Source organism: Constrictibacter sp. MBR-5, from assembly GCF_040549485.1.
GTDB lineage: Bacteria > Pseudomonadota > Alphaproteobacteria > JAJUGE01 > JAJUGE01 > Constrictibacter.
Genome location: NZ_JBEPTK010000012.1, coordinates 1 through 109645, shown reverse-complemented (window position 1 = coordinate 109645; position 109645 = coordinate 1). Strand labels below are relative to the sequence as shown.

108 protein-coding genes and 1 tRNA gene (1 of these 109 cut by a window edge) are annotated in these 109645 nt (G+C 69.9%); 51 read left to right on the top strand and 58 right to left on the bottom strand.

Going from position 1 to position 109645, the window contains the following annotated elements; genetic code table 11:
- Window positions 1–2297, top strand: partial view of a PAS domain S-box protein gene (locus ABIE65_RS21015; RefSeq protein ID WP_354080448.1) — the 3' portion only. Its footprint begins 976 nt before the window's first position; the window shows 2297 of its 3273 coding nt (coding positions 977–3273); its start codon lies off the left edge, out of view; the stop codon is at window positions 2295–2297.
- Between the two features lie 63 nt (window positions 2298–2360).
- On the opposite strand, the gene ABIE65_RS21010 is transcribed toward ABIE65_RS21015, so the two are convergent.
- From ABIE65_RS21010 to ABIE65_RS20995, 4 genes are all read right to left on the bottom strand, one after another.
- A complete protein-coding gene (locus ABIE65_RS21010; protein ID WP_354080446.1) occupies window positions 2361–3737 on the bottom strand; it encodes a sigma-54-dependent transcriptional regulator in 1377 nt (458 codons plus the stop codon).
- A gap of 87 nt (window positions 3738–3824) precedes the next feature.
- Window positions 3825–4358: a sigma-70 family RNA polymerase sigma factor gene (locus tag ABIE65_RS21005; protein WP_354080445.1), complete on the bottom strand. Its 534-nt coding sequence runs from the start codon at window positions 4356–4358 to the stop codon at window positions 3825–3827.
- Window positions 4359–4510: 152 nt separating this feature from the next.
- Window positions 4511–5089 (bottom strand): hypothetical protein, encoded by a 579-nt coding sequence (locus ABIE65_RS21000; RefSeq protein WP_354080444.1) that lies wholly within the window; start codon window positions 5087–5089, stop codon window positions 4511–4513.
- Window positions 5086–5646 (bottom strand): hypothetical protein, encoded by a 561-nt coding sequence (locus ABIE65_RS20995; RefSeq protein ID WP_354080442.1) that lies wholly within the window; start codon window positions 5644–5646, stop codon window positions 5086–5088. The genes ABIE65_RS21000 and ABIE65_RS20995 overlap by 4 nt, the downstream gene beginning before the upstream one ends.
- A gap of 215 nt (window positions 5647–5861) precedes the next feature.
- Between ABIE65_RS20995 and ABIE65_RS20990 the strand changes: the two genes are divergently transcribed.
- Window positions 5862–6251, top strand: a complete 390-nt coding sequence (locus ABIE65_RS20990) for a response regulator (RefSeq protein WP_354080441.1) — start codon at window positions 5862–5864, stop codon at window positions 6249–6251.
- Between the two features lie 44 nt (window positions 6252–6295).
- On the opposite strand, the gene ABIE65_RS20985 is transcribed toward ABIE65_RS20990, so the two are convergent.
- Window positions 6296–6841: a sigma-70 family RNA polymerase sigma factor gene (locus ABIE65_RS20985; RefSeq protein WP_354080440.1), complete on the bottom strand. Its 546-nt coding sequence runs from the start codon at window positions 6839–6841 to the stop codon at window positions 6296–6298.
- A gap of 365 nt (window positions 6842–7206) precedes the next feature.
- Here ABIE65_RS20985 and ABIE65_RS20980 point away from each other — a divergent pair, with 365 nt between their 5' ends.
- Together ABIE65_RS20980 and ABIE65_RS20975 are read left to right on the top strand one after the other, a co-directional pair.
- Complete coding sequence (locus ABIE65_RS20980) at window positions 7207–7764, top strand: GNAT family N-acetyltransferase (protein ID WP_354080439.1); 558 nt, start codon at window positions 7207–7209, stop codon at window positions 7762–7764.
- Between the two features lie 76 nt (window positions 7765–7840).
- Complete coding sequence (locus tag ABIE65_RS20975; RefSeq protein WP_354080437.1) at window positions 7841–9091, top strand: glycosyltransferase family 87 protein; 1251 nt, start codon at window positions 7841–7843, stop codon at window positions 9089–9091.
- On the opposite strand, the gene ABIE65_RS20970 is transcribed toward ABIE65_RS20975, so the two are convergent.
- The 4 genes from ABIE65_RS20970 to ABIE65_RS20955 all read right to left on the bottom strand — a co-directional run bounded on the left by ABIE65_RS20970 (window position 9079) and on the right by ABIE65_RS20955 (window position 12566).
- Window positions 9079–10446, bottom strand: a complete 1368-nt coding sequence (locus ABIE65_RS20970) for a vWA domain-containing protein (RefSeq protein ID WP_354080436.1) — start codon at window positions 10444–10446, stop codon at window positions 9079–9081. The genes ABIE65_RS20975 and ABIE65_RS20970 overlap by 13 nt on opposite strands.
- Window positions 10447–10474: 28 nt before the next feature.
- Complete coding sequence (locus tag ABIE65_RS20965; RefSeq protein WP_354080435.1) at window positions 10475–10930, bottom strand: GFA family protein; 456 nt, start codon at window positions 10928–10930, stop codon at window positions 10475–10477.
- 13 nt (window positions 10931–10943) lie between these two features.
- Window positions 10944–11900 carry an AAA family ATPase gene (locus tag ABIE65_RS20960; RefSeq protein ID WP_354080434.1) on the bottom strand — a complete coding sequence of 319 codons (957 nt, stop codon included), beginning with the start codon at window positions 11898–11900 and terminating at the stop codon, window positions 10944–10946.
- Window positions 11901–11987: 87 nt separating this feature from the next.
- A complete protein-coding gene (locus ABIE65_RS20955) occupies window positions 11988–12566 on the bottom strand; it encodes an LOG family protein (RefSeq protein WP_354080433.1) in 579 nt (192 codons plus the stop codon).
- A 180-nt stretch (window positions 12567–12746) separates the two neighbouring features.
- Here ABIE65_RS20955 and ABIE65_RS20950 point away from each other — a divergent pair, with 180 nt between their 5' ends.
- Window positions 12747–14330 (top strand): Ig-like domain-containing protein, encoded by a 1584-nt coding sequence (locus ABIE65_RS20950; protein WP_354080431.1) that lies wholly within the window; start codon window positions 12747–12749, stop codon window positions 14328–14330.
- Between the two features lie 58 nt (window positions 14331–14388).
- Here ABIE65_RS20950 and ABIE65_RS20945 read toward each other — a convergent pair whose 3' ends face one another.
- On the bottom strand, window positions 14389–14850 hold the full coding sequence (locus ABIE65_RS20945; RefSeq protein WP_354080430.1) for a hypothetical protein: 462 nt from the start codon (window positions 14848–14850) through the stop codon (window positions 14389–14391).
- A gap of 287 nt (window positions 14851–15137) precedes the next feature.
- Here ABIE65_RS20945 and ABIE65_RS20940 point away from each other — a divergent pair, with 287 nt between their 5' ends.
- Entirely contained in the window at window positions 15138–16181 is a 1044-nt protein-coding gene (locus ABIE65_RS20940) for an AI-2E family transporter (protein ID WP_354080429.1), read from the top strand.
- Window positions 16182–16216: 35 nt separating this feature from the next.
- Here ABIE65_RS20940 and ABIE65_RS20935 read toward each other — a convergent pair whose 3' ends face one another.
- Both ABIE65_RS20935 and ABIE65_RS20930 read right to left on the bottom strand, forming a co-directional pair.
- A complete protein-coding gene (locus ABIE65_RS20935; protein ID WP_354080428.1) occupies window positions 16217–16435 on the bottom strand; it encodes a hypothetical protein in 219 nt (72 codons plus the stop codon).
- Window positions 16436–16572: 137 nt separating this feature from the next.
- The gene (locus tag ABIE65_RS20930) at window positions 16573–17025 is read right to left on the bottom strand and encodes an Hsp20 family protein (protein ID WP_354080426.1); all 453 of its coding nucleotides are present in this window, start codon (window positions 17023–17025) and stop codon (window positions 16573–16575) included.
- Window positions 17026–17244: 219 nt separating this feature from the next.
- Here ABIE65_RS20930 and ABIE65_RS20925 point away from each other — a divergent pair, with 219 nt between their 5' ends.
- The 3 genes from ABIE65_RS20925 to ABIE65_RS20915 all read left to right on the top strand — a co-directional run bounded on the left by ABIE65_RS20925 (window position 17245) and on the right by ABIE65_RS20915 (window position 20223).
- Entirely contained in the window at window positions 17245–18387 is a 1143-nt protein-coding gene (locus tag ABIE65_RS20925; RefSeq protein WP_354080425.1) for a M20 family metallopeptidase, read from the top strand.
- A gap of 10 nt (window positions 18388–18397) precedes the next feature.
- A complete protein-coding gene (locus tag ABIE65_RS20920; RefSeq protein WP_354080424.1) occupies window positions 18398–19543 on the top strand; it encodes a M20 family metallopeptidase in 1146 nt (381 codons plus the stop codon).
- 95 nt (window positions 19544–19638) lie between these two features.
- Window positions 19639–20223 carry an EF-hand domain-containing protein gene (locus tag ABIE65_RS20915; protein WP_354080423.1) on the top strand — a complete coding sequence of 195 codons (585 nt, stop codon included), beginning with the start codon at window positions 19639–19641 and terminating at the stop codon, window positions 20221–20223.
- Here ABIE65_RS20915 and ABIE65_RS20910 read toward each other — a convergent pair.
- Window positions 20220–21437: an MFS transporter gene (locus ABIE65_RS20910; RefSeq protein WP_354080422.1), complete on the bottom strand. Its 1218-nt coding sequence runs from the start codon at window positions 21435–21437 to the stop codon at window positions 20220–20222. The two genes, ABIE65_RS20915 and ABIE65_RS20910, sit on opposite strands and share 4 nt — an antisense overlap.
- Before the next feature lie 127 nt (window positions 21438–21564).
- Here ABIE65_RS20910 and ABIE65_RS20905 point away from each other — a divergent pair, with 127 nt between their 5' ends.
- On the top strand, window positions 21565–22458 hold the full coding sequence (locus ABIE65_RS20905; protein WP_354080420.1) for a LysR family transcriptional regulator: 894 nt from the start codon (window positions 21565–21567) through the stop codon (window positions 22456–22458).
- Here the strand turns inward: ABIE65_RS20905 and sugE are convergent.
- The 7 genes from sugE to ABIE65_RS20870 all read right to left on the bottom strand — a co-directional run bounded on the left by sugE (window position 22448) and on the right by ABIE65_RS20870 (window position 29211).
- Window positions 22448–22765, bottom strand: a complete 318-nt coding sequence (gene sugE / locus ABIE65_RS20900; protein ID WP_354080419.1) for a quaternary ammonium compound efflux SMR transporter SugE — start codon at window positions 22763–22765, stop codon at window positions 22448–22450. The genes ABIE65_RS20905 and sugE overlap by 11 nt on opposite strands.
- Window positions 22766–22889: 124 nt before the next feature.
- Complete coding sequence (locus ABIE65_RS20895; RefSeq protein WP_354080417.1) at window positions 22890–23432, bottom strand: GNAT family N-acetyltransferase; 543 nt, start codon at window positions 23430–23432, stop codon at window positions 22890–22892.
- A 98-nt stretch (window positions 23433–23530) separates the two neighbouring features.
- Window positions 23531–24271: a phytanoyl-CoA dioxygenase family protein gene (locus tag ABIE65_RS20890; protein ID WP_354080416.1), complete on the bottom strand. Its 741-nt coding sequence runs from the start codon at window positions 24269–24271 to the stop codon at window positions 23531–23533.
- The gene (locus ABIE65_RS20885) at window positions 24268–26004 is read right to left on the bottom strand and encodes an NADPH-dependent assimilatory sulfite reductase hemoprotein subunit (RefSeq protein ID WP_354080414.1); all 1737 of its coding nucleotides are present in this window, start codon (window positions 26002–26004) and stop codon (window positions 24268–24270) included. Before ABIE65_RS20885 ends, ABIE65_RS20890 begins: the two co-directional genes overlap by 4 nt.
- A gap of 20 nt (window positions 26005–26024) precedes the next feature.
- Complete coding sequence (locus ABIE65_RS20880; protein ID WP_354080413.1) at window positions 26025–27791, bottom strand: diflavin oxidoreductase; 1767 nt, start codon at window positions 27789–27791, stop codon at window positions 26025–26027.
- Window positions 27792–27802: 11 nt separating this feature from the next.
- Window positions 27803–28654 (bottom strand): uroporphyrinogen-III C-methyltransferase, encoded by an 852-nt coding sequence (cobA, locus tag ABIE65_RS20875; RefSeq protein ID WP_354080412.1) that lies wholly within the window; start codon window positions 28652–28654, stop codon window positions 27803–27805.
- On the bottom strand, window positions 28651–29211 hold the full coding sequence (locus ABIE65_RS20870; RefSeq protein ID WP_354080411.1) for a precorrin-2 dehydrogenase/sirohydrochlorin ferrochelatase family protein: 561 nt from the start codon (window positions 29209–29211) through the stop codon (window positions 28651–28653). The genes cobA and ABIE65_RS20870 overlap by 4 nt, the downstream gene beginning before the upstream one ends.
- A 143-nt stretch (window positions 29212–29354) precedes the next feature.
- Here ABIE65_RS20870 and ABIE65_RS20865 point away from each other — a divergent pair, with 143 nt between their 5' ends.
- The 5 genes from ABIE65_RS20865 (at window position 29355) to ABIE65_RS20845 (ending at window position 33898) form a co-directional block, all read left to right on the top strand.
- The gene (locus ABIE65_RS20865; protein ID WP_354080410.1) at window positions 29355–29807 is read left to right on the top strand and encodes an Lrp/AsnC family transcriptional regulator; all 453 of its coding nucleotides are present in this window, start codon (window positions 29355–29357) and stop codon (window positions 29805–29807) included.
- Between the two features lie 187 nt (window positions 29808–29994).
- Window positions 29995–30855 carry an FAD binding domain-containing protein gene (locus tag ABIE65_RS20860; RefSeq protein WP_354080408.1) on the top strand — a complete coding sequence of 287 codons (861 nt, stop codon included), beginning with the start codon at window positions 29995–29997 and terminating at the stop codon, window positions 30853–30855.
- Entirely contained in the window at window positions 30856–31353 is a 498-nt protein-coding gene (locus tag ABIE65_RS20855; RefSeq protein ID WP_354080407.1) for a (2Fe-2S)-binding protein, read from the top strand.
- Window positions 31353–33644, top strand: a complete 2292-nt coding sequence (locus ABIE65_RS20850; RefSeq protein ID WP_354080406.1) for a xanthine dehydrogenase family protein molybdopterin-binding subunit — start codon at window positions 31353–31355, stop codon at window positions 33642–33644. Before ABIE65_RS20855 ends, ABIE65_RS20850 begins: the two co-directional genes overlap by 1 nt.
- Window positions 33645–33649: 5 nt before the next feature.
- On the top strand, window positions 33650–33898 hold the full coding sequence (locus ABIE65_RS20845) for a MoaD/ThiS family protein (protein WP_354080405.1): 249 nt from the start codon (window positions 33650–33652) through the stop codon (window positions 33896–33898).
- A gap of 136 nt (window positions 33899–34034) precedes the next feature.
- Here ABIE65_RS20845 and ABIE65_RS20840 read toward each other — a convergent pair whose 3' ends face one another.
- The gene (locus ABIE65_RS20840; RefSeq protein ID WP_354080404.1) at window positions 34035–35219 is read right to left on the bottom strand and encodes a diaminopropionate ammonia-lyase; all 1185 of its coding nucleotides are present in this window, start codon (window positions 35217–35219) and stop codon (window positions 34035–34037) included.
- Window positions 35220–35400: 181 nt separating this feature from the next.
- Here ABIE65_RS20840 and ABIE65_RS20835 point away from each other — a divergent pair, with 181 nt between their 5' ends.
- Window positions 35401–35880, top strand: coding sequence for a VOC family protein (locus ABIE65_RS20835; RefSeq protein WP_354080402.1), 480 nt, complete (start codon window positions 35401–35403; stop codon window positions 35878–35880).
- A 49-nt stretch (window positions 35881–35929) separates the two neighbouring features.
- On the opposite strand, the gene ABIE65_RS20830 is transcribed toward ABIE65_RS20835, so the two are convergent.
- The gene (locus ABIE65_RS20830) at window positions 35930–36256 is read right to left on the bottom strand and encodes a nuclear transport factor 2 family protein (RefSeq protein WP_354080401.1); all 327 of its coding nucleotides are present in this window, start codon (window positions 36254–36256) and stop codon (window positions 35930–35932) included.
- A 96-nt stretch (window positions 36257–36352) separates the two neighbouring features.
- On the opposite strand from ABIE65_RS20830, the gene ABIE65_RS20825 reads away from it, so the two are divergent.
- The 5 genes from ABIE65_RS20825 to ABIE65_RS20805 all read left to right on the top strand — a co-directional run bounded on the left by ABIE65_RS20825 (window position 36353) and on the right by ABIE65_RS20805 (window position 41723).
- Window positions 36353–36709: a winged helix-turn-helix transcriptional regulator gene (locus ABIE65_RS20825; protein WP_354080400.1), complete on the top strand. Its 357-nt coding sequence runs from the start codon at window positions 36353–36355 to the stop codon at window positions 36707–36709.
- A gap of 131 nt (window positions 36710–36840) precedes the next feature.
- A tRNA-Leu gene (locus ABIE65_RS20820) sits at window positions 36841–36925 on the top strand.
- Between the two features lie 141 nt (window positions 36926–37066).
- Entirely contained in the window at window positions 37067–40456 is a 3390-nt protein-coding gene (locus tag ABIE65_RS20815; RefSeq protein ID WP_354080398.1) for a DEAD/DEAH box helicase, read from the top strand.
- Between the two features lie 67 nt (window positions 40457–40523).
- Window positions 40524–40712 (top strand): hypothetical protein, encoded by a 189-nt coding sequence (locus tag ABIE65_RS20810; RefSeq protein ID WP_354080396.1) that lies wholly within the window; start codon window positions 40524–40526, stop codon window positions 40710–40712.
- A gap of 6 nt (window positions 40713–40718) precedes the next feature.
- Window positions 40719–41723, top strand: a complete 1005-nt coding sequence (locus ABIE65_RS20805) for an ATP-dependent DNA ligase (RefSeq protein WP_354080394.1) — start codon at window positions 40719–40721, stop codon at window positions 41721–41723.
- Between the two features lie 43 nt (window positions 41724–41766).
- On the opposite strand, the gene ABIE65_RS20800 is transcribed toward ABIE65_RS20805, so the two are convergent.
- Window positions 41767–42219 carry a DUF1810 domain-containing protein gene (locus ABIE65_RS20800; protein WP_354080393.1) on the bottom strand — a complete coding sequence of 151 codons (453 nt, stop codon included), beginning with the start codon at window positions 42217–42219 and terminating at the stop codon, window positions 41767–41769.
- Between the two features lie 238 nt (window positions 42220–42457).
- Between ABIE65_RS20800 and ABIE65_RS20795 the strand changes: the two genes are divergently transcribed.
- Entirely contained in the window at window positions 42458–43018 is a 561-nt protein-coding gene (locus ABIE65_RS20795; protein WP_354080392.1) for a cupin, read from the top strand.
- 11 nt (window positions 43019–43029) lie between these two features.
- Here ABIE65_RS20795 and msrB read toward each other — a convergent pair whose 3' ends face one another.
- Together msrB and ABIE65_RS20785 are read right to left on the bottom strand one after the other, a co-directional pair.
- Window positions 43030–43488, bottom strand: coding sequence for a peptide-methionine (R)-S-oxide reductase MsrB (gene msrB, locus ABIE65_RS20790; RefSeq protein ID WP_354080391.1), 459 nt, complete (start codon window positions 43486–43488; stop codon window positions 43030–43032).
- Window positions 43489–43585: 97 nt separating this feature from the next.
- On the bottom strand, window positions 43586–44461 hold the full coding sequence (locus ABIE65_RS20785; RefSeq protein ID WP_354080389.1) for a transglutaminase family protein: 876 nt from the start codon (window positions 44459–44461) through the stop codon (window positions 43586–43588).
- Between the two features lie 364 nt (window positions 44462–44825).
- Here ABIE65_RS20785 and ABIE65_RS20780 point away from each other — a divergent pair, with 364 nt between their 5' ends.
- Window positions 44826–44960, top strand: coding sequence for a hypothetical protein (locus ABIE65_RS20780; RefSeq protein ID WP_354080388.1), 135 nt, complete (start codon window positions 44826–44828; stop codon window positions 44958–44960).
- A 172-nt stretch (window positions 44961–45132) separates the two neighbouring features.
- The gene (locus ABIE65_RS20775; RefSeq protein WP_354080386.1) at window positions 45133–46827 is read left to right on the top strand and encodes an AMP-binding protein; all 1695 of its coding nucleotides are present in this window, start codon (window positions 45133–45135) and stop codon (window positions 46825–46827) included.
- Window positions 46828–46854: 27 nt separating this feature from the next.
- Here the strand turns inward: ABIE65_RS20775 and ABIE65_RS20770 are convergent, their stop codons facing one another.
- Complete coding sequence (locus tag ABIE65_RS20770; RefSeq protein ID WP_354080385.1) at window positions 46855–47616, bottom strand: NRDE family protein; 762 nt, start codon at window positions 47614–47616, stop codon at window positions 46855–46857.
- A gap of 141 nt (window positions 47617–47757) precedes the next feature.
- On the opposite strand from ABIE65_RS20770, the gene ABIE65_RS20765 reads away from it, so the two are divergent.
- Entirely contained in the window at window positions 47758–48078 is a 321-nt protein-coding gene (locus ABIE65_RS20765) for a DUF1476 domain-containing protein (RefSeq protein ID WP_354080383.1), read from the top strand.
- 82 nt (window positions 48079–48160) lie between these two features.
- On the opposite strand, the gene mepK is transcribed toward ABIE65_RS20765, so the two are convergent.
- Complete coding sequence (mepK, locus tag ABIE65_RS20760) at window positions 48161–48739, bottom strand: peptidoglycan L,D-endopeptidase MepK (RefSeq protein ID WP_502918559.1); 579 nt, start codon at window positions 48737–48739, stop codon at window positions 48161–48163.
- Window positions 48740–49055: 316 nt separating this feature from the next.
- Between mepK and ABIE65_RS20755 the strand changes: the two genes are divergently transcribed.
- From ABIE65_RS20755 to ABIE65_RS20735, 5 genes are all read left to right on the top strand, one after another.
- On the top strand, window positions 49056–51149 hold the full coding sequence (locus tag ABIE65_RS20755; RefSeq protein ID WP_354080380.1) for a SpoIIE family protein phosphatase: 2094 nt from the start codon (window positions 49056–49058) through the stop codon (window positions 51147–51149).
- A gap of 26 nt (window positions 51150–51175) precedes the next feature.
- The gene (locus tag ABIE65_RS20750; RefSeq protein WP_354080378.1) at window positions 51176–51724 is read left to right on the top strand and encodes a SiaB family protein kinase; all 549 of its coding nucleotides are present in this window, start codon (window positions 51176–51178) and stop codon (window positions 51722–51724) included.
- A 17-nt stretch (window positions 51725–51741) separates the two neighbouring features.
- Window positions 51742–52128 carry a biofilm regulation phosphoprotein SiaC gene (siaC, locus tag ABIE65_RS20745; RefSeq protein ID WP_354080377.1) on the top strand — a complete coding sequence of 129 codons (387 nt, stop codon included), beginning with the start codon at window positions 51742–51744 and terminating at the stop codon, window positions 52126–52128.
- 6 nt (window positions 52129–52134) lie between these two features.
- Window positions 52135–52836 carry a diguanylate cyclase gene (locus ABIE65_RS20740; RefSeq protein WP_354080376.1) on the top strand — a complete coding sequence of 234 codons (702 nt, stop codon included), beginning with the start codon at window positions 52135–52137 and terminating at the stop codon, window positions 52834–52836.
- A 109-nt stretch (window positions 52837–52945) separates the two neighbouring features.
- Complete coding sequence (locus ABIE65_RS20735) at window positions 52946–54190, top strand: NAD(P)/FAD-dependent oxidoreductase (protein WP_354080375.1); 1245 nt, start codon at window positions 52946–52948, stop codon at window positions 54188–54190.
- A 154-nt stretch (window positions 54191–54344) separates the two neighbouring features.
- Here the strand turns inward: ABIE65_RS20735 and ABIE65_RS20730 are convergent, their stop codons facing one another.
- Window positions 54345–55937, bottom strand: coding sequence for an ABC transporter substrate-binding protein (locus ABIE65_RS20730; protein ID WP_354080374.1), 1593 nt, complete (start codon window positions 55935–55937; stop codon window positions 54345–54347).
- Window positions 55938–56218: 281 nt separating this feature from the next.
- Here ABIE65_RS20730 and ABIE65_RS20725 point away from each other — a divergent pair, with 281 nt between their 5' ends.
- The 5 genes from ABIE65_RS20725 (at window position 56219) to ABIE65_RS20705 (ending at window position 62490) form a co-directional block, all read left to right on the top strand.
- Complete coding sequence (locus ABIE65_RS20725; protein ID WP_354080373.1) at window positions 56219–58330, top strand: 3-hydroxyacyl-CoA dehydrogenase NAD-binding domain-containing protein; 2112 nt, start codon at window positions 56219–56221, stop codon at window positions 58328–58330.
- A 202-nt stretch (window positions 58331–58532) separates the two neighbouring features.
- A complete protein-coding gene (locus tag ABIE65_RS20720) occupies window positions 58533–59381 on the top strand; it encodes a fumarylacetoacetate hydrolase family protein (protein WP_354080371.1) in 849 nt (282 codons plus the stop codon).
- Window positions 59382–59531: 150 nt separating this feature from the next.
- The gene (locus tag ABIE65_RS20715) at window positions 59532–60407 is read left to right on the top strand and encodes a TIGR03620 family F420-dependent LLM class oxidoreductase (RefSeq protein WP_354080370.1); all 876 of its coding nucleotides are present in this window, start codon (window positions 59532–59534) and stop codon (window positions 60405–60407) included.
- A gap of 67 nt (window positions 60408–60474) precedes the next feature.
- Entirely contained in the window at window positions 60475–61233 is a 759-nt protein-coding gene (locus tag ABIE65_RS20710) for an alpha/beta fold hydrolase (protein WP_354080369.1), read from the top strand.
- Window positions 61234–61248: 15 nt separating this feature from the next.
- Window positions 61249–62490, top strand: a complete 1242-nt coding sequence (locus ABIE65_RS20705) for an MFS transporter (protein WP_354080368.1) — start codon at window positions 61249–61251, stop codon at window positions 62488–62490.
- A gap of 18 nt (window positions 62491–62508) precedes the next feature.
- Here ABIE65_RS20705 and ABIE65_RS20700 read toward each other — a convergent pair whose 3' ends face one another.
- Window positions 62509–63312 carry a hypothetical protein gene (locus ABIE65_RS20700; protein WP_354080367.1) on the bottom strand — a complete coding sequence of 268 codons (804 nt, stop codon included), beginning with the start codon at window positions 63310–63312 and terminating at the stop codon, window positions 62509–62511.
- Window positions 63313–63500: 188 nt separating this feature from the next.
- Between ABIE65_RS20700 and ABIE65_RS20695 the strand changes: the two genes are divergently transcribed.
- Window positions 63501–63758 carry a type II toxin-antitoxin system ParD family antitoxin gene (locus tag ABIE65_RS20695; RefSeq protein ID WP_354080365.1) on the top strand — a complete coding sequence of 86 codons (258 nt, stop codon included), beginning with the start codon at window positions 63501–63503 and terminating at the stop codon, window positions 63756–63758.
- Between the two features lie 40 nt (window positions 63759–63798).
- A complete protein-coding gene (locus tag ABIE65_RS20690; RefSeq protein ID WP_354080364.1) occupies window positions 63799–64041 on the top strand; it encodes a type II toxin-antitoxin system RelE/ParE family toxin in 243 nt (80 codons plus the stop codon).
- On the opposite strand, the gene ABIE65_RS20685 is transcribed toward ABIE65_RS20690, so the two are convergent.
- Window positions 64011–64199, bottom strand: coding sequence for a hypothetical protein (locus ABIE65_RS20685; protein WP_354080363.1), 189 nt, complete (start codon window positions 64197–64199; stop codon window positions 64011–64013). The genes ABIE65_RS20690 and ABIE65_RS20685 overlap by 31 nt on opposite strands.
- Window positions 64200–64295: 96 nt before the next feature.
- Entirely contained in the window at window positions 64296–65243 is a 948-nt protein-coding gene (locus tag ABIE65_RS20680; RefSeq protein WP_354080362.1) for a homocysteine S-methyltransferase family protein, read from the bottom strand.
- A 191-nt stretch (window positions 65244–65434) separates the two neighbouring features.
- On the opposite strand from ABIE65_RS20680, the gene ABIE65_RS20675 reads away from it, so the two are divergent.
- The 3 genes from ABIE65_RS20675 to msrP all read left to right on the top strand — a co-directional run bounded on the left by ABIE65_RS20675 (window position 65435) and on the right by msrP (window position 68510).
- On the top strand, window positions 65435–66067 hold the full coding sequence (locus tag ABIE65_RS20675) for a TetR/AcrR family transcriptional regulator (protein ID WP_354080361.1): 633 nt from the start codon (window positions 65435–65437) through the stop codon (window positions 66065–66067).
- 135 nt (window positions 66068–66202) lie between these two features.
- Window positions 66203–67411: an MFS transporter gene (locus ABIE65_RS20670; protein ID WP_354080360.1), complete on the top strand. Its 1209-nt coding sequence runs from the start codon at window positions 66203–66205 to the stop codon at window positions 67409–67411.
- Between the two features lie 124 nt (window positions 67412–67535).
- A complete protein-coding gene (gene msrP, locus ABIE65_RS20665; RefSeq protein ID WP_354080358.1) occupies window positions 67536–68510 on the top strand; it encodes a protein-methionine-sulfoxide reductase catalytic subunit MsrP in 975 nt (324 codons plus the stop codon).
- Window positions 68511–68535: 25 nt separating this feature from the next.
- On the opposite strand, the gene ABIE65_RS20660 is transcribed toward msrP, so the two are convergent.
- Window positions 68536–68817 (bottom strand): hypothetical protein, encoded by a 282-nt coding sequence (locus ABIE65_RS20660; RefSeq protein WP_354080357.1) that lies wholly within the window; start codon window positions 68815–68817, stop codon window positions 68536–68538.
- A 215-nt stretch (window positions 68818–69032) separates the two neighbouring features.
- Here ABIE65_RS20660 and ABIE65_RS20655 point away from each other — a divergent pair, with 215 nt between their 5' ends.
- Window positions 69033–70364 carry a mechanosensitive ion channel family protein gene (locus tag ABIE65_RS20655; protein WP_354080356.1) on the top strand — a complete coding sequence of 444 codons (1332 nt, stop codon included), beginning with the start codon at window positions 69033–69035 and terminating at the stop codon, window positions 70362–70364.
- Window positions 70365–70580: 216 nt separating this feature from the next.
- Complete coding sequence (locus ABIE65_RS20650) at window positions 70581–71063, top strand: PAS domain-containing protein (RefSeq protein WP_354080355.1); 483 nt, start codon at window positions 70581–70583, stop codon at window positions 71061–71063.
- A gap of 36 nt (window positions 71064–71099) precedes the next feature.
- Here ABIE65_RS20650 and ABIE65_RS20645 read toward each other — a convergent pair whose 3' ends face one another.
- Both ABIE65_RS20645 and ABIE65_RS20640 read right to left on the bottom strand, forming a co-directional pair.
- Window positions 71100–71252 carry a DUF3309 family protein gene (locus ABIE65_RS20645; RefSeq protein WP_354080354.1) on the bottom strand — a complete coding sequence of 51 codons (153 nt, stop codon included), beginning with the start codon at window positions 71250–71252 and terminating at the stop codon, window positions 71100–71102.
- A gap of 76 nt (window positions 71253–71328) precedes the next feature.
- Window positions 71329–71748 (bottom strand): DUF805 domain-containing protein, encoded by a 420-nt coding sequence (locus ABIE65_RS20640; RefSeq protein ID WP_354080353.1) that lies wholly within the window; start codon window positions 71746–71748, stop codon window positions 71329–71331.
- Window positions 71749–71946: 198 nt separating this feature from the next.
- On the opposite strand from ABIE65_RS20640, the gene ABIE65_RS20635 reads away from it, so the two are divergent.
- From ABIE65_RS20635 to ABIE65_RS20625, 3 genes are all read left to right on the top strand, one after another.
- Window positions 71947–73689: a glucan ABC transporter ATP-binding protein/ permease gene (locus ABIE65_RS20635; RefSeq protein WP_354080352.1), complete on the top strand. Its 1743-nt coding sequence runs from the start codon at window positions 71947–71949 to the stop codon at window positions 73687–73689.
- Window positions 73690–73732: 43 nt separating this feature from the next.
- The gene (locus tag ABIE65_RS20630) at window positions 73733–75571 is read left to right on the top strand and encodes an ABC transporter ATP-binding protein/permease (RefSeq protein WP_354080351.1); all 1839 of its coding nucleotides are present in this window, start codon (window positions 73733–73735) and stop codon (window positions 75569–75571) included.
- A 73-nt stretch (window positions 75572–75644) separates the two neighbouring features.
- A complete protein-coding gene (locus ABIE65_RS20625) occupies window positions 75645–76655 on the top strand; it encodes an LLM class flavin-dependent oxidoreductase (RefSeq protein ID WP_354080350.1) in 1011 nt (336 codons plus the stop codon).
- On the opposite strand, the gene ABIE65_RS20620 is transcribed toward ABIE65_RS20625, so the two are convergent.
- The 3 genes from ABIE65_RS20620 to ABIE65_RS20610 form a co-directional block, all read right to left on the bottom strand.
- A complete protein-coding gene (locus ABIE65_RS20620; protein ID WP_354080349.1) occupies window positions 76652–76894 on the bottom strand; it encodes a CopG family antitoxin in 243 nt (80 codons plus the stop codon). The two genes, ABIE65_RS20625 and ABIE65_RS20620, sit on opposite strands and share 4 nt — an antisense overlap.
- A gap of 97 nt (window positions 76895–76991) precedes the next feature.
- Window positions 76992–77855 carry a 3-hydroxyacyl-CoA dehydrogenase family protein gene (locus tag ABIE65_RS20615; protein WP_354080348.1) on the bottom strand — a complete coding sequence of 288 codons (864 nt, stop codon included), beginning with the start codon at window positions 77853–77855 and terminating at the stop codon, window positions 76992–76994.
- 53 nt (window positions 77856–77908) lie between these two features.
- Window positions 77909–78568 carry an alpha/beta hydrolase gene (locus ABIE65_RS20610; RefSeq protein ID WP_354080347.1) on the bottom strand — a complete coding sequence of 220 codons (660 nt, stop codon included), beginning with the start codon at window positions 78566–78568 and terminating at the stop codon, window positions 77909–77911.
- Window positions 78569–78621: 53 nt separating this feature from the next.
- Here ABIE65_RS20610 and gluQRS point away from each other — a divergent pair, with 53 nt between their 5' ends.
- The gene (gene gluQRS / locus ABIE65_RS20605; protein ID WP_354080346.1) at window positions 78622–79467 is read left to right on the top strand and encodes a tRNA glutamyl-Q(34) synthetase GluQRS; all 846 of its coding nucleotides are present in this window, start codon (window positions 78622–78624) and stop codon (window positions 79465–79467) included.
- A 317-nt stretch (window positions 79468–79784) separates the two neighbouring features.
- Here gluQRS and ABIE65_RS20600 read toward each other — a convergent pair whose 3' ends face one another.
- From ABIE65_RS20600 to ABIE65_RS20580, 5 genes are all read right to left on the bottom strand, one after another.
- Window positions 79785–80678 carry a sigma-70 family RNA polymerase sigma factor gene (locus tag ABIE65_RS20600; RefSeq protein ID WP_354080345.1) on the bottom strand — a complete coding sequence of 298 codons (894 nt, stop codon included), beginning with the start codon at window positions 80676–80678 and terminating at the stop codon, window positions 79785–79787.
- Window positions 80675–81193 (bottom strand): carboxymuconolactone decarboxylase family protein, encoded by a 519-nt coding sequence (locus tag ABIE65_RS20595; RefSeq protein ID WP_354080344.1) that lies wholly within the window; start codon window positions 81191–81193, stop codon window positions 80675–80677. The genes ABIE65_RS20600 and ABIE65_RS20595 overlap by 4 nt, the downstream gene beginning before the upstream one ends.
- 35 nt (window positions 81194–81228) lie before the next feature.
- Entirely contained in the window at window positions 81229–82713 is a 1485-nt protein-coding gene (locus ABIE65_RS20590; RefSeq protein ID WP_354080343.1) for a M81 family metallopeptidase, read from the bottom strand.
- 69 nt (window positions 82714–82782) lie between these two features.
- A complete protein-coding gene (locus tag ABIE65_RS20585; RefSeq protein ID WP_354080342.1) occupies window positions 82783–83991 on the bottom strand; it encodes a multidrug effflux MFS transporter in 1209 nt (402 codons plus the stop codon).
- Window positions 83992–84105: 114 nt separating this feature from the next.
- Entirely contained in the window at window positions 84106–86241 is a 2136-nt protein-coding gene (locus tag ABIE65_RS20580) for a hypothetical protein (protein ID WP_354080341.1), read from the bottom strand.
- 346 nt (window positions 86242–86587) lie between these two features.
- On the opposite strand from ABIE65_RS20580, the gene ABIE65_RS20575 reads away from it, so the two are divergent.
- Window positions 86588–87838: a threonine synthase gene (locus tag ABIE65_RS20575; protein ID WP_354080339.1), complete on the top strand. Its 1251-nt coding sequence runs from the start codon at window positions 86588–86590 to the stop codon at window positions 87836–87838.
- 106 nt (window positions 87839–87944) lie between these two features.
- Here the strand turns inward: ABIE65_RS20575 and ABIE65_RS20570 are convergent, their stop codons facing one another.
- The 10 genes from ABIE65_RS20570 to ABIE65_RS20525 all read right to left on the bottom strand — a co-directional run bounded on the left by ABIE65_RS20570 (window position 87945) and on the right by ABIE65_RS20525 (window position 101158).
- Window positions 87945–88631 (bottom strand): MBL fold metallo-hydrolase, encoded by a 687-nt coding sequence (locus ABIE65_RS20570; protein ID WP_354080338.1) that lies wholly within the window; start codon window positions 88629–88631, stop codon window positions 87945–87947.
- Window positions 88632–88735: 104 nt separating this feature from the next.
- Window positions 88736–89401 carry a sugar transferase gene (locus ABIE65_RS20565; protein WP_354080337.1) on the bottom strand — a complete coding sequence of 222 codons (666 nt, stop codon included), beginning with the start codon at window positions 89399–89401 and terminating at the stop codon, window positions 88736–88738.
- 231 nt (window positions 89402–89632) lie between these two features.
- The gene (locus tag ABIE65_RS20560; protein ID WP_354080336.1) at window positions 89633–90769 is read right to left on the bottom strand and encodes a nicotinate phosphoribosyltransferase; all 1137 of its coding nucleotides are present in this window, start codon (window positions 90767–90769) and stop codon (window positions 89633–89635) included.
- Between the two features lie 46 nt (window positions 90770–90815).
- Complete coding sequence (locus ABIE65_RS20555; RefSeq protein ID WP_354080334.1) at window positions 90816–92195, bottom strand: class II 3-deoxy-7-phosphoheptulonate synthase; 1380 nt, start codon at window positions 92193–92195, stop codon at window positions 90816–90818.
- Window positions 92196–92500: 305 nt separating this feature from the next.
- Window positions 92501–94192: a methyl-accepting chemotaxis protein gene (locus ABIE65_RS20550; protein ID WP_354080333.1), complete on the bottom strand. Its 1692-nt coding sequence runs from the start codon at window positions 94190–94192 to the stop codon at window positions 92501–92503.
- Between the two features lie 170 nt (window positions 94193–94362).
- Window positions 94363–96051: a methyl-accepting chemotaxis protein gene (locus ABIE65_RS20545; RefSeq protein ID WP_354080332.1), complete on the bottom strand. Its 1689-nt coding sequence runs from the start codon at window positions 96049–96051 to the stop codon at window positions 94363–94365.
- Window positions 96052–96215: 164 nt separating this feature from the next.
- Window positions 96216–97592 (bottom strand): glutathione-disulfide reductase, encoded by a 1377-nt coding sequence (gene gor, locus ABIE65_RS20540; RefSeq protein ID WP_354080331.1) that lies wholly within the window; start codon window positions 97590–97592, stop codon window positions 96216–96218.
- A 13-nt stretch (window positions 97593–97605) separates the two neighbouring features.
- Entirely contained in the window at window positions 97606–98322 is a 717-nt protein-coding gene (gene rpiA / locus ABIE65_RS20535) for a ribose-5-phosphate isomerase RpiA (protein ID WP_354080329.1), read from the bottom strand.
- On the bottom strand, window positions 98322–99788 hold the full coding sequence (gabD, locus tag ABIE65_RS20530) for an NADP-dependent succinate-semialdehyde dehydrogenase (protein WP_354080328.1): 1467 nt from the start codon (window positions 99786–99788) through the stop codon (window positions 98322–98324). Before gabD ends, rpiA begins: the two co-directional genes overlap by 1 nt.
- 68 nt (window positions 99789–99856) lie before the next feature.
- Window positions 99857–101158, bottom strand: coding sequence for an oligosaccharide flippase family protein (locus tag ABIE65_RS20525; RefSeq protein WP_354080326.1), 1302 nt, complete (start codon window positions 101156–101158; stop codon window positions 99857–99859).
- Window positions 101159–101205: 47 nt separating this feature from the next.
- On the opposite strand from ABIE65_RS20525, the gene pseF reads away from it, so the two are divergent.
- Window positions 101206–101937, top strand: coding sequence for a pseudaminic acid cytidylyltransferase (gene pseF, locus ABIE65_RS20520; RefSeq protein ID WP_354080325.1), 732 nt, complete (start codon window positions 101206–101208; stop codon window positions 101935–101937).
- Window positions 101934–102575, top strand: a complete 642-nt coding sequence (locus tag ABIE65_RS20515; protein ID WP_354080323.1) for a pseudaminic acid biosynthesis-associated methylase — start codon at window positions 101934–101936, stop codon at window positions 102573–102575. The genes pseF and ABIE65_RS20515 overlap by 4 nt, the downstream gene beginning before the upstream one ends.
- Before the next feature lie 30 nt (window positions 102576–102605).
- Here the strand turns inward: ABIE65_RS20515 and ABIE65_RS20510 are convergent, their stop codons facing one another.
- From ABIE65_RS20510 to ABIE65_RS20500, 3 genes are all read right to left on the bottom strand, one after another.
- Window positions 102606–102929, bottom strand: coding sequence for a type II toxin-antitoxin system RelE/ParE family toxin (locus ABIE65_RS20510; RefSeq protein ID WP_354080322.1), 324 nt, complete (start codon window positions 102927–102929; stop codon window positions 102606–102608).
- Window positions 102930–102945: 16 nt separating this feature from the next.
- On the bottom strand, window positions 102946–103200 hold the full coding sequence (locus ABIE65_RS20505; RefSeq protein ID WP_354080321.1) for a type II toxin-antitoxin system ParD family antitoxin: 255 nt from the start codon (window positions 103198–103200) through the stop codon (window positions 102946–102948).
- 75 nt (window positions 103201–103275) lie between these two features.
- Window positions 103276–104448 (bottom strand): MFS transporter, encoded by a 1173-nt coding sequence (locus ABIE65_RS20500; RefSeq protein ID WP_354080320.1) that lies wholly within the window; start codon window positions 104446–104448, stop codon window positions 103276–103278.
- A gap of 254 nt (window positions 104449–104702) precedes the next feature.
- Here ABIE65_RS20500 and ABIE65_RS20495 point away from each other — a divergent pair, with 254 nt between their 5' ends.
- Window positions 104703–105251 (top strand): flavin reductase family protein, encoded by a 549-nt coding sequence (locus tag ABIE65_RS20495; RefSeq protein ID WP_354080319.1) that lies wholly within the window; start codon window positions 104703–104705, stop codon window positions 105249–105251.
- Window positions 105252–105411: 160 nt separating this feature from the next.
- Here the strand turns inward: ABIE65_RS20495 and ABIE65_RS20490 are convergent, their stop codons facing one another.
- From ABIE65_RS20490 to ABIE65_RS20480, 3 genes are all read right to left on the bottom strand, one after another.
- Window positions 105412–105675 carry a GIY-YIG nuclease family protein gene (locus ABIE65_RS20490; RefSeq protein WP_354080528.1) on the bottom strand — a complete coding sequence of 88 codons (264 nt, stop codon included), beginning with the start codon at window positions 105673–105675 and terminating at the stop codon, window positions 105412–105414.
- A 167-nt stretch (window positions 105676–105842) separates the two neighbouring features.
- Complete coding sequence (locus ABIE65_RS20485; RefSeq protein ID WP_354080317.1) at window positions 105843–107024, bottom strand: N-acetyl sugar amidotransferase; 1182 nt, start codon at window positions 107022–107024, stop codon at window positions 105843–105845.
- A 192-nt stretch (window positions 107025–107216) separates the two neighbouring features.
- On the bottom strand, window positions 107217–108275 hold the full coding sequence (locus ABIE65_RS20480; protein WP_354080316.1) for a class I SAM-dependent methyltransferase: 1059 nt from the start codon (window positions 108273–108275) through the stop codon (window positions 107217–107219).
- A 124-nt stretch (window positions 108276–108399) separates the two neighbouring features.
- On the opposite strand from ABIE65_RS20480, the gene ABIE65_RS20475 reads away from it, so the two are divergent.
- The gene (locus ABIE65_RS20475) at window positions 108400–109419 is read left to right on the top strand and encodes a GlxA family transcriptional regulator (protein ID WP_354080315.1); all 1020 of its coding nucleotides are present in this window, start codon (window positions 108400–108402) and stop codon (window positions 109417–109419) included.
- The last annotated feature ends 226 nt before the right edge of the window (window positions 109420–109645 follow it).

Sequence of the window (109645 nt, the reverse complement as noted above, 5' to 3'; positions counted from 1 at the left end):
CCGAGAGCGAGAGCCGCTACCGGACCGTCGTGGACGATCTGAAGGAGGTCATCTTCAGGACCGACGCCGCCGGGGTGTGGACCTTCCTGAACCCCGCCTGGACGGAAATCACCGGCTATCCCGTGAAGAGCAGCCTCGGCCGCCGCTTCCTCGACTTCATCCACCCGGACGACCGCGCGCTCAACGCCGAGCGCTTCCAGCCGCTGATCGAGCGGCGGAAGGACTATTGCCGGCACGAGATCCGCTACCTCACCCGTGACGGCGGCTATCGCTGGATGGAGGTATTCGCGCGTCTCACCTTGGACGGCGCCGGCAACGTCCTCGGCACGGCCGGGACGCTCAACGACGTCACCGACCGGCACCTGGTGATCGACGCGCTGAAGACCAGCGAGGCGCGCATGCGCTCGATCATGGACGGCGCGCTGGATGCGATGGTCACGACCGACGACTGCGGGCGGGTCATCGAGTTCAACCCCGCCGCGGAGAGGATCTTCGGCTATCCGCGCGACGCGGCGACGAGCCGCCTCCTGGCCGACCTGATCCTGCCGCCGCACCGCCGCGCGGGCGGTGACAACGCGGTGGCGCTGACGGGGCCGCAGGCGGTCCTGGACCGGCGCATCGAGATGACGCTCGTCCGTGCCGACGGGTCCGAGTTTCCGTGCGAGTTCGCGGTGACGCGCAGCGAGGTCGACGGCGAGGTCCTGTTCACGGCGCATCTGCGCGACATCACGCTGCGCCGCGAGTACGAACGTCGGCTCCGGGAGGCGAAGGAGGAGGCCGAGCGTGCCGGCAGCGTCCGCACGAAATTCCTCGCGACCATGAGCCACGAGATCCGCACGCCGCTGAACGCCGTCATCGGCCTGTCCGGGCTGCTGCTCGACATGGATCTCGACGAGAAGCAGCGGCACCATGTGGGCATCCTGCGCGATTCCGCCGACCACCTGCTCTATCTGATCAACGACATCCTCGATCTGGCAAAGTTGGACGCGGACCGGATCGAGATGGAGCACACGGTCTTCGAGCTCGAGCCGCTGCTGGAGAGCTGCGTCGGCATCCTGCAGCCGCGTGCCGATGCGCGCGGCCTGGGCTTGCGTATGACGATCGGCCCCGACGTGCCGCGGACCCTGATCGGCGACCCGGGCCGGATCCGTCAGATCCTCTTCAACATCGCCGGCAACGGGATCAAGTTCACGAAGGCCGGCGAAGTCTCGATACACGCGGAGTGCGCGGGCGAGCGCGACGGACGCGCGCTCATCCGGCTCGTCGTCCGCGACACCGGGATCGGCATTCCCGCAGAGATCATCCCGCAGCTGTTCCAGGATTTCTCCCAGGCGGAAGCCGGTGGCGAGACCCTCGGCGGCACCGGCCTCGGCCTTTCCATCTCCCGTCGCCTCACGGCGAAGATGGGCGGCACGATCGACGTCGAATCCACGCCCGGCCGGGGAACCGTCTTCACCATCCAGCTTCCGCTGGAGCGCGGGCCCAGCCAGGTCCTGGAACGGGAACGGGCGGAGGTGATCGAGCAGGAGATCGGCCAGCACCTGCGGATCCTCCTGGTCGAGGACAATCCCACGAACCAGCTCGTCGCGACCGCGATGCTGGAAAAATTCGGCTGCCGCGTCGACGTCGCCGGCAATGGCTGGGAAGGCGTCCAGGCGGTGCGCGACCTGTCCTACGACGCCGTCCTGATGGACATGCGGATGCCGGAGATGGACGGGCCGACGGCCGCCCGGGCCATCCGCGCGCTGCCGGGCCCGATGCGCGACGTGCCGATCATCGCGCTGACGGCGAACGCCTTCGCCCACGACCGCGACACCTGTCTGGCGGCGGGCATGAACGACTTCCTGCCGAAGCCCTTCTCGGCGACGGCGCTACGCGCCGCCATTCTGGCGGCGGTCGCCAAGGCGAAGCCGGATCCCGCTGCGTCGCCCGTGCCAGGGCACGCCGAAGGAGAGGATGTCGACCTGATCCAGCTCGGCGACCTGGTCGACGGCTGCTCGGAGGCGGATGCCACCCGCTTCCTCGCGATGTTCCTACAGGAGACGGAAGCGCGCCTGGCGCGGATGCGCGGTGCGGCGGCGGCGGGCGAGCTGCCCGCCCTGGCGGTCGAGGCGCATTCGCTGAAGGGGGCTGCGACGACCTTCAGCTGCCCGCGGCTCGGTGCGGCGGCGGCGGCGCTCGAAGTGGCAGCCGACGCCGGCGTCGGCAACGAGGTACCGGGCCTGCTCGACGAGGTGGCGCAGGCGTTCGAGCGGGCCAGCGGGATCCTGTCGCATCGGCTGCGGTCGGCGGCATAGCCGCGACGCGGCCGGCGGTCGCGCGGCCGGCCGTCCGGCAGCGGACGGTCCGGCAGTGGACGGTCAGGCTGCGGTCGGGCCGCTCCATGCGGCGCGCTTGCGGTAGATCGTCTTCACGCTGATGCCGAGCCGTTGCGCCGCGCGCGTCATGTTGCCGTCGCAGAGGGTGATGGCCCGCTCGATCGCCTCCCGTTCCAGATCGTCGAGGGGGCGGATCTCGTCCTCGCTGTCGTCCATCCTCTCATCGGTCCGGCGGCCCTGGGCGAGGTCGAGCACCGGCCCGAGCATCTCGATGCCGACCCGGTCGCCGTCGTGCAGGACGGTGATGTTCCGCACGACGTTCTGGAGCTGCCGCACGTTTCCGGGCCAGGGGTAGGAGGCTAGCAGGGCTTCCGCCTCTGCCGTGAAGCCCTGGAAGCGCTTGCCTTCCTCGGCGGCGAAGCGGCGCAGCAAATGGCGCCCGATGATGACCGCGTCGTCGCCGCGATGGCGCAGCGGCGGCAGGTGGATCGGCAGGACGTGGAGACGGTAGTAGAGATCCTCGCGGAAGCGGCCGGCGCGGACCTCCTCCATGGGATCCCGGTTGGTCGCGCAGACGAACCGCACGTCCACCTGTTCCGGCCGGTCGCTGCCGACCTTCTGCACGACCCCCGTCTGCAGGAAGCGCAGGAGGCGCGTCTGCAGGGTCAGGTCCATGTCGCAGATTTCGTCCAGGAAGAGGGTCCCACGGTGCGCGCGCGACGCGGCGCCCTCGCGGTTCGCCGTGGCGCCGGTGAACGCGCCCCTGGTATGGCCGAAGATCTCGCTCTCGATCAGGTCGCGGGGAAACGCGCCGCAGTTGATCGCCACGAACGGCCCGGCGGCACGGCCGCTGCGCCGGTGGATCGCCTCGGCGCAGACCTCCTTGCCGGTGCCGCTCTCCCCGGTGATGAACACGGTCGCGGTGCTGGCGGCGGCCTGTTCGACGATGCGGTAGACCGCCTGCATCGACGCGTCCGTGCCGACGAACCCCTCGAACCCCTCGCCGGCGCCGGTGGGCGACAGGATGCGCACCAGACGGGACAGGCGGTGACGCTCGAGGCTGTTGCGCACGGTGGTCAGAAGCCGCTGGGTCGCGAACGGCTTGACCAGGAAATCCTCGGCGCCACCGCGGATCGCGTCCACGGCACCGTTGATCGAGCCGTGCGCGGTAATGACGATGACCGCCGCGTCGGGGTCGGCGTGCTTGATTTCCTTCAGGAGGTCGGCGCCGTCGCCGTCCGGCAGCCTGAGATCGAGCAGGACGACGGCGGGCGGATCGGCGGCGACGACCGCGCGCGCCGCCGACAGCGTCGCGGCCTGCACCACGCGCGCCTGCTCGTCCCTCAGCGTGTAGCTGTAGATCTCGGCGAGCGACTGGGAATCTTCGACGATCAGTACGAGCGGAAGGGAATCGATCATGCATCCTCCGAATCTCGCCGGAGGATCATCCGTTCACCCTAACAAACCGTCAATGCCGCGCTTCGCCCGTCTTTCGTCAGGCCGCGGTCACACCGCCGGTTCCAGTTCAACTTGCTGTTCCTGCGCGGCGAACAGGTGAAGCAGCGCCCGGCGTGCGCGGCTCACGCGCGACCGAATGGTGCCGATCGGCACCACCATCACCTCGGCGGCCTCCTCGTAGGTCATGCCCTCGACGACGACGAGCAACAGCGCCTCCCGCTGCTCGTCCGGGATCTCGAGCATGCAACGTTCCAGCTCCTTGAGCGCCACGACGTCGGCCTGGGCCGAAGGTGACGGCTGCTCGAACGCCGCGGGCCTCTCGTCGATCGAGGTCACGCCGTAGCGCTGGTTGCGGCGGCAGTTGTTCAGGTGGGCGTTGCGCAGGATCGTGAACAGCCACGCGCGCAGATTCGTGCCCGGGCGGAACTGATGCAGGTGATCGATGGCGCGCAGCAGCGCCTCCTGGACGAGGTCGTCCGCCTGGTCGCGATGGCGGCAGAGCACCATCGCGTAGCGGCGAAGATGCGGCAGCTGCTCCGTCAGGGAAGCAACCAGGGAGGCGTGATCCGCGTGTTCGGGCATGCAGTCAACCATGTACGACCCCGATGCTGAGGGAGCCGGAGCCGGCGGCGAAGCGACCGCGGCACGGGGTGCGGGCGAAAGCGTGTTCATGCGTCGTAAACCGTGTCCGCGAGGGTTTGTTCCACCGTCGCGTTCAGGGGTTCCTGTGCGCGTTAGGGGGCACCCGCCGGCTCGGCCGGGCGCGGATAGCGCTGACGGAGCCTCGCCAGGGTTTCGCTGGTCGTGAAGGCGCCGGCGTCGTCGCGGCGGAGTTCGGCGACGAAGGTCACGCCGACGGCGATCTCCGTCGAGCGGTCGGCATAGATCGGCGGGCCGTAGAACGGGTAGGGTCCGTAGTAGCGGTGGTGCCGATAGGGCCAGGGCGCATAGAAGGGGTCGGGCGCGTAGGCGGTCTCGACCGTCGCATCGATGTTGTTCTCCCGCTCGGCGATGTCGAACGACGCCGCCCCGCGCCCTTCGGCGATCTCCGCCGCATGCAGGAGCGCCAGATCGTAGGCTAGGCTCACCAGCCGGTCGCTTTCCCGTTCGCGCGCGGCACGGCTGAGATCGTAGCTGCGGCGGATCGGCGCCCTGTAGCCGATGCGCACCCGGTCGCCACCGAGATCCTCGTCGAAATAGCCGAACGAGCCTGTGGTCTGCAGTGCGGAGTAGAGGGGCGGCTTCGGGCCGGCCGCGCAGCCCGCCGCGGCGAGACAGCCCAGGACAGCCGCCATGCGTGCGAGGTGCATCATGGGGTCTGCTCCGCCGGTATCGGGGCAGGGAAGCGTGCGTAGGTCGTCTCGTCCCCGGGGGACGTCAGCGTCGCCTGGATCTCCCACCCGCCTGCGGTCTGCCGATAGCGCGCCGTGTTCGCCACGGGCAGGATGGCCGTCGTCCGCCGTGCCTCCGGCTCGCGGTCGGCAGTGCCGCCGCCCAGCGGGAAGGACAGGCCGATACCGACGCCGGTGCCGAATCCGCCGTGCGAACTGTAGCCGCCGCCCACGCCGACGCTTGGGCGGATACCGCCGCCTGTCGAGCCGCGCGACAGGTTTTCGCGCGTGATCTCCGCCGCTTCCGTCTGGGTGCCGTCCGGTGCGAACAGCGTGACCCGGCTGACCCTGTAGTGGGCACCGGGGTCCTCGATCGTCACGCGGATGGTTCCGTCGCGGTAGACGGTCGCCCAACTGACCTCCGGGGCGGCAGCCGCCTCGGCCGGCACGGCATCGCTGCCGGCGCCGGTGCCGCAAGCGCTCGCGGCGAGCAGCAGAAGCCCGGCGAGCAACCGGGTCGGGCGAACGGCCGGTCGCATGGGTTTCATCCAGCTCGATCGGTTGATCATATTGCGGATCTAGGGCGCCGCCCGGCCGATTTCACCTCGCCCTGCACCCTCTGCGGAACGGAGGCCGATCACCAACGTTTGCATGGTGCGGTCTCCTGCAGATGGGGGATTTCGCGACGTGCCGCTTCGCAGCATGTTATGGATTGGTGCATTCCGCGGCACCGAATTACGCAAGGGTAAACGTCTTGCCGCAACGCAGGATCCGCATCCTAATCGTCGAGGACGATTTCCTGCTGGCCGAGGAGCTGCGGGCGACGCTTGTCGAATGGGGCCACGAGGTCGTGGGGCTCGCCGGCCGGGGCGAGGCGGCCCTCACGCTCGCCATCGAAACCCGCCCCGACCTGCTGATCTCCGACGTGCGGCTGCGCGACTCCATCAACGGCGTCACCGTGGCCGAGGAGGTCAACCGCCGGATGGGGACCAAGGTCATCTTCCTGACCGCCTATCCCGCCGAGGCGCTGACGAGCGGACGGACCTGGGGCGCACGCTTCCTGGGCAAGCCCTATTCCGAGGACGAACTGCGCGACGTCATCGCCGAAGTGATGAGCGACGACGAAAACGATGCCGGGGCCTAGAGCGCGGGGGGCCTGAAGAGCGAGGGGGCTGAAGAACGCCGGGCCTAGCCGCCGGCCATCCGCACGGCCGGCATCTCGGCATCCGCCCGCGGCGCGATGCGTGGGCGCGACGTTTCCTGCAGGGCGCGGAGACGTTCGCGCGCCCGGAACAGCCGCGACTTCACGGTACCCACGGCGATGCCCAGGACCTCGGCGACTTCCTCGTAGCTGAAGCCCTCGACGCCGATCAGGAAGAGCAGGTGCTGGTCGCGCTTGGTGAGGCGCGCGAACGCCCGCTCGAACTCCCGGATCTCGATGGTCGACGACTGGGTCGCCGGATACTGCGCCCCGGCCTCCCATTCGTTGATCGGCACGTGCGGACCGCGGCGCTGGGTCCGCCGCAGCGCGTCGCAGTGCAGATTGTGCATGATCGTAAACAGCCAGGTGCGCAGGTTCGTGCCCGGCTGAAACTGAAAGAAGCGTGAGACGCTACGCTCGAGACAATCCTGGACAAGATCGTCCGCCTTGTCGGCGTCGCGAACCAGCGCACGGGCGTAACGCCGCAGCGCGGGAATGTGCGATTCGATCGCTTCTGCCTGTTCGCGATCCATCAAACCTCCAGGCGGGCTCGGCGAAGATCCGAACGCCAGCCTCCCTAGTCGGTACCATGTTAGCACCGGCTGCACAAACCGGGATTATTCCCGGACCGGGCACGAAAAATTGGTCAGGCGCCGCCACATCGCAACAACGAAAGCCGTTTGCGGGCCAGATAAAGCTGTTGTGCGGCCTTCGCGCTCGCCTATATTCGCCGCGATGCAACCGAATGCCACATACCGACGACGACGCCGTGCCGCCGGCTTTTCGGCCGCCACGGGCATCTTTCGTCGTCCGGCCCCCGCCGCCTTCGGCTGCAGCGGCTAGCTCCCGGACCGGACGAAGTGTCCGCACTTCGTTCGACGATCATTCGGGACCTGCCATGTTTCACCTCGCGCCTTTCCATGCTCACGACGCCGACGCGGTCGAAGCCCTGCTCGACCGGGCGTTCGGACCGAACCGGCTGACGAAATCGTCATACGCCTTCCGCGGCGGTATCGAACCCGTCGCAGGCCTGCGATTCGTCGCCCACGGCGCGGAGGGCTTGGTCGGCACGATCGCCTGCTGGCCGATCGCCGTCGGTGCGGCCGGAACGTCCGCCCTTCTGCTCGGTCCGGTCGGCGTCGAGCCGGGTCTTCAGGGCAAGGGCATCGGTGCTGCGCTGATCGAGCGGACGCTGACGGACGCAGCAGCGTTCGGGCACCGGCTGGTGCTGCTGGTCGGCGATCCGGTCTATTACGCCCGCTTCGGCTTCCGCTCCGCGGCGCCGCACGGCATCGCCGTGCCGGGCGAGCCGCCGGGGCGGCTGCAATATTTCGAGCTGGTGCCCGACGCGTTGGCGGGCGTCGCCGGCACGGTGATGCGGAGCGATGCCGTGACCGGTACCGCCGTGCCGGGCGCGGGCGGCTGCGGCGCCGAAGCCGTTCTGACCCGGCGGTAACGCCGTAGCCTTTTCAGGCCGCGTTAACCAAATGCCCCTAGCGTCCCCTGCGGCACATGCGGGCATGGACGTGAAGATGGCTTCCCTGGAACTCGACATGCGAGCGGTCGCGCCGTCGCCCTCCGGAGGCGCGGCGCCCGTCCAGACCGTCGCGATCGCGGCGACGCTGGCGGCGCTGGTGTCGATCTACCTCTTCTTTCTCGTCCCCTATCTGCAGGCGGGAAGCGGCATCTTCGACGCGACGGGTCATGCCTTCGGACGCGACTTCGCGAACATCTGGACGGCGGGGCGGCTCGGCGTCGACGGCCAGACGCACCTCATCTACGACCTGCGCCTGTATCATGTGGTGCAGGACACCTATTTCGGCGTCGATTACCCCCTGCACGCCTGGTCCTACCCGCCGGCGTTCCTGCCCTTCGTGCTGCCCTTCGGCACCATGTCCTACCTCACCGCCTTCGCGCTGTGGACGGTGCTGACCGGCGGGCTGCTGCTGCTGGCGGCGCGCGCCTGGGGCGCCGACGGCTGGGGGCTCGCGCTGCTCGCGCTCTCGCCGGCGGTGGTCATCAACGCCTTCGGCGGCCAGAACGGCGCCCTCAGCGCGGCGATCCTGCTGGGCGCCCTCTATCAGCTCGACCGGCGTCCGGTCCTGGCGGGCATCCTGATCGGCTGCATGGTGTACAAGCCGCACCTGGCGCTGCTGATGCCGGTGGCGCTGCTGGCGGCCCAGCGCTGGCGGGTGATCGCCGTCGCGGCGACGACCGTCGCGGCGCTGATCCTCTTCAGCATCAGCATCTACGGCATCGAGCCCTGGATCACATACATCACCGAGACGGCGCCGCTCCACGCCAAGGTCCTGCAGAAGGGCGAGGGCGCCATCCCGCTGATGATGCCGGGCGCCTACATGGCGGCACGCGTCCTCGGACTGCTCGACTACGCCCCGTATATCCAGGCGGCCTTCTCGGCGATCGCCGTGGCGGCGGTCGCCTGGGCGTGGCGGCGGCCGGACGAGCCCATCCTGCGCGCCGCGATCTTCCTGGCGGCCGTGCCGCTGGCGGTGCCCTATGCCTTCAACTACGACCTGACGGTCACCACGGCGGCGGCCATGCTGGCGGTCATCCGTTTCCGCGGCCGGGTCGGCTGGCCGCTGGCGGTCTCGGGCCTGGCGGTCTGCACGCTGCCGGCGCTGGTCCTGATCGTCAACACCCTGGAACTGCCGCTCGGTCCGGTGATCTTTACCGGCTTCCTGGCGGCGCTGCTCGCCGCCCTGAACGCGATCCCGCGCGCCGCCGCGCATCCGCGGCGCGCAGCCGTCCTTCAGACCCCCTGACGGGCGATGTGCAGCAGGTCCTCTATGACCCGCTCCAGATGGTCGAGGGTCGAGCATTCCCGCACGAGGTCGCAATAGGGACGATAGCGGCGCATTTCCGAATCCCCGGTGCCCCAGAGCGGCGGCACCTCGGGGTTCAGCCACAGCACGCGTTTCGCGCGGCCGTGGATCTCCTTCAGGATTTCAGCCTTCGGGTCGGTGTAGTTGGACCGGCCGTCGCCGAGGATCACCACGGTCGTTTTCTTGTCGACGGTGTTGAGCCACCCGTCGCGGAAAATCTGCAGCGATTCGCCGTAGTCGGTCGACATGTAGCCGACCTTGTTCATCACGTCGGCGACCGCTTCCTCGACCGGCTTGCGCTCGAAGATCTGGCTGGTCTCGATCAGGTTGCCCGAGAAGGCGAAGGTCCGCACGTCGTGCAGCAGTTCGTGCAGCGCGTAGATGAACTGCAGCAGGAAGCGCGCGACCGCCGCCACCGAGCCGCTGACGTCGCAGATCGCGATGACGCGCGGGCGATCGAGCTTGCGCTTCTTCCACTCGATCTCGAACAGGACGCCGTCGCTGCCGTAGTTGCGGCGCATGGTGCGGCGAATGTCGAGCTGGCCGCGGTTCTTGATCTTGCGCCGGCGCGAATGGATGGCGATCAGCCGCTTGCAGATGCGCTGCACCAGCTGCTTCATCTGCTCCTGGTCGCGCCGGTCGAGATTGCCGAGGCGCGTGCGGCGCAGCCGGTCCTCGCGCAGTTCGGTGGAGGTGGCGCGGCCGAGCAGCGACAGCTGCTGCTCGACGAAGTTGCGCACCTGCTCGAACAGGCGGGTGCGCTGCTCGCGCAGCTTGCCGGCACCGCCGCCGCCCCCGCCTTCGCCGCCCTCGCGTTCCATCGCGCTGATGGCGCTGTCGACGGCCTCGATGCCCATGGCCTGCAGGATGCGCTGGGTGTAGAGCCCGCGCTGGGTGAAGTATTTGATGTTCTCGACGCCGACCTCGCGCGCCGCCTCCTGCATCGCGACGGCGAGTGCCGCGTCGTCCTGGTCCTTCACCATCTGGACGAGCGGGTGATCCGGGACCTCGGGTGAGGCGCCCTTCTCGGTGTCCCCGTCCTGCTCGCCATTCTCCTCGCGATCCTGGCCGCCGCGGAAGCTGTCGGAGCGGAAGAACTGGTCGAAGCAGTCCTCGAAGGCCTGCTTCTCCTCCTGGGTCTTGGCGAGCGCCATGGACAGGGCGTCCTTGAGCATGGCGCGGTCCTGCCAGCCCACCAGTTCCGCCGTCTCCAGCGCGTCGAGCGTCTCGGCGACGGAGACGCGCACGTCGACGCCGCGCAGTGCCGCCAGGAAGTTGGTGAAGGTCCTGTCCATGGAATTTCCCTGCCGCTCCCGGCCGGCCTCAGCCGTCGTTGCGGTCGTGCTCGTATCGTTTCAGCGCGCCGATGTCGTCGAGCCAGGAGAGGCGACGCACGGCCCAGAGTTCATATGCGGGCGGTGGCAATCGCTGCGGTTCGTCGAACGTGCCGACGGGCACGGCATATTCCTCGCCTTCATCGCCATAAACCGGGGAACCGCAGGCCGGGCAGAAGCGGCGATCGATGGTGGCGGAAGTTCGGAAGCCCTGCGTCTCGCCGGTCACCTGCACCGCGTCGGCACGGAAGACCGCGAAGGAGGGCAGGGGCGAACCGCCTTGCCGCTTGCACGTCGAGCAGTGGCAGAGGCCGACGCGCAATGGCGGACCGGCGGTCCGATAACGGACCGCGCCGCATAGGCATCCGCCCGTCAGGCCGCCGTCCGTATGGCCACTGCCCGTCCGGGCATGCGTCGGTTCGCTTCCGCTGGTCTCTCCCGTCATCCCGGCCTCCACCCTACTCGGCGGCGTGCTGCTCCTTGAGCGCGTGGCGCGTGATCTCGTAGAGCTGCTCGTCGACCGCCTTGATGTCCTCCTCGAACTTGAGGAACACGTTCAGCGTCTCGCGCACCAGGTCGGCGTCGAGCGACGTCGAGTGCAGCAGCAGCAGCACGCGCGCCCAGTCGATCGTCTCGCTGACCGACGGCTGCTTCTTCAGGTCGAGCTGGCGCACCTGCTGGACGAACGAGACGAGTTGGTCGCGGAGGTTCTCCGGGATGTGCGGCACCCGCGCCTGGATGATCTTGCGCTCCAGCTTCGAATCCGGGAACGGCACGAACAGGTGCAGGCAGCGGCGCTTCAGGGCGTCGCTCATCTCGCGCATGTTATTCGACGTCAGGAACACGAACGGCCGCACGCCGGCGACGATGGTGCCGAGTTCCGGGATCGAGATCTGGAACTCCGACAGGATCTCCAGCAGGAACGCCTCGAACTCCTGGTCCGACTTGTCGACCTCGTCGATCAGCAGGACGCAGCCCTTCTCCTCGCGCAGCGCCTTCAGCAGCGGCCGCGGCTCCAGGAACTGCTCGGAGAAGAACACGTCGCTGAACCGGTGCAGCTGGTTCATCGAATCGGCGAGGGTGTTGGCGCCCTCGAGCAGGTCGCCGATCTTGTCCTTCAGGATCTGGGTGTAGAGCAGCTGCTTGCCGTACTTCCACTCGTACAGCGCCTTCGCCTCGTCCAGGCCTTCGTAGCACTGCATGCGGATCAGCGGCAGATCGAGATACTCGGCCGTGGTGTTGGCGAGTTCGGTCTTGCCGACGCCCGCCGGGCCTTCGACCAGGATCGGCTTGCCGAGATGGCAGGCGACGTAGACGGCGGTCGCGATCGACCGCGAGCAGATGTAGCCGTGCTCGGCGAATCCCTTCTGGATCTGCTCGATCGACGCCAGCTTCTCGTTGTGGATGTCCAGCATGCAAATGTCCCTACAATAGCCGCGGCGGATCTTGCCGCCCCGGGCCGCCGCACACAAGGCGCAATCACCGTGCGTCGGCGGCCGGCGTCAGAACAGGCCCGAACCTGAGCCGGGATGGCGCTTCGGCGCGCGTTCCGCGGCATCGAGTGCCGCCTCGGGCGTCTCCGCCACGGTGTAGAGGCCGGAGAGCTCGGCGCCGGCGAAGTCGCTCCGGATGACGTGGTTCAGCAGCACCGTCAGCTTGTGCCAGTAGCCGTTCACGTCGACCAGGACCACCGGCTTGTCGTGATGGCCGAGCTGGCGCCAGGTGAGGATTTCCATCGTCTCGTCCAGCGTGCCGATGCCGCCGGGAAGCACGAGGAAGGCGTCGGCGAGGTCGAACATGCGGCGCTTGCGCGTGTGCATGCTGTCGACGACCTCCAGCTCCACGCCGGTATGCGCGACCTCGCGGCGCTGCAGGAAGTCCGGAATGATGCCGATGGTCCGTCCGCCGGCCGCCAGGACGGCGTCCGCCACCACGCCCATCAGGCCGATGCGGCCGCCGCCGTAGACCAGGGTGATGCCGCGCGCGGCGAGCAGGCCGCCGAGCCGCGCCGCGGCCGCCGCATGCGCCGGATCGATGCCGACGCGCGAGCCACAGAAAACGCACACCGAACGCAGGTTCATCCATCAGCTCCCCGGCAGGGCTCCGCATGCCGCCGCTGCGGAGGCTTACGTTCAAATTTCCGATGGGTGCCGTCACCATTCCGCATTAAAAGGGACAACAGCATCCGTGCGGGAATTTCGCTGCAGTGCAGCATGCGCCTTATAGGCGCCGCGACTGGGGATGTCGAACGGCGAGGCGACGTGAAGCGATTTGTCATTCTTGGCGGCCTCGGCGTGGCGGCGATTCTGCTCGCCGCCGGGCTGGATCTGTTCTTCAACAGGGACGTCCCGGAAAAGGCGGTGGTGACGGGAACGACGCCGGCCCTGCCTGGGGCGGGCGCCGGCGCCCCGCGCGGCCCTGCCGCGCCGGCGACGACGTCCGCCGAGGCGCCGCAGGCGACCAGGGAGCAGCAGCCGGCGGTCAGCGCGCCGGCGGTGGTGCCGCCTCCGGCCGAGGCCGAGAAGCCGGTGCCCACCGCGCCGACGTTCGACATCGTCCGCGTCAACCGCGAGGGTGCCGCCGTGATCGCAGGCCATGCTGCGCCCGACGCGACCGTCACCGTCCGCGACGGCGAGGGCAAGCTCGGCACCGTGCAGGCCGACCGGCGTGGCGACTGGGTGCTGATCCCCGACCGGACGCTCGATCCGGGGACGCGTCAGCTCAGCCTGCAGTCCGAGGACAAGGGCGGGCGCACCGCGGAGTCCGAGCAGGTCGTGGTGATCGCCATACCCGAGCGCGACGCAGCGGCCGGCGGGACACTGGCGGTTGCCGTCCCGCGTGACGAGGTCGGGCCCAGCCGCCTGCTGCAGCGGCCGGCCCCGACCGCCCCCGCGGGCGCGCCGGCCCCGACCTCGGCAATCGCCCAGACGACTGCCGCAGCGACGGGCCAGGCCGAGGTGGCGGCGACAGCGACGGCCGTGACGGATGCGGCCACCCCGTCCGCCACCAATTCGACCACCGGTTCCAGCACCGATCCCGCCACCGATCCGGGCACGGGCATGGGCACGACCGCCACGGTCTCCGCCGACATGATGGCTTCCACCGCCTCCACCACCGCCTCCACCACCGCCTCCACCACCGCCTCCACCACAGCCTCCACCGGCGCGTCCGTCGCCGCGCCGACCGGGACCCCGAACGGCATCCCGGCGGGCACCTCCACGGGCGATCCGGCGGCGGCGACGCCGCCCGCGCTGCCGCCCGCATCGGCCGAGCGCCCCGCATCGGCCGAGCGCGTCGCGACGGCTGCGGCGGAGCCGGCGTCGCGCGATTCCGCCTCGCGCGATCCGGCGCCGGCGACGCCCGCTCCCGACGCCGGCCCGGCTGGCGGCACGCCGCGGGTCGACACGATCGACTATGACGACAAGGGCAGCGTCGCCCTCAGCGGCGCGGCCAAGCCGGGTTCGACGGTCGGCGTCTTCCTGGACGGTGCTTCGATCGGAACGGCAAACGCGGATGCGGCGGGGCGGTGGCAGCTCACGCCGCAGGCCGATGTGGCCGCGGGCCGCTACACGTTGCGCGCCGAGGAGCGCAACGCGGCGGGCACGGTGCAGGGATCGGTGGAGCTGCCGTTCGAGCGGGCCGGCGCCATCGCGGATCTGCAGCCGGGACAGGTGGCCGTCGTGCAGCCGGGCAACAGCCTGTGGCGGATCGCACGGCGCACCTATGGGCAGGGCACGCGCTATACCGTGATCTACGAGGCGAACCGGCAGCAGATCCGCAATCCGGACATGATCTTCCCGGGGCAGATCTTCACGCTGCCCAAGCCGGAGACGGCGTCGAACTGAGGGGCGCGGCCGGATCGCCTGCCGGGCGCGCCGAGCGCCTCGCGCGACGAGGGCCGGCTCAGGCTGCGACGCTGCCGCTGCGGGCGCGGTGGCGGGCGGGAAGCAGCGGCTCCAGTTCCTCGACCTCCGGCTTCACGTCCAGCATGAAGCAGACGAGTTCCGTCATCAGGTTGTCGGGACGCAGCGGTGCCTCGATCCTGCAGCGCGAGTATGCGCAAAGGTTCCGGCCGTCGGTGAGCAGCAGGCCGCGTTGACCGCGGACGCGCGACAGGATGCGCTTGCGCGCGTCCGCCGCCTCGGCCGTGAAGGGCACGGCACCGATCACCGCCGCGAGTTCCAGGTCGACGGTGCCGTCGCCCAGGCGCGCCTCGGCGCGGACGGGCACATCGAAACAGCGGAAGGAGAAGCGGATCGGCTTGCCGCGCTCGCGCCGCCCGATGATTCCGGCGCGTGTCACGCGGATGTCCTCGATGCCCCAGTCGCCGTCCGGCCGGTCGAGGAACTCGAGTACGGCTTCCATTTTCTCCGGTACCTGAACTGGCAAGCTCACATTCGTCTCCCGCGTTCTTTCCCGCACGCCGGGCCCGCAAGCTACGGTTCTACCGTGGAACGCTTTAAGGCGGCGTAAACGGCGGCCGACGGAACCGGCCGCGGGAGGCAACCTTTCTGTCCCTTCCGGAGTTAGTGGCGGGCGACCGCGGCACAGGCATCATGAAAACCGGACGTCCACATACCGAACGCAACGGACACCGTCCGGGAGAGCGTACCGAACACCCGTCACTGCCGATCGGCCGTCGCGCCGTCTCCGTGCGATCGTTCCCGCTGACGGCGATCTTCTGCATCGTCGTGCTGTTCTCGCTCTACGTCGCCCGCGACGTGTTCGTCCCGTTGGTGCTCGCCTGCTTCCTGTACCTTGTGCTGTCGCCGATCCTGCGCGGACTGGAACGCCTGTACGTGCCGACGGCGCTCGGCTCGGGGATGATCGTGCTCGCCCTGGTCGGGCTGCTGGCCTACGGCCTATTCGTGCTGGCGACGCCGGTCGGCGAGTGGGTCACCCGCTTTCCCGACATGATGGCGGAGGCGCGCTACAAGATCGAAGCGCTGAAGCAGCCGATGGAACAGGTGCGCGCCGCATCAGAGCAGGTGGAGCGGATCACCGGCGTCGACGGCGAGCAGGGCGCGCCGCAACGTGTCGTCGTACAGGCGCCGGGGCTGCTCGAGCAGCTGTTCGGCAACATCTCGCTGATCGGGATCCAGCTGCTGCTGATCCTGGTGATCCTCTATTTCCTGCTCGCCACCGGCTCCATCTTCCGCGAGAAGCTGGTCCACGTGATGCCGACCTTCGGCGACAAGCGGCGGGCGATCGCGATAACGGGCGACATCCAGCGCCAGACGTCGCGCTACCTCCTCACCATCACCCTGATCAACGCCGGGCTCGGGGTGGCGCAGGGGATCGCGATGTATTTCGTCGGTCTGCCGAACCCGCTTCTCTGGGGCGTCATGGCGTTCGTCCTGAACTTCATCCCCTATGTCGGCGCGCTGCTCGGGGCGGGGGTGGTCGGGCTGGTGGCCCTGATCAGCTTCGACAGCATGACCCATGCCGCCGTCGCGCCGCTGGTCTATCTGGCGCTCACGGCGGTGGAGGGGCAGGTGGTCACGCCCAGCGTGCTGGGCCGCAGCCTGGTGCTGAACCCGCTGGTGATCTTCGTCGCGGTGATGTTCTGGGGCTGGCTCTGGGGCGTCCCGGGTGCGTTGATGGCGGTGCCGCTGCTCGTCGTGCTGAAGGCCATCTGCGACAATGTCGAGTCGTGGGGCGCGCTCGGCGAGTTCATCGGCGGAAGGCGCGAGTAGCGCCCCCGCCCGATGCCCGGGCGACAGGCTCTGCCTCAGTGGAGGCTAGCATACTCCATGCCTTCGGTGCGGATCGCGGCGATGGCGTGCTCGACCGAGGGAGCGACGCCGATGAGCGTGCCGTCGGCGCCGTGAATGGCGACGCCCTCGACACCTTCGATGACGGTCGGACGCGTATAGGCGATCACGCCGTTGCCGACGTTGCGCAGTTCCGCGGACAGCGTCTCGGTGCTGGTGATGCCCTGGTAGGTCATCGTTCTTCTCCTCCTCGGAGCGAGGAAACCGCAATTCCCCACGGACGAGCATCGCCCGCAAGCATTGAAGTCGAGTTAATACGTCGGTACCGGCCGAACAGATCGGCGGAGACTGTCGAACGCATCCGGCCGGGGTGTCAGGACTGGGACGACCCCTCGATGCGCGTGCGCGTCTTGCGCTGGGGCGCGCGGATCTCGATGGTGCGGCTCATACTCGCCGGCTCGGGCCGTTCCAGGTCGATGTGCAGCAGGCCGTTCTCCAGGGTCGCCCCCAGGACGTCGATGCCCTCTGCGAGGACGAAGCGGCGCTGGAACTGGCGCGCGGCGATCCCGCGATGCAGGAAAACGCGACCGCCATCGTCCACCTGCTTGCCGCGCACGACCAGCTGGTTGCCTTCGATCGCGACCTGCAGGTCTTCGTCGCCGAAACCGGCGACCGCGAGCGATATGCGCAACGCGTTGTCGCTGCGCTGCTCGATATTGTAGGGCGGATAACCGTCCGACGACGTCTTGGCGACGCTGTCGAGCACCCGCTCGATATGGTCGAACCCCAGCAGCAGGGGGCTGTTCAGGATGGACAGTTTCGCCATCGCGCACCTCTGGAAAGCGAGCGCGGATCAGTCGCGGGTCCATGCCGGCACCCGGGTACGGCCCTGCGCCAGGCACCGCACCGCCACATTACTTGGTGCACCGGTGCGCCGGGTCAAGCCGTGCGGGGCGCGAGCGACCCTTCGGTTTGACATGCCGGAGCCGCCATGCAACCGTCCGTCCGCCCTTCCGGGTGCCCCCTTCCTGACAGACGGCCCACCATGAACGAACGCAGTTCCAACCTGCCGCGCATCGACGCGGAGGAGATCCTCGAAGGCATCCGCGAGTGGGTGGCCATCGAAAGCCCGACCAGTTCGGCGGCGGGCGTGAATGCGATGATGGACGCCGCACAGGAGCGGCTGAAGGCCCTGAACCTGGGCGTCGAGCGCATCCCGGGCCGCGACGGCTACGGCGACCTGGTGAAGGCGCGCACGCCCTGGGGCGGCGACGAGCCGGGCATCCTCGTGCTCTGCCACCTGGACACCGTGCACCCGATCGGCACCCTCGGCCGCAACAGCTTCCGGCGCGAGGGCGACATCGTCTACGGGCCCGGCATCTACGACATGAAGGGGGGCGCGTTCATCGCGCTCTACGCGCTGCAGCACCTGATCCGCCAGGGCAAGGAGAGCCGCCTGCCCGTGACCATCCTCTACGTCTCGGAGGAGGAGGTCGGCAGCCCGATCTCCCGCGCCGTCATCGAGGCCGAGGCGAAGAAGGCCAAGTACGTGCTGGTCACCGAGCCGGCGCGCGAGGGCGGCAAGATCGTCACGGCGCGCAAGGGCGTCGCGCGGTTCAAGATGACCGCGACGGGCCGCCCGGCCCATTCCGGCTCGCGCCACCAGGACGGCCGCAGCGCCATCCGCGAGATCGCCCGCCAGATCCTGACGATCGAGGGGATGACCGACTATGAGCGCGGCGTCACCACGAATTGCGGCATGGTCAGCGGCGGCACGGCGGTCAACGTCGTGCCCGCGAGCTGCACCGTCGAGATCGACGCGCGCCTGCCCGACGCCGAGACGGCGAAGGAGGTCGTCGCCGCGATCCTGAACCTCAAGCCGCACGACCCCGACGTCGAACTGGTGGTCGAGGGCGAGCTGAACCGCCCCCCCTTCGAGAAGTCCGAGGGCATCTCCGCCCTGTTCGAGCATGCGCGCCGCTGTGCGGCCGAGGCGGGCATCGACCTGCAGGACCTGAAGACCGGCGGCGGCTCCGACGGCAACTTCACGGCGGCCCTCGGCGTGCCGACGCTGGACGGGCTCGGCGTCGACGGCAAGGGCGGCCACACCGAGTACGAGCAGATCTACTATTCGTCGCTGGAGCCACGCACGAAGATGTGGGTGCGTCTCTACGAGACGCTGGCATAGAGGCGCGACCATGGGCGACACGTCCAACGAGCCGAAGGTCGACGCCGAGGAGATCCTGACCGGCATCGTGCGCTGGGTGGAGATCGAGACGCCGAGCCAGGACGGCGCGGCGGTCAACCGCCTCGCCGACGCGATCGAGCGCGAATTCGTCGAGGTGGGGGCGAAGACCGAGCGCATTCCCGGCCGCGACGGCTTCGGCGACGTGCTGATCGCGCAGGCGCCGTGGAACGGCGAGGCAGACGGGCCGGGCATCATGGTGCTGGGGCACATGGACACTGTCCACCCGCACGGCACGATCCGTCGGCTGACCGTGCGGCGCGAGGGCGACAAGGTGTTCGGCCCCGGCATCTACGACATGAAGGGCGGCGACTATCTGGGCTTCTACGGCCTGCGCCACCTGCTGCGCCAGGGCAAGCGGGCGAAGCTGCCGGTGACCTTCCTGTTCGTGCCCGAGGAGGAGGTCGGCAGCCCGACCTCGCGCGCCATCATCGAGCGCGAGGGGCTGAAGGCGAAATACGTGCTGTGCATGGAGCCGGGCCGCGACGGCGGCAAGGTCGTCACCGGCCGCAAGGGCTGCGCGCGCTTCGTCGTGAAGGTGCACGGCGAACCGGCGCATTCCGGCGCCCGCCACGAGGACGGCCGCAGCGCCATCCGCGAGGCGGCGCGCCAGATCCTCGACATCGAGGCGATGACCGACTATGCGACCGGCGTCACCACCAGCGTCGGCCTGTGGGGCGGCGGCACCGGCGCCAACGTCGTGCCGGAATTCTCGACCTTCGAGGTCGACGTCCGCCTCCCCGACGCGGCCAGCGCCGAGGCGGTCTGCGCCCGCATCGCGAACCTGAAGTCGCACGACCCCGACGTGACGATCGAGGTGACCGGCGGGATGAACCGACCGGCTTACGAGAAGACGCCGGCCATCGCCGCCCTGCACGAGCATGCGCGCAGGCTGGCGGCGGAGATCGGCATCCCGCTCGATGAAACCTTCACGGGCGGCTTCAGCGACGGCAACTTCACCGCGGCCCTGGGCATTCCGACGCTGGACGGGCTCGGCGTTGACGGTGCCGGTGCGCACACCGAGGAGGAGCATCTCTACTACTCCTCGCTGGAGCCGCGCGCGAAGCTGCTGATCCGCCTGCTCGAAACGCTGGAGTAGCGGCGACGGACGCCCGGGTGGCTGGCAGTTCGCCGTCGGGGCGCCATATTCGATCGTCACCGTGACCGTCCGCGTCCTGGAGTGCCGATCCGCGCATGATCCGAACCGCCGCCCTCGCGCTGCTCGCCCTGACCTTCGCCGTCCCCGCATCGGTCGGCTCCGTCCTGGCGGCGCCCCCTGCGCCCCCTGCCACGGCAGAGGCGCCGCCGACCGCGGCCGTCGGCCGGTTCGACCGCTTCATCGTATCCTCGGGGCCGGTCTGCCAGCGTGAAGCCTCGGGGCGCTGCGTCGACCGGGGGCTCGCCTTCGCCGACCGCGACGGCGACGGCCGCCTGTCCGTCGACGAACTCGACGTGGTGCGGCGCGAGCTGAAGGCCTGGCTCGCCTGGAAGGGGCCGAAGCTGACCGCGGCCGAGCGCACCGGTGCCTCCCTCGGCGTCTGGCTGGTCGACACCGCGGGGCTGCCCGCCCTGTTCGACAGTTTCGACGCCGATGCCGACGGGCGCGTCACGCGCGGCGAACTGCTCGCCGACGTGCGGCTCGACCACCGTCCGCTGGGCGACGTGCTGCTCGATCCCCAGGCCGTCGACCGCAGCGCCGTGGCGAGCCGCGTCGGCAAGCTGGCACCCTTCCTCCAGGGCTTCTTCGGCATGGGCGCCAGCGCCGCACCCGCGCGTTAGGACGCGGATGGTTCCCCGCGGCCGAAGCGGGCGTAGAGGACGATGCCCGCCGCCACGATGACCAGGGCGATGCCGAGCGACATGGCGAGCGCCGCCGCGTCGCCGAACCGCTCGATCACCACCGCATAGACGAGGGGGGCGGCGGCCGAGAGGAAGAAGCTGGGCACCAGCAGCCTTCCGACCAGGGCGCCGTAGGTGCGCGGGTCGAACAGGACGAGCGGCAGCGTTCCGCGGGTGATCGTCAGCAGCCCGTTGCCGGCGCCGTAGAGGAAGGCGAAGGCGATCGCCGCCGGCACGAAGCCGCCGAACAGACCGGCGACGAAGCAGACGGGCAATGCCCCGGTCGCGATCAGGTTCAGCGCCGTCGGATGCAGCCGCCCGCCGAACAGCACGTCGCACAGCCGCGCGCTCGACTGGCCGATGCCGCGCAGGGTGGAGATCCAGACCGCGACACCCGCCGCCAGCCCGAGGCCGCCGAGCAGCCCGATCATGTGCGCCGACATGCCCGACGCCAGGAAGTTCACCAGCGTCACGCTGGTGACGTAGAGGAGCCCCGCCAGGAACCGGCCGGGAACGGCCGCGGTCTTGCCGTCGGCGGTCTTCGGCGCAGGCGGATGGGCGAAGCGGTCCGGTTGGATCGCGAGATGCAGCGGGATCGTCATCAGCGCTATGGCGGCATAGCAGAGCAGGGCACCGCGCCAGCCGAACGCCTCGGCGAGGGCATGGCCGATCGGCCAGAAGGCGGTGGAGGCGAGGCCGCCGAGCAGGGTTATCTGCGAGATCGGCCGCTTGGCCGCCGGACCGGCGATGCGCGCCAGCGCCGCGAAGGCCGCCTCGTAGAGGCACATGCGCATGGCGAGGCCGAGCACCAGCCAGCCCGCATAATAGACGACGAGATCGTGGCCGAAGGCGATGACGACGCAGCCGAGCGCCGACAGGCACGATCCCGCCACCATGACCGGCCGACCGCCGCGTTCGTCGATCAGCCGGCCGACCAGCGGCGAGGTGGCGCCCATGACGACGAGGGCGGCCGAGAAGCCGCCGAAGACGATCGACCGGCTCCAGCCCATGTCCGCGGCGATCAACTCGCCGAACAGGGCGATCATGTAGAAGGTGATGCCCCAGCAGACGAGTTGCGACAGGCCGAGGCACCAGACGGTCCGGCACGAGACGGCCCCCGGCAGATCCGGGCGCGCCCCGGCTTCGGTCCCCATCATCCTGCTCCGTCCCTGGGCCGTCCCGGGCCCCTCATCGATCTGTCACAGACGCCGGGAAGATTGCGGCACCCCGGTGCATAAGCCAATGTTTGCTTGGTTATGCAGCGGATAAGCGGAGCCTTGGGTGCGGGATCTCCACCTCGACCATCTGCGGGCCTTCGTCGAAGTGATCGAGCGCGGCAGCTTCTCTGCCGCGGCGACGCGGCTCAACCTGACGCAGCCGGCGATCAGCCAGCAGGTGCGCAGCCTGGAACGGCGGCTCGGCGTGCGGCTGATCGAGCGGCTCGGGCGGCGTGCGACGCCGACCCTCGCCGGCGAGGAACTGCTGGCGCACTGCCGCACCATCGACGCCGCCGTGGGTGCCGCGGTCGCCGCCATGGACCGCCACGCCACGGGCACCGTCGGCCAGGTGCGCCTCGGCACCGGCGCGACCGCCTGCACCTACCTGCTGCCGCCTGTGCTGCGCCGCCTGCGCGCGGCCTTCCCGTCGCTGCAGATCGTCGTGGTCACCGGCAACACGCCGGACCTCGCCCGCGCGGTGGAGGAGAACCGCATCGATGTCGGCCTGCTCACCCTGCCGACGCCGGGGCGGATCTTCGACGTGACGCCGCTGCTCGACGACCCCTTCGTCGCCTTCACCGCCGCCGACGATGCCGCCGACCTGCCCGACACCGTCGACGCCCACTGGCTGGCGCGGCGGCCCGTCGTCCTCTACGAGCCGGGCGCGCACACCCGGCGCCTCGTCGATCTCTGGTCGGCCCAGGCCGGGGTGTCGATCGCGGCGGTGATGGAACTCGGCAACGTCGAGGCGATCAAGCAGCTGGTCGGTGCCGGCCTCGGCTGCGGCGTGCTGCCGGGCATGGCGGTGCCGGCGGGCGAGAGGGGCCTCGCCGTGCGGCCCCTCGACCCGCCGCTCAGCCGCCAGCTTGGCCTCGTGCTGCGCCGGGACAAGGTCCTGCACCGCGGCCTGCGCGAAGTGGTCGAGGCGCTGAAGGCGCTGGCCCCGGCTATGGGGTGAGCAGCTTCAGGCCGGCGATGCCCGCGACGATCAGGGCGATGCAGGCGAGCCGCAGGGCGTCGGCCGGCTCGCCGTAGAGGACGATCCCCAGGATCGCCGTCCCCACCGTGCCGATCCCTGTCCAGACCGCATAGGCGGTGCCGACCGGCAGGCTCTTCAGCGCCAGGCCGAGCAGGCCGATGCTGACGACCATCGCCGTCAGCGTGGCGAGGGTGGGAACGAGGCGGGTAAAGCCATCTGTGCATTTGAGGCCCATCGCCCAGCCGATTTCCAACAGGCCGGCGACGAAGAGGAGAATCCATGCCATTGCGGACCCCGATGTCCGAAGGCAGGGCCGTCCCCGCCGATGCCCCCTTTGACGCGGGTGAGGTCGTCCTCACGGAGGCGGCGATGGCCGGGATATAGGCGGTGGGGGCGGGGTTTGAAGCCGCTCAGCGCGGCGCGGTGTCGCCGGGGCCGAGGGGGCGCTGCATCAGGACCGAGTCGAGCCAGACGCCGTGTTTCCAGCCGACCGAGCGCAGCGTGCCGACCGGCTCGAAGCCCTGGCTGACGTGGAGCGCGATGGAGGCGCGGTTGGCGGAATCGCCGATGACCGCCACCATCTGGCGGAAGCCGCCGGCTTCGGCCTCGGCGATCAGGCGGCGCAGCAGCAGGCGGCCGATGCCGCGGCCGTGGAAGGCGCGGTGCACGTAGATGGAATTCTCGACCGTGCCCGCATAGGCGGGGCGCGGCCGGTAGGCGCCGGCATAGGCGTAGCCGGCGACCACGCCGCCCACGGTAGCGACCAGATAGGGATAGCCCGCCGACACCAGGCGCTCGCGCCGCGCCGCCATCTCCGCTTCGTCGGGCGCGTCCAGTTCGAACGAACTCCGGCCCTCCCGCACCTCGCGGCCGTAGATCGCGGTGATCGCCGCGATGTCCGCTGGCGTGCTCGGGCGGAGCACGATCTCGGCGATGTCGGTAACGGCGTTCATCGAAGAGGCCTCGTCTGTGGTGCGAGGCGGATGATGCGGCGGTCGGCATCAGAACGGAATCTTATGCTCGTTATGCGCGGCATAAGGCGGGCTTTGGGTCAGCCGGCGACGAAATAGGGCGTCGGCCACAGGCAGTCGTCGCTGCGCGGGGCCGCCACGGGCAGTTCGACGACGAAGGGCGCGCGCCGGCGGCCGAGCGGGCGCGGCGGCTCGTCCGGGACGAGCCCGGCAAAGAACAGTGACGGCGCCGGGTGCGCCGCGCCGTCGGCCACCGCATGGAACAGCGTCGGCCGGATCAGCACCACCGACCCGGCCGGCAGCGAGAGGAGCATCGGCGATGCCGGAATGGCCGTCGCCTGTGCCGCCCGGTCGCGCGGCGCCGTGCCCTCGGCCCACACGAACAGCCCGGCACCCGGTCCGGCATCCTCCAGGAACACGACGGCGGTGACGGCCCCCGCCGGGTCCAGCCCGTCGAGGCGCTGCCAGGCCTCGCCGTCGCACCAGACGCCCGCCGGCACGGGGCGGCGGCCGCCCGGCCAGAGGCGCGTCTGGTGCAGCCGGACCGCGGCGCCGAAGCCGGCACGCGCCGTCAGCCGCGGATGCAGCGCCAGGTCGAGGAAGCTGCGCTGGTGGCGGTGCGGGCCGAAGACCGTGCCGCGCGGCGCCTCCGGCGACAGGGTGCCGTCGGCGTGCCGGCCGTGCAGCAGGCCGATCGCCCGCGCCTCGTCGGCGAGCCAGCCGATCTCCTCGCGCGCGAACAGGCGCGGCAGGACGGTGAATCCCGCCCCGGAAAAGGCTTCGCGCTGCGGCACGGCTGCGATGGATGCGAGCGCGGTCATGCGGCGGGCTCCCCCGCGGACATATCGTCGTGGAAGGTCCGGCCGGAGAGCGTCAGCGCGACGTGGCCGGTGCGGATGACGAAGTCGCCGAAGCGCTCGCCGGATAGGCGGTCGGCGGCATAGGCGCGGATCAGCGGCGTCAGGGCCGCCAGGATCCCGTCATGGTCGAGGTCGCGGCGGTAGAGCCGGTTCAGCCGGGACCCGTCGAAGGCGGCGCCGAGATAGAGGTGATAGGTGCCGGGCGCGCGTCCGACGAGCCCGATCTCGGCCAGATAGGGCCGCGAGCAGCCGTTCGGGCAGCCGCTCATGCGGATGACGATCTCGTCCTCGCGCAGGCCCGCCTCCTCGAGCACCGCGTCGAGCGCGTCGATCAGGGACGGCAGGTAGCGCTCGCTCTCCGCCAGGGCGAGGCCGCAGGTCGGCAGCGCCACGCAGGCGACGGCGTTGCGGCGCAGGCCGCTGTGCACGTTGCCGACGCCGTGCGCGCGCAGGGTGGCCTCGACCACGGCCTTGGCCCGGTGCGTCAGGCCGCAGATCATCAGGCTCTGGTTCGGCGTGATGCGGAAGTCGGCGCCGCGCCGGGCCGCGAGCTGCTTCTCGGCGATGATCCGCAGCGCGCTGCGCAGGGCGTAGCCCGGCCGGTCGGCCACCCTGCCGTTCTCGACGAACAGCGTCAGGTTCCAGTCGCCGCCGGCCGTCTTGGCCCAGCCGTAGCGGTCACCCGTCCGGTCGAAGGCGAAGGGCCTTGGCGCCTCCAGCGCGAAGCCGGCGCGGCGCTCGACCTCGGCCCGGAAGGCCTCCAGGCCGTGCCGCTCGATCGTGTATTTCAGCCGCGCCTGCTTGCGGTCGGACCGGTCGCCCCAGTCGCGCTGCACGGTGACGATCGCCTCGGCGAGGGCCGTCGCGCGGTCGGTCGTGCAGAAGCCCAGCAGGTCGGCGGTGCGCGGGAAGGTGCGCGGCTCGCCGTGGGTCATGCCCATCCCGCCGCCGACCGTGACGTTCCAGCCGGCGACCGCGCCATCCTCGACGATGGCGATGAAACCGAGGTCGTGCGCGTAGACGTCGACGTCGTTGTCCGGCGGCACGGCGACCACGGTCTTGAACTTGCGCGGCAGATAAGTGGCGCCGTAGACCGGCTCGACCTCCGGCTCGCCGCCCTCGACCTTCTCGCCGTCCAGCCAGATCTCGCGATAGGCGCCGGTCTGCGGCGTCAGGTGCGTGCTCAGCGCCCGCGCCAGGTCCAGGGCCGCCGCATGGGCGCCGCTGGCGCGCGGGTCGGCGCTGCACATGACGTTGCGGTTGACATCGCCGCAGGCGGCGATGGTGTCGAGCAGGCCGGCGTCGATCGCCCGGATCGCGTCGCGCAGGTTGCTCTTGATGATGCCGTGGAACTGCACCGCCTGGCGGGTCGTCAGGCGGATCGTGCCATTGGCCTGCGCGTCGGCGATCCGGTCGAGGGTCAGCCACTGCGCCGCGTTCAGCACGCCGCCCGGAATGCGCACGCGCGCCATGAAGGAATAGGCGGGTTCCAGCTTTTTCTTCCGCCGCTCAGGCCGCAGGTCGCGGTCGTCCTGCTGGTAGATGCCGTGGAACTTGGTGAGTTGCGTGTCGTCGTCGGCGAGCGCGCCGGTGACGGCGTTCGAGAGGCCGTCGGCGATGGTGCCGCGCAGGTGGCGGCTGGCCCCCTTGATGCGCTCGTTCGGCGACAGGATGGCGGGTGAATGGTCGGGCATGTCGGTGTTCCCGATGGGTTTCAATAGACATCGCGGAGATAGCGGCCGTCGCGGGCGAGGCCGGCGACGAAGTCGGCGGCGGCCTCCTCGCCCAGGCCGCCCCGGTCGGCGGCGATGCGGCGGAGCATGGCGTCGACGTCCTTCGCCATCTGCTTCTCGTCGCCGCAGACGTAGAGGCGTGCGCCGTCCTGGAGCCACGCCCAGAGGTCGGCCCGGCGCTCCCACAGGCGGTGCTGGACATAGAGCTTCGCCGGCTGGTCGCGCGAGAAGGCGACGTCCATGCGGCTCAGCACGCCCTCCTTCAGCCAAGCCTGCCAGTCGAGCTGGTAGAGGAAGTCGTGGGTGAAGTTGCGGTCGCCGAAGAACAGCCAGCTGCGGCCCCGGGCGCCCACGGCCTCGCGCTCCTGCAGGAAGGCGCGGAAGGGTGCCACGCCGGTGCCGGGGCCGATCATGACGATCGGCGTCGCCGAGTCGGTCGGCAAGCGGAAATGCCGGTTCGGCTTCAGGAAGACGCGCGCCACGTCACCCGGCCGCCGGCGGTCGGCGAGGAAGGTCGATGCGACGCCGAGGCGGACACGCTCGCGGCTGCTCCAGCGCACGGGCGCCACCAGCAGGTGTGCCTCGTCCGGCGCCAGTCTCAGGCTCGAGGCGATTGAGTAGGAGCGCGCCGGCAGCGGCCGCAGCAGGCCGCGCAGCTGGTCCGCGGTCAGCCGGTGCGGACGCTCGGCCAGCAGGTCGAGAACCTGCCGGCCTTCGGCATAGGTGCGGAAGCGGGCCCCGTCGGCGAGGCCGGCAATGGTCGCGTCGCCGGTGAGCGCGGCGTAGCCCTCGACCACGGGTCGGGTGAGGGTGGTGACGTCGTGCGCCGCCAGCAGCGTGGCGCGCAGGCCGTCATCGCCGCCCAGGCCGACCGCCTCCATCACCGCCTCGACGGTGGCCGGATCGTTCTCCGGCACGACGGCGAGGGCGTCGCCGGGCTCGTAGCCGATGTCAGAGCCGGCGAGCGACAGCTCCAGATGGATCGTCTGCTTGCTCGAGCCGGAGCCGTTGAGGTTCACCGCCTCGGCGATCTCCGCCTCGAACGGGCGGCTGCGGCTCCAGGACGGCGCCTCGGCGGCCGGCGCATGCGCGAAGTCGACGTGGATGACCGCGGCACCCGCGCCGTCGTCGCGACGCAGCGCCTGGAGTGCCTGCTGCGTCCAGGCTTCGGCGGGCGTCTCGTAGTCGAGGTCGCAGTCGACGCGATCCGCCGCCCGCTCCGCCCCGAGCTCGGCCAGCCGATCGTCGATGCGGCGGCCGACCTCGCAGAACTGCGCATAGGCCCGGTCACCAAGCGCAAGCACCGAGAAGCGCAGCCCGTCGAGCCGCGGTGCATCGTCGGCGAGCAGCCCTTCGTAGAAGGCGGCGGCGCGCTGCGGCGGCTCGCCCTCGCCCCAGGTGCTGGCGACTACCATCAGCGCGCCCGCATCCTTCAGCGACGCGAGGTCAGCGTCCGCCATGTCGATCAGTCGTGCGGCGAAGCCGGCCCGGCCGGCGGCGCGCTTCGCCGCGTCGGCCACCGCTTCCGAGTTACCCGATTCGGTACCGTAGAGGATCGTGAGCGGCTGCCGTGCCGCCGGCGCCGGTGCGTTGGCCGCTGCCGGTCGTCCCGCAGCCTGCAGGCCGGCGAGGAAGCCGCTCAGCCAGCTGCGCTGTTCGGGGTTCGAACGGGCGATAACGCCGTTCAGCGCGTCGATCTCGTCGGCGGCGAAGGGCGCGCTCGCGGGGAGGAGGGGGACGGCGGACATGCGTCTTCCTTCTAGGCGGTGCCCGAGACGGCTGCGACGATGGGCGCGGCGACCGGGGCTGCGACGGGGAGGCGCCCGGCCGGCGGCGTCTGCAGCCAAGGCGCGATGGCGTCGCGCAGCGCCACGACGCGGCCGACGACCACCAGCGTCGCGGCCTCGGGCGGAATGGCCGCGGCAACCGCACCGGCCTCGGCGAGGGTGGTTATCCGCACCCGCTGGCGCGGTGTGGTGGCGTCGCTGACGAAGGCGACCGGCTCGTCCGCCGCCCGGCCGCCGGCCATCAGCCCGGCGGCGATGCCGGCCATCCGGCCGCGCGCCATGTAGAGGACCAGCGTGTCGGCGGCGCGTGCCATCGCCGGCCAGTCGGGATCGCCCTCGGCCGTGGCGTGGCCGGTAGCGAAAGCGATCGAGCGGCCTACACCGCGGTGTGTCGCCGGCAAGGCGATGGAGGCGAGGCCGCCGACACCGGCGCTGATACCGGGCACGATGCGGAAGGCGATGCCGGCTGCGGCGAGCGCCAGCGCCTCCTCGCCGCCGCGGCCGAACAGCATCGGGTCGCCGCCCTTCAGCCGGACGACGCGCAGCCCCTGCCGCGCCAGGACGATCAGCCGCGCGTTGATGCGGAGCTGCGCGGCACTCGGCCGCCCGGCGCGCTTGCCGACCGCCTCCAGCTGCGCGGCCGGCCGCGCCAGCGCCAGGATCTCCGGCGAGACCAGGGCGTCGTGCAGGATGACGTCCGCCGCCTCCAGCGCCCGCAGGGCGTGCAGCGTCAGCAGGCCGGGATCGCCCGGTCCGGCACCGACCAGCCAGACGGTGCCGGGTTCGAAATCGCGACTCTCGATGCCGGAAGCTGGGGTGCTCATGGCAGCCAGCCCTCCTCGGCGACGGCGGCCCGCGTGCGGCGGCCGACCTCGTCCATCGTGCGGCCCTCGGCGCGCCAGTCGGCGCGCCGGCCGCGCAGCCGCTCCAGGCGCTCGGCCCAGTCGGCGGTGTAGGTCCGTTCCAGTTGCTCGCGCACCATCGACGCCAGGCCGGGGCTGGCGCCGTTGGTCGAGGCGGTCAGCAGAAGATTGCCGCGGCGCACCTGGGCGACGTTGTGGAAGTCGCAGTTCGGCCGATCGTCCTCGACGTTGACCAGGACCTTGGCCGCCCGCGCCCGCGCCGCGAGGTCGCGCGCGGCGTCGGGCGGCAGGTCGGCGATCCAGAGCAGGCTGATTGAGGCCAGGTCCGCGTCGGACGGCAGCCGCCGCACCAGCCGGTCACCCGCCGCCTGGACCATCAGCGGGCGCGGCGCGTCCGAATAGATGGTCGTCGCGGTGGCGCCCCCCGCCCGCAGCGAGCCGAAGCGCCGCACGGCGAGGTCGCCGCGCCCGACGAGCGCGATCGAGAGGTGGGCCGGATCGAGGGCAATCGGGATCATCGGGATGCCGTGAGCGGGTTCGAAGGCCAATGATGTAGAAATATTTTGCTCACTTGGGCAATATGGATGGAGAAGAAAGCATAATATTTCCGGATCGGCCGCATCGGACGGCCGGTTTCCGCTACGGGAAGGGGCCCGGAGAGATGGACGACATCGACCGCAAGATCCTGCGCGCCATCCAGGAGGACGCGAGCCTGTCGCTGGCCGAGATCGCCGGGCGCGTCGGCCTGTCGCCGACGCCCTGCTGGAAGCGCATCCAGAAGCTGGAGAAGCAGGGGGTGATCCTGAAGCGCGTGGCGCTGCTCGACCCGGCCAGCGTCGGCAGCGGCGTCACCGTCTTCGTCAGCGTCAGCACGGGCGAGCATTCGGGCGAGTGGCTGGAACGGTTCGCCGAGGCGGTCAGCGCCATGCCCGAGGTGGTGGAGTTCTACCGGATGGCCGGCGACGTCGACTACATGCTGCGCGTCGTCGTGCCGGACATCGCCGCCTACGACCGCTTCTACAAGAAGCTCATCGCAGGGTTGCACCTGACGAACGTCACCTCGCGCTTCGCAATGGAGACGATCAAGTACACGACGGCCGTACCGGTGCGCTGATTTCCGCGGCTCGCTGCCGTGTTCGCGGCCGGGTACGGAAACATTTCGGGACCCGGTAGCGCGCGGGCCGGCGAGCACGTAAGCTTAGACGCGGGGATGGAAGAGCCAACCCAGCAACAGGGGCGCCGACGGGGCCTCGGCCGCGTCCAGTGCCCAGCCAACGAAGCCAGGGATGGATATGGACGGATTGCGATATGTAGCGCCCGCGACGGTTGACGAGGCCGTGGCGGCGTTGGCGGGGGCGACCGGGACGGCGAAGCTGCTGTCCGGCGGGACCGACCTTCTCGTTCAGTTGCGATCGGGCCGCGTGCGTCCCGATCTGATCGTCGACACGAAGCGGATCCCGGGGCTGATCGGGATTAAGGAAGAGAATGGCGGCTTCGTCATCGGCGCCGCGACGTCGGGGGCGATTCTCGACGAGCACGAAGCGCTGAAGCAGGCGTGGCCGGGCGTCGTCGAGGGCATGGAGCTGATCGGCTCGACCCAGGTGCAGGGCCGGGCCAGCCTGGTCGGCAACCTGTGCAACGCCTCGCCGGCGGCGGACAGCGTGCCGGCGCTCATTGCCGCGCGGGCAACCTGCGTCATCGCCGGGTCGAAGGGCCAGCGCGAGGCGCCGGTCGAGACCATCGCCACCGGTCCCGGCAAGACGTCGCTGGCGCGCGACGAGATGATCATCGCCATCAAGCTGCCGAAGCGGCCGGCCCATGCGGCGGACGCTTATCTGCGCTTCATCCCGCGCACCGAGATGGACATCGCCGTCGTCGGCGCCGCCGTCAACGTGACGCTGGACGGCAGCGGCACATGCACCGACGCCATGGTCGTCCTGGGCGCCGTGGCGCCGACGGCGGTCATCGTGCCGGATGCCGCGAAGGCCCTGATCGGCAGCAAGCTCGACGACGCGGCGCTCGAGAAGCTCGACGCGGCGGCACGCGCCGCCTGCAAGCCGATCGACGACAAGCGCGGCACCATCGAATACCGCACAAAGGTCGCCGGCGTCCTCGCACGCCGCGCGGCCGCGATTGCATTCAAGCGCGCAGGGGAGCGCTAAATGGCCAAGACGCACGTCACCACCACCATCAACGGCGAGCCGACCGAGTTCCTGTGCGAGCCGCACCAGACCCTGCTCGACGTCCTGCGTGACGAGCTCGGGCTGACCGGCAGCAAGGAAGGCTGCAGCTCGGGCGACTGCGGCGCCTGCAGCGTGACGGTCGACGACCGGCTCGTCTGCTCGTGCCTGATGCTGGCCGCCGAGGCCGAGGGCCATTCGATCGGCACGATCGAAGGCATGGCCCAGGGTGAGAAGCTGCACCCGCTGCAGCAGCATTTCCTCCAGGAAGGCGCGCTGCAGTGCGGCTTCTGCACGCCGGGGCTGCTCGTCGCGGCGAAGTCGCTGCTCGACAATCATCCGAACCCGACCGAGACCGAGGCGCGCTACTGGCTGGCCGGCAACCTCTGCCGCTGCACCGGCTACGATAAGGTCATCAAGGCGGTGATGGGGGCGGCCGCGGAGCTGCGCGGCGAAACCACGAGCCAAGCGAGGGCATGATGAACCACGTCAGCGATCCCAAGAAGCTCAAGGTCGTAGGTACCCGCCCGATCCGTCCGGACGGTGCGGACAAGGTCACCGGGCGCGCCAGTTTCGGCGCCGACATGAGCCTCCCGGGCATGCTGACTGGCGCCATCAAGCGCAGCCCGCACGCCCATGCGCGCATCCTCTCGATCGACACGTCCAAGGCCGAGGCCCTGCCCGGCGTGAAGGCGGTCGTTTCGGCGAAGGACTTTCCCGAGATCGCCTCGGAGGAAGCCTTCGTCGGCGAGGGGCCGATGAACTTCCGCGACCTGTCGCGGAACTGCATGGCGCGCGACAAGGTGCTCTACGAGGGCCACGCGGTCGCCGCGGTGGCCGCGACCTCGCCGGGCGTCGCCGCCCGGGCGGTCGAGCTGATCGAGGTGCAGTACGAGGTTCTGCCGCACGTCATCGACGTCGAGGAGGCGATGGCGGACGGCGCCCCGCTGCTGCACGACGACGTCTTCACGGCCGGCGTCTCGCCGAAGCCGGAGAAGCCGTCCAACGTGGCCAAGCGGGTGGAATTCATCCTGGGCGACGTCGACGCCGCCATGAAGACGGCAGAAGTGGTCGTCGAGGGCCGCTACACCACCAAGCCGGTGCATCAGGCCTATATCGAGCCGCACGCCTGCGTCGCCTCGGTCAGCGCCGACGGCCAGGCGCAGGTCTGGTGTTCCAGCCAGGGCCAGTTCATGGTTCGCGCCTACTGCGCCAAGCTGCTGGGCATGGAACTGTCGGACATCCGCGTGATGCCGGCAGAGATCGGCGGCGGCTTCGGCGGCAAGACGCTCGTCTATCTCGAGCCGCTGGCCGTGGCGCTGTCGCGCAAGTCCGGCCGGCCGGTCCGCATGGTGATGAGCCGCGAGGACGTGTTCCGCGCCACCGGGCCGACCTCGGGCGGCGTGGTCGAGGTCAAGCTGGGTGCGACGAAGGACGGCCGCATCGTCGCGGCCGAATGCCTGCTGAAGTTCCAGGCGGGCGCCTTCCCGGGTTCTCCGGTACAGCCGGCGGCGATGACCGCCTTCGCCTGCTACGACCTGGAGAACGTCAAGGTCGTCGGCTTCGACGTGGTCAGCAACCGGCCCAAGGTCGCCGCCTATCGGGCGCCCGGCGCGCCGATCTCGGCCTTCGGCGTCGAGAGCGCGGTGGACGATCTGGCGCGCGCACTGAACATGGATCCCATCGCGCTGCGCGAGAAGAACGCGGCGAAGGACGGGACCAAGGCGGCCTACGGACCGACCCTGAAGGACATCGGCTTCATTGAGACGCTGGAAGCGGCGAAGAACCATCCGAACATGCAGGTGAAGCTCGGCCCGAACCAGGGCCGCGGCGTCGCCTGCGGCTTCTGGTTCAACATCGGCGGCGAGTCGAGCGGCGCCGTCCACGTCAACGAGGACGGCACGGTCGTCGTCGTGTCGGGCAACCCCGACATCGGCGGCAGCCGCGCCTCGATGGCGATGATGGCGGCCGAGGTGCTCGGCATACCGGTCGAACGGGTGCGGCCGATCGTCGGCGACACCGCGTCGATCGGCTACTCCTTCCTGACCGGCGGCAGCCGCGTCACCTTCGCCACCGGCATGGCGGTCAGCCAGGCCGCGGAGAAGGTGGTCGAGCAGCTGAAGGCCCGTGCCGCTGCCCTCTGGGACATCAGCGCCGAGGCGGTGGAGTGGCGCGACGGCACGGCCTATCCGGCCGGCCCGAACGCCGGAGAGTTCGAGCCGCTGCCGCTCGCCGAGATCGCGTCCAAGTCCGGGCGTACCGGCGGGCCGATCACGGCCGAGGTCTCGGTCAACGCCCAGGGCGCCGGTCCCGGCTACGCGACGCATGTCTGCGACGTCGAGGTCGACCGCGAGACCGGGCACGTCACCATCCTGCGCTACACGGCGGTGCAGGACGTCGGCCGGGCGATCCACCCGACCTATGTGGAAGGGCAGATCCAGGGCGGCGTCACCCAGGGTGTCGGCTGGGCGCTGAACGAGGAGTACATCTACAACGCCAAGGGCCTGCTGGAGAATCCCGGCTTCCTCGACTATCGCGTGCCGGTCGCGTCCGACCTGCCGATGATCGACGCGGTCATGATCGAGGTGCCGAACCCGCGCCATCCCTTCGGCGCCAAGGGCGTCGGCGAGGTGCCGATCGTGCCGCCCATGGCGGCGGTGGCGAACGCCATCCGCGACGCCATCGGCGTGCGCATGCACGACCTGCCGATGTCGCCGCCGAAGATCCGTGCCGCCCTCGACGCCGGCGAACTGCCGATGGCGGCGGAGTAGGGCCGATGGCCCGTGTCTTCGTCTCGGGCTCGGTCGCCCGCCACCTCACCGGTGGCGAGACCGAATTCGAGGTGAAGGCGGACACGGTCGGCCGCCTCGTCCGCGAACTCGACCGCCGCTTTCCCGGCCTGGGCAACCAGGTCGAGGAAAGCATGGCGGTCGCCATCGACGGCGTGATCTGCCAGGACACGCTGATGGAGCCGATCCCGCCCGACAGCGAGATCCACCTGATCCCGAAGATCGCCGGGGGGTGAGTTCGGCCCTACGGCATCCTTCGAGACGCGTGCTGCGCACGCTCCTCAGGACGAGGTTTTTTTCCGGAAATAGAGGAAACCTCATGCTGAGGAGCCGCCGCAGGCGGCGTCTTGAAGCACGGACCGCCGCGCGACCTCACCCCACCGCGGCCGGATCCATCCCGACCAGCTCGCGGTAGCGCCCGGCGTCCGTTGCACCCTCCGTGTTCACCACCAGTACCCGCGACCTTCCATCCAGCCCGATCGCCGCGCGCGCGGCAGGGTCGCCCGACGCGGCGATCAGCCCTGCCAGTCCCGCTCCGCCGCTCTCGCCGGCGACGATTGCGGGGTCGCCCGCGGCCGGCCGCGCCAGCCGGTTCATCACCGCCACGGCCTCGTCGTCGGTCACCGTCATGAAGGCGTCGGCGACGCGCGACAGCACCCGCCACGCGACCAGCGACGGCTCGTAGCATTCCAGCATCGCCATCACCGTCGGCTCGCCGTGCGCGATCTTGGCCATGCCGCCGTCGCGCGCGCAGGCGAAGATGCAGGCCGCCCGCTCCGGCTCGACGACGGTGAAGACCGGGCGGCGGTCGCCCAGGACGAGCGCCATGTGCGCCGCCGCCGCGGCCGCGATGCCGCCGACGCCGGCCTGCACGAAGACGTGCGTCGGCGGCTCCGGCAGGGCGACCAGTGCCTCGTGCACCAGGACGGTGTAGCCCTGCATCACGAGGCCGGGCACCCGCTCGTAGCCGGGCCACGACGTGTCCGACACCAGCGTCCAGCCCCGCCGCCCGGCGACGCGCGCCGCCTCCTCCACCGAATCGTCGTAGGTGCCGTCGACCCGCACCATCTCCGCGCCGAAGCGGGCGATGGCCGCCACGCGGTCTTCGGTGACGCGCGCGTGTACGAAGATGACCGCATTCGCGCCGACCAGCTGCGCGCCCTGCGCCACCGAGCGCCCGTGATTGCCGTCCGTGGCGCAGCAGAAGGTGAGGCCCGCGGCGACCGCGCGCACGTCCGGCGACTGCAGGTCGGCGGCCTCGACTCTGCGGCCGAGCGCCCGCCCGGCCTCTTCCTGCACGATCCGGATCACCGCATAGGCGCCGCCCAGCGCCTTGAAGCTGCCGAGGCCCAGGCGATGGCCCTCGTCCTTCACATGCACGGCGGCCACGCCCAGTCCGCGCGCCAGACCGGGCAGGGCGTGCAGCGGCGTCGGCCGATACTCCGGCCGCAGCGCCACCACCTCCAGCGCCGCCGCCGCCGCCTCGGCCCCCAGCGTCGCCGCATCGGCGGGGTCGAGCGCGTGGCGATAGGCGGGGTCGGTGTTCAGGATCAGCATGGCGGGACCTCCTCGCCGTAATGCTTACCGCAAATCGGCCGATCTGTGAGCATCCGGATCGTCCGTGCAGGACGATCCGGCCGGCGGACGCCCTTGAGCGCGGCAGGCGGGACGGGCACTCTCCCGCACGGCACCGATGGCGGGGACGGCGCCGACTGCCTGTTCGGACATGAGGAGTCACATGTCGAAGATCAGCACCTGTCTCTGGTTCGCGACGGACGCCGAGGAAGCCGTCCGCCACTACACCTCCCTGATCCCCGGCTCGGGGATCGAGTACGTCCTGCGCTCGCCCGGCCCGTGGCCCGGCGGACAGGCCGGGGAGGTCATCCTGATCACGTTCACTCTGGACGGGCAGCAGTATCAGGCGCTCAACGGCGGCAACGCCGCCGACTACGGCACCGCCGCCTCGATCTCGGTGTCGTGCGCGGATCAGGCGGAGGTCGACCGGCTCTGGGCGGCGCTGACGGCGAACGGTGGCCAGGAAGTCGCCTGCGGCTGGCTGCGCGACCGCTGGGGCGTGCCGTGGCAGATCGTCCCCGAAGCGCTGCCCCGCCTCCTCGCCGACCCGGACCCAGCGGTTTCGGCCCGCGTGTTCCAGGCGATGCAGACCATGGTCAAACTCGACGTCGCCACCCTGGAGCGCGCCGCGGCGGGGGGATGACGGCCGGCTGTCGGACGTTACAATCTGAGGTCGCGTTGCGGGTCGACGCTCATGGCGCGATCTCCAGCCGCGCGATCACGTCGCCGTCGACGGTAAATTTGTAGCGCAGGTCGATCGGGCTGCCGGGGAAGGTGCCGGTGACGCGGCTCGTCACCACGACCAGGGCGTCATCCTGCGCTGTACCGATCGGCTCGCTCACAAAATCGTACTTCGTGGCCGCTTCGAACGCCCATCGCGCTATGGCTTCCCGGCCGACGTGGGTGTTCCTCTCGTCGCTGACGACGGCGTCGGGGGCGAAGCAACGGGCGATCGCTGCACCGTCCTTCGCGTCGGCGGCGAAATAGGCGGCGATGGGGGCAGGCATCGGGATGGTCATTGGGGGTCTCCGGCTCGTCTTGCGTCCCCGCTGAGATCGACCTAACTTGCGTTAATCGCAAGAACCTACCGAAAAGTAAGGTACTCACCGAAAAGTATGGGACGCGAATACACCCGCGAGACCGCTGCCCAGGGTGTGGAGCAGGCCCTCGGCCTGCTCGAAGGTCGGTGGAAGCTGGTGATCCTGTTTCATCTCTTCGGCGGAAACGTCATGCGCTTCTCTGACCTCGAGCGCGCCATACCCGCCGTGTCCCAGAAGATGCTGATCCAGCAACTTCGGCAGATGGAAAAGGACGGCATCGTGCGCCGGATCGTCCATCATCAGGTCCCGCCCAAGGTCGAATACTGCCTGACCGACTGGGGGCAGGCGCTGTGTCCCGCGCTCGATGCCTTGCTGACCTGGGCCGCTCAGCGGGAAGATCCGCCGGTCCCGCGCGCCTCGCCGGAAGACTGACCGAGGTACGGGTCGAGCCGTTACGGTTCGGACGCTGAACACCCGCGCCTCCCGTCTGGCATTTCGGCGGCATGTGCAATATTAGGGATGCAGAGCTACCTCCGGGGCGGAATGCACCGGGTTTGCGCCGTGCGGGCGTGGTGGAATTGGTAGACGCGCCGGACTCAAAATCCGGTTCCGCAAGGAGTGTCGGTTCGAGTCCGACCGCCCGCACCATCATCCTGAACATCGCTTTTCGTCGCCCGGCTTCTCGTCCCCCCGGCTTCTCGTCTCGCGGCCGCATCGACGGTGCCGGGATAGATTCCGCGCCGCCGGCGTTTGTGGCGGCCGGCATCTGCCGCCGGCCAGGACGAGCCGATGCTGGACCACACCGACAACCCGCACGACGCCGCTTCGCGCGCCGACGCGGCAATGGATGAGCGCGGGAACGAGCGCGGGGACGCGCCCCCGGAACAGCCGGTCGGCGCGTGGGCAGCCGCACTCCTGCGGCTGGCGGCGGAACGGCGCGCCGGCCCGATCGTCGCGGTGGCGCGGCACAGCCGGCGGGCGGACGACCTGCGCGCGATCCTGGCGGCGTTCGCCCCCGACCTGAAGGTGGCGCCGCTGCCGGCATGGGATTGCCTGCCGTTCGACGGGACGCCGCCCTCGTCCGGGGTGATGGGCGTGCGCGCCGGCACGCTGCGCTGGCTCGCCGACCGGACCAACCCGCCCGACCTGGTGGTGACGACGCCGGCGGCGGTCCTTCAGCGGGTTCCGCCGCAGGCGGTCTGGCGCTCGGCCCATCTGGAATTCCGGCTGGGCGACGTGTTGGACACGGAGGCCGTCGAGCGGCACCTCGTCCGCCGCGGCTACGTGCATGACGATTGCGTCGACGAGCCCGGCGAGTTCGCCTTCCGCGGCCGCGTGCTCGACCTTTTCCCGGCGGCGGCCCCGCGGCCGTGCCGCGTCGAGTTCGACGAAGACGGCAGGATCGCCGGCATCCGCTCCTACGACCCGGCGACGCAGCGCTCCGTCGCCGAGGCCGAGCTGCTGGAAGTGGATCCCGCGTCGGAGATCGTCGCGACGGATGACGAGATCCCGCAGCGGCGCGACGTGCAGTGGCTGCCCGAATACTACGCGACGCTGCAAACCCTGTTCGACTATGTGCCCGGCGCCCTGCTGGTGGCGGAGCCGGCGGCGCGGGAGAGGGCGGAGACCTTCCTGGAACAGGTCGAGGAGGGCTTCCGCCTGCGCATGGACCTGCGCTCGGAGGCGGCGGACCGGCGGCGGCCGGTCGCGCCGGAGCGGCTGTACCTGACCGCGGCCGAATGGCAGGGCGGTCTTAAGGAACAGGGGTGCGACGCGGCGACACTGCACGCGGACCAGCCGCCGGCGGAACGAGTGCCGCACTTCGCCGCGGCCGGCGCGGGCGAGGAGGGCTTCGGGCCGTTCCTTGATCGGCAGATCGATGAAGGCCGGAAGCCGGTCCTGGCGGCGTCGTCGCCGCGACTCCTGCGCCGGCTGGAGCGGCAGGCGGAAAAAGCCACGAAACGGACGCCGGAACGTGTCGCCGACTGGCGCGCGGTCGCCGGCGCCGCGCCCGGCACGCTGCTGAGCATCGCGGCGCCCGTGCCGGAGGGCTTCGCCGATCCCGAAGCCGATGCCGTGGTGATCACCCCCGTCGAAGTGTTCGGCATCGCGGATGCCGGCGCCGCGGACGACGTGCCGGAGCGCCTCCCGTTCGATGCGGACGGGCTGAGGGTCGGCGATGCGGTGGTTCACCTGGAGCAGGGTGTCGGCCTCCTCGAAGGGCTGGAAACAATCGCCACCCCCGACGGCGCGGGAAGCTGCGAACTGATCCGGCTCCGCTACGCCGATGACGCGATCGTTATGCTGCCCGTCCACGAGGCGGGGGCGCTCTGGCGGCACGGCGCCGACGCGGAAACCGTCAGCCTGGACAAGCCGGAGAGCGAAAGCTGGAAGCGGCGCCGCGCCGCCGTGGAAGCCGATATCGCGGCCACGGCGGAACGGCTGACGGCGCTGGCGAAGGCGCGCAGCGGCAGGCGCGCGCCGGCGCTGGTGCCGCCGCCGCGCGTCTTCGCGCGGTTCGCCGGGCGTTTCCCCCATCCGCTGACGCCGGACCAGACGCGGGCCGCCGATGCGGTCCTCGCCGATCTCGCCGCCGGGCGGCCGATGGACCGGCTCGTCTGCGGCGACGTTGGGTTCGGCAAGACCGAGATCGCCCTGCGCGCCGCCGCCGCTGCGGTGCTCGCCGGGCGGCAGGCCGTGGTCATGGCGCCGACGACGATCCTCGTGCGGCAGCATCTCCAGACCTTCCGGCGCCGGTTCGCGCCGTTCGGCATTGCGGTCGAGGAGCTTTCGCGGATGGTCGCACCGGCGCGGGCGCGGCGGGTGAAGGCGGGACTCGCCGACGGCACGTTGCGTCTGGTGATCGGCACGCAGGCGCTGGCCGCGAAGAGCCTCCGGTTCGACGCGCTCGGGCTGGTGATCGTCGACGAGGAGCACAAATTCGGTGCCGCGCAGAAGGAGAAGATGCGCAGGCTGGCGGCCGGCGCGCACCTGCTCACGCTGACGGCGACGCCGATCCCGCGGACGCTGGAGACCAGCCTCATCGGCCTCCAGGACGTCAGCGTCGTGGCGACGCCGCCGGCGCAGCGTCAGCCGGTGCGGACCGTGGTGACGCCCTTCGACGAGGGCGTGGTGCGCCAGGCGCTGATGCGCGAGCGGGCACGCGGCGGCCAGAGCTTCGTCGTCTGTCCGCGGATCGAGGACATCGAGCCGATGGCCGCACGGCTGCGGGCGGCGGTGCCGGAACTGGACCTGAGCGTCGCGCACGGCAAGCTGCCGGCCGCCGACCTGGACCAGGTGATGATCGGGTTCGCCGACGGCGAGGGCGACGTGCTGCTGGCGACCAACATCGTCGAGAGCGGCCTGGACGTGCCGCGCGCCAACACGATGATCGTCTGGCGGTCCGACCGGTTCGGCCTCGCCCAGTTGCACCAGCTGCGCGGGCGGGTCGGCCGCGGCGCGCTGCGCGGGACGACGTTCCTGACGACCGACCCGTCGCAGAAGGTCGCCGCCGCCACGGCGAAGCGCCTGCACACGCTGGAGGCCGCGGGCGGGCTGGCGGCAGGTTTCGCCATCAGCGAGCGCGACATGGAGATGCGCGGCACCGGCGACCTGTTCGGGCCGGAGCAGGCGGGGCGGATCAAGCTGATCGGCACAGGCCTCTACCGGCGCCTGCTCGCGCGCGCCACGGCCGCCGCGCGCGGCGAAGCGGCCGAGGACTGGACGCCTGAGCTGCACATCGGCACCGGCGGTCATGTCCCGAAGGAGCATGTGCCCGAGGACGAGGTGCGCCTCAACCTCTACGCCCGCATCTATGGAGCGGAGGACGAGCAGGCGCTGGAGGCGCTGGAAGATGAAATGACGGACCGCTTCGGCCCGTCGCCGCCGCCGCTGCAGGACCTGTTCGCCGCCGCGCGGCTGGTCCTGTCGTGTCGCCGCCTGCGCATCGCGCGGCTGGACGCCGGACCCCAGGGTGTCGCCGCGACCTTCCGCGGCAAGCCGCCGTCGTTCCGGGCCGGGTCGCTCGAGAAGGCGGGCATGGTGTGGCGCAACGACCGGCTGGTCCGCACCGGGACGGACGAGGCCCCGCATGCGCCCCTCGCGGCCGCGTCGGACTTTCTGGCACTGGTCGCCTCCCACGCAGGCCGGGAGTCCGCCTGCGATTCGGCGTCGGGATAGACGGATCGAACCCGATGCGGCTGTCGCGGTTTCTTGTTCATTCTCCCGAAGGGCGGTGGAGATCGGCATGAGCGCGCGGAAGAACGACAGCGACAAGGCGTCCGGTGGTCCCCGACGCGACGCGGAGAAGGCGGCCGGCGAGCCGCAGCGCAGCCGCGAAGAGGGGGCGGCCACGACGACGGGGCCTGCGCAGCCGATCGATGTGGACCGTGTCGATCCGGCCCGTGCCGGGTCCGACAGGCCGAAGGGCGCCTGAGGCGCGATGAAGCCCGCCTTCGCACTGCCGCTCGACACGCAGCCGATGGAGGCACGGTCGGCCGACATCGTCCCGGAGGAGGGCGGGCCGTGGCTGTACGAGCCGAAGTGGGACGGCTTCCGATGCCTCGCCTTCAAATCCGGCGAGGCCGTCGACCTGCGTGCCAAGTCCGGCAAGCCGCTGGGGCGCTATTTTCCCGAGATCGTCGCGATGCTGGGCGCGCTGCCGGCCTGCCGCGCCGTGGTCGACGGCGAGATCGTCATTGCCGACGCGGACGGACCGGCCTTCGACGCGCTGCAAATGCGGCTCCATCCGGCCGAAGGCCGGGTCCGCAAGCTCGCCGCAGAGACGCCGGCGCAGCTGATCCTGTTCGACATGCTGGCCGATCCCGACGGCCGGAGCCTGCTCGATGTGCCGCTCAGCCGGAGGCGGCGAGCTCTGGAAGATTTCGTCGCCGCGGCCGATCGCGAGAACCTGACCCTGTCGCGCTGTACGCGCGATGCGGCGGAGGCGAAGGCGTGGCTCGGCGAGTCCGGGCATGGCGCGACGGACGGGGTCGTGGCGAAGCTGCTGGAGGGCGGCTACGAGGCCGGCGCGCGCACGATGGTCAAGGTGAAGCGGCTGCGCACCGCGGACTGCGTCGTGGGCGGCTTCCGCTATCTCGCCGCCCGGCGGCAGGTCGGATCGCTGCTGCTCGGTCTCTACAACGCGGCTGGCGAACTCGACCACGTCGGCTTCACCTCGACCATCGCGAACGAGGCGCGGGCGGAACTCACGGAGCGGCTGGAGGCGCTGCGCGCGCCGCCCGGCTTCGACGGCAAGGCGCCCGGCGGCCAGAGCCGCTGGAGCACCGAGCGCAGTGGCGCCTGGGAGCCGCTGCGGCCGGAGCTGGTCGTGGAGGTCCGCTTCGACCAGGTGACAGGGCGCCGTTTCCGCCACGGCACGAAGCTTTTGCGCTGGCGACCCGACAAGGCGCCCCGGCAGTGCGGCTTCAACCAGCTTTCCGGGTGAAGCCGACGGCGGCAGGCGGGCGGGGCGCCCTACAGGCGGGGGGTCACCTGGCGCCGGTGCCGCGGTCGGCGGCGTCCAGCAGCCTGAGGGTCGCATCGTCGCGGCGCCCGCCGAACCAGCGGTCCAGCGCGTCACCGAACGCCGGCTCGCCGCTCGCCGCCTCGAACAGCGTCAGGGACGAGCGCAGCTTCGTCGCGTCGATGTCGCCGAAGACCCGGACCGGGTCGGGATCCGGCACGTCGGCGAGTGCCGCCACGCAGTCGCGCAGCCGTGCGCCCAGCAGCGGATGGTCGAGATAGGCCTGTGCCTCGGCGCGCGAGCCGATCGCGTAGCGTTGCGCCATCGGGCTGCGGCCCAGGCCGGCGATCTGCGGAAAGACGTACCACATCCAGTGGGTGCGCTTGTCACCGGCCCTGATCTCGGCCAGCGCCGCATCGTAGTTCGCCGCCTGCGCACTCACGAACCGCTCCAGGTCGAACCGGTCGCCTTCGGTCATCCGCCTCTCCGTCTGCCGGGATCACCCCGGCACAATGCGACGGATCCGCTTCCGGTTCAGCACTGCCCGGATCAAGTTGCAGCGGTGACTTCGAACTCCGGTATCCTCGTCCATGTAGCTAGCTCGCCCTTTTCGCTGTACGCGATGGACCGGCTTGGCGCCGGGGAGGCGGGAACCCGGTGGGCCACCGGCGTGTCCCACCAGCGATCTCTTATTTCCGAACCCAAGGAGACGCAGGATGGCCGAAATCCCGGACCAGCGCCCCGACCGGTCGAACGCTTCCGCCGGTGGCGGTGCGACCGTCGAGACACTGCGGCTCGCGAAGAACGGCTGGGTACCGAACAATCCGGACCTGCCGGTCCTGCACTGGCGGGACGCCGTCCACGGTGTGCCCGGCGACGAACTCGCGTCGCGGCTGGAGGAGGCGTTCGCGCGGAACGGGTGGCCGCCGCAGTGGCGCTACGGCGTCTACGACTATCACCACTATCACGATGCGGCGCACGAGGTGCTGGGCTGCGCCGCGGGGACCGCGCAGCTCGTGTTGGGCGGCCCCGGCGGGCCGGAGGTGGCGGTCGGGGCCGGCGACGTGCTGGTGCTGCCGGCGGGGACCGGCCACTGCTGCGTCGCGGCCAGCGCCGAGTTCTTCATGGTCGGCGCCTATCCGCCGGGGCAGCGCGGGGATATCCGCCGGGAGGCGCCGACCGCGGAGATGGCGGAGCGGATCCGCCACGTCCCCTATCCGGCGTCCGATCCGGTTGCCGGCGCCGACGGGCCGCTGCTATCGCACTGGCCGGGCTAGGTAAAGCTTCGTCACCCGGCGGAGCGGATGTCCTCGACCTGCGGCAGGTAGGCGCCGTAGCCCTCGGCCTCCATGTCGTCGCGGTGGACGAATCGCAGGGAGGCGGAATTGATGCAGTAGCGCAGGCCGCCGCGGTCGCGCGGGCCGTCCGGGAAGACGTGGCCGAGATGGCTGTCGCCATGGCTGGAGCGCACCTCGACGCGGATCATGCCGTGCGAGACGTCGCGCAGTTCCGCGATGTTGGCGGGCTCGATCGGCTTGGTGAAGCTCGGCCAGCCGCAGCCGGACTCGTATTTGTCGGCCGAGGCGAACAGCGGCTCGCCCGACACGATGTCGACGTAGATGCCGGGCTCCTTGTTGTGCAGGTAGGCGCCGGTGCCGGGGCGTTCCGTGCCGCTCTCCTGGGTCACCCAGAACTGTTCCGGGGTCAGTTTAGCGATCGCCTCGGGGCTCTTTCGATAGGTCGGCATCTCATCCTCCTCGCCGCTCCGCCGCCACCCGGCGCGGAGGTCATCGATTGCCCAGGAACTGGGCGCTGCCCGCGGGGTCTTCAACGGCGCCGACCCTTCAGGAGGTAACCGCGACCTCCACCGACAGGTCGCGGAACGCGTCCGTCATGCCGACGAAGCTGCCGGAGACCGGCGTCGTCTGGTCGATGTGGCGGGCCACCGCGACCGGAATGAGGTTGAAGCCGCCGACGCTGCGGTTGGTCGGATCGAAGGTGATCCAGCCGGCACCGGGCACATAGACCTCGGCCCAGGCATGGGTCGAGCCGGCACCGTCGGTGCCCGCGAGCGTCCTGTCTGGATTGTGCAGGTAGCCGGACACGATGCGCGCGCCGAAGCCCAGGCTGCGCGCCGCCTCGGCGAACAGCACGGCGAAGTCGCGGCACGAGCCCCAGCCGCGGGCGAGCGTCTCGACCGGCGCCTGGGTGCCCTCGTCGTCGCGGCTCTGATAGTTCACCCACGCCGCGACCCCGTTGCTCAGGTCCTTGAGCAGCGACAGCGTGTCGGTCGGGTCGCTCCGCACGAAGCCGCGCGCCCAGTCGCCGAGCCGGCCGGCCGGGTCCGGATATTGCTGCACCGTCATGGCGCCCAGGTCGGTCCAGTCGTCGTCGGCATAGCGGAACGGATAGGAGATCGCCGACGCCGCGATGGGGAACACCGGCCAAGCCGCCGCGTGCAGTTCCAGCACCGTGAAGCTGTCGATGATCAGCCGGTCCGTCATGACGCCGAAGGTCGCCGTCGCCACGGCGTTGCCGGCGACGTCGTGCGCCCAGGTCACCGCCGCGTCGGGCGTCACCCTGATCTCGCTCGACAGCAGGTGCAGGTCGCGGCTCTCGCGCGGCCGCAGCATTAGGCGGTGCGGGCCGAGGCTGACCGGCACGTGATAGCGATAGGTGGTGCGGTGGCGGATGGTGAGGGTGATCAGCGGAAGCTCCAAGACGGGGCGCCTGGACGGAAACGCGTCTGCGCCGGTTCCGTCGCGCGCCTTCGGGCCGGAACTGTTCCGGCAAGGATACTCTCTCCACCGCGACGATGCCCGTGCCATCGTCGGCCCGAAGATTCCCGCCCGAAGATTCCCGCCCGAAGATTCCGGCCCGAAGATTCCGGGAGGCGAAGCGCGAAAGCGCGCTATGGTGATCGCCTGTCGGAGACGCGCCCGAGACGCCGGGCGGTGCCATCGACGCCAGGTCGGTTGCGGAACGGCCTACGGGTGCGATGCCCGTGGGTCTGCGGACGGGATGCCCCGGCTGCAGGTGTCTTTCTGCCGACCCGATGACGGGCCGGATACGCGGGAGAGCGGGATGGCCAAGGGACAGAAGCGCAGCAATCGCGAGATCAAGAAGCCGAAGGCGACGAAGGCCGTCGCCGCGGCGCCGTCCTCCTCGACGCTGCTGAGCAAGGTGCCTGCCGCACCGGGCGCCAAGAAGAAGGGCTGACGGCAGAATCCCGCCGCGGCGCGTCCCGCCTTTCCGTCCCGCGGCGTCGTTGTTGCGGGCCGCGCGGATCGGTGGCTAAGCTTCCCCGGGGCACGCGCCGCCGCCCGCAGGGCGCGGCCTTCGCCTCGAACCGACGCCCGCGCAGACGGGCGCGCATCCGGGAGGTTAGCCCATGGCTGAAGCCGTGCTCAGCTATGTCAACGGCCTGTGCGACACCCCGCTGCTGGGGGAGACGATCGGCCGGAACTTCGACCGGACCGTCGCCGTCCACGGCGACCGGCCGGGCCTGATCGTCCGCCAGCAGGGCGTGCGCTGGACCTATGCCGAGCTCGGCGCCAGGGTGGACGCCCTCGCCGCCGGCCTGCTGGCATTGGGACTGGAGCCCGGCGACCGCATCGGTATCTGGTCGCCCAACAATTTCGAATGGGTCGTCACCCAGTTCGCCACGGCCAAGGCCGGCCTGGTCCTGGTCAACATCAACCCGGCCTACCGCCTGACCGAGGTCGAGTATGCCCTCAACAAGGTCGGCTGCCGGGCGCTGATCACGGCCACGCGCTTCAAGACGTCGGACTATGTCGGCATGGTCAATGCGCTGGCGCCGGAACTGGCGTCGTGCCAGCCGGGGCAGCTGAAGGCGGCGCGTCTGCCGACGCTGGAGATCGTCGTCGAGATCGCCGATGCGCCGTCGCCCGGCATGATCGGCTTCGGCGACATCTACGGCTTCGGCACGGCCCGGGAGCGCGAGCGGCTCGCCGCGCTGGCCGGGACGCTGCAGTTCGACGACCCGATCAACATCCAGTTCACCTCCGGCACCACCGGCTCGCCGAAGGGTGCGACGCTGACGCACCACAACATCCTCAACAACGGCTATTTCGTCGGCGAGGGCATGCGCCTCGGGCCGGAGGACCGGCTCTGCATCCCGGTGCCGCTCTACCACTGCTTCGGCATGGTGCTGGGGAATCTCGCCTGCACGACGCACGGGTCGGCCATGGTCTATCCGGGGGAGGGGTTCGACCCGCTGGCGACTCTGCAGACGGTCGCCGAGGAGCGCTGCACCGGCCTGCACGGCGTGCCGACGATGTTCATCGCGCAGATGGAACATCCCCAATTCAAGTCCTTCGACCTCTCCTCGCTGCGCACCGGCATCATGGCCGGCGCGCCGTGCCCGATCGAGGTGATGCGCCGTGCCGTCTCCGCCATGCACCTGGAGGAGATCACCATCTGCTACGGCATGACGGAGACCAGCCCGGTCAGCTTCCAGACCGGCATCGAGGATCCGCTGGAGCGGCGCGTCTCCAGCGTCGGGCGCGTCCATCCGCACCTGGAGGTGAAGATCGTCGACGCGGACGGGCGGGTCGTGCCGCGCGGCGTGCCGGGCGAGCTCTGCACTCGCGGCTATGCGGTGATGCTGGGCTACTGGGGCGACGAGGAGCGCACCGCCCAGGCGATCGACGCGGCGCGCTGGATGCACACCGGCGACCTCGCCGTGATCGACGAGGCCGGCTTCTGCAACATCGTCGGCCGCATCAAGGACATGGTCATCCGCGGCGGCGAGAACATCTATCCGCGCGAGGTGGAGGAGTTCCTCTACCGGCACCCGAAGATCGAGGATGTGCAGGTCTTCGGCGTGCCCGACCACCGCTTCGGCGAGGAGCTGTGCGCGTGGATCAAGGTGCGCGCCGGCGAGAGCCTCACCGCCGAGGAGGTCCGCGACTTCTGCCGCGACCAGATCGCCCACTACAAGGTGCCGCGCAACATCCGCTTCGTCGACGAATTCCCGATGACGGTCACCGGCAAGGTGCAGAAGTTCGTGATGCGCGAGGAGACGATCCGCGAGCTCGGGCTGGACGCGAAAGAGAGGGCTTGAGGCGGCGCGTCAGCCGGGCGGCGACTGCTACAGGTCGACCGGTTCGTAGGCGCCGCGCTGCGGGATCGTCGCGGCGAATCGCCAGATCGGCCTGGTGTCGGTGCCGCGGGCGGGAATGCCGATCAGCGAACTCGACACCGTGCCGAAGCCCCAGCCCGTGTCGACATGCATCGCGGCGTTCGGATCGTCCGCACCCGCCGCGCGGTCGCGGCCGTCGAGCAGCGCCGCCCAGGCCTCCCAGTCGTTGGCCGACGGGTCGGGCGGCGGTGCCGCGCGGAAGCGCGGCAGGTAGAGACGGGTGCGGTCGGACGCCTCCGTGTCGTTCAGGTCCCAGGCGGTGACCATCGATACGCCCGGCGGTACCGGCGTCACTCTTACGCCGCCGGCACCGCGGTCGCCGAGATTGCGGATCCAGAAGGCGTCGCGGTCGTCGCCGACGATCATGTTGAACGCCCGATAGGCGCTGCCGTCGAGCATGGCGAGCGCCGCCGCCGCCGCCGCTGCGTCGGCATGGTCGAGCGCGTCCAGGACGAGTTCGCCGCGGCTGCGCTTGTCGGGTGCGGGGCCGAGCGAGTGCCGCCGGTTCAGGATCGCGGCGACGACGCCGTGGTCGTTGAGGCCGAGCCAACTGCCGCCCGCCAGTTCGTCCAGGCCCGCCACGACCTCGGGCCGGTCGGGCCAGTGGCGCGCCGGCGCCCGCCAGGGCCGCTCCAGGAGTTCGTCCCGGTTCGCCGCGACGATCAGCGGCCAGGCCGCATTGGGCCGGCGGAGCAGGACGACGGTACACATGCGGCGAAGCGCTTCCCAAGTTTCGGTACACCTGTCGGACCGGCGCCGTTATAACCTGCGCCCTGGATCCATGCCATGCGGTGCCGGGCGCGACGGCCGGGCCGGGCCGGCGGGGACGACGACGGAAGACCGGAGAATCAGATGTCCACCTTCGACGATCGCGAGCGCCAGTTCGAGGCCAAGTACAGCCACGATCAGGACCTGCAGTTTAAGGTTCAGGTGCGCCGAAACCGGCTCCTCGGCCAGTGGGCCGCCGAGCGGATGCAGCTGACGGGCGACGCCAGCGACGCCTATGCCAAGGAGGTCGTCTCGTCCGACTTCGACAAGCCCGGCGACGAGGACGTGCTGCAGAAGGTCCTGGCCGATCTCAACGCCAAGGGCGTGAACGTCGACGCGCGCGACGTGCGGATCAAGATGAACGAGCTTCTGGCCGTCGCGAAGAAGCAGATCATGGAGGCCTGAGTCGGGAAAGCCTGAGTCAAAGACCCGGGTCGGCCGTCGGTCCGGTGCGCGGGCGACGGCTTGACGCCCGCCCGGGCCGCGCTCACCAGTCGCGAACCGGGCCGACGTCGACGTGGACGAAATCGGAGCTGGGATAGTAACCGACGCCGCCGCTGCGCAGGCTCATCGCCGCCTTGCGGATCTTGGGCAGGTCGCGGCCCGGGACGTTCAGGTCCATCGCCATGGCGCGCATGTGATAGCTGTTGCGCGCGACCCCACTGCTCCGGCGGCGCAAGGCCGCGTTCGTCACCGGCGAACGATAGCCGGAGATGATCTCGAAGGGTTCGCTGGTTTCCAGCCGGCCGTTGAGCCGATGGAGAAGGTCGATCAGATCCTTGTCGATCGGCTTCACCTTGCCGGTGCGGTGGTCGCGCATGATCTTGTCGATCTCGCGCATCGCGTCGCGCACATACTTGCCGTTTTCCCAGTAGACGGCCTTCAGCTTCTCGCCGGTGTGCAGGTTGTAGAGATTGACCGAGCGGGCGCCCTTCACCGGGGTTCCGGGCCGGCCGGACGCCGTTCGGGTCGCCCCCGCCAGGGCGGAGACCGGACTCATCGCCACCGCAGCGGCTGCGCCGACTTGGAGGAGTGATCGGCGGCTCAGGAGTCGGGTCGACGTCATAGTCTCTGCTGCTCCGTATGGCGGACGACGGAATGTCGCGGGGGCGACGCGGGGAACCTTCATGGAAGTTGGTGGTTGTTCCTTTGCGGTAGCATGCGCGCGTCCGGCGCCTCAACCGGGAAATTTACCGTGTTGTGCGCCATATCGCTTGACAACTGCGCGGCCTGCGTTCCCAGGCCCCACCTTCGAGCAGGAGCGTTAACGCCGGGTAATCGCGGCGGCGCGCCTCGGGTAATCGGTCGTTAACCATCTCGCCGCACTCTCCCGGCGTCGGCGCCCGTGCTCACTGCGGGACGGCCCGCTTCGGGACGGAATCATGGTTTCTCTGCAGGTGGAGACGAACGCTCCCGCACGGCAGCCCGGAGTCCGGCCGGTCCGGGGCATGCTCGCGCCACTCGGCATTCGCGCCCGCGCCGCCCTCGTCCTCCTCGCGACGTTTCTCGCCGTGGCCTTGCCGTCGCTCTGGCTGCTGATGGCGGTGATCGACCGCCTGACCGAGCATTACGGCATGCGCTACGCTCGCGACAACGCCGCACTCCAGAAGGAGCGGCTGCTGTCGCCGACCCTGCGCGACCTCGTCCTGGCGCGCAAGCTGGCGGACTCGCCCGTGATCAGGTCGTGGGCGCGCAACGAGTCGGATCCGGCCGTGCACGCGCTCGCGATCGCCGAGCTCGAAAGCTACAAGCGCTTCTTCCAGGACACCGCCTACTTCGTCGCGATCGGGAGCAGCCGGCACTATTATTTCAGCGATGCGCAGAGCGATCCGGCCGCGGTCTCGCAGCCGCGCGAAGCGCTCGACCTGTCGGTGGCGCGCAACGCCTGGTTTCCGACCGCCATGGCGTCGGACGCCCCCTACATGCTCAACGTCGACAATAACGGCCTGCTCGGGGCCACGAAGGTCTGGATCAACGTCCCGATCCGCGACGGCGGCGAGACGCTCGGCATCGCCGGCACGGGAGTCGACCTCGGCGCCTTCGTCACGGCCTTCCTGGCCGACCTCGGCCCCGGCATTTCCGGCATCATCATCGACCGGGGCGGCGCCATCCAGGTTCACGAGAACCGCGACCTGATCGACCTCAACACCCGGTCCAAGGCCGAGGCGGATCGCAGCACCATCTATCGGCGGATGGAGTCGGACGACGACCGCGCCACCCTGCGCGCCGGCCTTGATCGGCTGCAGGCCGGCGCTTCGACGGTGGAGAGCTTCCCGCTGTCCATCGACGGGCGGACGCATCTGGTCGCCGCGACCTTCATGCCGGAACTCGGCTGGTTCAACCTGACGCTGGTGGACCCGTCGGAGGCCTATGGCGCCGGCGAGTTCCTCCCGGTCATTGCCGTGCTGGCGGCGGCCCTGCTGGCGATCGTCGCCATCGTCACGCTCATGCTGAACCGCACCGTGCTGAACCCGCTCCTCGAACTGACGCGTTCGGCGAAGCGCATGGCGGAGGGACGCTACGACGTCTCCGTCGCCAGCGACCGCGGCGACGAGATCGGCGAACTGACACGCGCCTTCCGCCGCATGGCGGCGACCGTGCGCGACCACACGGCCCTGCTCGAGCGTCGCGTGCGCGAGCGCACCGAGGAGCTGACGGTGGCGAACGCCCAGCTGGCCGAATCGAACCTGCAGATCCTCGACAGCATCCGCTGCGCCAAGGTGTTGCAGACCGCGATCCTGCCGCGTCCGGAAATGCTGCGCACCTCCACCGCCGACCACTTCGTCGTCTGGAAGCCGCGCGATCTCGTCGGCGGCGACTTCTATTTCTGCCACGAGGCGCGCGACGGCATCCTGCTGGGCGTGGTGGACTGCACGGGACACGGCGTGCCGGGCGCCTTCATGACGATGCTGGCCCATGCGGTGATCAGCCAAGTCGTGAAGTCCGGCGTCGACGACGACCCGGCGCTGCTGCTGGCGCGCGCCGACGCCACGATCCGCGAAGCCCTCGACCAGCGGGGTGCCGCCGCCGACGCCGGCATGGAGATGGCCGTCTGCCGCATCGTCCCGTCCGAGGGCCGCCTGGTGTTCGCCGGCGCGCGCATCTCGCTCTGGCATGCGGCCGGCGGCGACGTCGCCGAGATCAAGGGCGAGCGCGGCGTCATCGGTTACCGCAGCGCGCGGAATGGCGGCGGCTTCGTCAACCACGCGATCGACTACGGCGCCGACTCCGTCTTCTACCTGACCACCGACGGCGTGCTCGACCAGGCCGGCGGCAACAAGGGCTTTGGCTTCGGGCGCGACCGCTTCGTGGCCATGCTGCGCGAGCACGCCTCGCTGCCCCTCGACCGCCAGGGGGCCGCCTTCGAGGCGCTGATCGCCGATTACCAGCAGGGCCGGCCGCAGCGCGACGACATCACCTTCCTCGGCTTCCGCCCGGCAGGGGCGGGGGGTGAGGCTGTCAGCCTCTCATCGTAACAGTCATGTATTTGGAGCCGTCCGCCATGCAGGCGTCCCACCTGTTCGACATCCGGGAGACGTTCAACCGGCAGCAGATCCTGATCTGCTTCAACGGGCCGTTCAGCCGCAGCATCATCGAGGAACTGGGCAACGCCGTCCGCAGCTACATGGAGAGCCAGAGCATCGCCAAAACGGCGATCCTCGACGTCTTCTCGGTGTTCGTCGAGCAGACCCAGAACGTGCGCAACTATCTGGCGGACAAGGCCGCGTCGGGCACCGGGGCCAGCGACCTCGATTCCGGCACCGTCGTCATCGCGCGCACCGACGACCGCTACGTGGTCACGTGCGGCAACGTTATCGAAGCGGGCGACGCGGCGGGTCTCGTCCACCGCCTCGACGCCCTGGCGGCCCTCGACAAGGCGGGGCTGCGTGCGCTCTACAAGGAACAGATGCGCAAACCGCGGTCCGAGACCGGCGACAGCGCCGGCCTCGGCCTGATCGACATGGCGCGCAAGGCGTCGGCGCCGTTGGAGTACAGCGTTCAGCCGCTCGACGACCGGTTCGCCTTCTTCAGCCTGCGTGTCGCCGTATGAACGTGGAATTGGACCCGATGCAGGACCTGGCCATATCCCCCACGGGCACTACCCCCGCCATCCACTTTTCCGCCCGCACGGGCGTGTTGGAGATCCGGGGCGAATCGTATCCCGAGAACGCCTTTGCCTTCTTCGAGCCGCCCATCACGTGGCTACGCCGCTTCATGAGCGAGACCGACACGGCGATCAGGTTCGACGTCGAGGTGGCCTACATGAACACCAGTTCGATCCGGGCGATGGTCGACATGCTCGACCTGCTGGAGCAGGCGCATCTCTTCGGCCGCGACGTCGCCGTCCGCTGGCTGTACGACGAAGAAAACGAGCGCGCGCTCGACATGGGCGAGGAGTTCAAGGAGGACCTCACCCTGCCGTTCGAGATCGTCACGCTCTCGTCGCAGGAATAGACGCCGATGCGCCGCGAAGAGGACGAGTTCATCGCCCGGCTGCGGTCGATCCTGTCGGATCCGGCCAATGTGGGCGACCCGTTGATGATCCCGCTGACCGAGCTGCTCGACCGCCATCTGCGTCAGCGCCGCCTGCTGGAGCGCATCATGCGCATCAGCGACCGCGCCCAGGCGCAGCTGCGCGACGTCAATCTGACGCTGCAGGCGGCATCGCTCACCGACCCTTTGACCGGCCTGGCGAACCGCCGCCACCTGGTCGAACGGTTCCGGCGGGAAGCGATCCGCGCGCAGCGCACCGGCGGCCCGATGGCGGTGCTGATCGCCGACGTCGACAGGTTCAAGGCGGTCAACGATACCTGGGGCCACGAGACGGGCGATGCCGTGCTGGCGGCGATTGCCGACGTGCTCCAGTCCCGTCTCCGCGACTACGACCTCTGCGGCCGCTGGGGCGGCGAGGAGTTCCTCATCCTGCTGCCGGAAACGACCGTGGAGGGCGGTCTCGTCGTCGCCGAGAAGCTGCGTGCTGCCGTCGCCGACTGCCAACCGGGCGGCCTGATGCGCCCGGAGATCCAGGTCTCCCTCAGCGTCGGCGTCGCCGGCTACGATCCGGCCGAGCCGATCGAGGTCTCGATCAGCCGCGCCGACGGCGCGCTCTACGAGGCGAAGACGGCGGGCCGCAACCGCTGCGTCGCGGCGGTGGCGGCCTGAGGCGCGGAATCGGACCGGTTGACAGGGCGCCCCTGCGCGACCCGTAATTCGGCGCAGTCGCGCCCCCGGCATCGCCGGTCGCCCCGTTTCCGCCGCCGGACAGTGCCGCATGACGCAGCCGCAGGAAGTGATCGTCATCGGCGCCGGGATCGTCGGCGTCTGCTGCGCACTCTACCTCCGCCGCGAAGGCTTCGGCGTCACGCTGATCGACCGCGGCGAGCCCGGTTCGGGCGCGTCGCTGGGCAACGCCGGCAACCTCGGCATCGCCTCCTGCGTGCCGCACGCCCTGCCGGGCGTGCTGGCCAAGGTGCCGAAGATGCTGTTCGACGACGCCTCGCCGCTGCGCGTGCGCTGGAGCCATCTGCCGAAGTCGGTCGGCTGGTTCGCGCGCTTCGTCGCGTCGGCGGCACCGGCGCGGGTCGCGGCGATCGCCGATGCGCGCAACAGCCTGCTGTCGCGGCTCTACGAGGGCTATGCGCCGCTGATCGACATGGCCGGCGCGCACGACATGGTGAAGGCCTCCGGGCTGCTCTTCACCTACGAGAGCGAGGCGGCGTTCGCCGGCGCCACCTACGGCCTCGACCTGCGCCGCGAACGCGGCGTCTCCGTGGAGACGCTGAGCGGCGACGAGGCGCGTGAACTGGAGCCGGCGCTGTCGCCCGCCGTGACGCACGCCGCGCACTTCCCCGGTGTGTCGATGACGGTGAACCCGCAGCGCCTGACCCGGGTGCTGGCCGAGTGCTTCGTACGCAACAACGGCATGCTGCTGCGCGAGACGGTGCAGGGCTTCGACGTCGGCCCCGACGGCGTGCGCGGCGTGCAGACCGACGGCGGTCTACGGACCGCCGACCGCTACGTCATCGCCGCCGGCGTCTGGTCGCGGGCGCTGGCGAAGCAGGTGGGATCCGACCTGCCGCTGGAGGCGGAGCGCGGCTACCATGCGATGATCCCCGCGGCCGCCGACCTGATGCGCATGCCGGCGATCTCCGGCGACCGCTCCATCGCGCTGACGCCGATGGAGCACGGCCTGCGCGTCAGCGGCATGGCCGAGTTCGCCGGCCCCGAGGCGCCCGCCGACTGGCGGCTGATCGACCGGCTGACGAAGCATGCCCGTGCGCTGCTGCCCGGCCTGCAGGGCGAGGTGGGGTCGCGCTGGGTCGGCTCGCGCCCGTCCTTCCCCGATTCCAAGCCGGTGATCGGCCCGAGCCCGCGCCGCCCGGAGGTCTTCTACGCCTTCGGCCACGACCATATCGGCCTGGCGCTGGCCGGGATCACCGGGCGCATCGTCGCCGACCTGATCGCCGGCCGCGACCCCGGCATCGACCTCGCGCCGTTCCGGCCCGACAGGTTCTGAGAAGCGGCACCGACGCCAGCCGCCATCCGCGAGGTGCGCGGGAACCTTCCGGGGGACGCATGCCGGGGAGGCTGGCGACGACGGAATCGGCCGGAGCGGGCCGTCGCGGACGATGAGGGAAGCCGCCTGTGGCGCCTCCCCTTCGCCGGGATCGCTACCGGTCCAGCCAGATGTCCTCGAGCCGCCAGCTGTTGTACATGCCGTTGGCTATGTGCGTGTAGTTCCGTACGTAAGGCTGGTGGCAGGTCGCCGAGATATTGTGGAAGAGTACCGTCCGTGCGCCTTCCGCCGTCAACTGACGGTCGATGTCCCAGACCATCTTCCGGCGCGTCTCGAAATCCGTCTCCATCGACTGGGCGAGAAACTTCTTTTCGAGCTCCGGATTGCAGTAGCCGGTGTAGTTGCGCTCCGAGTTGCAGGAGAAGTTCTCGAACAACACCGCGTCGGGATCGTCGATGACGTTTCCGGTCAGATTGAGGGCGACGGTATAGTCGCGCCGGGCGAGCCGGACATACCAGAGCGCCACCTCGATCGTTTCCAGGTCGGCGTCGATGTAGATCTCCTTCAGATGGTCGATCAGGATGACCGCCGGGTCGCGGAAGCTGGCGACGTTGCGGGCGGCCAGCTTCACCTTCAGGCGGTTCTCGGGCCCGTAGCCGAGTTCCCGCATGATTGCGCGCGCCTTCTCGCGGTTCTGCTCGACGTCGCCGGCCTGCCCCGGGATCTGGTCCAGGACGTCTTCGGGCAGTCCCCACACCCCGGCGGGTACCGCCAGCATCGAGCCGCCTTTGAGGGCCTTGCCTTCGGTCAGAATGTTGACGAACGCCGTCCGATCGAGGGTGAGCATCACCGCCTGCCGCAGCTGGGCGTTGTCGAACGGCGGCCGGGTCCGGTTCAGCATCATGTTCGTGTTCAGGATCGTCGATCCCACGTGGCACTGCACCTGGGGCGCCTGTTCGGCGAGTTGCTTGACCAGCGGAACCGTGATGTCGCCGGGCGAACTCATCTGCAGGTGGTCCGAGACGAGCGACAGGACCCGCGTGGACCGGTCGCGGATGATGTTGAACTCGATCCCGTCCAGATAGGGCAGGCCCTTCTTCCAGTAATCGGGGTTCTTGACCAGCCTGACGACCTCGTTCTGCCGTAGCTCGGCGAACTTGAAGGGGCCGGTCCCGATCGGGTGCAGGCGCATGTCCCGCGCCGACACATGGCAGGGATAGACCGGCGAACCGCCGGAGGCGAGCATGTTCAGGAGCGACGGCTGCAGCCGGCCGACGTGGAAGGTGACCTCATGGTCGCCGTTCGCCGTCACCTCCTTGAGGTTGTCGTACCAGGGCTTGCGCGGATTCTTGCGCATCGGTTCGGCAGACTGGCCGATGATCGTGTCCCAGGTACACTTCACGTCACGCGCGGTGAACGGCTTGCCGTCGTGCCATTTGACGCCCTCGCGCAGCGTGAAGGTGAGCTTCGTCCCGTCCCCGCTCCAGCGCCAGGCCGTCGCCAGCTCGGGAATGATGGATTCGATGGTGTTCCGCTCGACGTGCGGGTCGTAGAGGATCAGGTTGTTGAACACGGGCATGAAGGGAGCGATGGTGTTGATCGTCGCTTCTTCATGGATCGACCCGCTCGGCGGCGTCGAGGCGAGTGCCAGCTTGAACACCCCGCCGGACTTCTGAGCGGCCGCCGGTCCCGCGCAGAGCGTGACGGCAACGGCGCAGACCGCAGCCGGTCTCCAGAAACTGGACATTCCCTTTGCTCCCTTCTTGTTCTTGTCGAAGAAGCTCAGGCGGGATTCCCCAGGTTGGAATCCATCCATGCAGGAAGGATGTTCCGATGGCGCCCGGTTGGCAATCAGCTCCCCCCTGACGGTCGGCAGCAGGCCGCCTCGCACGGGATCTGGCCGTGCCGCCCGCGGGGCTCGGCGTCCAGCCATTCCGCAGTCCGGGCACCCGTGATAAGCCATCCGGCGAGCAGGGCCGTCATCGGCCCGATATCAACGCACGCCGCCCCAACACGCCGGAGGAACGCATGTCCGAGAAGGAGCTGGTCCGCTTCGAGAAGCGCGGAGCCATCGGGATCATCACCGTGGACAACCCGCCGGTGAACGCTCTCAGCCCCGGGGTTCCGGAGGGCATCCTGGCCGCGGTCGAGGCCGGCAACGCCGATCCGGCGATCAAGGCGATGATCCTCACCGGTGCCGGCCGCAGCTTCATCGCCGGCGCCGACATCCGCGAGTTCGGCAAGGGCAAGCCGCGCCCGGCGCGCAAGACCCAGGACGTGCTTGAGGAGAGCGAGAAGCCGATCGTCGCCGCGATCCACGGCTTCGCCCTCGGCGGCGGCCTCGAATATGCGCTCGGCTGCCACTATCGCGTGGCGCTGAAGGGCACGAAGGTCGGACTGCCGGAGATCGCCCTCGGCCTGCTGCCGGGCGGGGGCGGCACCCAGCGCCTGCCGCGCCTGATCGGCCCGAAGAAGGCGCTCGACCTGATCACCTCCGGCCGCCACGTGCCGGCCGAGGAAGCCAAGCAGCTGGGCATCCTCGACGAGGTGTTCGACGCCGATCTCGTCGGCTCGGCTGTCAGGTTCGCCGAGGGCATCGCCGACACGCGCCCCTTCCGCCGCATCTGCGAGCTGTCCGACAAGCTCGAGGCCGACATGAAGGCCGAGCCCGGCATGTTCGACGCCAAGCGCAAGGAGATCGCGCGCCGCGCCCGCAACCAGAAGGCGCCCTACAACAACATCGCCGCCGTCGAGGCCTCGACCACGCTGCCCTTCGCCGAGGGCCTGAAGCGCGAGCGCGAGCTGTTCGAGGAGCTGGAGAAGTCCGAGGAATCGCGCGCCCTGCGCTACGCCTTCTTCGCCGAGCGCGAGGCGATGCGCGTGCCCGACATCGGCAAGGACGTGCCGGTGAAGAAGGTCGAGACCATGGCCGTGGTCGGCGCCGGTACCATGGGCGGCGGCATCGCCATGAGCTGCGCCGACTTCGGCATGCCGGTGCGCCTGCTGGAGGCGAGCCAGGAGGCGCTCGACCGTGGCATGGCCCGCATCCGCAAGAACTACGAGGTGAGCGTCCAGCGCGGCAGCCTCGCCGCCGACGAGATGGAGCGCCGCTTCGCGCGCATCACCCCGGTGATCGACTATGACGACATCGCCGACTGCGACGCGGTCATCGAGGCGGTGTTCGAGCAGATGGACGTGAAGAAGGAGGTGTTCGCCAAGCTCGACGCGACGATGAAGGACGGCGCCCTGCTGCTGACCAACACGTCCGCCCTCGACGTCGACGAGATCGCCAGCGCCACGAAGCGGCCCGAGGCGGTCGCCGGCGCGCACTTCTTCAGCCCGGCCAACGTCATGAAGATGCTGGAGGTCGTGCGCGGCGAGAAGAGCTCCAAGGAGACCGTCGCCTCGACGATGGCCCTGGGCAAGGCGATCGGCAAGGTGCCGGTGGCCTGCGGCAACTGCGACGGCTTCGTCGCCAACCGCAGCCGCGCGCCGTTCAACAGCGAGATGGTCATCCTGCTGGAGGAGGGCTGCCTGCCGGAGCAGGTCGACAAGGTGATGATCGACTTCGGCTACCCGATGGGGCCGTTCGCCGTCGGCGACCTCGCCGGCCTCGACATCGGCTATGCCGGCCGCAAGCGCCGCGCCGACGCCAACCCGAACTACCGCAAGCTGCCGATCGCCGACAAGCTGTACGAGATGGGCCGTTACGGCCAGAAGACGGGTGCGGGCTGGTACCGCTACGAGAAGGGCGACCGCACGCCGCATCCCGACCCCGAGGTGGCGAAGATCATCAAGGAGACGGCGGCGGAGATGGGGGTCGAACAGAAGACCTTCACCGACCAGGAGATCCTGCGCCGGCTGCTGCTGTCGTCGGTGAACGAGGCCTGCCGGATCATCGAGGAGGGCATCGCCTACCGAGCCTCCGACATCGACATCATGTGGCTCTACGGCTTCGGCTTCCCGCGCTATCGCGGCGGCCTGATGTTCTGGGCCGACCAGATCGGCTCGCGCGACGTCTACAACCAGATCGCCGCCTGGCACCAGCAGTATGGCGACCGGTGGAAGCCGTCCGCCCTGCTGCGCCAGCTGGCCGAGAGCGGCACGCCCTTCCGCGAGGCCAAGCCGCCGGCGAAGTGAACAAACGAACGGTTTATAAGTAGCGCCTCGTGCTGAGGAGCGCCCTCGGGCGCGTCTCGAAGCACGGGGCGCGGTCCAAAGCTCTCGGACCGGGGACCCTCGCCCTTCGAGACGCCGCCCGCGGCGGCCCTCAGGGTGAGGATCACCTACTGAGCCGGAATGTGAAGACGTTGGGCGTCATCTGCGCTGGAGGACGAAGAACATGAAGCTGCTGACATTCTCGGTCGACGGGACGGTTTCCTGGGGTGCGGTGAAGGGCGACGGCGTCGTCGACCTGGGCAAGCGCTTCGGCGCGCGTGCGCCGACGCTGCGCGCCGCCTTGGCCGGCAACCATCTGCACGAGGCGGAGGGCATGGTGGAGGCGAACGACGCCGACCACGCCCTCGGCGACATCGTCTATCTGCCGGTCATCCCCGACCCCGACAAGATCCTCTGCGTCGGCCTGAACTACGAGCCGCACCGGCTCGAGGGCGGCCATCCGAAGACCGAGCATCCGACCATCTTCTCCCGCTTCGCCAGTTCGCAGACGGCGCACGAGCAGCCGCTGCTCAGCCCGCGCGAGTCCGACAAGCTCGACTATGAGGGCGAGATCGCCATCGTCATCGGCAAGGGCGGCCGCCGCATTTCGCAGGACAAGGCCCTCGATCACATCGCCGGCTACGCCTGCTACAACGAAGGCAGCGTGCGCGACTGGCAGCGTCACAGCGGCCAGTACATCCCCGGCAAGAATTTCGAGAAGACCGGCTCCTTCGGCCCCTGGATGGTGACGCCGGACGACATTCCGGACGCGAACGACCTGATCCTGGTCACCCGCCTGAACGGCGAGGAGATGCAGCGCGCCAACTCGTCCGAGCTGACCTTCCCGATCCCGGAAATCATCGCCTACTGCTCGACCTTCACCGAGCTGGTCCCCGGCGACGTGATCGTCACCGGCACCCCCGGCGGCGTCGGCTCCCGCCGCGAGCCGCCGGTCTTCATGAAGCCCGGCGACGTAGTCGAGGTGGAGGTCTCCTCCATCGGCGTGCTGCGCAACAAGGTGGAGCGGGACTAGATCAAAGCGCCGTCGGTGCGGTCTCATCACTGTCGTGCCCGGGCTTGACCCGGGCATCCAGAGTCGCAGCCTGATGCGTGCACCCCTGGATTGCCGGGTCGAGCCCGGCAATGACAATGGGATACGTGATATCGCCTAACGGAGCACACCATGAAGCAAGGCAGCCTCGGCGTCTGGTTCTCGACCAACGGGCTGGACCGGCCCGAACTCGTCGAACTGGCGCAGGCGGTGGAGAAGGGCGGCTACGAGACGCTCTGGTACCCGGAGGCGCTCGCCTACGAGGCGATGTCGCTCGGCAGCTTCCTGCTGTCGCAGACGAGCCGCCTGAAGCTCGCCACCGGCATCGCCAACATCTATGCGCGCGACGGTATGGCGGCGGTCGCCGGCCATGACGGCCTGAACAAGATCTACGGTGGCCGTTTCACCCTGGGCCTCGGCGTGTCGCACAAGCCCATGGTCTCCGGCCGGCGCAACCAGAACTATGGCAAGCCGCTGACCGCCATGCGCGAATATCTCGAGGGCATGGAAAAGGCCGGGCTCGACCCGAAGTTCGCGCTTTCCGACCGCAACGTCGTCCTCGCCGCCCTCGGCCCGAAGATGCTCGAACTGGCGCGCGACAGGACGAAGGGGGCGCTGCCCTACAACGTCACGCCTGAGCACACGGCGATGGCGAAGGAGATCCTGGGGCCGGACCGCCTGCTCTGCGTCGAGCAGAAGATCTGCCTCACGACCGACGCGTCGGCGGCCCGCGCCAGCGCCAAGCGCAACATGAAGCGCTACATGCCGCTGCCGAACTACTACAACAACTGGCTGCGCCTGGGCTTCTCGGAGTCCGAACTGGCCGACGGCGGCAACGACCGCTTCCTCGACGCCATGGTCGCCTGGGGCAGCGAGGCGCAGATCCGCGAGCGGGTCGACGCGCACTTCGCCGCCGGCGCCACCCACGTCTGCATCCAGCCGCTGCGCCCCGACGACAGCTGGGCGCCCTGCTACCGCGCGATCGAGGCGTTCGCCCCCGGAAGCTGAGCCCGCAGAAGGTCCGGAAGCCGGACACGAGAGAAGCGGAAAACAAGAAACGACGGAGGATACGCCCATGCCCGCGCTCGACCGCGACGGCGTGAAGATCCACTACGAGGCGCACGGCGCCGGCCCCGCCATCCTGCTGACGCACGGCTACAGCGCCACCTGCCGGATGTGGGACGGCCAGATCGCCGCGTTCAAGGACAAGTGGCGCGTCATCGTCTGGGACATGCGCGGCCACGGCGAGAGCGACTATCCGACGGACCGGGCCGCCTATTCCGAGGAGCTGACCGTCGGCGACATGCGCGCGATCCTCAATGCCTGCGGCGTCGACGAGGCGGTGATCGGCGGCCTGTCGCTGGGCGGCTACATGACGATGGCCTTCCATCTGCGCCATCCGCAGATGTGCCGGGCGCTGATGCTGTTCGACACCGGTCCGGGCTTCAAGAAGGACGAGGCGCGCGAGGCCTGGAACGCCACGGCACGCGCCCGCGGCGACAAGCTCGACGCCGAGGGCCTCGCCGGGCTCGGCACCTCCGACGAGGTGCGGCAGAGCCGGCACCGCTCGGCCGACGGCCTCGCCAACGCGGCGCGCGGCATGCTCACCCAGGCGACCTCGGGCGTGATCGAATCGCTGCCGGGCATCGCCGTTCCGACGCTCGTTCTGGCGGGTGCGAACGACAAGCCGTACCTCGCCGCGACCGACTACATGGCGGCGAAGATCCCCGGCGCGCGCAAGGTCATCGTCCCGGACGCCGGCCACGCCTCGAACCTGCACCAGCCGGAGGCGTTCAACGACGCCGTCGGCGCCTTTCTCGCGACCCTGCCCTAAGGAGGCTGCGCGCCGGTGACGGCGGATACGAACTTACGCCGTACGGCGCGCGTCGCCCTCATCGCCCTCTGCACCTGCGTGCTGCTCAGCGCGCTGTCGCGGGGCGCGTCCGAGAGCTATGCCGTCTTCCTCCTGCCGCTCAGCCGCGATTTCGGCTGGGACCGGGCGCAGGCGTCCAGCGTCTACTCGGTGCTGATGCTCAGCCTCGGCCTGTCCTCGCCGATCGTCGGGCGGATCTTCGACGCCTGGGGGCCGGGCCGCGTCTACACCATCGGCCTCGCCACCATGGCGGCGGGCATGACGCTCGCCGGCTCGCTCGACGCGCTGTGGCAGTTCCAGCTCTGCATCGGCGTGCTCGGCGGCTTCGCCGTCGCCGCGGTCGGCCCGGTGACCCAGGCCGCCCTCATCAGCCGCTGGTATCACGACCGCCTGACCACCGCGCTCGCCGGCGTCTCGGCGGCGGCCGGCACCGGCGTGCTGGTGGTCTCGCCGCTGGTCCAGCTGCTGATCGACACCTACGACTGGCGCGGCGCCTATCGCGTGCTGGGACTGGGCCTGTTCGCGGTCCTCCTGCTGCTGCTCTTCCTGCCCTGGAAGGAGATCGCCCGCGGCAGGGGCATGGCGCCCGCCGCCGCCAAGGGCGAACGGCCGGCCGCCACCCCGGGCAGCATGACCCTGCGCGAGGCGCTGCGGACGCGGCCCTTCTGGTCGCTGTTCTTCATTCACTTTTTCACGGCCGCCGGCATGTTCGCCGTGAACCCGCAGATCGTGGCCTTCCTCGTCGAGACGGGCTTTCCCAGCCTGACCGCCGCCACCGCTTTCGGCTTCGCCGGCGTCGCCGCGACGGCCGGCCTCATCACCTTCGGCTGGATGGCCGACCGGGTGGGACGGCTGACCGCCGTGCTGGTCAGCTACGCGATGACCGTCGGCGGCTTCGGCATTCTCGGCCTGCTCGAACTCTATCCGTCCTACTGGCTGCTGGTCCTGTTCGTCGTGGTCTACGGGCCGAGCTTCGGCTCGCGCGGGCCGATCATCTCCGCCATGACCGCCGTCATCTTCGGCCGCGGGCGAAGCCTCGGCGTCATCCTGGGCGCCGTCAGCATGGGCATGGGCACCGGGGCGGCGGTCGGGGCGACCATGGGCGGCCTGCTGCACGACCTGACCGGCGGCTACGGCGTCGTCGTGCTGTTCGCCGCGTCGACGATGGTGGTGCCGATATCGCTGTTCATCTTCGTGCCGGAACTGCGCAAGCAGTAGCCGCCCGGCCGACGCCTGTCAGCGGGCGCGCGCCCGCTTCAGCGGCCCGAGCCGCGCCAGCAGCACCAGCGACCACAGCACCGAGCAGCCGACCGCCGCGGCCAGGGCGAGCGGCGTGCCGATCGGCTCGGCCAGCAGGTGCAGCGCCAGCAGGAAAGCCAGGAAGCCGAACAGCGGCCGCAGCGTGGCGCCCAGCACGGCGGCGGCCGCCGCACCGCCATAGCGCCGGTGCATGATCCAGCTGATCGTCGTCAGGCTGACCGGAAAGACCAGCGCGACACCGGTCGCCGCCGGGCCGATGGCGTCGCTGACCGTCACCACCACCGCGACCAGCACGCCGGTGATGACGGCGCGGACGATGAGGTCCGCCCGGCCGCGGCGGGCGCGGTTCGAGGGCGGCATCCAGGCCGGACTGCGGATGAACAGGAAGCCGAAGGTGAAGGAGGCCGCCGTCAGTGTGAGCGCGATCGGCAGGCCGATGTCGAACTGCTGCACGAGGACGGCGCAGGGCAGCCAGGCCGCCAGCGCCGCCGCGAGGCTCGCCGCCGCCGACAGGCGCTGCGCCACCGACACGTAGACGAACAGGAAGGCGACGATGGCACCCTGCACCGCGAAGCTGTGCAGCGCCGTGTCCGCGACGAACGCGTCGTCGGCGCGCAGCGCCAGGAAGGCGTAGCCCGGTCCCGCCGAGATCGGCAGCGCCAGGATCAGCGCACCCAGCACCGAGCCTGCGCGCTCCGCGGCGACGGAGGCCGAGACGACGACCAGGGCCGTCGCCAGCATCTTGGCCAGCAGCGGCAGAAGGATGTTCGGGTCGAGCAAGGGGACGATCTCTGCGGCGGGGCGACCCGCACAATGCCCCCTCCGCCCGCCGCCGCCAAGCGGGCGGCCCGCACGAGCGCGCCGGGCGGACCCATTATCGGCGGGGGCGTCGCCTACCGGATGATGGTCCATCGCGCGCGAATTGACAGGCATTGCCAAGGTTTGCCATCTTCGCGTCGGAGGTGATCATGGCGACAATGAACGTATCGCTGCCCGATCCGATGAAGGATTGGGTCGAAGCGCAGGCCGCGACCGGGCGTTACAGCAATGCCAGCGATTATGTCCGCGATCTTATCCGGCGCGATCAGGAGCGGGTGGCCAAGCTCGCCGAGCTTCAACAGCTGATCGCGGAAGGGTTGGAAAGCGGGGTGAGCGACCGTTCGATCACCGAAGTTCTGGAAGCTGCGCGGAGACGGGTCAGAAACGCCCGGGACGATACGCTATAGAACGACGCGAAAAGCCGCGCGGGACATCTTTGATATCTACGTGCGGGGCGCGGCGGAATTTGGGACCATTCAGGCCGAACGCTATCATGAGGATCTGGTCGCCGTATTCGATCTGCTGGCGGACAACCCGCGCATCGCGCGTGAGCGAACGGAACTGGTCCCACCGGTGAGAGTGCATCCCTTTCAGGCGCATGTGATCATCTATGTCGTCGATGACGCCGGCGTTCTGATTGTTCGGGTGCTCCATGGGCGTCAGGAGTGGGAGCGGCTTCTGAACTCTTGACGCATGGCAGTGCCCGGCCCCGCCGAGATCGGCAGCGCCAGGATCAGCGCGCCCAGCACCGAGCCCGCGCGCTCCGCGGCGACGGAGGCCGAGACGACGACCAGGGCCGTCGCCAGCATCTTGGCCAGTAGCGGCAGAAGGATGTTCGGGTCGAGCAAGGGGACGATCTCTGCGGCGGGGCGACCCGCACAATGCCCCCTCCGCCCGCCGCCGCCAAGCCGGCGGCCCGCTCGGCGGCGATCGGCCCGATCGTGCTACCGGCAGACGGCGTCGGCGATCGCCGTCACGTGCCTGTGGTCCGTGCCGCAGCAGCCGCCCAGCACCCGCATGTTCGGCAGCAGGCGCGCCAGGACGGCATAGTCCTGGCCGAGTTCGGCCGCGTTTCCCGCGTCAAGGGTCTCGCTGGCGTCGAGTTCGGCATGGCTCTGGCGCGAGGCGTTGGCGCGCAGGCCACCCACGCGCTTCGTCCACGCCGCCGACCCGTCGATGACCGCGCGGAAATGGTCCGGATGGGCGCAGTTGATCATGAAGTAGGCCGGCGCGGACCTTGTCTCCCGGTCCACCTCCTCGATCGCCTCGCCCAGGGGCTGGCCCGTCGGCAGCCGCCCGTCGGTCTCCACGGTGAACGACATGGCGCAGGGCAGGCCGGCCGACGCGGCGGCGCGCGCGATGCCCGTGGCCTCCGCCACGTAGTTCATGGTCATGACGGTGATCATGTCGACGCCGGCCTCGGCGAACACGCCGACCTGGACCGCATGGTAGGCCTCGGCCTCGTCGGCGGACATCATGAAGGCCGGATTGTAGCCGTCGCCGCGCGGCCCGACGTTGCCGCTCACCACCAGCGGCGTGTCCGGCGTCTCGTGCGCATCGCGCAGTTCGAACATCAATTCCACCGCCTCGCGGTTGATCGTGGCGAGCGCCGTCGGACTGTAGCCCAACTTTTCGCCCCAGTCCCGGCTCGCCCGCCAGGTCGGTGTATCGAGCACGAAGCCGATCTTGCGTGTCAGCGCGATGTCGAGATAGCGCTCGTAATACTGCTTGATGCGGCTCCGCCCTTCGCGCGTCCGCAGAAGGTCGAAGGACGCGAAATAGGGGATGTCCACCCCTTCGTGAAAAATGAGTGTAGTCTCCAGGCCGCCGTCGGTCAGCAACGTGCGGCCGTTGAGCTGTGGCAGAGAGTGCCTGTACTTGGCGCGGATCATCGGTATGGCCTCGTCGGTTGTTCGAGGTCGGGAAAATGCCCCCCGAATCCCGCTGAACATAGTAGGATTGCGGTAAGGTGCCGGGTGTCGCGGATTCGACAGCGGTTTCAACTCCATAGCCGGGAATGGATTCGCGCGGTGCCGGTGGCGCCCGTTGAAACCGTACCTGCGGTACAGTGAGGGGAATCACTATGCGTAAGGGGCAGGTGACGCGCGAGCGGCTGATGGACATCGCCGAGGCGGCGATCCTCTCGAAAGGCTTCGGCGCCACGTCGATCGACGAGATCATCGCCGAGGCCGAGATCACCAAGAGCGGCTTCTTCTATCATTTCAAGGACAAGAACGAACTCGCCCGCGCCCTCCTGAAGCGGCACATCGCCACCGACGAGGCGATCCTTGACGGCCTGTTCGCCCGGGCGCGCGAACTGCACGACGATCCGCTGCACGCCTTCCTGATCGGCCTGAAGCTGTTCTCGGAAATGATGGCCGACCTGCCGGGCGCGCATCCGGGCTGCCTGGTCGCGACCTTCTGCTATGCCGAGCGGACCTACGATGCCGACGTGCGGGCGCTGAACCGTAGGGCCGTCCTGGCATGGCGGGAGCGCTTCGTCGCCGTCCTCGAGGAGATCGCGGCACGCTATCCGATACGCGACGACGTCAGCCTGGAGGCGCTGGCCGACATGCTGTCCGGCATCGTCGAAGGCGGCATCGTCCTCTCCAAGGCCCTGGACGAGCCGAAGCTCCTCGCCGCCCAGGTGATGATGTTCCGGTCCTATGTCCGGCTGCTGTTCCTTCCCGAGGCGGTGAAGCCGGCCGCCGCCTGAGGCGGCGGCGCCCGCATGGCAGGATCTGGCGGTCGGGTGGCGTGATTGGCAGAAATCGGCCGTTTCCGACAGAAACGGCCCACGCTACGCTAGCCGATGTCCCGCCCGAGAGGCGGGCTGTCCCGAGGATCCGCCATGTCCCCCGCTGCCATCGTCGTGCTCGTCTCCGGCTTCCTGGTGCTCGCCGTCAGCATGGGGACGCGCTTCAGCTTCGGCGTCTTCCTCGAGCCGATGAGCCGCGATCTCGGCTGGTCCTTCTCGGTTTTCGCCCTGGCGATGGGCCTCCAGCACTTCCTCTGGGGGCTGCTGCAGCCGCTGGCCGGGATGGTCGCCGACCGCTGGGGCGCCGGCAAGGTGGTGGCCGTCGGCATGCTGCTCTACGCCGCTGGCGTGTTCTGGATGGCCAACGTCTCCAGCCCCTACGACCTCTATTTCGGCTCGGCCGTGCTGATCGCGCTCGGCGGCAGCGGCGCCGGGCTCGGCGTCATCCTCGGGGCGGCGGCGCGCGTCACGCCGGCCCATCGGCGCACCCTGGTCATGGGCATCATGACCGCCGGCGCCTCCTTCGGGCAGCTGATTTTCTCGCCGCTGGCGCAGGGGCTGATCGAGCGGTTCGGCTGGTCGGGCGCGCTGACGATCATGTCGGCGACCGCCGGCGTCTCGGCGCTGCTCGCCGTCAGCCTGGCCCTCGGCGGCAACAGCGCCGCGAAGCAGGAGGATCCGAGCGCCGACCAGACGCTGCGCCAGGCGCTGACCGAGGCGACCGGCCACAGCGGCTTCCTCTATCTGACGGCCGGCTTCTTCGTCTGCGGCTTCCACGTCTCGCTGATCATGACGCACCTGCCGGCCTATGCCGTGATCTGCGGCCTGCCGGCGATGACCGGCGCCACGGCGCTGTCGCTGATCGGCCTCTTCAACCTGGTGGGCACGAACGTCGCCGGCGCGCTCGGCGACCGCTTCCGCAAGAAGTACCTGCTGTCGGGCATCTACGCCGCGCGCTCGGTGGTCATCGCGGTCTATCTGGTCCTGCCGGTGACGGCGATCTCGACCCAGCTCTTCGCCGCGGCGATGGGCCTGCTGTGGCTCAGCACGGTGCCGCTGACCAGCGGCATCGTCGGCCAGATCTTCGGCCTGCGCTATTTCGCGACGCTGTTCGGCTTCGTCTTCTTCGGGCATCAGGTCGGTGCCTTCCTCGGCGCCTGGCTCGGCGGCTACCTCTACGACCTGACGGGCTCCTACAACGGTGTCTGGCTGATCGCCATCGCGCTCGGCCTGTTCGCCGCGATCATCCACTTCCCGATCGCCGACCGGCCGCTGGTCCGGGAGGCGCGCGCCGCCGCCTGACGCAGGGCGCGCGCCTCTTCACGCAAACGTGGCGCCGCCGGACGGCGTTCGGGGCCGGTCGTAACGAACGGCCGGCCTATAACGAACAGCCAAGGTAGTGCACGCAAACGGAGTGAGGATCGGCATGTTGATTCGCCGAAGGCGCGGTTGGGAAATCCCCGAGAGCGCCGCGACACCGGAGAGCCTGTTCTTCTCGCGACGCGCGGTGATCGCCGCCGCCGCCGCCGCGCCGGCGGTGCTGGCCGCCGGCAGCATCGGCGCCGGCATGCGCGCGCGTGCCGCGACCGCCGAAGGTCCCGCGGCCGATCTCTATCCGGCGGCCCGTAACCCGGCCTTCACGCTCGACCGGCCGCTGACCGACGAGGCGGTGGCGACGAGCTACAACAATTTCTACGAGTTCGGGACCAGCAAGGACATCGTGAAGGCCGCCCAGAAGCTGCCGATCCAGCCCTGGCAGGTGAAGATCGACGGCATGGTCGAGAAGGAGATGACCCTCGACTTCGACGAGTTGGTCCGCAAGATGCCGCTCGAGGAGCGCCTCTACCGGCACCGCTGCGTCGAGGCTTGGTCGATGGCGGTGCCGTGGACGGGCTTCCCGCTGGCCAAGCTGGTGGCGATGGCGAAGCCGCTGGGCAGTGCGAAGTTCCTGAAGATGCAGACCTTCCAGAACGCCGCCGTGGCCCCCGGCCAGAAGCAGTTCTGGTATCCCTGGCCCTACACCGAGGGGCTGCGCATGGACGAGGCGAACAACGACCTCGCCTTCCTGGTGACGGGCATCTACGGCAAGCCCGTGCCGAAGCAGAACGGCGCGCCGCTCAGGCTGGCGCTGCCCTGGAAGTACGGCTTCAAGTCGATCAAGTCGATCGTCCGCTTCACCTTCACCGACGAGCAGCCGGTGGGCTACTGGGAGGCGCTGCAGTCGAGCGAGTACGGCTTCTACGCCAACGTGAACCCGGAGGTCTCGCACCCGCGCTGGAGCCAGGCGAAGGAACGGCTCATCGGCACCGACGAGATGGTGCCGACGCAGCTCTACAACGGCTATGCCGAGCAGGTGGCTGGCCTCTACACCGGCATGGACCCGAAGAAGATCTACTACTGAGGCGCCGGCCCGAGGCCGGGGCGTCTCAGCCGCCGGCGTCGCGGTCGCCGCCCTTCGGCGGATCCCATTCGCGCGCGGTGCCGCGCAGCGGCACGACCTGCTGCCGCTCGTCCCCGCTTCCGGCGGCGCCCGTCTCCTGACCGGCGGGCGTCGCCGCGGCCGGTGCGGTCTGCGCGGCGGCTGCCTGGATCGACTGGAGGATGCGATCGAAGGCGGCACGCTCGCCCTGTTCCCGCCCCGCCTTCAGGATCCGGTGGAACAGGTCCTGCCACGCGCGTTCCAGTGCCTCGATCGATTCGTCCGCCATACCTGCGCACCTCGCTCTGCTGCCGCCCTCAAGATGCGCGGCCCGGTGCCGGCTGTCGAGGGTGCGGTGTCATGGATTTGACCCGCCGCCCGGCGACCCTATGACAGAGGAAGGGCCTGCCGCTCGCGCGGGCCGCCGCGATACGGGCCGTCGACGAAGGCCATTCGACAGGGGGCAAGCGGATGAGCAGGACCGGCCGGGCGAGGCGTCGCTAGATGGAAGCGGATCTTGCCGACATCGCCCGCGATCTGGCGGAGACCGCGACGACGCAGGTTCCGCTGCTGCTCGATGCGTGGGTACTGGTCCAACTCGGCGCGATCGTCGTCGCCGGCCTCCTTGCGGTATTGCTGTCCCGCCGCTTTGCGCCCGCCGTCGAGGACAAGGCCCGGTCGATCAAGGGCAATCCGGACCTGCTGCGCCTCGCCATCGCCTTCATGCGGCGGCTGCGCTGGCTGTTCGCGATCGTCATGCTGTGGATCGTGCGGTTCGCGCTGGAACGGCTGGCCTGGCCGGCGGAAGCCCTGCTGCTCGACGCCGCCCTGACCCTCGCCACCGCCTGGTTCGTCATCTCCGTCCTGACGCGCGTCATCCGCAACCGCACCGTGGCGCGCACCGTCGGCATCCTGATCTGGTTCTATGTGGCGCTGGTCGTCATCGGCATTGACGCGGCGGTTCTCGCGGCCCTCGACGGTCCGGCGCTGACGCTGGGCAGGATGCGCGTCTCGCTGCTCCTGGCGCTGAAGGTCGTTGCGGTCACCGTGGCCCTCGTCTGGCTCGCGGTCTTCCTCGGCAACATGTTCGCCCACTGGATCGACCGTTCCGAGGATCTCTCGCCGTCCTTCAAGGTGCTGATCGGCAAGCTCGCCAAGATCGGTCTCATCCTGCTGGCCGGCGCCTTCGCGCTCGCCGCGACCGGCGTCGATCTCACGGCCCTGGCGGTGTTCGGCGGCGCTGTCGGCGTCGGCATCGGCTTCGGCCTGCAGAAGGTCGTCTCCAACTTCATCTCGGGCATCATCATCCTGCTCGACAAGTCGATAAAGCCCGGCGACACGATCAGCCTCGGCGACACCTTCGGCTGGGTCCGCGACCTGCGCGCGCGCTTCGTCTCCGTCCTCACCCGCGACGGCCGCGAATACCTCATCCCGAACGAGGACTTCATCACCCAGCGCGTGGTAAACTGGTCCTTCTCCAGCGAGTATGTGCGGATCGACGTCGATTTCGGCGTTGCCTACGACAGCGATCCGCACGAGGTGTCGCGTCTGGCGATCGAAACCGCCAAGACCATCGAGCGCGTCGCCGCCTATCGCGAGCCCGTCTGCTGGCTCACCGCCTTCGGCGCCTCGTCCCTGGACTTCAAGCTGCGCTTCTGGATTTCGGATCCGCGCAGCGGCCTGACCAACGTGCGCGGTCAGGTGCTGATCGCGCTCTGGGACGCCTTCAAGGCCGCAGGGATATCGATTCCCTTCCCGCATCGCGAGATATTCATGCGTACCCCGGTGGAACTGGTGCGGGGCGGACAGCCTGCGGCCGGCCCGCCGTCGCCCTGACGATGTTGCCACCGCGACGGCGTCGTTCCGGACACGCCGGCGCCGCCCCGACACGGCGATGGACAGGGTCTTCGTCGGCCGGGTAATGCTGGTCCTGCAGGACGAGACGGAGCCGCGGGAGCGGCCGGAGGCCCCCGGGTGGGCCCCGGCCTACGGTTGATAGCGACGCGTACAGCGAATGGCGCGCGGGGGCGGCGTGCCGAGACTGGAGGAAGGTTGGACAGACGAGAGGGGGCCGGGCCCGGCGCCGATTTCCGCGGCGGCATCGGCCATCCGAAGCTGGTGACCCTTTACGATTACTGGCACGGACTTCGCGGCGACCGCGACATGCCGCTCAGGCGGCTTTTCGACCCGCTGCACATCCCGGCGCTGTTGCCCAACATCCTGCTAAACGAGGTGGTCGGGCGGCCGCCGCGCTTCCGGATCCGCGTCGAGGGCTCCGCCGTGTCGGCCGCGCGCGGCTTCGACGCGACGGGGAAGTTCCTGGATGACGAAGGCGTTGCCGTCCTCGACGACGGCATCTTCGCGGCCTATGCGGCGATGGTGTCGGACAGGAAGCCCTGGTACAGCACCGGCGCCTTCACCGCCGACAGCGGCCGCGCAGGCGACCTGTACCGCCTGGCACTGCCGCTGTCGGCGGAAGGCCACCGGGTCGACTTCATCCTGGTGGGTTTTTTCCACGAACTCCGGCGCCTGTGACGTCGCCGTCTCTCATCCAGGCGTCGGCCGGCGCCCTCAGATCCTGCCCATCAGCAGCAGGACGATCACGATGATCAGGACGATGCCCAGCCCGCCGCTCGGGTAATAGCCCCAACCGGCGCTGTGCGGCCAGGAGGGGATCGCGCCGATCAGGAGGATCAGCAGGATGAGGACGATGATCCAACTCATGTCGTGAGCCCCACGGAAAGCGTCCTAAAGCGGACCACCGTAAACAAGTGCCGCGGCGGCCGGTTCCCGGCGCCGGTCAGTCGGGGCGTCGTTCCGCCCCGAACCGGTTCGGTCCCTGCGTGCCGGCGAGAAACCCGGTCTCGACGAACAGCCACAGCGGCCCGATGAAGGGGATCAGCGCGATCAGCATGAACCAGCCCGGCCGGTCGCGGTCGTGCAGGCGCTTGATCGTGACGGCGATGCCCGGCCAGACGGTCAGCGCCGAGAAGATGCCCGACAGGGTCCCGATCTGGCTCTCGGGATTGAAGCCGCCCACGGCGATGTCGATGCTGACCAGCACGAACTGGATGACGAAGACCGGCAGCACCAGGCGGAGCCACAGATCCCTGCGGGGGACACGGCCGTGGATCTTGAACAGGAACCAGATCCAGTCGAATCCCGAGGGACCGAGGAACGGTTTGCGGGGCGTCATCTCGGGCAGGGATCCGCGGGCCATCGTCGCTCCGGTGCTTGAAGGGCGGGTGCTTGAAGGGCGGGCGACACTAGCACCCGCGGCCCGGCTCCTCGACGCCGGCGTGTCGGCCGTCACGGATTCCGCCCGCCGGGGCCGTTGCGGAAGCCGCGGCGCGGCAATAGCGTAGCCGTCTCATCCGGGATGCTGGGGGCGTTCCGGGCCGTCCGGTCGTCCCGCCACATGACGCTCGTCACCACCTATCTGCGTGCGCTTGCACTGCTGAAGGCCGAATGGCGTACCGCCCTCGGCCTGTCGATCGCGAACGTGATCATTGCGGTCGTCCACCTCGCCGAGCCGATCCTGTTCGGCCGGGTCGTCGACGCGCTCGCCAACGGGCGGCAGGCGTTCGAACTGGTGGCGCTGTGGGCCGTGCTCGGCGTCGGCGGCATCGCGGCCGGCGTCGTCGTCGCCCTGTTCGCCGACCGGCTGGCGCATCGGCGCCGGGTGGCGGCGATGAGCGACGCCTTCGAGCGGGCCATCAACCTGCCCTCGACCTACCATGCCCGCGAGGGGTCCGGCCGCGTCGTCCGTGCCATGCTGTCCGGCACCGACGCGCTCTTCGTGGTCTGGCTCGGCTTCTTCCGCGAGCATCAGTCGGCGGTGGTCGGCATCGCGCTGCTGGCGCCCACGGCGATCCTCATGGACGTCCGCCTCGCCGGGCTGCTGGCCGTCCTGGCGGTCGTCTACGTCACGGTGAACATCTTCGTCATTCGCCGCACCGAGGCGGGGCAGGCACGGGTCGAAGGCCGCCATCAGGAGGTGTTCGGGCGGGTCGGCGACGTCATCGGCAACGTCACCGTGGTGCAGAGCTTCGCGCGCCTGCGCGCCGAGGCGGCCGAACTGCAGGCGCTGATGCGCGAACTGCTGGCGGCGCAGTATCCTGTGCTGACCTGGTGGGCCTTCCTCACGGTCCTCACCCACGCGGCGGCGACCATCGTCATGGTCGTCATCTTCGCCGTCGGCGGCTGGCTCGCCGCGGCGGGGGAGGTGACGGTCGGCGAGATCGTCAGCTTCATCGGCTTCGCCAACCTCCTGATCGGCCGCCTCGACTCGCTGGCGAGCTTCGTCGCGCGCTTCTTCGTTCAGGTGCCGACGATCCGCCTGTTCTTCGACCTGCTGAACGCCAAGGGTGAGGTGCAGGAGGCGCCGGACGCGACGCCGCTGCAGGAGGTGCGCGGCCATGTCGTGTTCGAGAACGTCACCTACCGGTTCCCGAATTCCGAGCAGGGCATCTTCGACCTGTCCTTCGAGGCGCTGCCGGGCAAGACCGTGGCCTTGGTCGGGGCCACCGGTTCCGGCAAGACGACGACGGTGACGCTGCTGCAGCGCCTGCGCGACCCGGCGGCGGGCCGCATCCTGATCGACGGCCAGGACATCCGCGGCGCCACGCTGACCTCGCTGCGCCACGCCATCGCGGTGGTCTTCCAGGACGCCGGCCTGTTCAACCGCTCGATTCGCGACAACCTGCGGATCGGCAAGCCCGACGCCACCGACGAGGAGATCGAGGCGGCCGCCCGCGCCGCCGACGCCGACGGCTTCATCGCGCGCAAGCCGGGCGGCTACGACTTCGTCATCGGCGAGCGCGGCCAGGCGCTCTCGGGCGGCGAGCGCCAGCGCCTCGCCGTCGCGCGCGCCCTGCTGAAGAACGCGCCGATCCTCATCCTCGACGAGGCGACCAGCGCCCTCGACACCGAGACGGAGGGCCGGATCAAGCGCGCGCTCGACGCCGCGCGCCAGGGGCGCACGACCTTCGTCATCGCGCACCGCCTGTCGACCGTGGTGGACGCCGACCTGATCCTGGTGCTCGACGCCGGGCGCGTGGTCGAACGCGGCCGTTTCGAGGATCTCGCCCGCGGCACCGGTCCCTTCGCGCGTCTTGTCGCGGAGGGCAGCTTCCTCACCCCGCGCGAGAAGACCGGCTGATCGGCTACTCTGGGCGGCATCGCTGCTGCTGCGGAGACAGGACGTGCCCGACGATCAGCCCGACGCGCCGCGCCGGGACGAGGTGCCGAAGCCGGACGGCGCGCCGCCGCGCGGCCCCGTCCTGTCGCCGACGACGCAGGCCGCGGCACCCGTCTCCGCGACCACCGGCGTGCCGCGCGGCTTCGGCCTGCTGCGCGAGATACGGGCGCTGCTGGCGGCGCCGGGCAGCGGGCCGATGGTGCGGCGGATCGCGCTGCTGACCGCCGGGCTGGTCGCCGTGATCGTCTGCAACATGGTCGGGCAGCTGCGGCTGAACACCTGGAACGGCGATTTCTACGACGCCCTGGAGGACAAGAACCTCGCCGTCTTCGGCCAGCAGCTCCTGGTCTTTCTCGCCATCGTCGGCGGCCTGCTCGTGCTCGTCGTTGCCCAGACCTGGTTTCACGAGATGCTGAAGGTGCGGGTGCGCGAATGGCTCACGCACCGCATCCTCGGCGAGTGGCTGGTGCCGGGACGCGCCTACCGCCTCGGCCTGACGAGCGATCTCGGCGTCAATCCCGACCAGCGAATCCAGGAGGACGCGCGCCAACTCACCGAACTGACGACGCAGCTCGGCACCGGTCTGCTCCAGGCGACGCTCCTGCTGGTCAGCTTCGTCGGCGTGCTCTGGGCGCTCTCCGACCAGGTGGTCTTCTCCTGGAACGGTGAGCCGCTGGTCGTGCCGGGCTACATGGTCTGGTGCGCCCTCGCCTATGCGGGCATCGGCTCGATCCTCACCTGGATCGTCGGTCGGCCGCTCATCCGGCTCAATGCCGAGCGTTTCCAGCGCGAGTCGGAGCTGCGCTTCGCGCTCGTCCGCTTCAGCGAGAACGCCGACACGATCGCCTTGCAGCGCGGCGAGGGCGCCGAGCGGCTGGTGCTCGACCGCAATCTCGGCAACGTGGTCGAGGCGATGCGGCGCGTGGCGCTCGGCCTCGTGCGCCTGACCTGGGTGACGTCCGGCTACGGCTGGATCGCCCTGGTGCTGCCGATCGTCGTCGCGTCGCCCGGCTATTTCGGTGGCGAGCTGTCGCTGGGCGGCCTGATGATGGTCGTCGGCGCCTTCAACCAGGTACAGAGCGCGATGCGCTGGTTCGTCGACAGTTTCGCCGCCATCGCCAACTGGCGCGCCGCGATGGTACGTGTGGCATTGCTGCGCGAGGCGCTGCATCGCACGGACGAGCGCGATGCCGCGCGCGAGCGGCTGTCGGTGGAGGAGAGCACCGACGAGAGCCTATCCCTCGACGGCGTTCAGGTGGCGATCCCCGGCGACGGCATCGCGACCTGCGAGCCGTCGGTCGACATCCGCCCGGGCGACCGCGTCTTCCTGTCCGGCGGCTCGGGCTCGGGCAAGAGCACGCTGCTGAAAGCGATCGCCGGCCTGTGGCGATGGGGCGAGGGGCGGATCCGCCGTCCAGCCCGTTCGGCGATCATGTTCATGCCGCATCATCCCTACCTGCCGCTCGGCACGCTGCGTGCGGCGGTGGCCTATCCGGGGCTGCCGGACGCCTTCGCCGACGCCGAGGTCGCGGCGGCCCTGCGGCGCGTCGGGCTCGCCCGGCTGGTGCCGCTGCTCGACCGCGCCGAACGGTGGGACCGCGCCCTGTCCGGCGGCGAGCAGCAGCGCCTGGCCTTCGCGCGCCTGCTGCTGCACCGGCCGCGCTGGGTCTTCATGGACGATCCCGCGGCGGGGCTCGATGCGGGGGAGCGTCGGCGTGTCATGTCGATCTTCGACGACGAACTCGCGGGTTCGGCGGTGGTCAGCGTCGGTTCGCCGCCGGACGGAACGGCCATGCCGCGGCTGAAGACGCTCTGCCTGACCCAGACGCCGGCGCCCGCCTGACCGCACCTGGATGACGCCGCACCTGGATAACGCCACACCTGGAAAGCGGGCCGGCCGCCCCCAGATACCGATCATGATCCCCACCGCCATCCTCGATCTCTCGCCGATCGTCCAGGGCGCCGACGCCGCCCGGGCCTTCGCGAACAGCCTCGACCTCGCGCGCCATGCCGAGCGCCTGGGCTACAGCCGCTACTGGCTCGCCGAGCATCACAACATGCCCGGCATCGCCAGCGCCGCGACGTCGGTCGTCATCGGCCACGTCGCCGGCGGCACGAAGACCATCCGCGTCGGCTCCGGCGGGATCATGCTGCCGAACCACTCGCCGCTGATGATCGCCGAGCAGTTCGGGACGCTCGAATCGCTCTATCCGGGCCGGATCGATCTCGGCCTCGGCCGCGCGCCGGGCACCGACATGCGCACCGCCCAGGCGCTGCGCCGCGACATGGGCAACAACGGCGACACCTTCCCGCGCGACGTGGTCGAACTGCAGGCCTATTTCCGCCCGGCGGTGCCGGACCAGGCGGTCCGCGCCGTGCCGGGCGCCGGGCTGAACATTCCGATCTGGCTGCTCGGCTCCAGCATGTTCAGCGCGCAGCTCGCGGCGATGCTGGGCCTGCCCTTCGCCTTCGCCTCGCACTTCGCGCCCGACATGCTGATGCAGGCGATCCGCATCTATCGCGAACGCTTCGAGCCGTCGGAGACGATGGCGAAGCCACACGTGATGGCGGGCCTGCCGGTCTATGCCGCCGACACGGACGAGGAGGCGCAACGCCTCTTCACCTCGATGCAGCAGCAGTTCCTGACCCTGCGGCGCGGCCGCCCCGGCCAGCTGCCGCCGCCGGTCGACAGCATGGACGGGCTGTGGGCGCCGCACGAACAGGCGATGGTCGCCCAGGCGCTCTCCTGCGCCGTCGTGGGATCGCCCGAGACGGTGCGTGCCGGCCTCAAGAGCTTCATCGCCCGCACCGGCGCCGACGAGATCATGGCCACCGCCCAGATCTACGACCACGCCGCCCGCGTCCACTCCTTCGAAATCCTCGCCGACGCCCGCGACCGTCTCGCCGCGGAGGCGCGGGCGGCTTAGCGCCCGGCGGCGGTGGCTCGTTCCAGGGCCTCGCGTATGAAGCGCTGATAAGGGATTCCGCGGCGCTTGGCCTGTTCCTTGACCGCGTCGAGCAGCGGTTGAGGCAGCCGCATGTTGACCCGCGCCGCCTTCGGCTCAAACTCGAAGCGCATCGGCTTGAAGCCGGACAGATCGTACTCGGAGAGGTCGGCGGTATCGACGAAGCGTTCAGCTTCCTCGTCCGTCATCAGGACCGGCATCTTCTTCAGCTTGGCTTTGCCCATAACGCCTCACTTCCTTCAGATGCATGTAGCGTGCGCTGATTGGCCGGATCAACGCTGCCGACCCGATGTCGCCTCACTCCTCCTCGATGATCGCCAGGATGCGCTTCAGCTTCTCCGCGGCCTTGCGCTTGTAGGCGTCCACGTCGCGGCCGGTCCAGTCGTAGAAGCCCCGGCCGGTCTTCACGCCTAGGTCGCCGCGGGCGTACATGTCCTGGACCAGCCGGATCGGCTCGGCGCCGTGGTGCAGGTGCGGGACGATGCCGAGCTGCGACAGGGCGTGGGTGTCGATGCCGCTCAGGTCCTTCTGCTCGATGACGCCGGTCACGCACATGCGCGGTCCGAAGGCGCGGCGGGCGAAGGTGTCGACGTCCTCGGCCGTGACGATGCCCTGCTCGATCATCCAGTAGGCCTCGTGCAGCATGGCGTGCTGCAGGCGGTTGAACAGGAATCCCGCCACCGGCCGGTTCACCGTGATCACCTGCTTGCCGGTGCGCTCCATCGCGTCGGTCGTGCGCGCGGTGGTCTCGTCGCTCGTTGCCGGGATGCGGATCACCTCGACCAGCGGGAAGGCCTCGGCCGGCTGCAGATAGTGCGCGCCGATGAATTTCTCCGGATGGCGCAGCGGTGCGGCCAGTTCCTCCAGCGACAGGCCTGACGTATTGGTCGCGATGATCGGCGCACCGTCATAGGCGTCCTCGAGCCGGCGGTAGAGCGCGTGCTTGACGTCTACCTTCTCCGGCACGTTCTCCAGCACCAGGTCGGGCGCCTCGGCCGGCAGTTCGGACACGGCCGTCGCTCCCTCGGGCAGGTCGGCGATGCGCGACGGGTCGCGGCTCAGCACGATCGTCTCGAACCCGCCGCGCACGAAGGACAGGGTCACGCCGCGCCCCATCGTGCCGTAGCCCGCCACCAGTACCCGCTTCACCGAACCGCTCATGCCCGTCCTTCTCCCATTCGTGTTCATGCCCCGACCTTTTCGCGCCGGTTCGTTCAGCCCGTGACGACCTTGCGCAGGAAGGCGTCGGCCAGCGCGATGCAGCGCTCGTCGATGCCGTGGCCGAGGCCGCGCAGCATGTGCGCCTCGACCGGTATGCCGGCCGCTTCCAGCCCGTCCGCCGCCAGCTTCAGGCTCGCCGGCGGCACCACCTCGTCGGCGTCGCCGTGCACGAGGAGCACCGGCGCCCGGTTGCGCCGCTCCTCCGCCAGCAGTTCTGGCGCCAGCAGCCGGCCCGAGCAGCCGATGATGCAGAGCGGCTCCGCCGCGCGCCGCAGTCCGTGGTGTAGGCCCATCATCGTGCCCTGGCTGAAGCCGGCGATGATCAGCCTGTCGCCGCCGAGGCCGAGCGAGGCGAGCTGTGCGTCGACATAGGGCGCGAGAAACGTCTCCGCCCGCCGCACCCCCTCCAGGATCGGCCCGGGCGAGCGGTCCTGCACGCTGAACCACTGCCGGCCATAGGGGGCCATGTCGCACGGGAAGGGCGCGTCGGGCGCCACGAAAGCCGCGTCCGGTAGGGTGCGGGCCAGCAGCGGCGCCAGCGCGATCAGGTCGCTGCCGTCGGCGCCCAGGCCGTGCAGTAGCACGACGAGCTGTTTCGCGGTGCCGCTCGCGGCGCCGTGCGAGGGGCCGGTCAGCGTGGCGGGATGGGCCATGCGCGGGTTGCTCCGCTTTGGATTCGATCGCCGCGAGCATATAGCATCCGGCCATGATCGTGACCCGCTTCGCGCCCAGTCCGACCGGACGGCTGCATCTCGGCCACGCCTATTCGGCGCTGTTCGCCCGCGACGCCGCGCGCGCGGCGGGCGGGCGCTTCCTGCTGCGGATCGAGGACATCGACGCCGGCCGCTGCCGGCCGGAATTCGTCGACGGGATCTTCGAGGACCTGGCCTGGCTGGGCCTCGACTGGGAGACGCCGGTGCGCCGCCAGTCGGCGCACATGGACGACTATGCCGCGGCCCTCGGCCGCCTCGACGCACAGGGCCTGCTCTATCCCTGCTTCTGCACTCGCGCCGAAATCCAGGCCGAGATCGCCGCGGCCGGCGGGGCGCCGCACGGACCCGACGGCCCGCTCTATCCCGGCACATGCCGCCGGCTGGCGCCATCCGAGCGCGCGGCACGGATCGCCGCCGGGGAGGCCTATGCCCTGCGCCTGGACATGGCGGCGGCGGTGGCGGCCGCCGGCCCGCTCGACTGGCACGACCGGGCGGCGGGCCGCGTCGCGGCCGCGCCGCAGCGCTTCGGCGACGTGGTGCTGGCGCGCAAGGACGTGCCCACCAGCTATCACCTGGCCGTCACCGTCGACGACGCGCTGCAGGGCGTGTCGCTGGTGACGCGCGGCCGCGACCTGTTCGAGGCGACGCACGTCCACCGCCTTCTCCAGGGCCTGCTCGGTCTTCCCGTGCCGGAATGGTTGCATCACGGCCTGCTCACCGGGCCGGACGGCCGCCGCTACGCCAAGCGCGACCGCTCGCTGACGCTGCTGACGCTGCGGGAATCGGGCTGCTCATCGGAAGAGGTACGTCGAATGGCCAGAGGACACCCCTCCGAATAGCCGAATTTGACATGGATTTCGCGGTTGTGGCGCCGAAGAGGCCGCAGCACCGTCGTTTGGCGGCATTTTAGCTGCCATTGCGACGTATTCGCAGAGGTGTGTCGCTACAGGTTGTGCATCCGTCCATCGGACCGGGGCCGAGGCGGAAGGCCCCGGACCCGCTGCGACTACCGCATGATCTGGTTCGGAAGCCAGGTGATCAGCTCCGGGAAGATCATCATCAGGATCAGCGCCATCGCCTGCAGCAGGACGAACGGCGTGGTCGACTTGTAGAGAGACATGCAAGGCTACGCCCGGCTACCTCCCATCCCGACCGTCTAAGCGGGAGGCGTCACGTGGCGCAGCTTGTCCGGGTTGCGCACGATGTGGACGGCGACGATGACGCCGTCGTCGATCTCCAGCGCCGTCGTCTGCAGCGTTCCGTCGGCCTGCAGCGTGACGTAGCCGGGCCGCCCGCCGATGCGGGCGAGGTAGGTGCGGGCCGGCCCGGGCGACTTCCGCGCCAGGCCGGCGAGCAGTCGGACGATCCGGTCGCGGCCTCGGATCGGGTTCATCACGGCACGGCGCTTGCCGCCGCCGTCGGCGACGAACAGGGCCTGCTCCGCGAGCAGCCGGGAGAGGGCGGTCGCATCCCCCGCGGCCGCGGCGTCGCGGAACGCCGCCGCGATCCTCTCGCCCTCGTCGGCCGACACCGCGAAGCGCGGGCGCGCCGCTTGCACGTGGCGGCGGGCCCGCAGCGCGAGCTGGCGGCAGGTCGCCGCCGGCCGGCCGATCGCCGCACCGACCTCCTCGAAACTCGCGTCGAAGACGTCGTGCATCAGGAAGGCGGCGCGCTCCAGCGGCGACAGCCGCTCCAGTGCCAGCATCAGCGCCGCCGACAGGTCGAGCGCCGCTTCGGCGCCCGGCTCCATGCCGAAAGTGCCCTCGTCCATCACCGGCTCCGGCAGCCACGGCCCGACATAGATCTCGCGCTGCGCCCGGGCCGATTTCAGCCGGTCCAGGCACAGGCGCGTGACGATGCGCGCCAGGAAGGCGCGCGGATCGTCGACCGTGGTCCGGTCGACGGTGCGCCAGCGCAGCCAGGCGTCCTGGACCACGTCCTGCGCGTCCGCGACGGAGCCGAGCATGCGATAGGCGAGCCCGGCGAGGCGGCGCCGGTGCGGCTCGAAGTCGGCCGCCCCGCCGTCGCTCGCCGCCGGGCCGTCGCTCATGCCGCGGCGGCCGGCCGGTCGACCGGATGCACGTTGCGCGCCCCGATGGACAGGCGGTTCCAGCCGTTGATCGTGACGATCAGCACCGACAGGTTCATCACCTCCTCCTCGGAGAAGTGGCGGCACAGTTCCTCGTAGACGTCGTCCGGGGCGTGCGTCTGCGCGACCAGCGTCAGCGCCTCGGTCCAGGCGAGTGCCGCCCGCTCGCGCGGCGTGAAGGCCGGCGAGTCGTGCCAGCCGCTCAGCACGTAGAGGCGCTGCTCGGTCTCGCCCAGGCGGCGGGCGTCCTTGGAATGCATATCGAGGCAGTAGGCGCAGCCGTTGATCTGCGACGCACGCATCTTCACCAGTTCGACCAGCGACGTCTCCAGACCGCAGCCGCGGACATAGGTCTCCAGGCCGAGCATGGCCTTGTAGGCGCCGGGTGCGGCCTTCTGGATGTCGAAGCGGGGTGTCATCTCGTCCTCCATGTTGCCCGCGATGCGCGGGTTCGCCGCCATGACGAGACGGCGCACCGGGACGTGACATCCCCCGCCGCATTTTTTCGCCGTCAGTCCGGCCGGGTCACCGGAAACACGCCGTCCGGGATGTGGCGATAGGGCAGGGTGGTCAGGTCGGCCGGCCCCCAGTCGGGCGTGTCGACGATGACGATCTCCGCCGCCAGCTTCTCCCAGACCTCGCGGAAATGCGTCTTGGAGCGCAGCAGCACGATCCGGAAATCCTCCGGCTTCAGCCCGAACTGGTCGAACGGGTCGCGGTCGATCGCCGAATACTGGACCGAGACGAGGCTGACCACGATGCGCGCGTCGCCCGCCGCGATCTCGACCAGCGCCGTGTTGCCCAGGTCGTTGACCATGCCGGTGCGCAGCGGCCCGGTGATGCGGTAAGTCTTGTGCCCGGCCCACAGCACCTTCGCCTCGACCTCCACCGGCGGCCCCGCCTTCTCGGAGCTCCGGCCGCCGATCGACAGGCGCAGCGTCGCACCCGCGCCCGCCGCGATGCAGGCGTCGGCCGCCGCCGGGTCCCACATATAGGGCGACATCGCGGGGCCGATGCCGCGCCGGATCAGTTCGTGCAGCACGTAGGTGCTGTCGTTCAGCCGGTCGGCATGCTCCAGGATGACGACGGGCCGGCCGGTTCGGTTCGCCACCTCGACCGCGCGCGTGACGCCGTCCTCGACCCCGTGCACCAGTTCGCGCTTGTAGAGCTGGTGGCGCAGGATGCGGCACTGGCCGGACAGGTCGTCCGCCGCCCGCTGCGCCAGGGCCACGTCGCCGTCGGCCATGACGATCACCGACATGCCGCAGTCGGGCACGTCGGCATAGGCGAAGCCGCAGAACACCGACACGTCGAGCACCTTGTCCTCGCGCCGCTCCCAGGCGCGCGCCTGGCGCATGATGCCGGCCAGCGGCTCTAGCACCGTCGCGCTGAAGATCGACGGGATGATGACGTCGGGCCGCGCGAAGCCGGCGACCGGCCGGATCTCGCCGCGCATCGTGCGGATCAACAGGTCGGCGGTGCGTTCGCCCGTGCGGCCCATGTCGGTGTGCGGGCTGTAGTGGTAGCCGCAGACGACGGTCGGCAGTTCGACGATCTCCCGCCCCAGGTTGCCGTGCAGGTCGAGCGCCAGCCCGATCGGGAAATCGGGGCCAACGGCCTCGCGCACGGCCTGCATGACGGCGATGTCGGCGCGCAGCCGCGTCGGCGTCGCGAGCGCGCCGTGCAGGCAGAGCAGCAGCCCGTCGACGCCGGAGCCCAGCGTCTTCAGGTCGCCGACCAACTCGCCGACATATTTCTCCCAGGCGGCGTCGGTCGCGGCGGCGGCCGCCCCGGCGCTCACCGAGAAGAGCGGCACCGGCTCGACGCCCTCGCGCTCGCAGACCGCCAGGAAGCCGCCGACCACCGTGTTCGTGCCGCGCAGGCCGGAGAGGAGTGCGGCACCACGGCGCGCGCCGTGCTCGAAGTCGGCGATGTCCGTCTCGTCGGGCAGGAAGGTGACGGATTCGAGTTCGAAATGGGCGACGGCGAGGCGCATGGCTCTGTCCTGCTGGTCCGGGGCGGCGCCAGTGTGTCCTGGCCCAGCCGCCGTGTCATGCCCCCGCTGTCATGTCCCGCTCTGGTCCGGCGTGCCGAACCCGCGCCGCGTCGCGACCGTCAACGCGCCCCGCCCGATCAGCATCGCGATCAGCATCACCGACGCCGCCGCCACGGCGTGGTCGGCCGGCCAGATCCCGACCAGCAGGGTGCACAGCGCGCCCACCGCCATCTGCGAGAAGCCGTAGAGGCCGGACGCGGCGCCGATCGCGTCGGGCGCACTGCTCAGCGCGCCGGTGATGGCGAGTGCGCTGGCGATGCCGAAGCCGATCGTCACGATCACCATCGGCACCAGCACCGTCGCGACGCTCAGGAAGCCGCTGACCGCCGCCGCGAACAGCAGCGCCGTGCCCAGGATGGCGATCGTGCTGCCGGCGTTGAGCAGCGGGATCGGCGCCACCCGCTTCATCAGCCGGTTGCCGATGAAGGCGCCCAGCGACACGCCGCCGAACACGACGATGTAGGAGGCGCCCGCCTCGGTCACCGGCCGGTGCAGCATGTCGACGAAGATGAAGGGCGAGGCCGTGATGTAGGCGTAGAAGCTGGTCGTCGTGCAGGCGCCGCCGATGGCGTAGCCCAGGAAGCCGGGATTGCGCAGCAGCGGCAGGTAGGCGCGCAGGAGGCCACCGGTCCGCCGCGCCGTGTGCGTCTCCGGCAGGATCAGGCAGGCCGCCACCGCCGTCACGGCACCCAGTGCCGCCGTCAGCGCCAGGATCGCGCGCCATCCGAAGCCGACGGCGAGGAAACTGCCGACCAGCGGCGCCGGCGCCGGGCCCAGTGCGACGATCAGCGTCAGGATGGCGAGCCGCGCCGCCGCCTCCGTCGGACCCGCCACGTCACGCTGGATCGCCCTGCCCAGGACGAGGCCGCCGCAGCCGCCCAGCGCCTGCACGATGCGCGCGCCGATCAGCACCAGGACGTTCGGCGCCAACCACGCCGCGACGCCGCCGATCGTGTAGAGCAGCAGCCCGCCGAGCAGGATCGGCCGGCGCCCGAAACGGTCCGACAACGGTCCGTAGATCAGCTGCCCGATCGCGAGGCCGATCACATACTGGGTGATCGCCTGCTGGATCGCCGCCTCGCTGACGCCGAGATCCTCGGCGGCGAGGGGCAGGGCGGGGACGAGGATGTGCAGCGACAGGGTGCCGCTGACCGTCGCCATGACGAGCAGCCAGAGCGGCGGCACGCCGCTGCGGCCGAAGGGAGGAGATCTGAACAAGAGGGTACGGTCTCGGCGGTTCTGCGGGGGACCCGTCCGTTAGAACGGCGGTCGGCCGATGCATAGCACAGGCGTCGGCGGAAGACCGCCGCCCGCCGGATCCCCCGCCCCGCGTCAGGTCTTCTTGGTCCCGGGTTTGGCCGCCGGCTTCGCTGCGGCCTTCTTGCCGCCGCCGGCCGCGTTCATCAGGCCGCCGATCATGCTGGCCCCTTCGCCCTCCGGTGCGACCGCCGTCATCGCGGCGCTGGAGAGCGACTTCACCGTCTCGCTGTTCAGGGCATCGACGACGAAGCTGCGCGCGCTCTTCACCCCGTCGAGCGCCTGCTGGCCGGCGGCCGTGGCACCCGACGCGGTCGAGATCGCCTGCTGGATCAGCTGCTTGGACAGCGTCTCCATGCCGCTCTGGTCGCGGAACATGCTGTCCTTGATGGCGCCCAGGACCTTCTCGATGTCGTCGTCCGGCATCTTCTGGTCCTTCAGCTGCGCCACCACCGGGGCGAAGTCGAAGCTGGCGAAGGTGACGTCACGTGCCCGGCTCGCCAGCGACAGCGGCTGCATGTCGGGCGGCAGGATCGGGATCGGCGAATCCTTCCAGTTCCAGAAGCGCGTCAGGTCGATCTTCTCCGCCGCGTTCGCCTGGCCGAGTACCGCCTCGGCGAAGACGCCGCCGCTCGGTAGTGCGACCTTTGATTTCGGCACGCCCGTCGTGCCGCGCTTGACGAAGGTGTTGCGGAAGCCCGCATCGTCGGTCGGCCAGCGGAAGGCGACATAGTTGCCGAACACGCCGATCGGGTGCGGGTCCATGCGCCCGCCGAGCGGCTCGTTCGCCGCTCCGTAGACCTTGTCGAGGACGATCTGCTGATAGATGTGCGGCTCGATCCGCATCCACATGTGCTGGTTCAGCAGCAGCTTCATCTTCTGCAGGATCTTCGAGACGTCGCGTGCCGCGAGGTCGGCGCCCGCGCGCTTGGCCTTCGCCGTCGCGCGCGCGGCGTCGAGCGCCTGGGACGCCGCCGTCGCCTTCTTGATCGACGCCTGCCATGCGACGGAGGCCTGGAGGACCTCGCCGGAGAACTGGTTCCTGTTCGCCTGTTGGGCGTTGGCATAGCGGACCAGCGCCTCACGCGATTCCTTCGTCGCCTCTTCGGCCGCCTTCTCCAGCTTCGGGATCTCGGCTTCGGCCGTTGCCGCTTCCTTCAGGAGGTCGCGCTTGGTGTCGAGGAACTGGACGATCGAATGGCACAGTGCCTCCTGGCCCAGGTCGCTCAGGATGGCGAGCAGCAGTTCCTGGTGGCGCTCGATCGAGGTGGAGTCGAAATCGACCGGCTGCATCGGCAGGAAGATGCAGCGCTCGGCCTCGATCACCTTCGTCGTCAGGCTGAAGATCTGCAGCACCTCGAAATACATCACGGTCAGCGCGTGCATGTGGTTGTAGTTCGCCACCACCCGGCTGGTGGCCGTCGAGGTTTCGCTCTGGCTGACCTCGCGCACCTGCGTCGCGCGGCGCGAGCGGACGGCGTTGCTCGTCTCCTCGGTGCGCTGGTGGATGTCCTTCGCCGACTTGGCCGCGAGGTCGCGCGCCCCGTCGCTGTGCGACACGGTCATGCCGAGCCCGAAGGAGGTCGACGTCGATCCCGACGCCCCGAAGAACAGGCCGGAGGCGTGGGCCGCCGCCTGCGCATGCGTGTTGGACGACATCGACAGCGATGAGCCGTTCTGCGCCTCGTGCGCGACCGCCTGCTGCACCGCCTGGACGTGCTGGTTCTGGTCGGTGGAGGCGCCGACGGCCTCCTGCTGGGTGGTCGCCGCAGTCTCGCTCGCGGCGGTCCGGCTCTGCCAGTCGACCACGGCGATCTTGGTGACCTCGCCGGGCGCCAGGCAGACCGAATGGTTCAGCCGGCCGAGCGCCAGACCCTCCTCGTACCAGGCCTGCTCGTGCGTCAGCAGCGCGCCGATGGCCGGCGTCTGCGGCGGCGGTGCGGCGGCGAGGTCGAACGGGTCGATCGCCTTGGCGATGGTCGCCGTCTGCCCGTCCGGCGTGTCGATGCCGTAGATGAACAGCCGCCGGTAATAGGCCGGCGGCGACACGGGCTCGTCGCGCATCCGCGGGATCAGATATTCCGGCGTGACCTCCTCGGCCGCGCCCGGATCCCCGACGACCGGCGCCTCCGTCTCGGTTGCCGTCGCCGCTTCGGTGGTCGTCTTGACCGTGCCGTCTCCTGCGGCAGCCTTGACCGGTGTGCGTGCCATGTATTCCCCCCGATCGTGATCCGCAGCACCGTACAGGCCGATACCGCCGATGAATGTACATCCGGCTCCCACGAAGCCGAACATGCTTAACGAGCGTGACCGTAAGACCCCCGATCGGCAATGATCACTTGCTGTCGGCGGTTTTCACTATCGCGTGTACGGCCGATTCTGGCCCGGAGACAGCCGAAATCACGGCCGGGTGCCCGCTCGATTTTCAGGCTGTCACGTTTCCGGCCATGCGCTTGTGAGCCGAAACACACGCTCGCGGGTGCCGCCGCGAACGGCTAGGCTGGCGGCAACGCGGCCCCGAGCAACGGCGCCGCCCCGAGCAGGACGAGGCCCACGGATGTACGAGACCATGCACGGCGTGCCGGAGACGCGCACCTTCGTCACACACCTGGAATGCAGCTATACCGGCGAACGCTACGAGGCGGACCGCCTGCACAACCTGTCCCAGGCCGGCAAGCCGCTGCTCGTGCGCTACGACCTGAACGCGGTGGCGAAATCGCTGTCCAAGGACGTGCTGGCGCGCCGCGCGCCGACCATGTGGAAGTGGCGCGAACTGCTGCCCGTGCGCCACACCGAGAACGTCGTGACCTTGGGCGAGTGGGAGACGCCGCTCCTCGGCTGCCCGCGCATCGAGAAGGCGACCGGCGCCTCGGGCCTGCTGGTCAAGGACGAGGGGCGCCTGCCGACCGGGTCGTTCAAGGCGCGCGGCCTCGTCATGGCCGTCTGCATGGCCAAGGAGCTGGGCGTGAAGCGCATGGCGATGCCGACCAACGGCAATGCCGGCGCCGCCCTCGCCGCCTATGCCGGCCGCGCCGGGATCGAGACCTACGTCTTCTGTCCCGAGGACACGCCGGAGGTGAACGTCCGCGAGATCGCGCTGCAGGGCGCCAAGGTCTGGCGGCTGAACGGCTATATCGACGACTGCGGCAAGATCGTCGGCCAGGGCGTGGCCGAGATGGGCTGGTTCGACACGTCCACCCTGAAGGAGCCCTACCGGATCGAGGGCAAGAAGACGATGGGCCTCGAACTCGCCGAACAGCTCGGCTGGGACCTGCCCGACGTGATCTTCTACCCGACCGGCGGCGGCACCGGCCTGATCGGCATGTGGAAGGCCTTCGACGAGATGGAGGCGATCGGCCTGATCGGCGCCAAGCGGCCGCGCATGGTCGCCGTCCAGGCGACCGGCTGTGCCCCCATGGTCCGCGCCTACGAGGCCGGCGAAGAGCACGCGACCCGCTGGGAGAACGCCCAGACGGTGGCCATGGGCATCCGCGTGCCCCAGGCGGTCGGCGACTTCCTGATCCTGCGCGCCGTGCGCAACAGCGGCGGCTTCGCCATCGCCGTCGACGACGACGCGATCCAGGCGGCCCAGGTCGAGATGGCCAAGGAAGAGGGCCTGCTGCTCTGCCCCGAGGGTGCCGCCACCTACGCCGCCTGGAAGGCGGCGCTGGCCGACGGCCGGGTGCGAAAGGACGAACGCGCCGTCCTCTTCAACTGCGCCACCGGCCTGAAATACCCGATGCCCCCCGTCGACCGCGCCCTCGACCGCACGAAGCCGATCGACTGGGCGGCGATGAAGGGGGCGTGACCTCGGCGCGACGAAGTGTTGGACGGGGCCGGGGGCTCACCGGACAATCCGGCGACGCTCATGAGAAGCTGCCGCTATGGGATCCTTAGGCCCGGAGCCGACCCCCTTAAGGCCGTGCCGCGGCACCCTCTCCCACGAAGGGGTTGTTGCGGCGCTCGTCGCCGATGGTGGACATCGGACCATGGCCGGGGATGAAGGCGACGTCGTCGCCGAGCGGCCACATCTGTTCGCGGATCGACTTGGCCAGCGTGTCGAAGTCGCCGCGCGGCAGGTCCGTCCGGCCGACCGAGCCCTGGAACAGCACGTCGCCGCTGATCGCGAGCCGCGATGCCGGGTGGAAGAAGACGACGCTGCCCGGCGAATGGCCGGGGCAGTGCCGGACCTCCAGCGTCAGGTCGCCGACCGTCACCGTGTCGCCCTGGTCGAGCCAGCGCGCCGGCTCGAACACCCGGGCGGGCGGGAAGGCGTAGCGCGCCGCCTGGGCCGGCAGGGACTCGATCAGGAACAGGTCGTCGCGGTGCGGCCCCTCGATCGCCACGCCCAGCAGCTCCGCCAGTTCGCCCGCACCTGCCGCGTGGTCGACATGGGCGTGCGTCAGCAGGATCTTCTCGACCGTGATGCCGACCTGGGCGACGGCGTCGCGGATGCGCGGCAGCTCGCCGCCGGGGTCGACCACGGCGCCGCGCTTCGTCGCCTCGCACCAGAAGATCGTGCAGTTCTGCTGAAAGGGCGTCACCGGCACGATGACGGCCTTCAGCGGCGGGGCGGGCTGGTTGTCGGCATCCTGGGGCAAGGCGGCGGCTCCTGCGCTGCGGGCGTCCTCCCCAGATAGCAGCGGGGCCGCGCGGAGGCAAATCCGCGCGGCCCCGACCGCGAAACCCGCGTGCGGTTCGGCCCTCAGCAGGCGCCGTGGCCGGTGGCGACGACGCGCACCGTCTTCGCCAGGATCTTCAGGTCGAGCGCCAGGGTGGCGCTGCGGGCATAGCCGACGTCGATGCGCACCCGTTCGGCGAAGGTGGTGCCGTTGCGGCCGGACACCTGCCACAGGCCGGTGATGCCCGGGGTGACCGACAGGATCTCGTGCGCCGCCGCACCCATCTCCGGCAGCTCGCGCGGCAGGTAGCAGCGCGGCCCGACCAGGCTCATCTCGCCGCGCAGCACGTTCAGCAGCTGCGGCAGCTCGTCGAGGCTCAGGCGGCGCAGCACGGTGCCGACGGCCGTGACGCGCGGGTCGCGGCGCAGCTTCTTGTAGACGCGGTATTCCTCGGCCGCCTGCGGATCGGCCGCCAGCAGTGCGTCCAGGCGGGCCTCGGCGTCGACGACCATCGTGCGGAACTTGAAGGCGCCGAAGCGCGCGCCGCCGCGGCCGAGCCGCTCCTGCACGAACAGCACCGGGCCCTGCGAGGTCAGGCGGATGGTCAGCCAGATCGCCGCCAGCACCGGTGAAGCGACCAGCAGGATCAGCGACGCAGCGACCATGTCGAACGCGCGCTTCGCGATGTCGCTTCGAACCGCGTCGTTGCCGGCGAAGGTGTTTGCGTAGGTGGTCTGGGCAGTTCGCATGGGGCGCTTCCGTCGATGCCGGCGGCACCGAACGTCCGGTACCGACGGCATCCTTAGCGCAACGGATGTGCCACCCCCGGGCCGCGGAGCACGGGCCCCGCGATCCGCCTAACCCTCTGAAAGGTCCACGCTTTTCCCGGTGCCTAAAAAGCCCGCAAAATGCGCGGCGCAGGGTCGTTCGCGTTTCGCGAAAACTTTAGCGAAATGCAAAGCCCGGCGAGGGGCGGCGGGTCAGCTCTCGCGGCGGCGGAGCAGGAACTCGCGGCCGACCTTGACCGACGCCGTGCCGCCATAGTCGACGATGTCGGCGGTCGCATAGGTCTCGGTCCAGCGCTGCGGCAGGAACGAGCCGGTGCCGATCATGTCGACGGGCGCCTTGGCGAGTGCCGTCACGTGGCACTTCTCCGGCGTGAATCCCGAACTCGCGACGATCCGCACGTTCGGGAAGCCGGCCCGGTCGAGATTCTCGCGCAGGTACCAGATGGCGGCCGCGGTGACGCCGGTGCCGACGAGGTGGCGCAGCTCGCCCTCGGTGCGATAGCCGCGGATGGCGCCCGGCACGTGCCGGTCGAGCACGGCATAGGACTCCTGCAGGTCGAGCCCCTCGCAGTAGCGGCCGCCGTGCGTGTCGAGGCGGAAGGCGAGGCGCCCGGTCCGCGCCAGCTCCGGGAAGCGATGCGACACGGCCAGCGCGTCCGTGATCTCCTGCCCGTAATAGTCGACGAGCACGGTCAGGTTCTCGTCCGGGAAGGTCTCGTGGAACATCTCGGCGGCGCGCAGGGTCGAGCCCGCATAGCCGATCAGCGCGTGCGGCATGGTGCCGAGCCCGCGCTCCTGGCCGAAATAATGCGCCGTCGCGTCGGTCGCGTTGCCGACGAAGCCGACCGCGCCCACCTCGCGGCGTGCGGCCTGCGACCCGACGCTGGCGGCGTAGGCCATCAGTTCGGCCATGTCGGCGCCCGCGGCGTGCCGCGCGTCCATGGCGAGGAAGCCCACCTTCGGCAGGTCGCGGCACATGGCGTAGGCGTTGTAGGCCGCGACGCAGGCGGCACCCAGCTTCTGGAGATAGATCGTCTCCAGGTCGATCAGGTGATAGAGCGAGCCGCTGATGTACATCAGCGGATCGCCGGCGCCGACCCAGTCGCCCTCCTCGTGGCGCAGGTCGATGTCGAACGACGTCTCGCGGTGCTTGGCCACGCCGTTCAGCCACTCGACGGCCATCCGGGGCGTGAACACCACCGGCCGCCGCATGAAGACGGCGTAGGTCGCCCGGACGTCGCCGAACTTGCCGACGACCCCCTTCGTCTTGCGGAAATAGGTATCGGTCCAGCGACTGATGTCGTCCGGGTCGGGACGCAGTTCGGTCATCGGCTTCCCGGCTCCCAGGCTTTCCGGCGTCGTGTCGAGGGTCGGTTCAGCCCGCGACCGCGCGCCGCTTCAGGTCGGACCGCTCCTGCTTCAGCTGCTCGGCGAGCAGGAAGGCCAGCTCGAGCGACTGGCTGGCGTTGAGGCGCGGGTCGCAGTGCGTGTGATAGCGGTCGGCGAGGCGCGCCTCGGTGATCGCCTGGGCGCCGCCGATGCACTCGGTCACATCCTGCCCAGTCATCTCGAAATGGACGCCGCCCGGATGCGTGCCCTCGGCCCGGTGCACGGCGAAGAAACCGCGCACCTCGGCCAGGATCGCGTCGACCGGACGCGTCTTGAAGCCGTTCGACGCCTTCACCGTGTTGCCGTGCATCGGGTCGCACGACCACACGACCTTGCGGCCGGCGCGCTGGACCGCGCGGATCAGGCGGGGCAGCGCGGCCTCCACCTTGTCGGCGCCCATCCGGCAGATGAGCGTGATGCGGCCGGCGATATCCGTCGGATTCAGGATGTCGAGCAGCTGGATCAGCTCGTCCGGGTCCAGGCTCGGCCCGCACTTGATGCCGATCGGGTTCTTCACCCCGCGCAGGAACTCCACATGCGCGCCGTCCGGCTGGCGCGTCCGGTCGCCGATCCACAGCATATGGGCGGAAACGTCGTACCAGTCGCCGCTGGTGCTGTCGACGCGGGTCAGCGCCTGCTCGAAGGGCAGCAGCAGGGCCTCGTGCGAGGTGTAGAACGGCGTTTCGCGAATCTGCGGCGTCGTCTCCGAGGTCAGGCCGCAGGCCGCCATGAACTCCAGCGTCTCGCTCAGCCGGTCCGCCAGTTCGCGGTAGCGCTCGCCCAGCGGGCTGCGCTCGACGAAGCCCAGGTTCCAGCGGTGCACCTCGTGCAGGTCGGCATATCCGCCCATGGCGAAGGCGCGCAGCAGGTTCAGCGTCGCGGCCGACTGGGTATAGGCCTTCAGCATCCGCTCCGGATCGGGCGTGCGCGCCTCGGCAGTGAAGTCCATGCCGTTGACGTTGTCGCCGCGATAGCTCGGCAGGGTGACGCCGTCCACCGTCTCGTCGTCGGACGAGCGCGGCTTGGCGAACTGTCCCGCCATGCGGCCCACCTTCACCACGGGGCAGGAGGCGCCGTAGGTCAGCACCACCGCCATCTGCAGCAGTACGCGGAACGTGTCGCGGATGTTGTCGGCGCGAAATTCGGCGAAGCTCTCGGCGCAGTCGCCGCCCTGCAGCAGGAACGCCTTGCCCTCGGCCACCTGCGCCAGCGACGCCCGCAGCTGCCGCGCCTCGCCGGCGAAGACCAGCGGCGGGTAGGTGCCGAGCGTCTCCTCGACCTGCTTGAGAGCGTTGCCGTCCGGGTAGGCCGGAACCTGCCGGACAGGCTTCGCGCGCCACGTCTCCGGTGTCCAGGTTGCCGCCATGTTCGCCTCCAGAAATGCCTGTCGGGCAGAGGGTGCCCGCTATACGCCCAAGTGGGGCGGCATTTCTAGCAGATTACCCCGCCGTGACGAAAGCCGGGGCGGAAGCGGGCGGTCGTTGCTCACTCACGCCCGTCGTCGACGCTCTCTCCACTGTCATGCCCACCCACACCACCCACACTGTCATGCCCGGACTTGATCCGGGCACCCAGGGCCGCAGCCTGAGCGCTCGGAGCGCGGGCGTCTCGCCCGCTCTCCCTTTCAGCACCGTCGAAGAAGGGGCGGGCGAGGACGCCCGCGCTCCGGCGTCAGGCCGCCTTCACGCCCGCCAGGAACTGCTTCACCTCCGCGGAGAGGGCCTCCGATTGCTGCGACAGGCCGCCGGCGGCGCCGAGGACCTGGGTGGCGGCCGCACCGGTGTCGGCCGAGGCGCGCTTCACGCCCTCGATGTTCGCCGTCACCTCCTGGGTGCCGCGCGCCGCTTCCTGGACGTTGCGGGCGATCTCCTGGGTGGCCGCGCGCTGCTCCTCGACCGCCGAGGCGATGGTCGCGGCGATCTCGCTGATCTCGCCGATCGTGCCGCCGATGCCGCGGATGGCGGTCACCACGCCCTGCGTCGTCTCCTGGATGCCGGCGATCTGGCCGGCGATCTCCTCGGTCGCCTTGGCGGTCTGGTTGGCGAGGTTCTTCACCTCGCTCGCCACCACCGCGAAGCCCTTGCCGGCGTCGCCCGCACGCGCCGCCTCGATGGTCGCGTTCAGCGCCAGCAGGTTGGTCTGCGCGGCGATCGAGCTGATCAGGTTCAGCACGTCGCCGATCCGCTGCGCCGCCTCGGCCAGCTGTCCGACGGTGGCGTCGGTGCGGTTCGCCTCCTCGACGGCGCGTCCGGCGATCTTCGACGACTGCTCGACCTGGCCGGCGATCTCGCGGATCGAAGCGGACAGCTCCTCGCTGGCACCGGCCACCGTCTGCACGTTGGTCGCGGCCTGCTCGGAGGCGGCGGCGACGGCGACCGACTGCTGGTCGGTCTCCTCGGCGGTCGCCGACATCGACTGGGCGGTCGCCTCCATCTCGGTCGCGGCGGAGGACAGGGCCTGCACCAAGCCGCCGACCTTGGTTTCAAAGGTCGCGGTCAGGGTCTCCAGGCGACGGGCACGCTCGACCTTCGCCTCGGCCTCGACCGCCGCCGCCTCGTCGGCGTGCTTCTTCTCGATCAGCGCGTCCTTGAACACCTGCACCGCGTCGGCGATCTGGCCGATCTCGGTCTTCTGGCCGCGATAGGGGATCTCCACCGACAGGTCGCCGGCGGCGAGCCCGCCCATCGGCACGGTGACGGCGCGCATGCTGCGCGTGATGCTGCGGATGATGAAGAAGCCGGCGACGGCGCCCGCGACGATCGCGAAGCCGAGCAGCGAGAGCACCCAGGTCTTGACCGAGCCGTAGATCTCGTCGGCGGCGCGGCTCATGGCCTGCCCGGCGCGCATGTTGAAATTGACCAGGGCCGCGATATCGGCTTCGGCCTGATCGCCGAAGGCGGTCGCCTTGGCGAAGCTGGGACGCGGCTTCCCCTCGATCATGTTCTGGTCCATGACCTCGAGCGTCTTGGTCAGCTCTTCGACGTAGGCCGCCCAATTCGCCCGGAAGGAGTCGTACAGCTTCCGTTCCTCCGGCGCCGAGACCAGCCGCTCGTAATAGGCCGACAGCTTGTCGACCTCCGGTGCCTTGGCGTTCATGGACTCCTGCGCCTTGGCGGCCGCGGTGGCGTCCATGTTCAGCGCTCGGCTCGTGACGAGCTTCCGGTAGGTCAGAAGCGAGCCCTGTACCGCGTTCAGCCGCTGCATGCTGGGCAGCGTGTTGGTCGCCATCTGGGTGGAAACGGCGTTGACGGCGCTGATCCGGTCGACGGCGAAACCGCCGAGGATGCCGAGCATGCAGAGCATGGCGACCGTGGCGGCGACGAGGCGTGTACGGATCGTGAGACGATCGAGGAAGGACAGCATCGGGCGGGGATCTCTCGGCAGTTGACGCAGGCGTGCGCCGATCCGTCGAGAGATACGCCCGCCCGATTGACGGAGGCTTAACACGATAGCGTCGTCGGGCGACGCGGCACGGCTCTGCTGCCGCACCGACGTCGCCCGTTTCGAGACGTTCGGCTCGGGGGCGCCTCGCGCTAGGCCGCCTTGACGCCGGAGAGGAAGTCGCGGACCTCGGCGGACAGGGCCTCCGACTGCTGCGACAGCTGGCCGGCGGCGCCGAGGACCTGGGTGGCGGCCGCACCGGTGTCGGCCGAGGCGCGCTTCACGCCCTCGATGTTCGCCGTCACCTCCTGGGTGCCGCGCGCCGCTTCCTGGACGTTGCGGGCGATCTCCTGGGTGGCCGCGCGCTGCTCCTCGACCGCCGAGGCGATGGTCGCGGCGATCTCGCTGATCTCGCCGATCGTGCCGCCGATGCCGCGGATGGCGGTCACCACGCCCTGCGTCGTCTCCTGGATGCCGGCGATCTGGCCGGCGATCTCCTCGGTCGCCTTGGCGGTCTGGTTGGCGAGGTTCTTCACCTCGCTCGCCACCACCGCGAAGCCCTTGCCGGCGTCGCCCGCACGCGCCGCCTCGATGGTCGCGTTCAGCGCCAGCAGGTTGGTCTGCGCGGCGATCGAGCTGATCAGGTTCAGCACGTCGCCGATCCGCTGCGCCGCCTCGGCCAGCTGTCCGACGGTGGCGTCGGTGCGGTTCGCCTCCTCGACGGCGCGTCCGGCGATCTTCGACGACTGCTCGACCTGGCCGGCGATCTCGCGGATCGAAGCGGACAGCTCCTCGCTGGCACCGGCCACCGTCTGCACGTTGGTCGCGGCCTGCTCGGAGGCGGCGGCGACGGCGACCGACTGCTGGTCGGTCTCCTCGGCGGTCGCCGACATCGACTGGGCGGTCGCCTCCATCTCGGTCGCGGCGGAGGACAGGGCCTGCACCAAGCCGCCGACCTTGGTTTCAAAGGTCGCGGTCAGGGCCTCCAGGCGGCGCGTCCGTTCGGCCTTCGCCTCGGCCTCGGCGGCCGCCGCGTCGTCGGCGCGCTTCTTCTCGATCAGCGCGTCCTTGAACACCTGCACCGCGTCGGCGATCTGGCCGATCTCGGTCTTCTGGCCGCGATACGGGATCTCCACCGACAGGTCGCCGGCGGCGAGCCCACCCATCGGCACCGTCACGGCCCGCATGCTGCTGCCGATGGCCCGGACGATCAGCAGGCCGGCGGCGGCGCCCAGCACGGTCAGGACGGCCAGCGCGCCGATCATCCAGGTGCTGACGGATGCGAAGATGCGGTCACCCTCGTCCGAGGAGGCCTTGCCGGATGCCACATTGAGGTCGATCAGCTTGCGGAGACCGGCATCGATCTGCTGGGTGATCGGCCGCGTGTTCGTCAGGATAAGCACTTTCGCCTCGTCCACTTGGCCCCCGCGCGAGCGGGCCAGGACCGCTTCGGACTCGTGCAGGTAAGCCTTCCAGTCACGCATCAGCTTGTCGTAGTCGCTGCGCTCTTCGGGCGACGATATGAGCTTCTCGTACGCCGCCCGCCGCTCCTCAACCGCGGCTAAGTTGGCCTGAAGAGCCTTATCCAACGCGGTGCGGCCCTCCGCGTCGGTCTGGATGATGTGGAACAGAAGGTTGCGGCGGTAGGTGCTGACGGCGTGGTCGAGGGCGCCGATGGCGGCGATGCTCGGCATCCAGTTCCCCGCCAGCTCGGTCGACTGATCGTTCAGAACGGACATGCGGTCGATCGAGAATATGCCGAGGCCGACGAGCATGACGAGCAGGCCGGCGGTGAGGGCGATCAGTTTCGTCCTGATCGTAGAAAGGGAGAGGAAGGACATGGCGGGGCAGCTCCGGAGTAAGCCGACGCAGTGGACGGATGTGTCCAGATACCGCTAGACCCCTTGCCCCGCTCTTAAACCCCGCGGCCTTCCGTCGTCGGGCTCCCGGACAATTTGTCCCTTTCCGAAGGGACCGGGGCGCCGGCCGTCCGGGAGGCGGCCTCTCAGTCCGCAGCCTCCTGGACCGGCTCCGGCTCCTTGGTCCGCATCGTCACGAACTCCTCGGCCGAGGAGGGATGGATGCCGATGGTCGCGTCGAACTGCGCCTTGGTGGCGCCGCAGCGGATCGCCACGGCGAAACCCTGGACGATCTCCGCCGCATCCGCGCCGATCATGTGCAGGCCCACGACGCGGTCGGACTTCGGCTCGACCAGCAGCTTCATCAGCGTGAACTCCTGGCGTCCGGTCAGCGTGTGCTTCAGCGGCCGGAAGCGGCTCTTGTAGACGTCGACCCTGCCGAACGTCTTGCGCGCCTGGGCCTCGGTCAGGCCCACCGTCCCGATGGCCGGGGTGCTGAACACGGCGGTCGGCACGTCCGCGTAGACCGGCTTCGTCGGGTTGTCGCGGAACACCGTCTGGACGAAGCACATCGCCTCGTGCAGCGCCACCGGCGTCAGGTTCATGCGGTCGGTGCAGTCGCCGATGGCGTAGATGTTGGACACGCTGCTGCGCGACAGCTCGTCGACGGCCACCGTGCCGTCCTCGTGCAGCTCGACCCCTGCCTCGGCGAGGCCCATGTTCTTCGTCAGCGCCTTGCGGCCGGTGGCGTAGAGCACCGTATCGACGTCGATGTCCTGGCCCATCTGCGTGCGCGCGGTGATGCCCGCGTCGCTCCTGGCGATGCTCTCCAGCTGGGTGCGCGTGTGGATCGTCACGCCCTGGTCGCGCATGGCACGTGCCAGTTCGATTCGGATGTCGTCGTCGAAGCCGTTCAGCAGCTCCTCGCCGCGCACCGCCATCGAGACCTCGACGCCCAGGTTGGCGAAGACGCCGGCGAACTCGACGGCGATGTAGCCGCCGCCGACGATCAGCATGCGCCGCGGCAGGTCTGGCAGCTCCAGCGCCTCGTTCGAGGTCATGCAGCCGTCGCCGCCCGGGATCGGGGGCACGACCGGCCATGAGCCGGTGGCGATCAGGATCGTCTCCGCCGTGTAGGACTTGCCGTCGACCTGCACGGTGTGGGCGTCGGCGAGTACGCCGCGGCCGTGAAGGAGTTCCACGCCCGAATTCTTCAGCAGCCCGATATAGATGCCGTTCAGCCGGTCGATCTCGCGGTCCTTGTTGGCGATCAGCTGCGGCCAGCTGAACGTCGGCAGATGCGAGTCCCAGCCATAGGCGCGCGCGTCCTCGAAGTCGTCGCGGTAGTGCGCGGCATAGACCAGCAGCTTCTTCGGGATGCAGCCGCGGATGACGCAGGTGCCGCCGACGCGGCTCTCCTCGCAGATCGCCACGCGCGCGCCGGCCGCTGCGGCGAACCGGGCGGCCCGGACACCGCCCGAGCCGGCGCCGATGACGAAGAGGTCGTAGTCGTACCGGGCCATGTCCGCTCCGCTGTCAGGGCTGGTTCTGCGCCTTGGGGCGCTTGTACGTCTTCACCTGGTCGGCCCGGCCGATCACGATCATATCGGCCATGCCGAGAAAGAGGCCGGTGTCGACGACGCCCGGCGTCGCCGCGAGGGTCGCCGCGAGCGCCTCGGGCTCCTCGATCCGCTTGAAGGCGCAGTCGAGGATGAAGTGGCCGTCGACGGTGACGTAGGGGGCGTTGTCGCCGCCGCGCAGCACGACCTTGGCGCCCAGCTTCTCGATGGCGCGCTTCACCGGCGCCAGCGCGAACGGCACCACCTCGACCGGCAGCGGGAAGGCGCCCAGCTGCTGCACCACCTTCGACGCGTCGGCGATGATGATCAGCATGCCCGAGGCCGACGCGACGATCTTCTCGCGCAGCAGCGCACCGCCGCCGCCCTTGATCAGCCGCATCTGCGGGTCGATCTCGTCGGCGCCGTCGATGGTGACGTCGACCCGCGGCACGTCGCCCAGACCGACCATCGGGATGCCGCACTCGCGGGCGAGCTTGCGCGTCACCTCGGAGGTCGGCACGCCCCTGATCCTCAGGCCGTCCTTGACCCTGTCGCCCAGCAGCCTGATCGCCTCGGAGGCGGTCGAGCCCGTGCCGAGCCCGACCACCATCCCGTCCCGCACCAGTTCGACGGCCCGCGCCGCCGCGAGCCGCTTCTCGGCTTCCGCGCTTCCGCGCGCCGTCTCTCCCGGCATCAGGCTTCGATGCCCATGCAGACGTACTTCATCTCGAGGAAGTCCTCGATGCCGTACTTCGAGCCCTCACGGCCGAGGCCCGATTCCTTCATGCCGCCGAACGGCGCCACCTCGGTCGAGATGATGCCGGTGTTCAGGCCGACGATGCCGTATTCCAGGCCCTCGGACACCCGCCACGCACGGCTCAGGTCGCGCGTATAGAAATAGGACGCCAGGCCGAACTCGGTGTCGTTGGCCATCCGGATCGCCTCTTCCTCCTCCTTGAAGCGGAAGAGCGGCGCCAGCGGGCCGAACGTCTCCTCGCGGGCGACCTTCATCTGCGTCGTCACGTCGGCGAGAATGGTCGGCTCGAAATAGCTGCCGCCCAGGGTGTGGCGCTTGCCGCCGACGACGACGCGGGCCCCCTTCGACAGGGCGTCCTCGATATGCTCCTCGACCTTCTCGACCGCCGCCATGTCGATCAGCGGGCCCTGCTTCACGCCCTCCTGCAGGCCGCTGCCGACGCCGAGGCCGGAGACCGCCTGGCTCAGCTTCGCCGCGAACTCCTCGTAGACGCCGTCCTGCACCAGCAGGCGGTTCGCGCAGACGCAGGTCTGGCCCATGTTGCGGTACTTCGAGGCCAGGGCGCCTTCGACCGCCGCGTCCAGGTCGGCGTCGTCGAAGACGATGAACGGCGCGTTGCCGCCCAGCTCCAGCGAGACCTTCTTGATGGTCTGCGCGCACTGCTCCATCAGCTTCTTGCCGATCTCGGTGGAGCCGGTGAAGGTCAGCTTGCGGACGATCGGGTTGCCGGTCATCTCGCCGCCGATGGCGCCGGCCGAGCCGGTCACGACGTTGAAGATGCCCTTCGGCACGCCCGCCCGCTCGGCCAGCTCCGCCAGCGCCAGCGCCGAATAGGGGGTCGCCGTCGCCGGCTTCAGCACGATCGGGCAGCCCGCCGCCAGCGCCGGGCCGGCCTTGCGGGTGATCATCGCGTTGGGGAAGTTCCACGGCGTGATGGCGCAGACGACGCCGATCGGCTCGCGCAGCACGACGATGCGCTTGTCGCCCTGATGGCCGGGGATCGTGTCGCCGTAGATGCGCTTGCCCTCTTCGGCGAACCATTCGATGAACGACGCGCCATAGGCGATCTCGCCGCGCGACTCGGCCAGCGGCTTGCCCTGCTCGATCGTCATCAGCTTGGCCAGGTCTTCCTGGTTCTCCATCATCAGGTCGAACCAGCGGCGCAGGATGACGGCGCGCTCCTTGGCCGTCTTCTTGCGCCAGGCCGGCCAAGCCTTGTTCGCCGCCTCGATGGCGCGGCGCGTCTCGGCGGCACCCATCTTCGGGATGGTGCCGATCTTGCCGCCGTCCGCGGGATCGGTGACGTCGATCGTCTCGCCGCTGTCGGCGCCGACCCACTGGCCGTCGATATAGCATTGCTGCCGGAACAGCTTGCTGTCCTTGATCTGGCTCGACACGTCCATGTCTCGTCTCCGTCCTCGGTTCAGGTCGGTGTGGTTCTCGCCGTCGGATCGCCGGGCGTCGGGCCCCCTTATACCGCGCGACCCGCCCCCGCTGCCAAGGGGGAGCCCCCGGCCGGCGGCTGCGGCGCTTCGCGCAGGCAACGCCGGACCAGCACGGCGGTGACGGCGGCGAGTGCGAGGAAGAGGCCCCCCGTGCAGGCGATAATCCAGAGATAGGATGCTCCGGCGAGAGACAAGCCCAGGTCGATCGCCGCGTTCGCCGCCAGCACCGCCAGCAGCGCCCGGTGCAGCGCCGCCTGCCGCCGCCGGTAATAGAGCAGCGCCGCCGCCGCCGAGACCGCGTTGTAGGCGGCGATCCCCGGCACGCCCAGCGCCACCGCCGCGAACAGCCCCGCATAGCGCGCGAACAGCGTCGCCTCCAGGACCCAGGCCAACGCCAGGATGCCCACGACCGCCGCCGCCGCGAACAGGCTGGCTACGCGCAGCGCATGGCCCACGACCGCCGCCACGTCCGCCTCCTGCTTGATCGCATGCCCGACCCGCACCGAGGCGACGTAGCTCCACCCCTGCAGCCCGATGATCGCGATCAGCCCGAACTGCGTCGCCAGCGCATGCACGCCCAGATCCTGCGCCGGGTGGAAGGTCGCGATGAAGAAGCGGTCGACATAGGCCAGCAGCATGTAGGCCATCGATCCCAGGAACAGCGGGAAGCCGTCGCGCACATGGCCGAGATAGTCCCGCCACAGCTTCAGCGGCCCGCGCCCGGCCGCCTCCACGGGGATCCGCTCGCGCCGCAGCGCCAGCACCAGGAACGCGAACTGCCCGCCGAACTGCGCCATGACCACCGCCAGCAGCACGACCCAGAGCGGCGGCGCCGGCATGATCCAGACCACCGCCGGCACCAGGGCGATCGACAGCATGTTGACCAGGATCGGCGGCAGCGCGATCAGCCCCAGCCGGCCGCGCACCCGCAGCGGCGGCTCCAGCAGGACGAAGCCGATGCCCAGCGCGAACAGCAGCCCCGACCAGAACAGCACGTCCCACAGGTTGCCCAGCGCCAGCGCCACCACGGCGACCGCCGCCAGCCACGCGCCGCAGGCCGGGATGAAGCGCGCGAAGCTCTCCTCGCCGGCCGCCGGATCGTTGAAATAGCGGTGCAGCAGCCCGGTGATGCCGCCGAGGCTGCTCGCCTCCAGCAGCGCCGCCGTCTGCAGCACCAGGGCGAGCACGCCGAAGGCCGACACGTCCAGCACGTGCGCAAAGATCAGCGCCTTGGCCGCCCCCAACCCCGCGCCCGCATAGCGCAGCAGGATGAAGCGCGACTCCGTCGCCCACAGCCGGCGCGCGGAATGCGCTATGATGCTCGCCATGGACAGGATGCGGACCGGGATGCGGGAAACGTGACGGGCGTGCGGCGATGATAGCGCAGGCACCGGAGCCCGGCACGCCCGCGGTCGTCGCGGTCATTCCGGCGCGCGGCGGCAGCAAGCGCATTCCGGGCAAGAACGTGCGCCGCTTCGCCGGCCGCCCGGTCATCGAATACGCCGTCGCCGCCGCGCGCGACAGCGGCCTGTTCGGCCGCATCGTCGTCAGCACCGATTCGGACGCGATCGCCGCCGCGGCCGAGGCGGCCGGCGCCGAGGTGCCGTTCCGCCGCGCCGCCGGCCTCGCCGACGACTTCGCCACCACCGCCGCCGTCCTCGCCGACGCGCTGGAACGGCTCGGCGGGGCAGGGGCCGTGTCCCATGCCTGCTGCATCTATCCGGCCGCGCCCTTCCTGCGGCCCGAGGACCTGCGCGCCGGCTGGGACGTGGTGCGGACGCCCGGCACGCTCTCCGCCTTCGCCGTGACGAGCTACCCCGGCCCGATCCAGCGCGCCCTGCGCATCGGCGACGACGGCACCCTGCGCATGGTCTGGCCGGAGCACCGCGACACGCGCAGCAACGACCTTCCCCAGGCATGGCGCGACGCCGCGCAATTCTATTGGGTCGACGCGGCGCTGTTCCTGCGCGAGCGCGTGCTCTATGGCGAGACCTCGCGCCCCGTGCCGATCCCGCGGCACCGCGCCCACGACATCGACACCGAGGAGGACTGGCAGTTGGCGGAACTGGTCTACCGCGCCCTGCATGCGGGCGGTCCGGCGGCATGACGGACAGCCGCCCGCCCACCGACCAGGAAACCTTCTGGGCCGGCACCTTCGGCAGCGACTACGCCGCCCGCAACGACGGCGCGGCACTGCTCGCGGCCAAGACCGCGCTCCTGGCCCGCATCCTCGCCCGCACCCGCGGCGTGGAATCGGTGCTGGAGGTCGGCGCCAACATCGGCCTCAACCTGCGCGCCCTGCGCACGCTCCTGCCCGCCGCCCGCCTGACCGGCGTCGAGATCAACGCCGCGGCCCACGCCCGCCTCGCCACGGTTCCCGGCGTCGAGGCCGTCCACGGCTCGCTCCTCGACTACGCGCGTTCCCCCGACGGCGCCGCCTTCGACCTCACCCTCTCCGCCGGCGTCCTGATCCACCTGGCGCCCGAAATCCTGCCGCGCGCCTACGACGTGCTGCACCGCGAGAGCCGGCGCTATGTCTGCCTGATCGAATATTTCAGTCCGTCGCCCGTCGAGATCCCCTACCGCGGCCACGCCGCCCGCCTCTTCAAGCGCGACTTCGCCGCGGAGATGGTCGACCGCTTCCCCGACCTCACGGTCGCCGACTACGGCTTCGTCTGGCGCCGCGACCCGGTGTTTCCGGGCGACGACCTCAACTGGTTTTTGCTGGAGAAGCGGGGAGGGTAGAGCCGTGCGACGTGGAAGTTGGTGGACCCGTTACCCGCGGTCCGCGTCGTCCTTCTCCGCGAAGTGCGCATCCACGTCGCGATGGCCTTCCAGCACGCTCACGACCTCGAGCCTGTCGTCCCGATACCGAAAGAAGATGACGTAGCCGCGAAATGCGAAGCTGCGGATGTCGGCGCGCAGTTCCGGCCGCGCCCGCCCGAGCATGCCGGGAAGCGATGCGAGCCGCGTGCATTGCCGAACGATACGGTCGACGAAATGCCGCGCGGTCTCCGGACTGCCGCTTTCCCGCGCGATATAGTCGAGGATCGACGTCAGGTCGTCGACCGCCGCGTCGAGCAGGACGAGCCGGCGCACGGACGATACGTCCGGCTCAATCGGCGGTCTTCGCCGCTACCCCGACATTCCGCATCCTGTCGTCGAGCAGCCGGGTGACATCGCTTTCGCTGTTCTCGCCGCCGCGCGCGATCGCCTGGTCGAGCGTCTCGCGCAGTGCGGCCAGCTTGGCCTCGCGTTCCTCGACCAGCCGCAGGCCTTCGCGCACGACCTCGCTCGCCGAGCCGTAGCGGCCCGACTTCACCGCTGCCTCCACGAAGCCCTCCCAGCGCGGTCCGACCGAAACGTTCATCGCTCCATCCTCCTCGGCGGAATTATAGCGCGATAACGAAATATGGCCAGTTTCTGTTATCGCTGCTCGGCTTGCCTAGCCATCCGCCACGCGCCGCGCCGCCACCGCCACGGCCAGACCGAACACCGCGAAGCCCGCGAAAGCGGCGGTATAGCCGGCCGCGTCGATCATCCAGCCGGACAGCGGCGAGCCCACCGCCTGGCCGACCGTCGTCGCCAGCAGCGGCATCACGGGTCCCAGGGCCGGCCGCTCGGCCATGATCCGCACGCCCTGGACCAGGTAGAATCCGGTCAGGGTCATGTAGGCGGCTCCGAAGGCTGCGGCGGAGACCAATGCCACGCCCAGCACGCCGGGCGCCGCCGCCGCCAGCCCCAGCGAGCAGGCCATGAGCGCCAGCGCCAGCGCGTGGGTCCGGCCGGCGCCCATCCGATCGATCAGGTCGCCGGCGGCGCTGCCCGTCAGGCCCGCCAGCCCGACCGCCAGCCACATCCAGCTGCTGTGCCGGGTCGACAGCCCGCCCTCGCGCACCACCAGGTCGGGGGCGAAGACCCAGTAGATGCCGCTGACCAGCCCCATGCCGGCGGCCAGCGCGCTCAGCCGCGCGACCGCCCGCCACTGCGCGCGGCTCACCGCCGGCAGCGCCGCGCTCGCGCCCTCGCCCTCGCCCTCGCCCTGCGTCGGCCCCGTCGCCGGGCGTCCGGGAAGATAGAAGAGCGCCGCCAGGGCCACTGCCACGGCGACCACCGCGAACGCCGTGTAGGCGGAGCGCCAGGCGTCCAGCCACCAGACCATCGCGGGCATGGCGAGCGCCACGCCGATGCTCGTCGCCGCGTTGTGGGTGGCGTTCACGCGCCCGCGCAGGGCGGGCCGCACGGCCCGGTGCACCGCCTGGGCCATGACCGGCGAGGACAGGCCGGTGCTGATGCCGCAGACGGCGACGCCCACGCCCAGGGCCAGCACGCCGGGCGCGCTGGCGATCGTCGCCAGCCCCGCCGCCGCCAGCCCCACCGCCAGCCCCCCGGCCCACCGCGTATCCAGGATGCGGCACACCGCCGGCCCGATCAGGATGGCGCCGATGAAACTGATGAAGGGCAGCGCCCCGACGATCCCGGCACCGGTGGCGTCGAGCCCCAGATCGCTGCGGATCGCCGGCAGGAACAGCCCGAACACGAACCGCGCGAGGCCATAGGTGACGGCGATGACGGCGCTGCCGAGCAGCGCGATGCCGAGGGTGGAGGGTGGATGCAAAACGAGATTGGTCCTGCCTGCTGCGTTTCCGGATCGGTTGGTGATGTCCGTGTATCGGTGTGCTCAGACAAGGTTCCGATAGAGACCTCATCATCTCCCGATACTATACTGGCGTCATTGCGAGCCGAAGGCGAAGCAACCCAGGGCCCGCGCACCGATGCTTCGGCGCGGGCCCTGGGTTGCTTTGGCGCTGCGCGCCTCGCAATGACGGCGGGTGATGAACATGTGACCGGGGCGGCGCTGGGAGCAGGCCCATGAAAAAATCCGACTTCCCCGTCGACCGCGTCCGCCGCTTTCTCGAGCCCGGCCCGATCGTGCTGGTGTCGTCGCGCCGGGGCGAGCGCACCAACATCATGACCCTCGGCTGGCACACCGTCCTGGAATTCTCGCCGTCGCTGATCGGCCTCATGATCTCGGCGGGCAACCACTCCTTCGAGATGATCCGCGGCAGCCGCGAGTGCGTCGTCAACCTGCCGACCACGGCGCTGACCGACACGGTCGTGCGCATCGGCAACACGAGCGGCGCGCAGATCGACAAGTTCGCCGAGTTCGGACTGACGGCGCTTCCGGCCGCCGAAGTCGGCGCGCCGCTGATCGGCGAGTGCCATGCGAACTTCGAGTGCCGCCTGCACGAGGACGCGCTGGTCGACCGCTACAACTTCTTCATCTTCGAGGTGGTGAAAGCGCACGTCGCGCCGCGCCCTAAACACCCCGAGACGCTGCACTACACGGGCGACGGCGTCTTCATGGTCTCCGGCCGCGTCGTCAGCCGCCGGTCGCTGTTCCGGCCGGGGATGCTGTAGGGGCGGTGCATCGCCGTGCCCCAGAATTTCCCTTTTTCCGTCATTGCGAGGCGCGCAGCGCCGAAGCAACCCAGGGCCGGCGCTCAGGCTGTTGCCCTGGGTTGCTTCGCTTCGCTCGCAATGACGGAGAGAGTGTGTCGGCAATCCGATTGCGGAAGCTTCACAGAATGTCAGGATAGAGATCCCGCCATGTCGGGTTTTCGGCCTCGATGAGCTTCAGTTTCGCTGAACGCGAACCGCCCTTGATGCGCTTCTCGCGCGCGACAGCGTCCGCCATCGTCGCGTAGAACACGAACCACACCAGCACCCGGCAGCCATATTGCGCGGTGAATCCCGGCACCAGCCCCTCGCGATGTTCCCATGCCCGCCGTCTGAGATCAGACGTGACGCCGGTATAGATCGTCCCGTTCCGCCGGCTGGCCAGACAGCCGGCTGCTTCATCGCCGTCGCCCCCACACTAAATTGCCGTCATTGCGAGCCGAAGGCGAAGCAACCCACGGCCGGCGCTCAGGCTGCGGCCCTGGGTTGCTTCGGCGCTGCGCGCCTCGCAATGACGGAGAAGATAGCCGAGTGGCTTGGCACGATAGCGTCCTACCCCACCACCCGTCCATACCGCCCCACCGTCCCCCCGATATCGTCCTTCACCCATTCCCCGTCCTCGACCCGCCAAACCCGCCTGTCGCGGAACCCGTCGCACGTCCGGTCGAACTCGGCCTCGTCCATGCCGACATAGGGCAGCCAGCGTTCCAGGTCGCGGCGCGGTTTCACGTGGTCGTAGCGGCGGACCATGGCGATGCCCTCGTCGCGGGTCATGCGGCCGGCGCGGATGTCCTTGCAGGCATGGTCGGTGGCGCGGCCATAGCCGAACTTCACGAACTTCAGATAGTCGTGGATGCCGTTCTCGTGCATGTCGTCCAGGTTCGAGATGCGGCGATAGGTGCGCTCGAAGTCCTGTTCGGCGGCGCGCCAGCCGTAGAGGTCGGTGGCGATGCGAGCGTTCCGCTCGCCGTCCCAGTCGACGAAATTGCCGAGATAGATGCCGCGCACCCCGACCTCGTCGATCGCGTCGTCGCTCGGATACTGCGCCCAGAGCAGGTCCTTCGGCCGCAGACCCTCCTTCGCCTCCGGGCGTCCGAGCTTCTCCAGGCCTTCGTCGGTGAAGTCGTGCCAGTCGTAGCCGCGCAGCGCGTGCTCCAGGCGGTGCTTGGCGGTGAACTCGACCAGGTCGTTCATCGAATACATGCCGCCCAGGTCCATGAAGCCGTGCTCGCCCCACAGGATCAGCGGCACCCGGTAGCGCACCGCCACCTGGATCGGCACCGTGAAGATGCCGCAGTGCGCGTGCCAGTTCATGTCGCCCTGGATGCGGAAGCCGAGCCGGTTCATCTTCACCAGCGTCTCGACCGACGGCCGCACGACGATGTGGTCGCAGTCGAACACCTCACGCATCCGGTGCAGATTGTACTCGCCCTCGGGCAGGTAGTTGTTGCCGTGATAGGTCACGAGCAGCGGCTTCAGGCCCAGCTCCTTCACCGCGAAATGCGTCTGGTAGTAGCTGTCCTTGCCGCCGCTCACCGGGATGACGACGTCGTAGTTCGCGTCGCTGCGATACGCCGCCACCAGCTCGTCCAGCCACGCCCGCCGCTCGGCCCAGTCGACGTCCCGGCGCTGTCCGTAGACCCGGCAGGCCGAACAGACATGGCCCGCGTCGAAGGTCAGCGGCGTCGCCGAGATCGACGGCATGACGCAGACCGAACAGTAAGTGACGGGCAAGGCGGGCTCCTGTCGCGTGGCCGTGGCGCCCTTCCTAGCGCCGCCGGCGCCGCAGCGGCAAGCATCGCGAATCCCGCGCCGCGTGCGTTCATCGTGGCGGGCGAGAGGTGCGGCGGTCCGAAGGCCTCGCCGCGCCTGCCGCAGCCATGGGAGCTGCCGTGGCCGTCCGCCCGGGGCACCCGAAGCGGCGCTTTACCGCCGCGCCTCGATGATCAGGTTGAACGGCGTCTGGGCGGCCCGGCGCACCGTGCCGAGGCCGGCGGACTTCAGCACCGCTTCGAGCCTGCCCGGACCGGCCTGCGCACCGAGGACGTGGGTGCCGTTCTCGGAGATGGCGTGGGCGCAGCACATCGTCGTCGATGCGGCATAGTAGAGTCGGCCGACCGGGTTGATGTTGTCCTCCACGCGATCGCCGGCGAACGGCTCGATCAGCATGACCGTGCCGTCCTCGGCCATCGCCGTCCTGGCGTGCCGTGCCGCGTCGACCGGTCGGCCCATGTCGTGCAGGCAGTCGAAGAAGCAGATGAGGTCGTAGTCGCGGGGCGGGTAATCGTCAGCCTTCGCGACGCTGAAGGTTACGCGGTCCGCGACGCCCGCCTGCTGTGCCACGTCACGGGCGACCTCGATCGAGCCGGCATGGCCGTCGAAACCCCAGAAGCGGCTCTCGGGAAAGGCCTTGGCCATCAGCACGGTCGAATGGCCGTGCCCGCAGCCCACGTCGGCGACCTTGGCTCCCTTGGCCAGCTTCGCCGTCACCCCGGAGAGGGCCGGCAGCCATTCCTGCACGAGGCTGGCGCTGTAGGCGTTGCGGTAGAAGGCCGCCACGCCGCAGAAGAGCCGCTCGTTGTGCTCGCCCCAGCTTACGCCCTTGCCCGTCTTGATCGCGTCGAGCGTCTTCGGCTCGTCCGCCCACATCGAGGCGACCACCTGCCAGGCGTGCGGGAGGAACACCGGGCTGGTGTCGTCGACCAGGGCCATTGCCTGTTCCGGCGTCAGTTCGTAGGTCGCCGAGGCCGGGTGATAGTCGACATAGCCGCCGGCGACCTGGGAGTTCAGCCACTCGCGAACGTAGCGCTCGCCGCAGCCGCTCCGCCGCGCGACCTCCTGCGAGCTCAGCGGGCCGCGGCCGGCCATGGCACGGTAGAGGCCGAGCTTGTCGCCGATGCTCACCATGACGCCGGCATAGCCGGACGAGAGGTCGCCGACGAGGCGCCCGACGAGCGCCTCGAGCTTCTGTTGATTGACGGTCATTCTTCGTTTCATCCTCTGTGCGTCGCGCCGGGTTGCGCGAACCGGGGCAGGATGTCGGTTGGCCGGCCGGCATGGCAGTGCGAGACAGGCCATGAAGGGTTCGTTCGTGCCAGGGAGGGCACCCATGCCGGCAACGGCGCGCCCGCTTCACGTCAGCCTCGTCGCCATCCCCGATGCGGTCGTCTCGACGCTGAGCGGCATCTACGACGTGCTGGGGTGTTTCCGCATGCTCGCCGGGGCGGATCCGTCGATTCCGGAGACGCCGCCCTTCGCCATCGAGATCGTCGCTGCGCAGCCGGGCAGCGTTGCCCTGGTCAGCGGCATTCCCGTGGAGGCGCGCCGCGGCGTCTCGGAGGTCGTGGCGACCGACATCGTCGTCGTCCCTTCGGTTCTTCTCGGTCCCGAGGGATGGGCGACCGGCCGCTATCCGGAGATCGTGGACTGGGCTCGGCGCATGCATGCCGATGGCGCTCTGCTCTGCTCGGCCTGTTCCGGCGTCTTTCTGCTGGCCGAGACCGGCCTCTTCGACGATCGCGAGACGACGGTCCATTGGGGGTATGTGCCGCAGTTCGCAAAGGTCTTTCCGCGCGTGCCGCTGAGCCCGCAGCGCGTGCTGGTGGTCTCGGGCGAGCGCGAGGAACTGATCACCTCCGGCGCCTCGATGACTTGGCACGATCTCGTGCTCTACCTGATCGCTCGGCATGTCGGTGCGACGGCGGCGCAGACAGTGGCTCGCTATTTCGCGCTGCAGTGGCATCATGACGGGCTCGCGCCATACATCGTCTTCCAGGGGCGCACCGATCACGGCGATGCCGCGGTTGCGGATGCGCAGGAATGGCTCGCGACGCATTTCTCGGTCGGCAGCCCCGTCGACGAGATGGTGCGCCGTTCGGGCCTCGCCGAGCGCACGTTCAAGCGGCGTTTCACCGAGGCGACGGGCTTCGCGCCGATCGACTATGTCCAGCGTCTCCGCATCGAGGACGCCAAGCGGCGGCTGGAGCGCACCGAGGCGCCGGCCGACGAGATCGGCTGGAAGGTGGGCTACGAGGACCCCGCCTTCTTCCGCCGGCTGTTCAAGCGCGTGACTGGAATGACCCCCGGCGCCTACCGTCGGCGCTTCCAGATACCCGCCTTCGCCCGTTAGGTCGGCGCATCGGCACCGCCCTCGCGCGGCGCCTCGACGAAAGGAAACTATTCCGATAGACTGGTTGCGCCGCCGCGCGGCTCGCTGTTGGACCCGTGAAGAGTTGCTGTACCGGGGGGGGGGGGGGGGGGGGCCCCCCCCCCCCCCCCCCGGGGGGGGGGGGGGGGGGCGCCCGCCGGGAGTCAAGCACACACCCACCACCGGCGGCGCACGGGGTGTGGAGGGG

What these genes read in the sequence shown, in the direction of transcription:
- ABIE65_RS21010 (WP_354080446.1), bottom strand. Translation starts at nt 3,737, where the DNA reads ATGATCGATTCCCTTCCGCTCGTACTGATCGTCGAAGATTCCCAGTCG.
- ABIE65_RS21005 (WP_354080445.1), bottom strand. Translation starts at nt 4,358, where the DNA reads ATGCCCGAACACGCGGATCACGCCTCCCTGGTTGCTTCCCTGACGGAG.
- ABIE65_RS21000 (WP_354080444.1), bottom strand. Translation starts at nt 5,089, where the DNA reads ATGATGCACCTCGCACGCATGGCGGCTGTCCTGGGCTGTCTCGCCGCG.
- ABIE65_RS20995 (WP_354080442.1), bottom strand. Translation starts at nt 5,646, where the DNA reads ATGCGACCGGCCGTTCGCCCGACCCGGTTGCTCGCCGGGCTTCTGCTG.
- ABIE65_RS20985 (WP_354080440.1), bottom strand. Translation starts at nt 6,841, where the DNA reads ATGGATCGCGAACAGGCAGAAGCGATCGAATCGCACATTCCCGCGCTG.
- ABIE65_RS20980 (WP_354080439.1), top strand. Translation starts at nt 7,207, where the DNA reads ATGTTTCACCTCGCGCCTTTCCATGCTCACGACGCCGACGCGGTCGAA.
- ABIE65_RS20975 (WP_354080437.1), top strand. Translation starts at nt 7,841, where the DNA reads ATGGCTTCCCTGGAACTCGACATGCGAGCGGTCGCGCCGTCGCCCTCC.
- ABIE65_RS20970 (WP_354080436.1), bottom strand. Translation starts at nt 10,446, where the DNA reads ATGGACAGGACCTTCACCAACTTCCTGGCGGCACTGCGCGGCGTCGAC.
- ABIE65_RS20965 (WP_354080435.1), bottom strand. Translation starts at nt 10,930, where the DNA reads ATGACGGGAGAGACCAGCGGAAGCGAACCGACGCATGCCCGGACGGGC.
- ABIE65_RS20960 (WP_354080434.1), bottom strand. Translation starts at nt 11,900, where the DNA reads ATGCTGGACATCCACAACGAGAAGCTGGCGTCGATCGAGCAGATCCAG.
- ABIE65_RS20955 (WP_354080433.1), bottom strand. Translation starts at nt 12,566, where the DNA reads ATGAACCTGCGTTCGGTGTGCGTTTTCTGTGGCTCGCGCGTCGGCATC.
- ABIE65_RS20945 (WP_354080430.1), bottom strand. Translation starts at nt 14,850, where the DNA reads ATGGAAGCCGTACTCGAGTTCCTCGACCGGCCGGACGGCGACTGGGGC.
- ABIE65_RS20935 (WP_354080428.1), bottom strand. Translation starts at nt 16,435, where the DNA reads ATGACCTACCAGGGCATCACCAGCACCGAGACGCTGTCCGCGGAACTG.
- ABIE65_RS20930 (WP_354080426.1), bottom strand. Translation starts at nt 17,025, where the DNA reads ATGGCGAAACTGTCCATCCTGAACAGCCCCCTGCTGCTGGGGTTCGAC.
- ABIE65_RS20925 (WP_354080425.1), top strand. Translation starts at nt 17,245, where the DNA reads ATGAACGAACGCAGTTCCAACCTGCCGCGCATCGACGCGGAGGAGATC.
- ABIE65_RS20920 (WP_354080424.1), top strand. Translation starts at nt 18,398, where the DNA reads ATGGGCGACACGTCCAACGAGCCGAAGGTCGACGCCGAGGAGATCCTG.
- ABIE65_RS20915 (WP_354080423.1), top strand. Translation starts at nt 19,639, where the DNA reads ATGATCCGAACCGCCGCCCTCGCGCTGCTCGCCCTGACCTTCGCCGTC.
- ABIE65_RS20910 (WP_354080422.1), bottom strand. Translation starts at nt 21,437, where the DNA reads ATGGGGACCGAAGCCGGGGCGCGCCCGGATCTGCCGGGGGCCGTCTCG.
- sugE (WP_354080419.1), bottom strand. Translation starts at nt 22,765, where the DNA reads ATGGCATGGATTCTCCTCTTCGTCGCCGGCCTGTTGGAAATCGGCTGG.
- ABIE65_RS20895 (WP_354080417.1), bottom strand. Translation starts at nt 23,432, where the DNA reads ATGAACGCCGTTACCGACATCGCCGAGATCGTGCTCCGCCCGAGCACG.
- ABIE65_RS20890 (WP_354080416.1), bottom strand. Translation starts at nt 24,271, where the DNA reads ATGACCGCGCTCGCATCCATCGCAGCCGTGCCGCAGCGCGAAGCCTTT.
- ABIE65_RS20885 (WP_354080414.1), bottom strand. Translation starts at nt 26,004, where the DNA reads ATGCCCGACCATTCACCCGCCATCCTGTCGCCGAACGAGCGCATCAAG.
- ABIE65_RS20880 (WP_354080413.1), bottom strand. Translation starts at nt 27,791, where the DNA reads ATGTCCGCCGTCCCCCTCCTCCCCGCGAGCGCGCCCTTCGCCGCCGAC.
- cobA (WP_354080412.1), bottom strand. Translation starts at nt 28,654, where the DNA reads ATGAGCACCCCAGCTTCCGGCATCGAGAGTCGCGATTTCGAACCCGGC.
- ABIE65_RS20870 (WP_354080411.1), bottom strand. Translation starts at nt 29,211, where the DNA reads ATGATCCCGATTGCCCTCGATCCGGCCCACCTCTCGATCGCGCTCGTC.
- ABIE65_RS20865 (WP_354080410.1), top strand. Translation starts at nt 29,355, where the DNA reads ATGGACGACATCGACCGCAAGATCCTGCGCGCCATCCAGGAGGACGCG.
- ABIE65_RS20855 (WP_354080407.1), top strand. Translation starts at nt 30,856, where the DNA reads ATGGCCAAGACGCACGTCACCACCACCATCAACGGCGAGCCGACCGAG.
- ABIE65_RS20850 (WP_354080406.1), top strand. Translation starts at nt 31,353, where the DNA reads ATGAACCACGTCAGCGATCCCAAGAAGCTCAAGGTCGTAGGTACCCGC.
- ABIE65_RS20845 (WP_354080405.1), top strand. Translation starts at nt 33,650, where the DNA reads ATGGCCCGTGTCTTCGTCTCGGGCTCGGTCGCCCGCCACCTCACCGGT.
- ABIE65_RS20840 (WP_354080404.1), bottom strand. Translation starts at nt 35,219, where the DNA reads ATGCTGATCCTGAACACCGACCCCGCCTATCGCCACGCGCTCGACCCC.
- ABIE65_RS20835 (WP_354080402.1), top strand. Translation starts at nt 35,401, where the DNA reads ATGTCGAAGATCAGCACCTGTCTCTGGTTCGCGACGGACGCCGAGGAA.
- ABIE65_RS20830 (WP_354080401.1), bottom strand. Translation starts at nt 36,256, where the DNA reads ATGACCATCCCGATGCCTGCCCCCATCGCCGCCTATTTCGCCGCCGAC.
- ABIE65_RS20825 (WP_354080400.1), top strand. Translation starts at nt 36,353, where the DNA reads ATGGGACGCGAATACACCCGCGAGACCGCTGCCCAGGGTGTGGAGCAG.
- ABIE65_RS20815 (WP_354080398.1), top strand. Translation starts at nt 37,067, where the DNA reads ATGCTGGACCACACCGACAACCCGCACGACGCCGCTTCGCGCGCCGAC.
- ABIE65_RS20810 (WP_354080396.1), top strand. Translation starts at nt 40,524, where the DNA reads ATGAGCGCGCGGAAGAACGACAGCGACAAGGCGTCCGGTGGTCCCCGA.
- ABIE65_RS20805 (WP_354080394.1), top strand. Translation starts at nt 40,719, where the DNA reads ATGAAGCCCGCCTTCGCACTGCCGCTCGACACGCAGCCGATGGAGGCA.
- ABIE65_RS20800 (WP_354080393.1), bottom strand. Translation starts at nt 42,219, where the DNA reads ATGACCGAAGGCGACCGGTTCGACCTGGAGCGGTTCGTGAGTGCGCAG.
- ABIE65_RS20795 (WP_354080392.1), top strand. Translation starts at nt 42,458, where the DNA reads ATGGCCGAAATCCCGGACCAGCGCCCCGACCGGTCGAACGCTTCCGCC.
- msrB (WP_354080391.1), bottom strand. Translation starts at nt 43,488, where the DNA reads ATGCCGACCTATCGAAAGAGCCCCGAGGCGATCGCTAAACTGACCCCG.
- ABIE65_RS20780 (WP_354080388.1), top strand. Translation starts at nt 44,826, where the DNA reads ATGGCCAAGGGACAGAAGCGCAGCAATCGCGAGATCAAGAAGCCGAAG.
- ABIE65_RS20775 (WP_354080386.1), top strand. Translation starts at nt 45,133, where the DNA reads ATGGCTGAAGCCGTGCTCAGCTATGTCAACGGCCTGTGCGACACCCCG.
- ABIE65_RS20770 (WP_354080385.1), bottom strand. Translation starts at nt 47,616, where the DNA reads ATGTGTACCGTCGTCCTGCTCCGCCGGCCCAATGCGGCCTGGCCGCTG.
- ABIE65_RS20765 (WP_354080383.1), top strand. Translation starts at nt 47,758, where the DNA reads ATGTCCACCTTCGACGATCGCGAGCGCCAGTTCGAGGCCAAGTACAGC.
- mepK (WP_502918559.1), bottom strand. Translation starts at nt 48,739, where the DNA reads ATGACGTCGACCCGACTCCTGAGCCGCCGATCACTCCTCCAAGTCGGC.
- ABIE65_RS20755 (WP_354080380.1), top strand. Translation starts at nt 49,056, where the DNA reads ATGGTTTCTCTGCAGGTGGAGACGAACGCTCCCGCACGGCAGCCCGGA.
- ABIE65_RS20750 (WP_354080378.1), top strand. Translation starts at nt 51,176, where the DNA reads ATGCAGGCGTCCCACCTGTTCGACATCCGGGAGACGTTCAACCGGCAG.
- siaC (WP_354080377.1), top strand. Translation starts at nt 51,742, where the DNA reads ATGCAGGACCTGGCCATATCCCCCACGGGCACTACCCCCGCCATCCAC.
- ABIE65_RS20740 (WP_354080376.1), top strand. Translation starts at nt 52,135, where the DNA reads ATGCGCCGCGAAGAGGACGAGTTCATCGCCCGGCTGCGGTCGATCCTG.
- ABIE65_RS20735 (WP_354080375.1), top strand. Translation starts at nt 52,946, where the DNA reads ATGACGCAGCCGCAGGAAGTGATCGTCATCGGCGCCGGGATCGTCGGC.
- ABIE65_RS20730 (WP_354080374.1), bottom strand. Translation starts at nt 55,937, where the DNA reads ATGTCCAGTTTCTGGAGACCGGCTGCGGTCTGCGCCGTTGCCGTCACG.
- ABIE65_RS20725 (WP_354080373.1), top strand. Translation starts at nt 56,219, where the DNA reads ATGTCCGAGAAGGAGCTGGTCCGCTTCGAGAAGCGCGGAGCCATCGGG.
- ABIE65_RS20720 (WP_354080371.1), top strand. Translation starts at nt 58,533, where the DNA reads ATGAAGCTGCTGACATTCTCGGTCGACGGGACGGTTTCCTGGGGTGCG.
- ABIE65_RS20715 (WP_354080370.1), top strand. Translation starts at nt 59,532, where the DNA reads ATGAAGCAAGGCAGCCTCGGCGTCTGGTTCTCGACCAACGGGCTGGAC.
- ABIE65_RS20710 (WP_354080369.1), top strand. Translation starts at nt 60,475, where the DNA reads ATGCCCGCGCTCGACCGCGACGGCGTGAAGATCCACTACGAGGCGCAC.
- ABIE65_RS20695 (WP_354080365.1), top strand. Translation starts at nt 63,501, where the DNA reads ATGGCGACAATGAACGTATCGCTGCCCGATCCGATGAAGGATTGGGTC.
- ABIE65_RS20680 (WP_354080362.1), bottom strand. Translation starts at nt 65,243, where the DNA reads ATGATCCGCGCCAAGTACAGGCACTCTCTGCCACAGCTCAACGGCCGC.
- ABIE65_RS20675 (WP_354080361.1), top strand. Translation starts at nt 65,435, where the DNA reads ATGCGTAAGGGGCAGGTGACGCGCGAGCGGCTGATGGACATCGCCGAG.
- ABIE65_RS20670 (WP_354080360.1), top strand. Translation starts at nt 66,203, where the DNA reads ATGTCCCCCGCTGCCATCGTCGTGCTCGTCTCCGGCTTCCTGGTGCTC.
- msrP (WP_354080358.1), top strand. Translation starts at nt 67,536, where the DNA reads ATGTTGATTCGCCGAAGGCGCGGTTGGGAAATCCCCGAGAGCGCCGCG.
- ABIE65_RS20660 (WP_354080357.1), bottom strand. Translation starts at nt 68,817, where the DNA reads ATGGCGGACGAATCGATCGAGGCACTGGAACGCGCGTGGCAGGACCTG.
- ABIE65_RS20655 (WP_354080356.1), top strand. Translation starts at nt 69,033, where the DNA reads ATGGAAGCGGATCTTGCCGACATCGCCCGCGATCTGGCGGAGACCGCG.
- ABIE65_RS20645 (WP_354080354.1), bottom strand. Translation starts at nt 71,252, where the DNA reads ATGAGTTGGATCATCGTCCTCATCCTGCTGATCCTCCTGATCGGCGCG.
- ABIE65_RS20640 (WP_354080353.1), bottom strand. Translation starts at nt 71,748, where the DNA reads ATGGCCCGCGGATCCCTGCCCGAGATGACGCCCCGCAAACCGTTCCTC.
- ABIE65_RS20635 (WP_354080352.1), top strand. Translation starts at nt 71,947, where the DNA reads ATGACGCTCGTCACCACCTATCTGCGTGCGCTTGCACTGCTGAAGGCC.
- ABIE65_RS20625 (WP_354080350.1), top strand. Translation starts at nt 75,645, where the DNA reads ATGATCCCCACCGCCATCCTCGATCTCTCGCCGATCGTCCAGGGCGCC.
- ABIE65_RS20620 (WP_354080349.1), bottom strand. Translation starts at nt 76,894, where the DNA reads ATGCCGGTCCTGATGACGGACGAGGAAGCTGAACGCTTCGTCGATACC.
- ABIE65_RS20615 (WP_354080348.1), bottom strand. Translation starts at nt 77,855, where the DNA reads ATGAGCGGTTCGGTGAAGCGGGTACTGGTGGCGGGCTACGGCACGATG.
- ABIE65_RS20610 (WP_354080347.1), bottom strand. Translation starts at nt 78,568, where the DNA reads ATGGCCCATCCCGCCACGCTGACCGGCCCCTCGCACGGCGCCGCGAGC.
- gluQRS (WP_354080346.1), top strand. Translation starts at nt 78,622, where the DNA reads ATGATCGTGACCCGCTTCGCGCCCAGTCCGACCGGACGGCTGCATCTC.
- ABIE65_RS20600 (WP_354080345.1), bottom strand. Translation starts at nt 80,678, where the DNA reads ATGAGCGACGGCCCGGCGGCGAGCGACGGCGGGGCGGCCGACTTCGAG.
- ABIE65_RS20590 (WP_354080343.1), bottom strand. Translation starts at nt 82,713, where the DNA reads ATGCGCCTCGCCGTCGCCCATTTCGAACTCGAATCCGTCACCTTCCTG.
- ABIE65_RS20580 (WP_354080341.1), bottom strand. Translation starts at nt 86,241, where the DNA reads ATGGCACGCACACCGGTCAAGGCTGCCGCAGGAGACGGCACGGTCAAG.
- ABIE65_RS20575 (WP_354080339.1), top strand. Translation starts at nt 86,588, where the DNA reads ATGTACGAGACCATGCACGGCGTGCCGGAGACGCGCACCTTCGTCACA.
- ABIE65_RS20565 (WP_354080337.1), bottom strand. Translation starts at nt 89,401, where the DNA reads ATGCGAACTGCCCAGACCACCTACGCAAACACCTTCGCCGGCAACGAC.
- ABIE65_RS20560 (WP_354080336.1), bottom strand. Translation starts at nt 90,769, where the DNA reads ATGACCGAACTGCGTCCCGACCCGGACGACATCAGTCGCTGGACCGAT.
- ABIE65_RS20555 (WP_354080334.1), bottom strand. Translation starts at nt 92,195, where the DNA reads ATGGCGGCAACCTGGACACCGGAGACGTGGCGCGCGAAGCCTGTCCGG.
- ABIE65_RS20550 (WP_354080333.1), bottom strand. Translation starts at nt 94,192, where the DNA reads ATGCTGTCCTTCCTCGATCGTCTCACGATCCGTACACGCCTCGTCGCC.
- ABIE65_RS20545 (WP_354080332.1), bottom strand. Translation starts at nt 96,051, where the DNA reads ATGTCCTTCCTCTCCCTTTCTACGATCAGGACGAAACTGATCGCCCTC.
- gor (WP_354080331.1), bottom strand. Translation starts at nt 97,592, where the DNA reads ATGGCCCGGTACGACTACGACCTCTTCGTCATCGGCGCCGGCTCGGGC.
- rpiA (WP_354080329.1), bottom strand. Translation starts at nt 98,322, where the DNA reads ATGCCGGGAGAGACGGCGCGCGGAAGCGCGGAAGCCGAGAAGCGGCTC.
- gabD (WP_354080328.1), bottom strand. Translation starts at nt 99,788, where the DNA reads ATGGACGTGTCGAGCCAGATCAAGGACAGCAAGCTGTTCCGGCAGCAA.
- ABIE65_RS20525 (WP_354080326.1), bottom strand. Translation starts at nt 101,158, where the DNA reads ATGGCGAGCATCATAGCGCATTCCGCGCGCCGGCTGTGGGCGACGGAG.
- pseF (WP_354080325.1), top strand. Translation starts at nt 101,206, where the DNA reads ATGATAGCGCAGGCACCGGAGCCCGGCACGCCCGCGGTCGTCGCGGTC.
- ABIE65_RS20515 (WP_354080323.1), top strand. Translation starts at nt 101,934, where the DNA reads ATGACGGACAGCCGCCCGCCCACCGACCAGGAAACCTTCTGGGCCGGC.
- ABIE65_RS20505 (WP_354080321.1), bottom strand. Translation starts at nt 103,200, where the DNA reads ATGAACGTTTCGGTCGGACCGCGCTGGGAGGGCTTCGTGGAGGCAGCG.
- ABIE65_RS20495 (WP_354080319.1), top strand. Translation starts at nt 104,703, where the DNA reads ATGAAAAAATCCGACTTCCCCGTCGACCGCGTCCGCCGCTTTCTCGAG.
- ABIE65_RS20480 (WP_354080316.1), bottom strand. Translation starts at nt 108,275, where the DNA reads ATGACCGTCAATCAACAGAAGCTCGAGGCGCTCGTCGGGCGCCTCGTC.
- ABIE65_RS20475 (WP_354080315.1), top strand. Translation starts at nt 108,400, where the DNA reads ATGCCGGCAACGGCGCGCCCGCTTCACGTCAGCCTCGTCGCCATCCCC.